The organism is Streptomyces sp. NBC_00576, assembly GCF_036345175.1.
GTDB lineage: Bacteria > Actinomycetota > Actinomycetes > Streptomycetales > Streptomycetaceae > Streptomyces.
In genome coordinates this window covers 57,672-173,014 of the sequence record NZ_CP107780.1, presented here as the reverse complement: position 1 = coordinate 173,014, position 115,343 = coordinate 57,672, and the positions used below count along the sequence as shown (strand labels likewise).

Sequence of the window (115,343 nt, the reverse complement as noted above, 5' to 3'; positions counted from 1 at the left end):
CGCCATGAACCAGCCGCACCAGGCCACGGTCAACGTGGTCGCGCCCTACCTGCTCACTGCCCTGATGGACAAGCCGGGCCGACTGATCTACCTCAGCAGCTCCATGCACCGCACCGGCTCCGCCGGCCTGCACCGGCTCCGCCGGCCTGCACCGGCTCCGCCGGCCTGCGCCGGCTGGCCACGGGCTCTCAGGGCTCTGCGGCAGGCTGCGACCAACCCGAGGATCTCCGCCTTCCGGGAACACATCGCCAGGGCGTGCGACAAGACCCCGCAGACCCTGCGCGGCGAGGCCTGACGAAAGAGTCTTGGTCGGCTGCCCGGACTCATGGCTGGCCCGGTCAGGGCCCGCTTAGTAGCTGTTGTCTTTGCGGGAAGATCCTCGATCGCTGGCCGGGGCTGGCTACCGTCCGCCGCGTGCCGGTGGAATTTCTGACTGATGAGAGGCACGGTCGGCCAATTGTGCGCCTCACATGAGGGTCTGTCCCTCACATGAGGGTCTGTCCGGCGTACAGCGCCCCGAGGGCGGCGGCGAGGGTGCCGAGCAGGAGGCGGAGCGCGGTCTCGGGCAGGCGGGGTTGGAGGCGGGCTCCGAGATAGCCGCCCATCAGTCCACCGAGGCCGCAGGCCAGCCCCAGCTGCCACTCGGGGGCGACGGGCCCCGAGCTTGCCGTCGCCAGCACGGCGTAGGCGGCGGCTCCGGCGATCGAGGTGGTGAAGGTCGCGGCGAGTGTGGCCGGCGCGAGGCGGGCCAGGGGCATGCCGCGCGCGGCGAGGACTGGCCCGAGCAGGGAGCCGCCGCCGATCCCGTAGATCCCGCCGATGACGCCGACGGTCAGGGCGAGGACGGCCAGCGTGGTTGCCGACGGCTCGGCCGCATCGGGGCGCGGGCGGTGGCGGGCCGGGCGCAGGGTGCGCCAGCACAGCCAGCCTCCGAGCGGCAGGAGGAGAGCGGCGACCAGGATGCGGAAGATGCCGGGGCCGGGGAGGGCGAAGACGCGGACGGCGGCGCCGGTGATAACGCCGGGCAGGGTCCAGGCGACCAGGCGCCGGGCCAGGGAGCCGCGCAAAGCGCCGTCGCGGCGGTAGCGCCACAGGGCTCCAGGCCCCGCGACGACGTTGAACAGCAGGTTCGTCGGGGTGACGGCGGGGCTGGGCACGCCCAGAACACTGAGCTGGACCGGGAGGAGGAAGACCGCCCCGGACACACCCACCGGCGCGGTCACCGTCGAGATCAGCAGGCCGGCCGCGAAGCCTGCCCAGATCGTCCACTCCACCGCCGCCTCCGCTCCCCGATCGCCCCGCCAGTATCAGCGGGCGCGGCGGCGGCGGGGCGGGTCTGAAACGAGGTGTTCATGAACAGCAGGAGCAGCCGGGACTACAGCCGCAAACGCCTCCGTCCGGGGACTGGGCCACGGTGTTGGATGCCGATTGGGCGGCGGGTGCGCAGCAGCCCTTGCCCTGCCAGGCGTCGCGGCCCTCCTTCACGGCGATCACGGCGATCACCAGAGCGGCGATCGGGTCGGCCCACGACCAGCCCAGCGTCGCGTTGAGGAGCAGGCCGACCAGGAGCACGGCGGAGAGGTAGGTGCACAGCAGGGTCTGCTTGGAGTCCGCGACCGCGCTGGCGGAGCCGAGTTCACGCCCGGCCTGGCGCTGGGCGGCGGACAGGAACGGCATGATCGCCAGCGAGAGGGCGGCGGTGACGATGCCGGGGAACGAGCGGTCGGCCTCGCCCGTGCCGGCCAGAGCGCGGACGGCGTCGATGCCAACGTATGCGGCGAGGGCGAAGAAGGAGACGGCGATGATCCGCAGGGTGATTTTCTCCCGGGCATCCCGTACGGCGTGGTCGCGGGCGGAGAACTGCCAGGCGACGGCTACGGCGGAGGAGACCTCGATGACGGAGTCGAGGCCGAAGCCGATGAGCGCCGTGGAGGAGGCGATCGTCCCCGCGGTGATGGCGACGACGGCCTCGATGACGTTGTAGGTGATGGTCGCGGCGACCAGCAGCCGTATGCGCTTGGCGAGCGCGTCGCGGCGGGCCGGGGTGGGCCCGAGGGATATCGCGGTCATCTCAGCAGCAGCCCTTCGTCTCCGTGTCCGGGCAGGTTTTGTCCGCCTCGACGGCGACCACGGCGGTGCGCAAGTCGTCCAACGCGTGGCCGAGACGTTCGTCGGCCAGCTCGTAGCGGGTGCGTCGGCCGTCGGGCACGGCGACGACCAGGCCGCAGTCGCGCAGGCACGCCAGGTGGTTCGACAACCGGGTCCGGGAGACGCCGAGGTCGTCGGCGAGATCGGCGGGGTAGGCGTGGGCGTCGCGCAGGGCGAGCAGGACGCGGCAGCGGATCGGGTCGGCGAGCGCGCGGCCGAACCGGGCCAGCACCTCGATGTCACGGGCGAGAGTCAGCACTCGCCAGATAGTACAGGCAAACCTGAATTCAGAAAACCATGGACCCTCGTGAATGACCGGTTGTGAGAGCTCCCGGCCAGCGTCGGGAACACTTGACCAGGTCAGTTCTCGCAAAACCCCTCTCACAACCGCCGAGTTTTGCGAGACCGTTCTTCTGAGATGGAGGCCAGGACGGCAGGTGGCAGGTCCTGGGCAAGGTCCAGGCACGCGGTGACACGGGATGGTTTGGCCTTGATGCCGTGGCCGTTGAGCTGTCGTTGGAGAGTGCGAACCACAACCATGACCTGGCGGCCAGCACATCCGAAGCCGGGATCCACACGTTGTTTGCGTTCTTCAGTACTCGTCGTAGGCAAGCGCGGTCGGCGCGTGGATGGTGTCCAGCGGCAGTTGGACCGTCACGTCACCGTGGATGTCGGTCAGCTGGAGGACTGTGTCACCGGTGGCGCTGGTGACCGCGTCCAGGCCACCGCTGATGCCCTGGACGTTGCGGGTGACAGTGGCCCCGAGGAGTGGGCGGACGATGCCCGGGCGCCGACGCCGGACAACCTCATCCGCCCCTGACCAGTTGAGCGAAGCCACCTGCTGGCTGCCCGCCCGCTCTCAACTCGACAGGTGCACACAAGCGGTGGATGAACTCGCGGACGGCCGGTTCGCGCCGCCAGGGGGCGAGGGCCGGGTTGAAACTCGCGGACGTAGTCCTGGCCCAGGAGGACTGGACGCGGGCGAGGATGTCGGCGGACCCGTTCCTCAGCTCGAGACCGTGGTCAGCAGCTTATGCGGGGACACGTCCGGAGACGGTGACTCCGGCCTGGCGGAAGTCTTCAAGGGTGGCTGCCGTGGTGTCCTGGGCGACACCGACGGAGTAGTCCAGGCGTACGCGTGCCCGGAAGCTGGCCTTCACCGCGTCCAGCGCGGTCGCGCGTACGCAGTGGTCGGTGGCGATACCTACCACGTCGACGTCCTCCACTCCGCGCTCACGCAGCCAGTCGGCCAGAGAGGTGCCCTGTTCGTCGGCGCCTTCGAAGCCGCTCTTGGAGGCGCTGTGCGCGCCTTTGAAGAAGACGGCGTCGACCTTGCCGCTGGTGACGGCGGGGGCGAAGTTGGGGTGGAACTCGCCGCCTTCGCCTCCGACTACGCAGTGGACGGGGAAGCTGTCCTTGAAGTCCGGGTGTTCGGAGAAGTGGCTGCCCGGATCGATGTGATGATCGCGGGTAGCCACGACGTATTCATAGTTACGCCCCGCACTGCGCTCCACCAGGTCCGCGATGGTCGAGGCGATCCGCGCACCTCCTGCGACGGGAACGCTGCCTCCCTCACAGAAGTCTTTCTGCACATCCACGATGATCAAGCCTCGGCTCGTCACGAACACCTCCAGATCGGTGGCACAGGAAAGAACCCTTCGGGCATCATTCCGATGCTGGCCGAGCATCGTCGCCGATTCCTGACAAGTTACGTCGAACGGATGATTTTGGGGAGCGAGGCAGCATGTACGCCGTCGTGGCGTGGGGCACCTGGTGTTGCACGGACACACGTCAGTGAGCCTCCTCTCTGGGCCGTCGGCGCGGTGGGCCGCCGGGCTCTAGGGGGCGAGAGCGTGTGCGTGCGCTTCGTCGAGCAGTTGTCGCATTCTTGAAGCGGTGGGTGCGACGGCGGTGGTGAGCAGTGCCGGGCCGCCTGCCAATGGTGCGAGGACAGCGCACCCGTCCTCGGCGCCTTCGCCGAGCAGGACGGCATCTCGTCGGACGTCGAGGCGTGGATCCACGATGAGGAGTTGGCCGACGGCGCGGTGTCCGTTCAGGACGGCCGGGCCGTCCCAGCCAGGTTCTGGAGCCCCGTAGGCCGTGTGCTGGTCGAATAGTGGGCGTCCGGCGCGGTGGACGAGGATCCGGGTGACGAGGTGGCCTGGTTCCTCGTCGGCCCGGCCCAGGAGCTGTTCTTCTCGCAGCACCAGGTGTGAGGTGGCGGCGAGTTCGACGGTGTATGTCTGGTGCAGGTTGCTGCCGGCGGCGCTGATCAGGGGCTGTGGGAGCCAGCGCAGACGGGCGTGTTCTCCGACGGTGAGGCGTACGTCGTAGGTTGCCGCGTCGGTGGTGGGGCCGCGCAGGGCGAGTGTGGCGGCGGCCGTGGTGATCTCCAGCTCGGCCCGGTCCGCGGCGGTGATGTCGAGGGTGAGCCGGTCGCCACCGAGCGGGGCGCTCATCGCGCCGATGATGCCCACTGTGGTGGCGTTGCCGTGAGTGCGCAGGCGCCGCAGGTGGAAGGGGCCGTCGCTATGCAGTTGCGGGAGGGTGGTGACGCGTCCGTTGTGCGCGGCGCGGATTCGGGCCGTGGCAAGTACGCCGTCGGGGTGTCCGGCGGGCTCCTGGGCGACAGATGGGGGGAGGCCGGGGCCGGACGTGGTTCGAGCGGGGATGCGCTGGGGGGAGGGGCTCATACGGTTGCCCCGGTGCGCCACCGGGTGAGGTGGCCGGTGACCCAGTCGGCGACTTCGCGGATGCCGTTGTCACAGGTGAGGCTGGTGAAGATGACGGGGAGGTCGCCGCGCTGTCGTTTCGCGTCGCCGGCCATGGTGTCAAGGTCGGCGCCGACGTGCGGGGCGAGGTCGGTCTTGTTGATGATGAGGAGATCGGCGGTGGTGATGCCGGGGCCGCCCTTGCGAGGGATGTCGTCGCCGCTGGCTACGTCGATGATGAAGATCTGCACATCGGCGAGGCCCTTGGAGAAGGTGGCGGTCAGATTGTCGCCGCCCGACTCGATGAGTACGAGGTCGAGAGGGTCGAGAGTTGCTTCCAGTTGCTCGACGGCTTCCAGGTTCGCGGAGATGTCGTCGCGGATCGCGGTGTGGGGGCAGGCGCCGGTCTCGACGGCGGTGATGCGCTCGGGCGGCAGGACGGCTTCGCGCCGCAGGTACTCGGCGTCCTCGCGGGTGTAGATGTCGTTGGTGACAACGGCGATGCACCAGCGGTCGCGCAGGGTGCGGCACAGCGCGGCGACGGTCGCGGTCTTGCCCGAGCCGACGGGGCCGCCCAGGCCGACGCGCAGGGCACGGCGGCTGCCGTCGGGTCGGGCCACCGAGACGCTGGGGGTGTGCTCGTGAGGCAGAGAGTGGTCGAGGTGCATGGCAACTCCGTCGAAAGACTCAAGTGTGGTTGTTGGTCGTCAGGAGGCGAAGAGACGGGCGGTCCAGGCGGCGTGCTGCTCTGCGGTGATTTCCAGCAGGGGTGAGGAGGCCGACGGCAGTGCGTCGAGGCCCTCGGTCATGGCGCGGGCTGCGGCGTCGGCCGCGGCTTGAGCGACGTCGTCGGTCTCGGGGCCGAGGCGGGCCAGTAGCCCGGAGGCGTCGAGCGGGTCGAGGCTCAGCAGGCGCACCGCCGCGGTGGCCGGGCCGCCGACGTTCTCATAAGCGGTGGCGTAGGCGGCGTCCAGCGGGGTGAGCCCGGCGGCGCGGGCGGCGAGGCCCAGGACGACGGGTTGGTGGGCGCCCTGGGGACGTGCAGCGGCCAGGTGTTCGAGTGCGTCGGAGGGGAAGGTGGCGCGGGCCGCGCGCATCATCTGCCGGCCGAGCCTGCGGGCGACGGCGCGCAGTGCGGGGGCGGGGGTGCGTGCGTCGGCGGCGTCGTCGAGCAGCAGCGGGTCGTATCCGCCGGCGGCTGCGGCGGCGAGTCCTGCCGTGGTCAGGCCGGTGGTGTGCAGACGCCCGCGGCAGAATGCCTCCAGGCTGGGGGTGTCGTGGACGGCTTGGTGGGCGACGGCGGCCTCGACGCCGCCGGAGTGGGCGTGCCCGCCGGCGGGGAAGCGGCCGTCGGCCAGGAGGAGCAGGGCTGCGCGGCTCATGGGTGAGCGGCTGCCTTTCGCAGGTCGGATGGTGATGTGGCGGCCCGGGCGGGCACATCAAGTCCGCCCGGGGCCCGGCAGCAGCGGCGGGGCCGGCGGCCGGGCAGGTGGCCGTTCAGAAGAGGAAGTACCGCTGTGCCAGAGGGACTTCGGTGACGTAGGAGCGCGGCACGGTGGCACCGTTGAGTTCGGTGCGGGCGTCGCTCGTGGTCGCGCCGCCGATGGTGACCTCGAAGCTGTTGTGGTCGACTTCGAGGCTGTCAGGCACTGTGTCGTTCAGCTTCATGTGCTTCTTCTCGACGCTCCGGGTGCTCTCGATCGCTTCGAACTTCTTGCCGAGGCCGAGACCGTCGTACGTGTTGTTCGCGTCGGTCCCGCCGTTCAGCCGGAGCGCCACCTGCTCGTCGGCCACGAAGTTCACCGAGTTCTTCCCCGGGGAGCGGCTGGTGGAGCCCCAGACCGGGCGCGGCAGGTAGGGCTGCGGCGTTGTGATCGACGCGTTGGCGTCGCCGACCTGCGCGTAGGCGAGCTGGCCGCCCTTGAGGAGCATGTGCGGTTTGACGCCGAAGAACTTCGGCTCCCACAGCACCAGGTCGGCGAGCTTCCTGGTCTCCACGGAACCGACGTATTTCGCGATGCCGTGGGTGATCGCCGGGTTGATCGTGTACTTGGCAACGTACCGGCGCGCGCGGAAGTTGTCGTTCGGCTGCAGCTGCTGGTCGTTGAAGGAGTGGTCCGTGTCGCCGGTGATCGTGCGGACCTTCGCGGCCTCGAGGTCCTCCTTCAGCGCCCCGTAGCGGCACTTCATGACGTGCGCGGTCTGCCAGGTACGCATGACCATTTCGCCGATGCGGCCCATCGCCTGGGCGTCGGAGGACATCATCGAGATGGCGCCCATGTCGTGGAGGAGGTCCTCCGCGGCCATGGTGGACGGCCGGATCCGGGAGTCGGCGAAGGCCATATCTGCCGGAATATCCGGGTTGAGGTGATGGCACACGATCATCATGTCGACGTGCTCCTTGACGGTGTTGATCGTCAGCGGACGCGTCGGGTTGGTCGAGGCCGGCAGGACGTTCGGGTCCTTGACCAGCTCGATCATGTCGGGCGCGTGACCGCCGCCAGCACCCTCGACATGAAAGATGTGGATGGAGCGCGCCTTCTTCGCCGTGAACTTCCCATCTACGTCCCTGGCGTCGCCGGTGAAGGCTGCCCGCGTGCTCTCCAGGAACCCCGACTCGTTCAGTGAGTCGGCGTGCAGCGCGAGCTGGACGCCGCGCTCTTCGCAGACGTCCAGGGCCCGGTCGATCACTGCGGGCGTGGCGCCCCAGTCCTCGTGGACCTTGAAGCCGCAGGCACCGGCGTCCACCTGTGCGTTGAGTTCGTGCTTGTTCATCGTGCTGCCCTTGCCGAGCAGGCCGATGTTGACGGGGAACTCATCCAGCGCCTCGAAGAGCCGCCTGATGTGCCACGCGCCCGGTGTCACGGTGGTGGCCGTACTGCCCTCGGCCGGTCCCGTCCCGCCGCCGATGAGGGTGGTCACGCCCGAGGCCAGGGCCTCGTGGATCTCCTCGGGGCAGATGAAGTGAACGTGGGTGTCCACGCCACCGGCGGTGAGGATCCGCCCGTTGCCGGAGATGACCTCGGTGCTCGGCCCGACCACGAAACTCTCCGGCGTCACCGGAACCGGCACCGCATTTCCGACGGTCGTACGGTTCGGCATCTCGAACCTGTTGCTCGGAATCGGATCCATCGTCTCGGGGTTGTACGCCTTGCCGATGGCCGCGATCCTGCCGTCACGGATGCCGATGTCGGCCTTGACCACGCCCCACCAGTCGAGGATCAGCGCGCCTGTGATGACGGTGTCCACGGGCCTGTGGGCCGTGGCGTCGCCTTTGCTGTTCCGCCCGTCCCTGGCGAGGTGCGACATCCCCATCGACTCGCGGATCACCTTGCCGCCACCGAAGATCATCTCATTGCCGCTGTACGAAGGGCCGCCGCTCCAGTCGGCCTCGATCTCCAACGTGAGGTCGGTGTCGGCGAGCCGGACCCTATCCCGCGTGGTCGGCCCGTACAACGCGGTGTAATCCGCCCGCGTCAGCTCATTGCTCGGCTTCGGCCGGCCCTTGCCAGGCTTCGGCGCCTGGCCACGGTCTTGTCCCTGCGGATTACTCATCGGATGATCCCTTCGCGCAGCCCCTGGATCTTGGTGAGGTCGCTGGTGTTGCTGCTGCCGGCCGTGACATCACCCTGGATCTGCACCAGTTCCACGCAGCACTCGTCGCCCGGTTCGAAACGTACGGACGTGCCCGCGGCGATGTTGAGCCGCCGGCCCCTCGCCGCGTCGCAGTTCCAGAGGCTGCGGTCTTGGGGGACTGTCTGCCCGGCGGGGACCTCGACACTGACGACCTTCAGCCCCGGGTTGACCTCGGCGAAGTGATAGTGGGAGCCGACCTGAATAGGACGGTCCGACTCGTTCTTCACCTTGATCTTCGTCCTGCCCTGCCCCGGCAAGGTGGTGGCGTCCGTCTGCAGGTTGACGCCCTGCGTGTCCCCGTCGAGGTGCACGTTGAAGCAGATCGCGTCGTACCGGGAGACTGTGTCGTCGTCCTCGTCGCAGCTGACGGACGAGTTGCCGCTGTCGTCGCAGTCGACCGGGGAGCCTGGCTTGCGGGGCGGCTGGGGGTGCTCGATCTTGCCCGGGTAGACCTCGGGTTCCTCCGTGGCCTCCGGGATGGGGTCATGGATCGTGACCAGCTTGGTGCCGTCCGGGAAGGTCGCCTCCACCTGGACGTTCTTGATCATCTCCGGGACGCCGTCCATCATGTCGTCACGTGTGAGCACCCGTCGGCCCGAGTCCATGATGTCGCTGACCGTCTTGCCGTCGCGCGCCGCCTCGAAGACGTGAACGGTCAGCAGGGCCATCGCCTCGGGGTAGTTCAAACGCAGCCCCCGGTCGCGACGCTTTCCTGCTACGTCGGCCGCCATGTGGATCAGCAAGCGTTCCTGCTCATGCGGAGTCAAATGCACGATGACTCGTCTCTGTTGTTCGGATTGTGCGTGCGACCGGCATGCCAAGGTCACGGACAACGTTTCCGGATGGCGACGGGCGCCCTTCGAGCATCGGCGGGGAAGATCGGCGAGACGGCCAAATGGCGGGTGATCCACACCATCTGATGAAACTGTGGAGTACCCGGTTTCGCCCTGCTGGGCGGGACAGGCGGCCTAGAGATCCGTCTCTACGGCCTTCCTCTCACGCGCCTTGGCGACTGGCGGTGACAGGACTGCCGGAGGCCGTGGTCGGCTTGGGCTGGTCGGATTGCGTGCTGCCCCAGGCGTTGGTGAGAAAGTGGCGGGTGGGCAGTAATTTGCGCGGCGGGGACGGTCGGCTTCTGCAGCGGTACCCGGCCTGGCTGAGCGGGGCGGCTGTGCGCTTGGTCGGGGTGGTCAGGCCGGCGGTGGCCCACTCCCAGGCTTTGGTGTCGGTGAAGAACCGCACCTCCACCCCACGGCCCAGCCCTCTGATCAAGCCGGCTTGGCGTCCCGGAACTGTTCAAGCAGCTCATGGCCAGGAGGACTGTCCGGGTCAAAGCTCCGGATTCCCTCCTGGCCAGCGGGAACGCCAGGCCCCCACAGGCGGACGCCATGACAACGGAAGCAAAAGGCCATCTGGAAGAGATGCCCAGTAGCACTGTGAACTCGGATGCCCCATCCCGGGATGAAACAGCGACGCAGTTCACTGCCTGGCAGCTCCTTGACCAGCGCCACGACCCGCTCGACTTGAGGTGGCTCCCAGATAGCGACCTCGTCGCCGATCAAGTCATCCGAGCTGAGGTGCCTCATCGGATCCGTGATGCGCACGACCTCGATCAGCTCGGCTTTCTCATGGACTGGCGGCAGCAGCATGCGCACAGAATCGCCGACCGAGGTCCTATGCACTAGGGGCAAGTGCGTCAAGTGATCACAAGGTCTGCGGACGAGCGTGAGCCTGCTGGAAGCCCTCATCGCGACGGCCTGACCCTGCGCGAACTGGTCGGCGGGGGCCTCCCGAGCTCTCCTGCCCTGGGCGGGCCCGGGCGGAGCGTGCCGCGCGGCGATCTGCCCCGCTGCGGTACGACGGCGTGAGCTCGATCGCCTGTGAGGCCAATGACCGGGGTGGCACGATGAGTTGGAGCGACGGGTGGGCGGTTTATGCGGACTGGCGCCAGATTCAGACAGCAGTCCTGGGCGGTGCGGACTCGGAGGAGCCGCTGATGCTGCCGCTGGAGGCGATCGAGCTGGACGCCTTCCGGTCAGTGAAGTCCCCCAAGGTGTCGAGGGCGAGGCGTGGGGTGACGGGCAGTCCGTCACCTGGGCGCTCAGGTCTTCAGGGGTAGGCTGACGTGCGCATGCCCTCACCGGATCCGGCCGGCTTCGCGCCGCCCGCTGTTCGCGTCGTTGTCACAGATGGGGCAGGCCGATGGTTCACGGCTTCTGCACCGTCGGCCGGTCGGCGTAGTCAACAGTTTCCGCAGGTGCCAGTGCTCATCAAGTCGCGGATTCTGCAGATTCAATGTGAATGCGGACCTGCCGCAGGAGTGCGTCGGCCCGTCCCTCGACCTCGGCGGCATCCTTGGCCGGCTTGTCCGCCGGTGACTCGTTCGACAGTGGCCAGTGCGCTGACAGGTGTGGTGTCCCGGTCGATCTGACCGACGCGCTCGGACTGGCGCGGCAAGAGGCTATGCCGGGGCGCGCTCCCGGCCCTGGACCGGCCGTCCGAGAGGGAGAGGGCGGCCGATTCTCGGGCCGCTTCAGCCTAGTTCGGTCAGTCGCCGTACGGCCGGGGCTGCGAAGGTCTCCATCCACCGCGAGGTGGCGCCCAGATGCGGCGAGATGATCACCGTGTCGATGCCAAGCTCGGCGTACGGTTCGATGTCATGGGTGAAGCTGTCCAGGTCCTCCTCGGTGGCGGCCGCTCCGGAGTACGTGATCGTCCGGCGGACGGAGTTGTAGTCGCGGTCTGCCTCGTCGCAGTGGCCGCGCAGTACGTCGAGCTTGTGTGCGACGTCTTCGAGTGAGGTGGCGAACAGGTTGCAGGCGTCGCCGTACCGGGCGACGAGCCGCAGTGTCTTCTTCTCCCCACCGCCGCCGATCATGATCTCCGGGTGCGGGCTGCTGACCGGCGGCGGCACGCACAGGGTTTCGGCGAGCTGGTAGTAGCGGCCTTCGAAGGGCCCGTTGTCGTCCGGGTCCCACATCTGCAGGCAGATCCGCAGGGTCTCCTCCAGCCGCTCGAACCGCTCCGCGAGTGGCGGGTAGGGCACGCCCAGGCCGTGGTGCTCACGGTCGTACCAGGCCGCTCCGATGCCCAGGGTGGCCCGGCCGCCGGAGAGGACGTCGAGCGTGGTGGCGATCTTGGCGAGCAGTCCGGGATGGCGGTACGTCACTCCGGTGACCAGCGCGCCCAGTCGCACCGTGGAGGTGTGGGCGGCCAGGTAGGCCAGGGTCGTGTAGGCCTCCAGCATGGGTGCCTCGGCGCCGCCGTTGAACTCCATCTGGAAGTAGTGGTCCATCACCGACAGCCGGTTGACGCCGGCGGCCTCCGCCGCTGCTCCCGCGGCGGCCAGCTCTGTCGCCAGGGCACGACCGCCCTCGGGGTGGTCGAACCGGTTGATGTGCACGCCGACGTGCATGTCCGTCTCCGTTCAGTGTCTTCTCGGGTGTCCGGGGCCTTCGGCGGCACTCGGTACGGTCGCGAGCGGCCGGCGGGGGTTCCTGGGTGTCAAACCGTGCCGCCATCTCTCCCGCCCGGTGGGCGGTGTTCCCAGAGCGTTTCTCCCTGGAGTTCCAGGACGACGGTGCCGGAGTCGTTGGTGAGGGCGCCCCGGCTGCGGACGGCGGCGGTGCCGTCGTCGCGGGGGCGTACCTCCACGATCTCCATCGAGCCGTGCAGCACGTCCCCGGGGCGGACCGGCGCCAGCATGCGCAGGGATGTGATCTCCCGGCCGGCGATGACGGCGGCGCGGGAGAAGACCGCGTCCACCAGGAGGCGTTGCAGGACCGCCAGGGTGTGGAAACCGCTGGCGATGAGGCCCCCGAAGCGGCTTGCGGCCGCCGCGACCTCGTCCGTGTGCAGCGGCAGCGGGTCGAAGCGACGGCCGAAATCGAGGATCTCCTCCTTGGAGACCTTGGCGCTGCCCAGGTCGAACACGACCCCGGGGCGAAGGTTCTCGGCGTGCAGCCGCACGGCGTTCACCGCCGGTCCGACGTCAACGCCGGCCCTCCCGGACCTCGGCACGGGCTGCACCGGTGGGTGTGCCTGCCCAGTTGCATGCGGGTCTCCGTTTCTCCTGCTGGAGCGGTTGTCGGCGATGGCTTGTGCTCGCCGGCTACGAGGCGAGGGCGGCGATCTCCGCACTGTCCAGCCAGGTGGCGTGGACACCGAACGGCACCCGCTGCGGCAGATGCAGCCGGGCCAGTTCGGTCATGGTCCGGGCGTCGATGACGACGAGTTCGGCGCGGTGGTCATCCATCAGCAGGTCGAGGAGGTAGCCGTCGTCCTCGCTGCTCGCCGTGGGCCTGGGAACGAACAGGGCCTCGCCGCCGTACATGTCGCCGTAGTCGAGGTAGCCGAGTTCCTTCTCCTCGACGAGGTCGTACTTGAGGACCCCCTTGCCCATGTAGCCGTCACCGTGCTCGTCGAGCAGGTAGCAGTAGCGGCTGGTCCGTCCGACGTGGTTCAGATTGAGGCTGGGCCGCTCGTAGCCGTGGTCGATCAGCAGCCGGTCGTCGGTGACCTGCCCGGTGTCCAGGTCCAGCACCCAGGTCTTGACTTGGGCGGGCGGTTCCTCGGGGGTGTGGATCGGAACGCTCGACGGATAGGACGGGAAGACGGGGGAGTGGAGCACGATCTCCCGCGAACCGCGCGGGCCTTGGCGCTCCCAGGCGTTGATGACGTGCCAGACGGTGCCGGCCTGGCCGGTGGTGAACCAGCGCACCTCGGTGTCCGCTCCGAAGTCGCGAGGGAGTACGCCCCACCGCAGCCGGTGGCCGGCATCGTGGCGGAAGGCGCTGCGTTCCGGGCCGAGCAGACCGCCGGGATCCAGGCGGACGGAGATGTCGGGGAACACGAGGTGGTTCTCAGTCAGGAAGAAGTCGTGCAGCCAGCCCATCTGGCCTGTGTGTGGCGTCTGCCGGTGCACGACCTGCTGTGCCGCGAGTTCTCCCTTGTGGAGCAGCCCGGCGATGATCTGTCCGGACGGCTCGACGCTGAGGTTGTACACGTCGCCGTTGTCCGGGTTGATGCGCGGGTGCGCGGAGAACGGTCCTTCCCATTCCCCCGCCCACGTCTCCAGCCGGCCGCGGCCGTCCACGATCAGACGGCCGTCCTCGACGCGCGTGTCGAGGACGAAGGCGTAACCCGTTTCCTGAAGGCAGTACAGGCGCCCGTGGTGGTACCGGATCGACGTCGAGCCCGGGGTCCGTTCGAGGGGGCCGAGGGCGGGGATCAAACCTTGGCGGATCTTCTCCTCCGTCAGGGCGATCCGGTCCGCGCCCGGCCTGCCGGAGACCAGGTCGGAGAACTCCGGGTACGACTCCCGGCCGGCCGCACGCTCGGCCTCGAACCGAGGGGTGCGGACGTAGGAGTTGGAGTACGTGGCACTCCCCGACGAGATCTGGATCTGGTGGAGCATCCCGGCGCCCGAGAAGGCGTGGAGCCGGATACGGCCGTTGTCGAACTGGGAGTTGGTGCCGTTGCGCAGGTACGCGCCGTCCAGGTCGGCGGGCAGTTCACCGCTCACCCGGACCGGAGCGTGGGCCAGTTCCCGGCGCACCGGCCGGTAGCCCGGAACGTTGTACACGCTGTCCCGGTTGTGATTCTCCAGATCCAGCGCGGCGTCGATGCGCCGTTCCTCTTCCTCTATCGCGGAGACGGACGAGACGGTCATGGGATCACTCCTTGCTGCCGGGCGGGCATGCGAAACCGCGCCCCCTGCGTGCATCGGGCTGTGGAGTACGAGCGGCTGCACCGGTCCGGCGCCGCGAGTGATGTCGAGACGGGGGACCTGGCGACTGTCAGTCGAGTTCCGTGACGAACCGGTGGAGCAGGCGGCTGAACGTCTCGATGTCCTCGTCCGGCCAGTGGCCGAGCCGTTCCTGGAGTCCCTGGCGCTGGTGCTGCCTGACGCGCGCCAGGCGGGCCCGACCGGTGTCGGTGAGTTCCAGCAACTTGGTCCTGGGGCGCGACGGATGGGCCACCCGGCGCAGCAGGCCGTCCTCCTCCAGCTGGGACAGCTGACGGCTGACGGTGGACTTCTCCAGCCCGTACCGCTCCGCCAGGTCGGAGGCGGTGGGCAGAGGGAAGGTGCCTACATACGACAGCATCGTGTACGCGACAAAGGGTAGGTCGTCGTACATGTTGCTCGCCCGCACCCGGGAATTGCGGGAGAACAGGATGATCGCCTCGTGGATCACATCAACGGGCTTGTTCCGTGCTGCCATGACGCCATCATGGAGTTGCGCGAAGCAACTGTCAAGGTTGTATCATGCAACTCAAAATGCGTAGGACCAGCATGAAGGCCGTGGACATGAGCGTGCAGCAACTGGATGCCCGCGCTGCCTGAGGTTCCCCTCCTGGTGACCAGCTGGATCACCCGCCGCCCCGACCGACTCGACGACTACCAGGCCCAGCAGCTCAAGCAGATTCTCGCCCGCCGCCCCGCACTCGACCGAACCACCGAACACGTCCGCGCCTTTGCCGAGTTGATGAACGACTGCCGGGGCCGCGAACTCGGTCAATGGATGCTTCCGGCACCACCGCCGGACCGTCTCATAGGAGACGGTCACGCCGCGCTGGAGCATCGGCTCCTCCACCTCACGGAATGACAGCGGGAAACGGAAGTACAGCCACACGCAGGGGGAGGTCACCTCGACCGGGTAGCGGTGCCCCTTGTGCAACGGCGACGTGCTCGCCAAGGGCAATCTCCCTCCACTGCGATCGCGAAGAAGATCATCTCACCCCGTCAGTCAACGTGACAGCGCCTCGTCGAAGCCACGGCCAAATACGTCCCCGCCTCGGATGGGAACGACTTCCGAACTGACCATCAGGAACCATGGCAACAACATCTGATGTGTCAGATACTGTCTTGTCAGATGAATGCTTCGCGTCAGCGGGCGCCATCCTCGACCGAACAGCGAAGAGTCCTGATGAGCACACTCGAATTCACCGGCCTCGATCTGGACTTTCCGGTCGGCAGCGGGATCAGGACCGCCACCCTCGTCAACAGCGAGCAGGAGGCGCTGCCGACCGATGCCGGCCTCACCCCCGCCGACGGCCACCGGCTCGCCTCCGACATCCTCGACTCCGGCAAGCTCACCGCCGGTCTGAGGCGCAGACCGTACGAGAACACCGGCTTCGCTGTCTCCGCTTACACCCTCCCGGCCGAGGCGGTCCGCCGCCCGTGCACCGGGAACACCCCTGCCCCCACGCAGAAAGGGTTACCCCAGTGACCAGCATTCCCAGTCGACGACGACTCCTAGCCACCGGAGCGGGCGCCGCGCTCGGCTTCGGCACGCTCGGCGCCACGGCGTCCCCTGCCGCGGCAGCCCCCACCACAGCCGCGCGCGGCGCCGGCGCCGAGGAGACCAGGACCCTCGACGAGCTGTACCAGGACGCCGTCGCCGAAGGCGGCAAGCTCGTGATCTACGCGGGCGGCGACCTCGCCAACTCGGGCAGCGGCGCCGGCGCCCGAACCGCCTTCCGTCAGCGGTTCCCGCAGATCGACCTCAACCTCATCGTGGACTACAGCAAGTACCACGACGTCCGCGTGGACAACCAGTTCGCGACCGACACCCTGGTGCCCGACCTGGTGCAGTTGCAGACGCTGCACGACTTCACCCGCTGGAAGCGCCAGGGGCGGCTGCTGCACTACAAGCCCGCCGGCTTCAGCAAGCTCCACAAGAAGTTCAGGGACGCGGACGGTGCCTGGGTGGCCGGCATGGTCATCGCCTTCAGCTACCTGTACGACGTGGCGGCGGGGGCCGACGCGCCTCGGACGCCGCTGGACCTGGTCGACCCGCGCTGGAAGGGCGCCATCGCCTCCTCCTACCCGCACGACGACGACGCGGTGCTCTACCTCTTCGCCCTCTACGCCAAGACCTACGGCTGGGACTGGATAGCCGACTTCGCCGCCCAGCAACCGCAGTTCGCCCGCGGTTCCTTCTCCCCCGGCACCGCGGTCACCAACAAGGAGAAGATCATCGGCGTCGGCACGGGTGGCAACCCGCTCGCCACCAGCCCGAACCGCTGGGTGATGCCCGACGGACACCCGTTCATGGCGTGGGGACAGCGGATCGCGATCCTGAAGCAGGCCGCCAACCCCACGGCGGCCAAGCTCTACCTCAACTGGCAGCTGTCCACCGAGCGCCAGACCTCCAACAGCTGGTCGGTGCGCACGGACATCGCGCCGCCCACCGGCCTCAAGCCGATCTGGGAGTATCCGAACGCCAATCTGGACGGGTTCCCTCGCTTCATGGAGGACCGGGCCCAGGTCGAGCAATTGAAGCAGACCTTCGCCCTCTACTTCGGCGAGGTCAAGGGCGACCCGACACCCGGCTGGCCAGGTCTGCACCCGGGCGCCTGACCCTCCATCAGGCCCCGTACATGGCGGGTTCGACGGCTTCGGGTTGTCACACGGCGTGGTCGGACCACAGCCAGCAGCGACGCGGGCGCGCCGTACGCTGGCCATAGCTCGCGCTGGTGCTGTCACGTTGTTGGGTGGGTAGGTGTCTGATGGTGTGTCGCGGCGTGGTGGAGCCCGGTTTCGGGCTGTGCTCAGGCCGTGGCGGCGAGGCCGGCGACGCCGGTGATCTGGTCCCAGATGGCGAAGCGGACGGTCATCTCGGCTCGGTAGTCGTGGGCGGGCATCAGATGGCGGCGGGGCCGGAAGTGGGGCGAGATGCCGCTGAACGCGGACAGGAACCGCTGGGCCCCGCCCACTGAGCGGAAGCCTTTCCTCGCCCGTTCACGCTGCCTGGTGGGCTGGTGGCTGTTCTCCGCCCGGTTGTTCAGGCCCTTGTGCGAGCGGTGTTCCACCGAGGGCATGACCTCGGTGGGCCGCGCCGTAGGAGCGGAGCTTGTCCGTGACGACCACCTGCGGCACCGCACCGGTCTTCTTCATCAGCCTGCCGAAGAAACGCCTGGCCGCGGCCTTGCCCTGGCGGTTCTGCACCAAAATGTCAAGAACGTTGCCGTCCTGGTCGACGGCCCGCCATAGGCACTTCTGTTCTCCATTGATCTTGATGAAGACCTCGTCCAGGTGCCACTTGTCCCCAGGCCGGGGCTGCCGGCGGCGCAGTGCACTCGCGTACCGCTGCCCGAACTTCACAGACCACCGCCGCACCGACTCATAGGAGACGGTCACGCCGCGCTCGAACATCAGCTCTTCGACCTCGCGGAACGAACGACAACGGGAAGCGGTGATACAGCCACACGCAGTCGGAGATGACCTCGACCGGGTGCCGGTGCCCCTTGTACGACAGCGACGCGCTCCCCACGGACACCCCTTCTCCGGCTGATCAACCAGAAGATCATCCCACCGGTCAGCCAACGTGACAGTGCCCTGTCAGCGGTCAGGTGGTGAGTGCCGTGCGCAGGGTGGTGGCCATCAGATCGATGGCTTCCTTCCCGGCCGGTATCGGGCCGGTGTGGGTGAAGTAGTGGTCGACACCCTCGAAGCAACGGTGGGTGACCGGAACGCCGGCAGCTTCCAGGGCCTTGGCGTACGCATCGCCCTCGTCGCGCAGGCGGTCGTTCTCCGCGGTGATGACCAGGGCGGGCGGCAGCCCGGCGAGGTCGTCGGCCAGTCCGGGCGACACCAGCGGATGGGTGAGGTCGGCGGGATCATGGACGTAGGCGGCGGTGAAGACCCGCATGAGCTGAGGGGTAAGCAGGGGCTTGACGATGGGTGACTGCTTGGTGGCCGGGTCGGCGAGCAGGTCGAGCGGTGCCGAGTCGATGATCTGGAGGCGGGGCTTGAAGGTGCCGCGGTCCCGAGCGGTGCGGCAGACCGCGGCGGTCAGGTTGGCCCCGGCGCTGTGTCCGCCCACGGCGAGTCGCGAACCGTCCCAGTTGTTGGCGGTGCCGTTCTCGGCCACCCAGGCGGTGACGTCGTACGCCTGGGTGACGGGTGCGGGGTACGGCCGCTGCGGGGCGACTGCGTAGTCCACGTTGATCACCACGCAGGCGGCCGTGGCGGCTATGTAGCGGCAGATGTGGTCGTCCTGCTGGGGGTGGGTGATCACGAACCCGCCGCCGTGGAAGTTGACGTACACGGGGGCAGGGGCTGCGGCGGCGGCCGACGGGCGGTAGACGGTGCACGTCACCGGTCCGGCGCCGGTCTCCACCCGGATGGATTCCGTGCGCTTCGGGATGTTGGTGAAGCGCAGATCCTTGTGCACGCGGCTCATCATTCGGCCGAGCAGCAGCTGAACCCCTCTGGCCTGGATTCTGGGCTTGAATGACATGACTGGACCCCATCACTGCAAACTTAAACTATCAGGATTCCTGATGATGGAGGCTCGTCGCTGATCACGCAAGGGGCAACACGAGCCGACTGTCGAAGGGGGCCCCGTGTGGCTCCAAGTCCACCTGGCTGCGTCCCGTGGGAGGCAGCCGGCCGCAGCAGCGGCCCGAGGCCCCGGTCGGGTCCGCTCTCCTGGGTGCGCAGCAGAGCGGTGCCGAACCGTGGCGGCCATCGCGCCAGCGCCCAGCGCGGCCGTCACGTCGGCGGCGGTGGCGATTTCGCCCGCGGCGATGACGGGCAGGGCGGCGGCGTGGCGGACGGCGGCGACCAGGTCGGGCAGCTGGACGGACTCTCGATCTTCGGTACTGGTGACAGAAAGGCTGCCGAATGAGCACCTGTGACCAGCCGAATATGCCTTGTTGGTGCCAACGAGGCTGCCTCGCCCCGTCCTGTTGGCCAGCTCATCCGGCTTCACCGGTGACGAGTACCGGGCTTCGGCTCAGCACCCCGGCCGCCGACGTCGCATACGCCGCCGACCGTCTCCTCATGAGCGACCCGAGCGACACCGCACGGGCGACCACTGAACTCCTCAACTACGTTGCCGCCACCTGGGACCACCAGGACGTCCCGCTGCACGAGCACGCCCAGGCCGTCGCCCGCGCCGCCGTCCGCTCCCTGACCCGGTAGGGATCGACGCATGCCTGCCTCTACGGCCTCCCGGCGCGCGTACCGTGGCGCTACGACCCACCGGGAGGACCAGCCGATGAGCGCGCAGCCCGACCACGCACCCGTCACGCCATACGCCCCCGCCCCGGGAGCTCCGGCCGAACTCCTCGCGCAGCTGCGCGCCGACCGGCGTGCCGCGCAGTGGGTGCCAGCCTTCGAGCGGGAGTGGGCGGCGGCGCTGGAAGAGTCGCGTCGGACGTTCTCCCTCGCCGCACTGTACGAGGTGGTCCGGGAGTGGCAGGGCCGCCTCGGCCACGCGCCGGCGGTCGATGCGTTTGTCGCCTCCGGCTACGACGACAGCGAGTTCATCGACATGGCGGAGCTGCGGGGAAGGCGCCGGTGACCGGACAGCCGTAGGCGGTCCGCTTCTCCGCGTCGGCCGCGAAGATTCTCGACACCCTGCCCGAGCACGTGGAAGACAGCGTGTGGGACGTCCTGGACACTGCGGCCGCCGACCCGTGGGGCTTTGGCCAGTGGAACAGCGAGGACCCCGAGGGCGAGGACAGGCGCTACGCATCCGTCGGCCAACGGTCTCTTACCTACTGGGTGAACAGGCCCCTGCGCCGCTTGACCGTCCTGAACATCGTCTGGCTCGGATAGCACCTGGTGGCAACGTGTATCCATCCGCGTTGCCAGTCGGCCCGGCTCACGCGCCCAGGAGGAGTTGAGGCAGCTGCTCGACCTTCTCCACTGCCACGGCGTAGTTCTCCCGGGCTGTGAGACTCACAGGCTCGGCTGACCGCTCTCGAGCGAAGCGGGTCCAGCAATGTGCCTTCTTGCGGGACCCACCACCCCCGTCGGGGTTGCCGAGCTCGCTCAGATGGGGCAGGTACGTCCAGGGGTAGCCCTCAACGAACTGACCACGTTGTCGTAGTGCCCCGTGATCGTCCACGGGCCCGAGGGCGTTATGCAGGCGTCCTCGCCCGTGTAGTTGTAACCGGCGTACATGGTGAACGTGCTGGACGAACGATTCCAGTACGAGGTCGTGCGGTTGTCCATTCCCTGGCCTCGCAGATCCGCAGACCCCGACTGGAACCACGCCATCCCGCCGGTCCCGTTGGGACCGTCGAAGATACAGAAGTTCCCGGGCTGGCAGCGCTCCCATCCAGCAGCCTGCGACGCGGGTTCAGCGGCGGCCTGTCCGACCGCCATGCTCCCGCTCAGCATCAACGCGGCACCAGCCGCAGCGCAAGCAATCCGCTTCCTGATCACTAGACCCCATTTCCCCGTTGCGTATCCGGCCGCATCGCAACCGGCTGGCAGCCGACACTTCCTGACGGACGACCGATGTCCAACCTTGTGCGGAACTCCGTAGTGCCAGCGCTCCCCATCCTTTTGTGGGCGGCGGGTCTCCGGCAAACATTTCGACGCTACTCGAATCGATGGCGCTTCTGACGGTGGGCCGACGTTCGCCGGCGCCCAGATCACAAGGAAGACATGCACAGGCATGACCTGGACCAGGACGAGGTCGCCGAACCGGTAGGTGAGGACGTCCGCTCCGTCTCTGCCGGACAGCTCACCGCCGCCTACTGGATCAACCGCCCCCCTGACGGCTGTGTCATCGCCCGTCCCCGGCGATGCAGATGCCGGGGACATTTCACTCGAGCCTGTCCTGGCGGGGGAGGGGAGCCATCTTTTCGATGGGAGTCGAAGTCTTTGGCCGCACGCTGTGGCGTGCGCAGAATCAGCAGCAGAACCGCTACCCCTTCATCCGTGTGCGAGAGGCGAGGTAAGAGATGCGATCCATCAAACGTATGACGCAGACCGGTGTAGCCGCCGCGGCGCTCACCGTCGTGCCGCTGCTGGCTGCCGCTGCGCCGGCGGCCGCTGACACGTCCGGTGCCGCTACCGGGACTGCCCAGGCCAATGAGCCTTCGGGAGGTGCGGTGTTCTTCGGAGACGGTGTCCGCATTCGTTCCTGCGCCAGTACGAGCTGCAGCGTCAAGGGGCTGGGTTACCGCAGCCACTTCGTCGGCTGGTACTGCGGCGAGGTGCAGAACGGTTTCGCCCACATTTACGACTTCACGACCGAGGTCGACGGGTGGGCCGCCACCCAGTACCTGTCCTACTACTGCGACTGAGCCGGTGGTGTACGGCCAACGGCGGTGCCGTGCTGCCCTCCCCCTTCCCCGCTGCCATGCGCAGCGGGGAAGGGGCGTCACGGGCGCATGTTCACTTGTTCAGTGGATCCAGCTGTTGCCGGCGCAGGCGGAGGCTGTCACCCACTGGCTGGCCATGATGTTCCTGTCCATGCTTGCACCGTTGGTGAAGGTGTTGTCGCCCAGGTAGTCCGCGTACAGCTCGCCGGGTGAGAGGCAGCCGTAGGAGCCGTCGCCGCCGGGAAGGAAGTAGAAGGCGACGACGTCCCTGCCGCCGAAGAACCCCGCGTTCATGACGGACCTGGCCCGGTTGCTGGCGTTGGTGAACGCGCCGACGCCGTCGCCCCAGTTGAGGTCGTTTCCGGTAGTTCCGCCGAGGTAGGTGCCGGTGCAGTCGGTCCAGTCCCAGGCGTGCATGCTTCCGTTGCGTCCGGGCCATTTGGCGTTGCAGTTGTCGCCTTGCGTGGAGGCGTGTGCGGGGGAAGGCGAGGTGAGCAGGCCGCACAGGACGAGACCGGCGGCCGCGATGAGTGTGCGTATTCGAGGCATGTCGTACTCCTTGCGAGAGATTACGTTTCAGGTTCGAGGGGGTGCGAGTGCGGCAGCGCGTTGCAGCGCCCGGTGCTGGAATGCACGGCTGAGGTTCAGGGCCTGCCGGTATGTGCGGGGCAGTTCTTTGATGTAGTGGTTCTCGCGTTCCTTGCCGATCGCTCTGAGTGAGGTACGTCGTGCGCAGGTGGCGTCGGCCACCGCGAGGTCGCGTTCCGCCCGGAACGCCCGGGCGGCGCCCAGCCGTAATGACTGCTGTGCAGCGGCCTGTCGGGCCGCCCCTGGGTCCGTGAAGGGATGGCCAGCCCGGTTCATGCACTGTGACCAGGCGCTCAGCGCCGTGGTGAACTTTGTGTCGGCCATGATCTTGGGGACGTAGAGGGCCTGGAGGCTGCCTGCCACCTTGTCGGCACGGAACCAGCCGCGCACATCCCCATACGGCGTTGTCACGTTGTTGGGTGTGGGGTTGTCTGACGGTGTGCCGGGGCGTGGTGGAGTCGGGTTCCGGCTGTGTGCTTACGGCGCGGTGGGCAGGCCGGCAACGCCGGTGATCTGCTCCCAGATCGCGAAGCGGACGGTCATCTCGGCTCGATAGCCGGCAGCGGTCATCAGATGGCGGCGGGGCCGGAAGTGGGGCGAGATGCCGCTGAACGCGGACAGGAACCGCTGGGCTGAGCCGATGCTGCGGAAGCCTTTCATCGCGCGTTCTCGCTGTCTGGTGGGCTGGTGACTGTTCTCCGCCCGGTTGTTCAGGTACTTCGACTGCCGGTGCTCGACGGAGGGCATGATCTCGCGGTGGGCCGCGCCGTAGGAGCGGAGCCTGTCGGTGACGATCACCCGCGGCACCGCACCCGTGTTCTTCAGCAGGCGGCGGAAGAAGCGTTTGGCCGCGGCGGTGTCCCGCCGGTTCTGCACGAGGATGTCGAGCAGCATCCCGTCCTGGTCTACGGCCCGCCACAGGTACCGCAACCGCCCGTTGATCTTGATGAAGACCTCGTCCAGGTGCCACTTGTCACCAGGCCGGGGCTGCCGGCGGCGCAGCGCGTTGGCGTAGTCCTGCCCGAACTTGGCGCACCAGCGGCGGATGGTCTCGTACGAGACGGCGATCCCGCGCTCGAGCATGAGCTCCTCGACCTCGCGAAATGACAGTGGGAAGCGGAAGTACAGCCACACGCAGTGGGAGATGATCTCGTCCGGGTACCGGTGCCCCTTGTACGACGGCGACACGGACCCCACGAACAGCCCCCTCCAACACGATCAACCAGAAGATCATCCCATCCAGTCAACCAACGTGACAGCGCCGTTCCATCTGTTGGATGTGGCGGCGGTCGCCGGTGAGGTGTGGGACCGGTTCTGACGCGTGGTCAGCGGCGGCTGATCGCCGACGGGCTGGGCGTGACGGTGGCGGAGGCCCGGTGCCTGGTGATGTTTTTCGCCGGTCTGCATGATCTGGGTAAGTTGTCGTCCTTCCAGGAGTGGGAGGCGCATCCCTGGGCGCGGGTGAGTGAGGTGCTGCGGGCGGACACGCATGGCTGGCGGAGCATGCCGCACGAGCGGGCCTCCATGCACCGTGTGCTGCAGCTGCTGGCGGAGGCCGGCTATGAGACGGACACGTCGGACAGTGCGGGGGTGCTGGTGGCGCAGATGCTGGGCGGGCACCACGGCCGGTTCCTGCAGCTCGACATCGACGGCGCGGCCAGAGCGTCCCGGGTCAACCTGGTTCTGGGCGGCCCCGCGTGGCAGGATCTGCGCCGTCGCTACTTCGCCCTGGTGCGTCATCTGACCGGCGCCACCATGGTGCCCTTGCGGGTGTCGGTGCCGGCCGCGGTACTGATCACCGGGGTCGGTGTGATCGCGGACCGGCTGGCCAGCCAGCGCCACTACTGGCTGCCGGAAGCGCAAGCACCCGCCTTCGGTGCAGGCGAGCACTACGCGCAGGCCGTCAAGGGCGCCCCGGCCCTGCATGACGAGTCCGGTCTGCCCCGCGTCACACTCCCTCCGGCGTCCTTCGCCCAGGCCCACCGCGGTCTGACCGCACCGAACGACCTGCAGGCCTCCCTGATCAGGCAGCTCACCAGCCCAGGGATGATGTGGGGGAGGGTGTGGCTGCGCGTGGTCATGTCCTCGGTATGTCGACTGGGTAGGTGATGTTGTCCTCAGCGAGGACAAGTCCCAGGTCGCAACCCGCGATTCGCCTGCTGTGCTCGCTGCTGTCTGTGGCCTGATCCGCGATTCGCCTGCTGTGCTCGCTGCCGTCCCGCTCCGGACGCCGTCGGGTCCTCGCTCTCTGCGGCATCACATGATCGACCGGCCGTCGGGGGCGAACGCCGGGGCCTGCCCCCCGGGTCCCGTTCATTCCTGTCGGCCACCTGTGCGTAACAAGTTGATAACAGACGCTGTCGGGCGGAACTATGCGGATCGGTATGGAAGGCGTCTGGACATAGCACTGAGCAGTTGTGATTCTTGAAGTCGTACACGCAAGCTGGCACGTCGTCCATCGCGCCCACCAGTCGGTTATCTGCGGTCTCTGTCGCGCGACGGTGACCGGAGGCGGGTACTCTAGGGGGAAAACATGAACGGCTCAAAGGGAGTGCGAAGAGATTTACCTTTGGCTGCACAGGTCGAAGTAAGGTTAGCGGAGGTCGCCCGGGAACGGTCGACGGAATCCGAAATGGTCACGGTGGAAATAGCGTCCTTGGTGCCTGGTGATTCTCTGCGGTCCAATGGTGTCGAGCAGGCCCACGTCGTGGCGCTGGCGGAAGTGGACGGGCTGCTCCCGCCGATCCTCGTCCATCGAAGGACCATGCGGGTCATCGACGGAATGCATCGGCTCTTCGCGGCTCTGCTGCAGGGCCGGCAGACGATCGAGGTCGAACTGTTCGACGGAACGCAGGAAGAGGCCTTTCTGCGTGCCGTCCGGGCGAACGTGGTGCACGGACTTCCGCTGTCGCTGGCCGACCGCCGGGCCGCCGCCGCGCGGATCATGGCGTCCCACCCGCACATGTCGGACAGAGCGATCGCGCGGGCCTCGGGGCTGGGGGCCAAGACCGTCGCCTCCATGCGGCACAGTTCAGCTGCTGCTGTGCCGCAGTTGAACACCCGGGTCGGCCGTGACGGCAGGGTTCGGCCCCTGAATGCGCTCGAAGGGCGGCGCAGGGCCGTGGCGGTGCTGGCCGAGCACCCCGATGCGTCGTTGCGTGAGGTCGCCCGACTGTCCGGGGTCTCGCCCGCGACGGTCAGCGACGTGCGCAGGCGGCTGGCGGCGGGGGAGTCCCCCTTGCCGCCGGGGCCGGAACCGGACGAAGTGCCCGGAATGGAAAGGGGCGGAGTCCCCCATCAGCGAGCGGGATCGGACTCCCGTAGCAATCCGAACTGCGTGGATCCGGTCTCCGTTCTGGAGAAGCTTTTGCGTGACCCTTCCCTGCGTCACAAGGAAGGGGGCCGTCAGCTCCTGCATCTACTCCGCCAGAATGCGGTCGGTGTTCAGGATCTGGTGGATCTCTCCGGCGCCGTACCTCCCCATTGCCGGTCCCTGATAATAAATCTCGCACGACATTACAGGGATGCCTGGCAGGGATTCGCGGAGGTTCTGGATTCGGTCTGAACATTTTTGGGGCGTTGGAAAAGGATACGTGAACTTGTTCCTGTTCCGGTAATTCCAATTGCCGTGCTGCTGGTGAATTCTTTTCCTCTTCTGTTCCCGCTTTGATCGTTCATGAGTCCTCGTTGGTGTTGTGCTGACGGGGACTCTGTGTTTGCGAGGCGCGGTCTTTTCGGGCTGGGGGAGGTTGACGGCCCGGTTGAGGTGGCTGGTCAGCCGCAGCCCGTCGACGTCGGTGAAGCGCAGCTGGGCGCCGGGGTGCGGCCGTTCCTTGCCGGCGATCAGCCTCATGAGTTTCGGCCATGTGCTCAGGTGTGGCATGTCGGTGATCTTTGCGGCCCAGGCGCCGGGCCGCTGGGTGCCGCCGGCGTTGTAGGCCGGTGTCCACGTCTTCTTCGGGTTTTTCAGGACGGCCTGGTGGATGGTGTCGGTGATGGTCATTTTGACGGAATGCGACAGCCACCGGCCCCGGCGGGAGAGCCGGTCGAGGAAGGGGTGGGTGCCGTCGGCGGAGTCGGTGCGGACCTTGCCGTCGAGGGCAAGACCGTACGCGGCAGCCGCACCGGCGGCCAGAACGCCGTGCACCTCCTGGCCGCTGTCCTGCACGAGCCCCGGACAGTGATCTCCAGCGGCGGATTGGCGCGAAGAGCAACGAAATCCCCGCCTTCGCATTTTCGTCGTCAAGGGCAACCAGAACAAGCTCGGCCGCCGGCTACGGCGACTGCCCTGGTGTGCAGTCCCGCTCCAGCACCGCACCCGCGCACGGGCGTAGGGGCGAGGCGAGATACGCCGCCTCAAGGTCTGTACCGTCCAGCCGGGCCTGCTCCTTCCGCATGCCGTCCGGGCCGTCGAGGTCAAACGCCGCCGCACGAGCCGCACGACCGGGGGCACCACCATCAAGACGATCCATGCGGTCACCAGTCTCACCGCCGAGCAGGCCGCCGCGTCCCGGCTCGCCGGACTGATTCCGCGGGCACTGGCAGGTCGAGGCGCTGCACCACGTGCGGGAGGTGACCTTCGCCGAGGACGCTTCCCGCGTCCGCACCGGCATTGCGCCCCGCGCGACGGCGGCCCTGCGCAACCTCGCCGTCGGCCTCATCCGCCAGGCCGGCGGGGCGGACATTGCCGCAGCCACCGACCACTGCCGGTCGCGAACCGACCACGCGCTCCGACTACTCGGTCTTGAAGCCTGAGAACGCATCAGCCCTGGTGACGGCCCAGGTGCCGCCTGAGCCCAACCACCGGGACAGCTCCGCCGCCGCATCCTTTTGCACGACCAGTTCGACGAGGCCGCGAGTGTGCTCCCACGAGTGCTCGATCCGGACGTCCTCGATGTTGACGCCGAGCTCGCCGATCGAGGTGAACAGTTCGGCAAGGGCGCCCGGCTTGTCGGAGATGGTCACGGCGACGGTCGCGAGCTCGGTCCGGCGCGCACCCGGCTTGCGCGCGATCCTGGCGCATCCTCGGTTCCCTTGCCGCAACAACTCCTCGAGGTCTTCCTGCGCCCGCGCGCGCTTCGCCGGGTCGCCGTCACCGGCGGCGCGCAGGGCGTCGATGGCCCGGCCCAGGCCGGAGGCGAACGCGTCGAGGACGTCTGCCACGGCCGCGGCGTTGGAGGTGAGGATGTCTCCCCAGAGGCGGGCGTCGCCGGCGGCGATCCGGGTGACGTCCGCGACGCCCTGCCCCGACAGCCGGACGCTGTCCTGCGGCGCGTGTTCCAGGCGCGCTGCCAGCAAGGAGGAGATCAGATGCGGCGCGTGCGAGACCAGGGCCACCGCATGGTCGTGCATACCGGCGTCCATGACCACCGGCATGGCGTCGCACAGCGCCACCAGTTCCAGCGCGCGGTTCAGCACGTCCTGTCCGGTCGACTCCGAGGGGGTGAGCACCCACGGACGCCCCTCGAAGAGATCGGCCCGGGCCGCGAGTGGCCCGGAGCGCTCGGTGCCGGCCAGCGGATGGCTGCCTATGTAGCTGGCGGGGTCGGCCCGCTGCGCGCGTACGTCGTCGTGCGGGACCTGCTTGACGCTGGCGACATCGACGTAGGCCCGAGCCAGTCGGCTGCCCTGGACGCGCGCGAGCACGCTTCCGACCTGCGCGGGCGGCACGGCCAGCACCGCCAGGTCGACCGGTCGGTCCGGCGTCTGCAGGGAACCGGCGCCCATGGCCTCGGCCGTCTTGGCCGCCGCCCGGTCGACGTCCTCCAAGTGCACGCTGATCCCGCGCCGGGTCAGCGCGAGCGCCACGGAAGTGCCAATGGCTCCGGTGCCGATGACTGTCGTGGTGTTCATCGCGCTCCCCTGTGTGCGGTGATACGGGATCGGCTCGACGGCGTGTCGTGCCGGGACTGGTGAGAGAACCCCCTCTTAAGGGGCCATGAGGAATCGCAAGCCGCTACTCGCGGAGGAGCCGACCGCCGTGCAACGTCTCTCCGTACGTGAACACATAACCGGTGCGCACTTCCAAAGGCGAGAGCGAGGCGAAGTCCTCCCCCAGCCGGTCGAGGTATGTGAGGTGTCCGGGACCGCTCCAGATCAGGGAGAACTCGACGTCGCTCACCTCCGAGGCGACCAGCTGGGTCCGCGGCGGGGCGGACGGCACCCACTCCGGAAACACAAGGCTGTGCGCCAGAGGGACGTCGTGCAGCGCCGGGGGCCGCTCGGTGGAGCGCTCGATCGTAACCGACGCCTCCACCGAGCGTCGCCCGTGGACGGACAGGGCGCCGTCGAAGCGCCCGCCGGGAGCGAGCCGCGAACCCGCCCGGCCCACGGTGACCGGTCTGGTCCGGTGGATGGCGCCGAACTGCTTGGGCATGCCCTGGACCCAACCGCGCATCATCGGTACGGGCTGGTCGACCCAGGCGAAGGGACAGCGCGCCATCGGCCGGCCCTCGAACGTACACGAGAGAAGGATCAGGAACTCGGAGAACTGGCAGACGGCCGGGTCGGCCAGTTCCGCACCGTCCTGGGAGCACCACTGCCAGGTCGCGAAGACGGCTGCCGCGGCGCCCGGATCCGCTCCGGGGTCGAGGCCCGGCGGCAGGAAGCGCCGGGCGGCATCAGGGTCGACACGGTAGTCGACCATCAGGATCTCGCCGCAGAAGTGCCACGGCGGGGGTGTGAGCATGGACGCCTTCCCCGAGGGGGAGAGCGGAAGGCTGTACCCGATGGGGCCGACGGTGCCCGGGGCAGCCGGCGTGTGCCCATCGCGGTGCGCGGTGGTCGTCATGATGTCACTCCGATCTGATGGCCCGGCGGGTCGCTGGACCATGCCGTGCCCAGCCGATGTGCGGCGCGTTCGAGCAGAGCGGGCGGATTGAAGCTGAAGGCCAGACGCACGCTCGGTACCTGGGTGGTGCCGAAGCGGCGACCGGCGGCCACCCTGACACCGGCCCCCTCTGCCCGGGCGAGGAGGTCGTCCTCACCGAGTCCGAGGTCACTCTGGAGCCAGAGGAAGAACCCCCCCTGCGGACGGTGAATCCGTATCCGGTCGTCCGTCGCTTCCCGCAGGGCGCCCACGAGCGCGTCGCGCCGCTGTCTCAGTAGTGAGCGCAGCGCGCCGAGATGCTGGTCGTAGCCGCCGTCGGCCAGCAGGCCGCTCACGGCGAGCGAGGTGATGTGGTTCAGCGAGCCCCCGCTGACGAACAGCCCGTGCGACGCGATCCGTTCGGCCAGTGCCGGATCCGTCACCAGCCAGCCCAGCCGGAGCCCCGGCCCCAAAGTCTTGGAGAAGCTGCACAGCCGCACCACGCCCCGGTACCCGGCGAGGGCCGCCAGCGACGGTGACGGCGCCGGATCGTCCGTCAGGACCAGTTCGCCGTAGGCGTCGTCCTCCACGACCAGGACACCGCGTTCCGCCGCCACCTGCAGCAGTCGGTGCCGACGCTCCAACGGCATCGTGGCGCCCGTCGGATTGTGGTGGGTCGGGGTGAGGTACACGAACGCGACGCGCCCCCGCGCACCGGCACCGTCCGGCGCACCCTCCGCGAGGGCGCGGTCGAGTGCGTCGGGCAGCATGCCCGACTCGTCCATGGCAACCCGCCGGGGCCGCAGCGCGCAGTCCCGGAAGATCCGCTGTCCGAGGTCGTAGCCGAGGGCCTCCACGAGCACCGTGTCGCCGGGGGCCGCGAGCGAGGTCGCCAGCAGGTAGAGGGCCTGGGACGTGCCTGCGGTGACGACCACGTGCTCCGGCCCGCAGGGACGCCCTCCCTGGGCGGTGGCCCGGGCGGCAAGTTGGGCGCGCAGCGGCAGGGCGCCCGGATTGTGTCCGTACCCGAGTGCCGCCGATCCGTACTCCTCCAGCGCGCGTGCGTAGGCGTCCCGGATCACTCCCACGGGCAGGAGCGCCGGTTCGATGTACCCGGGCCCCAGATCGAGAACCCCCCAGGGGGTGACCTCCTGCACGACACCGCGACGCCACTGCCGCGTGTGGGACAGCGAGTGCGCGCTGCCGTACGGGAGGTCCCGTTGGCGGACCGGAGCCATCAGCGCGGTGTCAGTACGTGGCGCAGCGTCCGTACGCACTGGGTCAGCGGGGCGGACGCCCGCGCCAGTGCCAGCCGCAGCGTACGGTCGCCGCGCGCCTGGTCCGCCCAGTAGAAGGGCCGGCACGGCAGGGCGTAGATGTTGTGCTCGCGCAACGCCTCCCAGGCCTGGGTCCCCGTCATGTGCTTGAGCAGCACCCGCTCGACACTGGCCCGGCTGTCCGGATCGGGCACGCCGACGGTGGGCAGGCCGGCCAGTTCGGAGCGCACGACGGCTCGCTGTGCGGCGATGAACGTGTGCAGTTCTGCCAGACCGCCGGCGGCGGCGTCCTCGGAGAAGCGCCGGACCATCCCGAGGATCAACGGGGAGACGCCGAGCAGGATGTCGGAGTAGATCTTCCCGACCGGCAGGCCCAGGTTCTCGGAGCGGACCAGCATGCCGACCTTGAGATCGAGGGTGGGCCACAGCTTGCCGGTGTCCTCGATGACGACCCAGGACACGCCGCTGGCGTCGAGGATCTCGTAGTGGTCGTAGTGGGCGCGGGTGTCGAAGCCGCGGAAGGAGGTGTCGAGAGCGAGTACGACGCCGTACTCGGCGCACTGCTCGGCCAGCCGACGCAGCCGTTCCGCGGACATCACCCGGCCCGTCGGGTTGTTGGGCGTGGTGACGAAGACGCAGCCCACGCTCTTCAGCAGGCTCGGAGCCAGGTCGTCGCCGTGCAGCGGGTCCTCCTCCAGGGGGACCAGCTTCAGACCGTTGCCGCGCAGCAGGTCGGCGATGTTGTCGAAGGTGGGGTGGACCAACGCCACGGAGTCGATGGCGCAGGCCAGCGCCCGGGAGACGATCTCCATGGCCACCGACGAGGAGTAGCAGCTCAGCACGCGGCCGGGCGCGGTCGGATAGCGGTGCTGGCCGAGGGACTTGAAGAACGCCGCGTGGGCCTCGCGCTCGAGCTCCTCGACCGGGCGCTTCTCGCCCTCCTCGAAAAGCAGCGGGAGATCGTTGACGATCTTGCTCTGCCCGGGTGTGAGCGGCTGTCGGGCGTGCCCGTCCGCGATGTTGAACTCGCTGTTGAGGGCGAGGAATTCGAATTGCGTGAGGTTTTCCGCGCCTGATCCGGCTTGCGCGGCGTGGGCCTTGCCTTGCAGTGTTCCGGGCACAGGTATGCCTCTCTGAGATGTCGGGTTCCCCAGAAGCGGGACGGACGGACGGACGCACGCACGTCGGACGCCGTGCGGGGGAGTGCGAGGGGAGGCCGTGTCCGCCGGCCGGCCGGTACATGACGCGCGAGCGTCCTGGCCACAGCGGAGTTCCAGCGGCGGTTCAGCCGCCTGGTGCCGATTTTCTGGGCACAGAAGATCCTCACGTAATTGGCCACCCACTCTGCGGTCGCCCCAGAATGCCCCATGCGGCGAGCAGAGGGCACCGAAAGGCTCGAACGGAAAATGCCTGCCCCCGTGTTCAACTGCGGCACGGCAGCAGTCAAACACAGTGGCGGCACACCGAATCACTGAGGCATGGTGAGCTGACGGTGGCACGGGTGTGGTTCTCGCCAGATCCTAAGGAGTCGGACGTTGCAGCCAGCACTGAACCACGACGACCTGCATTCGATAGAAGAAGTCGAAATAAGTACGCTCTCCATTGGAGACTCCCCGCGAATTGCCGGTGAGAGCCCGGAGCATGTGGAAATGCTGGCAGCCACCGGCGCCCCGCTTCCACCGATCATGGTGCACCGGCCCACCACGCGGGTCATCGACGGCATGCACCGGCTCCGGGCCGCGATGTTGCTGGGCTGCAAGACGATCGCGGTGAGGTACTTCGACGGCACCGAGGAGGACGCCTTCGTCCTCGCCGTGAAGTCGAACATCACGCACGGCCTGCCGCTCTCGGCGGCCGACCGCAGACAGGCCGCCGAGCGCATCATCGCCACTCATCCCCGATGGTCGGACCGGATGATCGCCTCGGTCGTCGGCACGTCCGCCAAGACGGTCGCCGAGATCCGCCGCAACACCGGCGTCGGTGCCACGGCGGAACTCACCCGCATCGGCCGGGACGGCAGGATCCGGCCCGTCGACGTGAGCGAGGGCCGGAAGCTGGCCCACGACATGATCGTGCGCGATCCCAGCCTGTCGCTGCGTCAGATCGCCCGGGCCGCGGGGATCTCGCCGGAGACGGTCAGGGACGTCAGACACCGGATGCTCCGCGGAGAGGACCCGGTGCCCAGGGCGCGGCCGCGCAACCTCGTGGAGCGGGGCGCCCGCGACCGTACCGGCGGCCACCGGGCCGACCTCACCAAGAAGGCCCCCGCCGAATGCGAGGTGAAGCCGCCGCCGGCGGTCGTGGTGAAGCGACTGAGAGCCGATCCCGCGCTACGCCTCAACGAGAACGGGCGTGATCTGCTGCGGCTGCTGAACATCCACACCGTTCGGTCGGAGGACTGGAACAGAATCGTCGAAAGCGTTCCGCCGCACCGTATGGAGACGGTGGCCCAGTTGGCGCGCTCCTGCGCCGAGAAATGGTCCGAGATCGCATCACGCATCGAACGCAATGCATCACATCTGACCTAGTCTCTCGTGAATCCGTTTGCATCACTTTGAGTTGTTTGCGACGAGTTTCTTGACGTTGGTCTGGACGAGTCGGACCTTCGTCAAGATCTCTTCGGCAGTTGCGGTCCAGGTGAATGGTTTGGCCTCGGAGTTCCATGAGCCGACGTAGTCGCGGATCTGCTTGATCAGGACGTTCACGCCGGAGAACGTGCCGCGGCGGATCGACTGGCGGGTCAGGATTCCGAACCAGGTCTCGATTCGGTTGATCCAGGAAGACCCGACGGGGGTGGAGTGGAAAGTGGACGTGGGTGGAGAGGTTGTCCAGGACGACGTGGATCTCCTTGCCCGCGTGCGGTTTCACCGCCTTCTTCGGGAAGACCAGGAAGTTCTTGCCGTTCCGGATCGGCTTGCACTCGCCGACGACCTCTCCGGTGCCGACGTTGAGTGCGGCGAACAGGTTCGTGGTGCCGTGCCGGACGTAGTCGTGCGTGCGTGTCTCAGTGGCCGCGAAGGTGACGGGCAGCACCGGCTGGGTCCGGTCCAGCGCCTGGACCTGCGTCTTCTCGTCGATGGACAGCACGACCACGCCGCCCGGGGCGAGGCAGAGGCCGACGGCATCGGCGACCTTGTCCGCGAACGCGGGGTCCTTCGAAATCTTGAGGGTGCCATTGCGGTGCTTGAGATTTTCCTCGCGCCAGATCCGCGCAACGTAGTGCCAGGACACGGTGACGTTCTCGGTCCGCTTCAGATACGTCGCCAGCTCGCGTGTGGACCAGTGCGAAAGACCGGTGACGGCCGGCGGCGTCATGCGCGTCAGCGCGATCACCCGAGCCCGAATCTCCGCGCCGGAACCTGCTCCCTGGCCCCGCCGGGCCGGTCGCCTTCCAGACCGGCCGGCCCGTGCTCGGCATGACGAGCCTTCCAGTGGTCCACGGTCGGCAGCGACACCCCGAGCAGCTCGGCAGTCCTTGCGCCGGCGTCCCTCGCCCGACCACAGGACGATCCGGGCCCGCATGGCTATATCCGCGGGCACGTCCCGACTGTTCACCAACTCCCGCAACTCGGCGGCCTGTTTCACAGAGAGCTCCATACCAAGACAACGAGCCAAGCGAGATCAAGTAGGGCTGACGGAATCACGAGACACTAGTCGAACGACGAGATCCGGGATGTTTTCCAAGCGCCATGAAGGCGCACGTGGACGGACTGTCGAGGAAAGCCGTTCACGTGCGTTCCGTGAATCGCTCGATGAAGTGTCGAGAAACCCTTGTGGAGGCTTCAATGGAGATACGGTCGATCGATCACGTCGAAATGTTCGTCGAGGACGCGGAGGAGACAGCGGGTCAGCTGTGCGACTCCTTCGGCTTCACACTGGCCGGCCGTGGCGGTGCGGGCACCGGCCTGCGCGACTGTGAGTCGGTCCTGCTGCGCCAGAACGACATCGCCCTGCTGCTGACCACGGCCACCCACGGCGATCATCGTGCCGCCGAGTACGTCAAGCGGCACGGCGACGGCGTCGGGGTGATCGGCATCGGAGTGGACGACGCGCACAGCGCGTTCGCTGAAGCCGTGGAGCGCGGAGCCGTCCCGACGGCCCCGCCCGAGGAGTTCGGACCCGCGGGCGCGTGTGTCACCTTCGCGTCGGTGACGGGGTTCGGCGACGTGGAGCACCGATTCGTCTCCCGAGACAACCCCGAGGGGCCGTTCGCGCCCGTCATCCAGGAGACCGGCCCCCGCGAGTCCGGCGGCATACTGAAGCGGGTGGACCACTTCGCGGTCTGTGTGCCGGCCGGTGAGCTGAACGAGACGGTCCGCCGCTACTGGGAGGTGTTCGGCCTCAGCCAGACGTTTGAGGAACGGATCGTCGTGGGCTCGCAGGCCATGGACTCCAAGGTCGTCCAGAACGACTCCGAGACGGTCACGTTCACGGTCATCGAGCCCGACACCACCCGCGCCTCGGGGCAGATCGACGCGTTCGTCGAGTCCCACGGCGGGGCCGGTGTGCAGCACGTCGCGTTCCTCACCGACGACATCACCACCGCCGTGCGCACCAGCGCCGAGCGAGGGGTGCGTTTCCTCACCACGCCGCCGAGCTACTACGAGATGCTGCCCGCCCGGCTGGGCCAGATCGGCGTGCCGGTGGACGAGCTCAGCGCGCTCCACATTCTCGCCGACCGTGACCCGTCGGGGATCATGCTGCAGATCTTCACCGAGTCGACGCATCCGAGGCGGACCCTGTTCTGGGAACTGATCGACCGCCGCGGGGCCCACACATTCGGCAGCAACAACATTCAGGCTCTGTACGAGGCCGTGGAGCGCCAGCAGGCGGCCGAAACCGCCCGCCTGGTATGAGGGGCGGCAGTCCTCGATGGAATTGTCGCTCGGTGAATTCGCGTCGCTCGCTCAGGAAAAGCTGGATCCCTCCGTCTGGGATTTCATCGAAGGTGGCGCAGGTGAGGAACGGACGCTCGCCGCGAACACCGCGGCGTTCGACCGCGTACGGCTGCGGCCCTCGGTGCTGCGGGGGGCGAGCGACCCACGGACCGCCACCAGGATTCTGGGCCGGACCTGGGACGCCCCCCTGGCGGTCGCCCCGGTCGCCTACCACACGCTCGCGGACCCGGCCGGCGAACTGGCCACCGTCCGGGGGACAGCGGCCGCCGCCAGGGTCCCGGTCGTGATCAGCACCTTCGCGGGCCGCACCTTCGAGGAGATCGCGGCCGAGGCCGCCGTCCCCCTCTGGCTCCAGGTGTACTGCATGCGGGACCGCTCGATCACCCGCGACCTCATCGAGCGAGCCGCGAACGCGGGCTTCGAGGCCCTGGTCCTGACGGCCGACGCGCCGCACCTGGGCCGTCGGCTGCGGGACCTGCGCAATGACTTCCGGCTGCCCGCGGGCACGGTTCCCGCCAACCTCGCGGGGGACGGCTTCGCGGTGCCGTCCGCGCACTCCCGTACCGACTTCGATCCCGACCTGGACTGGTCGGTGCTGGACTGGCTGCGTTCGGTCTCGCCCCTGCCGGTCCTGGTCAAGGGGATCCTCACGGGAATAGACGCCGTGCGCGCGGCCGAAGCCGGAGCGGACGGCATCGTGGTCTCCAACCACGGGGGCCGTCAGCTCGACGGCGTGCCGGCGACGCTCGACGTCCTGCCCGAGGTCACGGCCGCGATCGACGGCCGCCTCCCCGTCCTGCTCGACGGCGGAGTGCGCCGGGGCCAAGACGTACTGGCGGCGCTCGCGCTCGGCGCCGACGCGGTCCTCCTCGGCCGACCGGTACTGCACGGCCTGGCGGCGGGCGGGGCCGACGGCGTGACCGGCGTTTTCTCCGTCCTCCTGGAGGAGTTGACCGATGCCATGTCGCTGGCCGGTCTGAAGACCGTCGCGGACATCGGCCCCGCTCTCGTAGGTACTGCCCCGCCCCACCCTCGCCGGGACGCCTCGGCAGCCGAGGCGGACGGGCACACGGGTGCCGAGGGCCGGCCCGGGCTGCGCGTCGCGGACCTGCACCCGAGCGTCGCCGATCCGGTCATGGACACCATGAACTTCCTCAACGAGGTGACGCTGCGTTACTCCGAGGCGGTGTCATTCGCTCCCGGTCGGCCGTACGCGGAGTTCTTCGAGACCGAGCAGGTCTTCCGTCACCTGCGCCGCTACATGGGCCACCTGGCCGAGCAGGGCCGCTCGTCCGCGCAGGTGCGTGACACGATGTTCCAGTACGGGCCGTCCGCCGGCCTGATCCGCGAGCTGATCGCCCACTCGCTGCGCGTGGACGAGGACATCGACGTGCCGCCTGAGTCGATCGTGGTGACGGTCGGCTGCCAGGAGGCGATGTTCCTGACGCTGCGTGCCCTCATGTCCGGCCCGAAGGACGTGCTGATGGTCTCCAGCCCGTGCTACGTGGGGATCACCGGTGCCGCCAGGCTGCTGGACGTCCCACTGGCCGCGGTCGAGGAAAGCGAGAACGGTCTGTCGTGCGACTTCCTGGAGGCCGCAGTCGAGGCAGAACGGGCGCGGGGCAGACGTCCGAAGGCCGTGTACGTCGTGCCGGACCACTCGAACCCCTCCGGCGCCACCATGCCGTTGGAGGCCAGGCTGGCCCTGCTGGACCTGGCCGAACGGCTCGACATCCTCGTCCTGGAGGACAGCCCGTACCGGCATGTCAGTCCGGGCACCCAAGTGGTGTCACTGAAGTCTCTCGACCGGACGCGGCGAGTGGTCCACCTCGGCTCGTACGCCAAGACCGTCTTCCCCGGGGCGCGGATCGGGTTCGCGGTCGCGGACCAGCCGGTGCTGGCACCGGACGGCAGCACGAGCCTCCTGGCAGACGAACTCGCCAAGATCAAGAGCATGATCACGGTGAACACCTCGCCGCTCAGTCAGGCGGTGGTGGCGGGAGCGCTGCTGGAGTCCGGCGGCCGCGTCTCGGAGCTGAACGCGCTGCCTGCCGCTCACTACGGGCAGGCCATGCGCTTCACCCTGGAATGCCTCGCACGGGAGTTCCCGGTCGAGCGCAGGACCCGCCTCAAGGTGAGCTGGAACGCGCCCAGCGGCGGCTTCTTCCTGACCCTGCACGTGCCGTTCCGTGCCGACAATGCCGCGCTGGCCCGGTCCGCGCAGGACTTCGGGGTCATCTGGACGCCGATGTCGTACTTCTATCCGCAGGGTGGCGGCCACCACACCATCAGGCTCTCCACCAGCTATCTCACGCACGCCGACATCGAGAAGGGCATATCCCGGCTGGCCCAGTTCATCGAGTGCGAGTGCGCGGGCCTGGTGGCCTGAACCGCGCAGACGACGCAGGGCCCCGCTCGCAGGAGCGGGGCCCTTTTTCCGTACTGCCCGAGTCCGCACAGCCGGACCGTCAAGCCTGGTTCGGCTCCTCCCAGAACATGCTGTCGGCCGAGGCGACGAGGCCGCCGTCGAAGACGGGGAACTCCTCGCCCGCGTACTCGCCCAGCTGGGCCCGGGTCTGCACCTGTGAGCCCTCCTGCATCGCCTGGCGCACCACCGACGACCGGAACAGCGGAGCCATGTTCTCCTCCCGCTGGTCGACCAGGGTATCGATGGCGTCCGCGAACTCCGCCGACCGCTGCTTGAGCCGGAGAGCACCCGACTCGGCGTCGGCGAGATCGAAGTCGCTGCTGGACATGCCGGCCACAAGCTCGACGAACGACTCGAGTTCGGCGTAGTTGCTGTTGATGACCTTCTTCGCCGACCAGAAGTAGGAGTCCTCGTCGACGTGCATGTCGTAGAACGAGGTCAAGAACTCGTAGAAGACGCCGTACTCGCGGCGGTAGCGCCCCTCGAACTCGTCGAAGGCCCGCTGCTCGCCGACCTTCCCCGCCAGGACACTGTTGATCGAGCGGGCCGCCAGCAGCGCGCTGTAGGTGGCCAGATGGACCCCGGAGGAGAACACCGGGTCGACGAAGCAGGCCGCGTCGCCGACGAGCACCATGCCCGGACGCCAGAAGTTGGTGTGGTGGTAGGAGTAGTCCTTGCGCACCCGCAGCTGCCCGTACTGGCCCTCCGTGACACGGGTGGCGTCGGCCAGGTGATCCTTGATCATCGGGCACTCGTCGATGAGGTTGCGCAGCGCGCTCTCCGGGTCGCCCTGGATCTTGGCCGCGTCCTCCTGGCGGACGACCGCGCCGACGCTGGTGAGCGTGTCGCTGAGCGGGATGTACCAGAACCAACCGCTGCCGAACGCGACGCACAGGATGTTGCCGGAGTTCGGCTGCGGCAGCCGCTTGCCGTTCTCGAAGTACCCGAACAGCGCCAGGCTGCGGAAGAAGTCCGAGTACTTCCGTGAGCCGCCGACCCGCTTGTGGATGCGGCTGGTGTTGCCCGAGGCGTCCACGACGTACCGGGTCGACACCTCGTGCTCGGAGCCGTCCGGGTCGGTGTACCGCAGCCCGCTCACCCGCCCGTCGTCGCTCTCCACGACATCGGTCACCGTGCGGTTCTGACGGACCTCGACGCCCTTGCGGGCCGCGTTGTCCAGCAGGATCTTGTCGAACTTGCTCCGCTCGACCTGGTAGGCGAACGAGGTCGGTCCGGAGACCTTGGAGGAGACGGAGAAGGCGAAGTTCCACGGCGTGGTGTTCGCGCCCCACCGGAACGTGCCGCCGCGCTTCTGGGGGAAGCCCGCCGCGGCGACTTCGTCGGTGACACCGAGCAGACGGCAGATGCCGTGAATGGTGGACGGGAGGAGCGACTCGCCGATCTGATACCTCGGGAAGGTCTCCTTCTCCAGCAGCAGGACTCTGTGCCCCTGCATGGCTACCAGTGACGAGAGCGTCGACCCCGACGGGCCACCGCCCACGACCACTACGTCGAACTCCTCGTGCTGTGCTGTGCTCATTCGGCCTCCCGGAACCCACCCGATGAGTAATGCGCTGGTGACTCTGTTTCAGAGTTTCACAGGTGCCGAAGGCTCTGAAGACTGGACGATTTTCCTCGGGTGGACAGCCGAGAATTGCGTGCCCGTAAAAAGGAAAAGGGCGCCGCCGGGAAATTCCCGGCGGCGCCTGTGAGGCGCCGGGTGAGGCGGGGGTCAACTCACCCGGCGCCGGATCCGCCACACGCCGAAAGCGGTGAGGACCCCGCTGAGCACCAGATAGATCGCGGTCTCCAGCCACTGGAACGCCCAGTAGCGGCTGCTGGGGTGGTAGAGGACGTCGACATGCAGGTTCAGCTTGGAGAGGCACACCGCCGTGTCGCCGAACGTGCCGCCCGCCCCGCTCTTGGGCGGGCTGTCGAGGCAGCCGTTGAACTTGGCGCTGCTGAGGGTCTTGCCGTCCGCGGTGCGCAAGGGGCTCGTCTCGGCGATCCACGCGTCGGGCGCGTCCGGGATCTTCACCCCGCCGATGACGGAGCCACCGCCGAGGCTGCCGAGGTTCTGCGCCTGGTTGATGGCCTCGACCGTCATCGACAACCTGGCCTTATCCGGCGACATGAGGCTGGGCCGCACCACGTTGGGGAAGAAGAACTGGAAGGCGAGGAAGACGACGAGCGTCACGGCCATCGCCGGCAGGGTGCGGCGCAACAGGAGCCCGACGACCGTCCCGAAGGTGAAGGCAACCGCGGCGTAACCGATCGGGGCGATGTTGCGCGCTCCGAACACGAAGGCGTCGAACTGCTCCTTGACCACCTCGTCGAAGGGGCGGGCCGCCCAGGTCAACAGAGCCGCGGCCGCGCCGGTCACGAGCACGGCGGCCAGGCCCACGAGCAGGACCTTGCCGATGAGCCAGCGCGGTCGGGTGACGCTCTGGTTCCACACCATCCGGTGGGTGCCGTTCTCGAGTTCGCGGGCGATCAGGGGAGCGCCCCAGAAGGTGCCGATGAGCGCGGGGATCAGGGCGAGCCCGGTCGCCAGGAACAGCAGGGTGTTCTGGTAGGCGCTGCGGAACTGGCTCTTCGCCTGCGCGCAGTCGGCCAAACTCTCGCAGTTGGCCCGGTAGACGTCGTAGGCGTCGCGGATCTCCGAGCCGAGGTACCCCAGGTACACGGCGATGACGGCCAGCGCGCAGGCGGCGAACAACGCCTGGACGCGGAACTGACGCCAGCTCAGCCACATCATCGTGCGGCCCCCCAAGCTGCGGCCTCGGCCCGGGCGGCGGGTACGGCGGCTCTGGTCATGTAGGCGAGGACGAGTTCCTCCAGCGTGATGGACTCTGCCTGGTAGGGCAGCGCCTCGGGTGCGGTGGTGGTGCGGACGACCGCGCTGCTGTGCTTGCCGCTGTGCTCGATGGAGATCACCTCGACCCCGGTGGGCGGACGGTCGAACTCGCCGCGGGGCACGACCAGTCGGGCGTGCTCGGCCAGCAGGTCCCGGGTGTCGCCGGCGACCTGTACCCGCGAGTCGCACAGCACGATGATGTAGTCACATACCTGTTCGACGTCACCGAGAAGGTGCGAGGAGAGCACGGCGCTGGCGCCGAGCTCCAGGACGAACTCCATCAGGTTGTGCAGGAACCCCTTGCGGGCCAGGGGGTCCAGGGCCGCGGCCGGCTCGTCGAAGATCAGCAGCTCGGGACGTTTGGCCGCCGCGATGGTCAGCGCCAGCTGCGCTCGCTGACCACCCGAGAGCTGCCCCGCCTTCTGCGCGGGGTTCAGCCCCACCTGGCTGATGCGCCGCTCGGCCAGGACCGGGTCCCAGTTCGGATTCATCTTCGCGCCGAGCTTGATGTGCTCGGCCACGGTGAACGAGCCGTACACCGGCGTGTTCTGCGCGACGAACCCCACCCGGGCCAGATGCGACGCGCTGGCCGCCGGACGGGCCCCCAGCACGGTCAGGGACCCGGACGTCGGCTCGGTCAGCCCGCAGGCCAGGTGTAGCAGAGTCGATTTACCCGCCCCGTTCGGGCCGACCAGGCCGATGACACGGCCGGCGGGAACGGTGAGGTTCACGTCGCTCAGGGCCAGCTTGCCGCGGCGACCGTATTTCTTCGTCAAGCCCACTGCGTGAAGCGCGGGAGGAGAGTCTGCGTGTGGCATGTCCTCATCCTTGAATACCGCGTGCTTTTCCAGCATCAGTCCAAAGCACGGTTCCCGTTGCCGGCGGCCGTACTTTCGGCCGGTTCGCCATGGCCCTGCTGGTGGGCGAACTGCGTGCGGTACAGCTCGGCGTAGAGCCCGCCGCTGGTGAGCAGTTGGTCGTGGGTGCCGCGTTCCTGGATGCGCCCCTCGTCGATGACGAGGATCTGGTCGGCGTCCTGGATGGTGGACAGCCGGTGCGCGATGACCAGTGAGGTACGGCCGGTCAGGGCGGTCTTGAGCGCCCGCTGGATGGCCAGTTCGGACTCGGAGTCCAGGTGCGCGGTCGCCTCGTCCAGGACGACGATCGGCGGCGACTTGAGCAGGAGTCTGGCGATGGCCAGCCGCTGCTTCTCCCCGCCGGACAACCGGTAGCCGCGGTCACCGACGACCGTGTCGAGACCGTCGGGCAGCTGGGAGATCGTCGGCCAGATCCGCGCCGCGTCGCACGCCTCGACGACCTCGCGTTCGGTGGCGTCCGGACGCGCGTACATCAGGTTGGCCCGGATCGTGTCGTGGAACAGGTGCGCGTCCTGTGTGACGACGCCGACCGTGCTCTGCAAGGAGTCGAGGGTCAGTTGACGGACGTCGTGGCCGCCGATCCGCACCGTTCCGGACGTGGCGTCGTAGAGCCGCGGCACCAGATGGGTGATGGTGGTCTTGCCCGCACCGGACGGCCCGACCAACGCGGTGAGCCGCCCGGCCGGGGCGTGGAAGCTCACGTCGTTCAGGACCAGCGCGCTCGGGCCGTGTTCGGTCTTGCGCAGCGGCAGCAACTCCAGGGAGGGCAGGGACACTTCCTCGGCGTTGGGGTAACGGAAGGCCACGCTGTCGAACTCGACGTGGGGCGCCGTGGCGTGCCCGTTCCCGTTCACCGAAGCCCGGTCCGGCAGCGCGCGGGCGCCGGGCCGCTCGGTGATGAGCGGTTCGAGGTCCAGCACTTCGAAGACGCGGTCGAAGCTGACCAGCGCGGTCATGACGTCGCTCTGGATGTTCGTCAGCTGGTTGATGGGGCTGTACAGCATCAGCAGCAGCGCGACCATGGCCACCAGCGTGCCGATCTGCAACTGGCCCTCGATGACGAACCAGCCGCCGAAGCCGTAGACCAGGGCGGTGGTGATCGTGGTGAGCAGGCTGACGAGAATGAACAGCAGACGTGCGTGGACGTCCATCGAGATGGCGATGTCGCGGACGAGACTCGCCTTCTTGGCGAACTCGGCGGACTCCTGCTCGGGGCGGCCGTAGAGCTTGACGAGCATCGCGCCGGAGATGTTGAACCGCTCGGTCATCATCGAGCCCAGCTCGGCGTCGTTCTGCATGCCGCTGCGGGCCAGCCGCTCCATCCGCCGGGCGATGACCTTCCCCGGGATGAAGAACAGCGGGATCATGACCAGCGCCACCACGGTGATCGGCCACGACAGATAGAGCATCGCGCCGAGCACCAGGATCAGGGTCAGCACGGTCGACAGCGACTGCGACAGCAGCGTTGTCAGGGCATGCTCCGCGCCGACGATGTCGGTGTTGATCCGGCTGACCAGCGACCCGGTCTGTGTGCGGGTGAAGAACGCCACCGGCTGACGCTGAATGTGCGTGAACACCTTGGTGCGCAGGTCGAATATGAGCCCCTGGCCGACACGGCCGGAGAACCAGGCCTGCAGGTAGATCGCCACCACGTTCAACAGGGCGAGGCCCGCGATGAGCCCGGCGAGACCGAACACGACCGATGCCTCGCCGGGGACGATGCCGTCGTCGACGATCATCTTGAGCATCAGCGGGATCGACACCATGATCACCGAGTCGACGATCGTCGCCAGCATCACGATGGCCAGTGACCGGCGGTGGCGCATGGCGTAGGGAATGATGCGCTTGAACGTGCCGGGCTTGACCGGCTGAGGTTCCACCAACCCCTCGACGCGCAATCCGATCGTGCCCATGGTCGGGTCGTGTCCTGGGGTCACGGAGACTCTCCTCAGTGATTGTCGAGAAATTCGATGATCGCCGCGTTGAGCACGTCGGGCCGTTCGAGATACCCGAGGTGCCCGCAGCCGGAGATCTCGACGAGATCGCAGCCGGGGATGGCCTCGGCGACCTCCGTTCCCAGGTGCGGCGGAGTGATGAGGTCATCGGCGAAGGTGACGACCCGACAGGGGGCGGTCACCCGGCGCAGCGCCGGGCGGCGGTCGCCGGCGATGTCGGCCCATGCGTGCCGGGCCTGCGCCGCCCCGCCCCCGGACAACTCGAAGATGTCCAACCAGGTGGTCACGGCGGAGTCGTCATTGAGCGTCGCCGGCGAGAACATCCTGAACACCGTCGAGGCTGCCTCGTACCCGGCAGGCAGTCGCACCCCGCTCTCCACCAGAGCCGTCTCCGCCCGGGTCTGGGCCCGCCGCGCGGCGTCCGCACGGGCCCGGGTGGCCACGAGCACCGCGCACCGCACGAGCTCCGGATGGCCGATCGCCAACTCCTGCGCGATCATCGCCCCCAGCGAAGTGCCGACGATCCGGCACGGCGCCAGGTCCAGCGCCTCGATCAGGCCTCTGGTGTCGGCGGTCATGTCCAGGAGTGAGTACTTGCCGGGAGGTGCGTCGGAGGGCGGAATGCCGCGGTGGTCGAAGACGACCGTGGAATAGCCCGCCGCATGCAGCGCCGGTGTCTGATGCATCGTCCAGGCATGGCCGGCCGAGCCCGATCCCATGATCATGAGCACCGGCTCGCCCTGCCCGGAACACTCGTAGGCCAGCCGGATCCCGCCCGCAGTGACGAAGCGCGTGGTGTGTCGGCCCGCAACGTAGCCCATGCCGGATCTCCCTCCTCCTCCTCCTCGTCGTCGCAAGGCAGCGCGAATCCGCGGCCGTACCGGGTCCTGGGGCGGCTCACTATCGCACGCGGCCACGGAGGCGGCGCAGTGTGTGCGAGATGCCCGCCTGGACGCCTCCCGCGCCCCGTCCAACTGCGGTGATGCCGTCAGTTGGACAGGAGTCGATGGCGTCCAAGTACGCCTGGGCGACGGTTGATCCGCTGTGTGAGGCTGAGTCATATTGGGCCGCCGTGAGCCCCTGACGCTCATCCACGTCCCCGCGCAGTTTCCGCATCGGCCGCCTGGCTCACCCGCCGGGCCCAGGGAGGGACCCCTCTTGTCTGCTTCCGACCTTCCAACAACCCGGCCGACACCCGAGAAGATCCGCTCCTGGCTGGTCGAACGCGTCGCGTACTACGCCCAGTTGCCCGCCGAGGAGATCGACGCCGACGTCCCCCTGGCGCACTACGGGCTGGACTCGGTGTACGCCTTCGCCCTCTGCGGAGACATCGAGGACAGCCTCGGTGTCGTCGTCGAGCCCGTCCTGCTCTGGGACGTCGACACCATCACCGCGCTCACCGCCCATCTCGCCGAACCGACATCCGACTGAGGGGCCATCAGAGGGGGAGGACGATGCCTCGACAGGACCTTCGGGACCTGATGTCCGGCCAACTGGGCATCTGGTACGCCCAGCAGCTCGAACCGCAGAGCTCCGTGTACAACATCGCCGAGTACGTGGAGATCCGCGGTGACGTGGACGTCGAGCTACTCGTGTCGGCGCTGCGGTACGCCCTGGACGAGGCCGAAACCTATCGGCTGCGGTTCCGGCTGGAAGGCGGGGCGCCCGGACAGTACGTCGACGACTTGCTGGAGCACCCCGTCCACGTCGCCGACCTCAGCGCCGAGGACGACCCGCGCGCGGCGGCCGAGACGTGGATGTCGGCCGACATGGATCGCCCGGTGGACATCCTCGCCGGCCCCCTCTGCGCGCACGCCGTGTTCCGACTCGGGCCGGACCACGTCGTCTGGTACCAGCGCGCCCACCACATCGTCCTCGACGGGACCAGCCTCTCGACGTTCGCCGCCCGCGTGGCCGACGTCTACACGGCACTCGCGGCCGGACGGCAGCCCACGGACGGCGCACTGAAGCCGCTGTCCGTGCTGCTGAACGCGGACAGCTCCTATCTCCGGTCCGCGGAATACGAGCGTGACCAGCGGTTCTGGCGCGAAACGCTGGCGGACCCGCCAAACTTGGGCGGTGCGGGAGAAAGACAGGCCCGGCACCTGCCCAGGCGGCCCATGCTGCATGTGCACACGAGCGATGCGGCCGAAGCCGCCGAACTGAGAGCAGCCGCACGCCGGTTGCGCATCAGCCTCGCAGGGCTGGCCCTCTCGGCCGCTGCCCTGTACCGACAGCGCTCCACCGGCGCGCGGGACGTCGTCCTCGGCGTCCCCGTCACCGGGCGCACCACCAGGGGGGAACTCGGTGTCCCTGGCATGACCTCCAACGTGGTGCCGCTCCGGCTGGCCGTCGACAGGGGCATCACCGTCGCCGAACTCCTGCGGCGGACCTCGAGCGCGGTGTTCGATTGCCTGCGTCACCAGCGTTACCCGTACGGGAACATCCTCGCCGACCAAGGACTCGTCGGCCGCAGCTCGCTGCGCGACCTGAGCGTCAACCTGATGTTCCTGCACCGGCCACTGCGGTTCGCGGACGCCCCCGCTACCCGGACCGGCCTGTCGAGCGGCCCGATCGACGATGTCACGATCGACGTGTACGACCAGGCGGGCGGTGGCCTCCAGACGATCGTGCAGACCAACCCCGACCTGCACGCCCCGGAGTCGGGAGCCGGTGTCTCCCGGCGGTTCCGTGCGGTGCTCCGCCGACTGGCCGAGGCACCGGCCGACAAGTTCGTCGACCGGATCGACGCCCTGGACGAGGACCAGCGGCGACACGTGCTCGTGACCTGGAACCGCACCGAGACCGGCGCGAGCGATCAGACCGTCCTGAGCCTCTTCGAGGCGCACGCCGCCCGTGACCCGGACGCGGTGGCGGTGGTGTGCGGCACGTCGGGGATCACCTACCGGGAGCTGGACGCGCGGGCCGCACGGCTGGCCCGGCTGCTGCGCGGGTACGGCATCGGCCGCGAGTCGGTGGTCGCGCTGTGCCTGCCACGCGGCCCGCAGCTGCTGACGGCGATTCTGGCGGCCTGGAAGGCCGGAGCGGCGTATCTGCCGATGGACCCCGAACATCCTGCCGAGCGGGCGCGGCACACCCTCACAGAGAGCCGGGCGGCCGTGCTGGTCGCCACGGGCGAGACCCTCGACGACCTGCGCGTGGGCGATATCGCGGTCATCGACCCGGACGGCCCGGAAACGACCGCCGCCGGGGCCCAAGAGCCGCAGACACCGTCCCCGGCCCTGCTGCCCGACCAACTGGCCTACGTGATGTTCACCTCGGGATCGACCGGCGTCCCGAAAGGGGTCGCGGTCACACACAGGGGCCTGGCCAACTACGCGATGTGGGCGGCCGAGTTCTTCCGGATTCGCCCCGGGGACCGCTCGCCCCTGCACTCCTCGATGGCCTTCGACCTGGCGCTGACCGGCGTACTGGTGCCGCTGATGTGCGGCGGCACCGTGGAGATCAGCCCCGAGGGCGGCGCGGAAGGACTGGCTGCGCTGATGCGAGCACGCGCCGGTGACAGGTTCGGCCTGGTCAAGATGGTGCCAGGACACCTGCCGCTGCTCGCCGAGATGCTCACGGCCGACGAGCAGGCCTCGGCGGCGCGGCGGCTGGTGGTCGGCGGTGAGGCACTACCCGGGGCCCACGTACGGGCCTGGCGGGACAACGCGCCGGACACGGTGGTGGTCAACCACTACGGGCCGACCGAGACGGTGGTCGGCTGCTGTGTGTTCGAGATCGCCGCCGGGCAACCAGTGGGCGACCAGGTGCCGATCGGACGACCCATCGCCAACACTCGCCTGTACGCGCTGGACGACGCGCTCAATCCGGTACCCGTCGGCGTGCTGGGGGAGCTGTATGTCGCCGGCGCCGGACTGGCCCGTGGCTACGCACGACGCGCCGGACTGACCTCGGAACGATTCGTGGCCTGCCCGTTCGGGCCGGCCGGACAGCGGATGTACCGCACCGGCGATCTGGTGCGGTGGACCGCCCAGGGGCAGCTCGAGTTCGCCGGCCGGGTCGACGACCAGGTCAAGATCAGCGGATACCGGGTCGAGCCCGCGGAGATCGAGGCCGCCATCGCCCGGCACCCGACGGTGGCCAGGGTGGCGGTGGTGCCCCGGACGCAACCCGGCGGCCCTCAGCGGCTGGTGGCCTATGTGGTCCCCACCCGAGGAACGGACGTCGACGCGCGGGAACTGCGCGCTTTCACCGCACGTGCCCTGCCGGCGCACATGGTGCCCGCGACGGTGAGGGCACTGGAGACCATGCCCCTCACGGCGAACGGGAAGGTCGACCGGCGCGCGCTCCCGGCACCCGACTTCGTCACCTCCGACCGCGCGCCGCGCACCCCGCGGAAGACGATCCTGTGCGGGCTGTTCGCCGAGGTACTGGGCCTGGCACGGGTGGGCGTCGACGACGACTTCTTCGCCCTTGGCGGGCACTCGCTGCCGGCCACCCGGCTCATCAGCCGCATCCGGGCCACCCTGGGCGCCGAGGTGCCGATGAAGGCACTGTTCGCAGCGCCCACGGTGTCGGCCCTGGACGCCTGGCTGGACGAAGGAGGCCCAGTACGGCCGGCCGTGCGGCCGTCGCCGCGCCCGGACCCCCTGCCCCTCTCCCCGGCACAGCGCCGCCTGTGGTTCCTGCACTACACGGAGGGCCCGTCGGCGACCTACAACGTTCCACTGGCACTGCGGATCACCGGGCATCTGGACCGGACAGCACTCCAGGCGGCGCTGGGCGATGTGGTGGGCCGGCACCAGGTCCTGCGTACCGTCTTCCCGGACGTGGACGGGGTGCCCCACCAGCGGGTCCTCACTCCGGAAGAGGCCCGTCCACGGCTGGAGACGTCGCGGGGGAGCGGGCCCGGGCGACTGGAGGCCGCCGCGCGGTACGCCTTCGACCTCAGCCGAGAGCTGCCGCTGCGGGCCGAAGTGCTGACTGAGGGGCCGCAGGAACACGTGCTGGTGCTGGTCGTGCACCACATCGCGGGCGACGCCTGGTCGATGGGCCCGCTGGCGCGTGACCTGGCCACCGCCTACGCCGCCCGCAGCCAGGGCAGGGCACCGCACTGGCCGGACCTGCCGGTGCAGTACGCGGACTACACCCTGTGGCAGCGTCGGCTGCTGGGAGAGGAGAGCGACCCGGACAGCCTGCTCGGACGCCAGATCCGCTACTGGCAGGATCAGCTGGCCGATCTGCCGGTACGGCTGGAGCTGCCGGCCGACCGGCCGCGTCCGGCGGTGGCGTCCCACCACGGCGCCCTGCTGCCGTTCCGTCTGGAGCCGTCCCTGCACCAGGCGCTGACGCGACTCGCCCAGGAGCGGGGGGCCACCCTGTTCATGGTGTTGCACGCCGCCGTTGCGGCACTGCTGACCCGGCTGGGCGCCGGCACCGACATCCCGCTGGGCGCCCCGATCGCCGGGCGCACCGACGAGGCCCTCGACGACCTCGCCGGCTGCTTCGTCAACACGCTGGTCCTGCGGGCCGACACCTCCGGGAACCCGGCCTTCACCGACCTCCTCCAGCAGGTCCGCGGGACCGACCTGGCCGCCTACGAGCACCAGGACGTTCCCTTCGAACACCTGGTGGAGGTGATCAACCCCGAACGCTCCCCGGCACACCACCCCCTGTTCCAGGTCAGCCTCAGCCTTCAGAACGTCTCACCCCGGGCCTTCGAACTCCCCGGCCTCGACACCCGGCTGGAGCCGGTCGGCACCGGCACCGCCCGCTTCGATCTGATGATCAACCTCACCGACAGCCACTCCCCGAGCGGGGCACCGGCCGGCGTGGAAGGAATGGTCGAGTACGCGACAGACCTCTTGGACGCCGGTACGGTCCAGACCCTCCTGGACCGGCTCGTCCGCCTGCTGGAGCAGGTGGCCGACGACCCCGGCCGGCACCTGAACGACCTGGATCTGCTGACCGCCGACGAGCGGCACCGGTTGTCGGCCCAAGTCGACACCCCTGCCGCCGAGATACCCGAAGCGACGCTGCCGGAGCTGTTCGAGGCGCAGGTGGCGAGGACACCGCAGGCGGTCGCCGTCTCGATGGGTGACGTGGCCTTGTCGTATGCGGAGTTGGAAGCCCGTGCTGATCGGCTGGCGCGTGGTCTGGCCGGGCGGGGAGTGGGCCCGGAGTCGGTCGTCGGTGTGTTCATGGCGCGGTCGGTCGATGTGGTGGTGGCGATGGTGGCGGTGGGGAAGGCGGGTGGTGCGTATCTGCCGCTGGACCCGGACTATCCGGCCGAGCGGGTCGCGTTCGTGCTGGCGGACGCGGGTGCGAGGTGTGTCGTCACGACGGCGGAGTACGCGTCGAGCCTGCCGGAGGGCGTGACGGCCGTCGTGGTCGACGGCGCGGAGATCGAGTCGACGACCGGCTTGGACCGGCTTGCTCCGTTGCTGCCGTCCCACCCGGCGTATGTGATCTACACGTCGGGCTCCACCGGACGGCCCAAGGGTGTGCTGGTGCCGCACCGGAACGTGGTGGCGTTGTTCGCCGCTGCCCGGGAGGTGCTGGACTTCGGTGCGGGTGATGTGTGGAGCTGGTTCCACTCGCTGGCTTTCGACTTCTCCGTTTGGGAGTTGTGGGGTGCGTTGCTGCATGGCGGGCGGGTGGTGGTGGTGCCGTTCGAGGTGTCGCGGTCGCCGGGGGAGTTCGCGGAGCTGTTGGAGCGCGAGCGGGTGACGGTGCTGAGTCAGACGCCTTCGGCGTTCTACCAGCTGATGGAGGCTCAGTCGCACCGTGCCGGTGCGCTGCACGACCTGCGGGTGGTGGTGTTCGGCGGTGAGGCGCTGGAGCCGGCGCGGCTGGCCGGCTGGTGGGAGCGGTTGGGCGGGGCCGGGCCCCGGCTGGTGAACATGTACGGCATCACCGAGACCACGGTGCATGTCACGCACCACGATCTCGGGCCGGACGAGAGCACGGACGGCAGTGTGATCGGGCGGGGTCTGCCGGGGCTGTCGGTGTATGTGCTGGATGAGTGGCTGCGGCCGGTCCCGGTGGGCGTGACCGGTGAGTTGTATGTGGCCGGGGCGCAGGTCGCGCGGGGCTACATGGGCCGCCCGGGGCTGACCGGTGAGCGGTTCGTCGGGTGTCCGTTCGGTGTGGCGGGGGGCCGGATGTACCGGTCGGGTGACCGGGCCCGGTGGGCTGCGGACGGTCGGCTGGTGTTCGCGGGGCGTGCGGATGAGCAGGTGAAGATCCGTGGGTTCCGGATCGAGCCGGGTGAGGTGTCGGCCGTGCTGGCGGCGCACCCGGACGTGGTCCAGGCCGCGGTGATCGCGCGCGACGACGCCCTGGGCGGAACGCGGTTGATCGGCTACGTCGTGCCCGCCGACGGCTGCGACGGTGTCCTGGACGCGGTGCGCGGGTTCGCGGTGGAGCGGTTGCCGTCGTACATGGTGCCCTCGGCGTTCGTGGAGCTCGAGACCCTGCCCTTGACGGTCAACGGCAAGCTGGACCGCAGGGCGCTGCCGGAGCCGGACCACGCCGGCGCGGGTGCCGGACGCGCCCCGGTCACGGCTCAGGAAGAGCTGCTGTGCCAGGCGTTCGCCGAGGTGCTGGGGCTGCCGGTGGTCGGGGTCGACGACGACTTCTTCGCCCTCGGCGGGCACTCCCTGCTCGCGACCCGGCTCATCGCCCGCATCCGTGCCTCACTGCGTGAAGAACTGCCGATCGAGGAACTGTTCGCGACTCCTACACCGGCCGCACTCGCGGCCTGGCTCGCCGAGCACGGCGGCCGAACCAGGAGCACCAGGCCGGCGCTGCGCCCGATGCGCTGAAGGAAAGGGGTTCACATGATTCCCGCGTCGTTCGCTCAGCGACGGCTGTGGCTGCAGTGGCGGATCGAGGGGCCCAGCGCCACCTACAACAGTCCCACGATTCTGCGGCTGACCGGACAACTGGACCGGCGGGCACTCGACTCCGCGCTGCGTGACGTCATCACCCGGCACGAAGCGCTGCGCACCGTCTTCCCCGAGACGGACGGCGAGCCCCACCAGCAGATCGTCCCCGTCGTGGACCTGGACTGGGAACTGCCCGTGGTCGAGGTGACCGGCGACGACCGTCCGGCGCACCAGGGGCTGTACACCCTCGACGAACTGCGCTGGGACGAACCGGTCCTGGACCTGCCGACCGCCGAGGCAACCGGCGACCTGCCGGCGGACCGGATCGACGCGGGGGACCTGCCCGGCGCGGTCGCGCGTGCGGCCGCCTACGGGTTCGACCTGTCCACGGAGATCCCGATACGGGCGTGGCTGTTCGCCGTCGCTCCCGACGAGCACGTGCTCGTGACAGTCGTCCACCACATCGCGACCGATGGCTGGTCGATCGCCGCGTTCACCCGCGACCTGTCGACCGCGTACACCGCCCGCAGCCGGGGGCAGGCCCCGGACTGGGCCCCGCTGCCGGTGCAGTACGCCGACTACACCCTGTGGCAGCGAGAACTCCTCGGCGACCGGGACGATCCCGGCAGCGTCCTCTCTCGTCAGATCGCCTACTGGCGGGATGCCCTGGAGGGAGCCCCCGAGGAGCTGACCCTGCCGACGGACCGCTCCCGCCCCGCGGAACCTTCCCACCGCGGGCACACGGTCGCGATCGGCATGCCCGCCCGGACCCACGCCACGCTGGCCGCGGTGGCCCGCCGCCACCACGCCACTCTGCCGATGCTGTTCCAGGCTGGCCTGGCGGTGACGCTGTCGCGGCTCGGCGCCGGTGACGACATCCCGATCGGGACGCCGACCGCGGGGCGATCCGACGAGGCGCTGCACGACCTGATCGGATTCTTCGTCAACACCCTGGTGATCCGGGCGGATCTCACCGGGGACCCCACGTTCGCCGAGGTGATCGACCGTGTGCGCACCACGGCCGTGCGCGCCCTCGGCCATCAGGACGTGCCGTTCGAGCGGCTGGTCGAGGTGCTGGCCCCGGCTCGCTCTCTCGCCCGCCATCCCCTGTTCCAGGTCGCCCTCGCCCCGCTCGACGACACCACCACGCTCGACGTCCACGGCCTGCGCGGCGACGTGCTCTCGATCGGCCGTGCCTCGGCCAAGTTCGACCTGGAGGCGATGCTGGGCGAGGGCTTCGACGAGGCTGGTGCACCGGCGGGGATACGCGGCGTGGTCACGGGTGCGGCAGATCTGTTCGACGCGAGCACGGTCGAGTGGATCGCGGGGTGTCTGGTGCGCGTCCTGACGGCGATGGCAGCCGACCCGGACATGCGCGTCAGCTCGGTCGAGGTGCTGGGCGCGGACGAGCTGTTCCGGCTGGTGGAGGGGTTCAACAACACGGCGGTGCCGGTGCGGGACGCGTCGCTGCCGGACATGTTCGCGGAACGGGTGGCTGCCGATCCGGACGCGTCGGCCCTGGTGTGCGGCGGAGTCGAGATGTCGTACGCCGAACTCGACGTGCGTTCGGACCGGCTGGCCCGCGCCCTGGTGGCTTCCGGGGTCGGGCAGGAGTCGGTCGTCGCCGTGCTGATGGAACGCTCGGTGGACCTGGTGGTGGCCCTGCTCGCCGTGTTGAAGGCCGGTGGCGCCTATCTGCCGCTGGATGTGACATGGCCGGTGGCGCGGATGCGTTCCGTGATCGAGGACGCGGGCGCCCACCTGGTCGTGGTGAGCGAGACGTCGGCCGGACACGGCCTCGGTGTCGCTGAGGTGTCTGTGGATGAGGGATCGGACGAGGGCCCCCTTCCGGTCGTGGCGCAAACGGCGGCCGCGTATGTGATGTACACGTCCGGTTCGACGGGTGTGCCGAAGGGTGTGGTGGTGACGCACCGGGATGTCGTGGCGCTGGCCACGGATCGCTGTTGGGGTGCTCCGTCGCGGGTGTTGTTCCACGCGCCGCATGCCTTTGATGCCTCGTCGTATGAGTTGTGGGTCCCGCTGCTGTCCGGCGCGACGGTTGTCGTCGCGCCGGACGAGCGGGTGGATGCGGTGGTGATGCGCCGTCTGGTCGCCGATCACGAGCTGTCGCATGTGCATGTGACGGCCGGATTGCTGCGGGTGCTGGCGGATCAGGATCCGGGTTGTTTTGCGGGTGTGGGTGAGGTGTTGACGGGTGGGGATGTGGTGCCGGCGGAGTCGGTGCGTCGGGTGCTGGAGGCCAGTCCTGGTGTGATGGTGCGGCAGTTGTACGGGCCGACCGAGGTGACCTTGTGTGCCACTCAGTACGGGGTCGGGGATGCCGGTCGGGTGGACGGGGTGCTGCCGATCGGGCGGCCGTTGGACAACATGCGGGCGTATGTCCTGGATGGCGGGCTCAGTCCGGTGCCGGTGGGTGTGGCCGGGGAGCTGTATGTCGCCGGGGTTGGTGTCGCGCGGGGTTATCTCGGCCGGCCGGGGCTGACCGGTGAGCGGTTCGTGGCCTGCCCGTTCGGTGTGGCCGGTGAACGGATGTACCGCACGGGTGACTTGGTGCGCTGGGATGCGGAAGGCCGGTTGGTGTTCGTCGGGCGTGCCGACGGGCAGGTGAAGATCCGTGGGTTCCGGGTGGAGCCGGGGGAGGTGGAGGCCGTCCTGGGTGCCCATCCGGCGGTGGCCCAGGCGGTTGTCGTGGTGCGGGAGGACGTGCCCGGGGACAAGCGCCTGGTCGCCTATCTGGTGCCCGCCGAACGGGGCGAGGTCCTCGGCGTCACCGTCCGCGCATACGCCACCGAGCGGCTGCCGCAGTACATGGTTCCCTCGGCGATCGTGGAGCTGGACGGCTTCCCGCTCACGACGAACGGCAAGCTCGACCGCAAGGCGCTCCCCGCCCCCGACTACACGATCGGCGTGGGTCGGGCGCCTGCCACTGTGCGCGAGGAGATCATTTGCGCGGCCTTCGCGGATGTTCTGGGGCTGGAGAGGGTCGGCGTCGACGACGATTTCTTCGCTCTCGGTGGGCATTCGCTGTTGGCGGTGTCGTTGGTGGAGTGGTTGCGGCGGCGTGGGGTGTCGGTGTCGGTGCGGGCGTTGTTCGTGACGCCGACGCCGGCCGCGCTCGCGGCGGTGGCGGGGCTGGATTTGGTGGAGGTGCCGCCGAATCTCATTCCTGAGGGTGCCGTTGAGATCCGGCCGGAGATGTTGACGCTGGTGGAGCTGTCCGAGGTGGAGGCCGCCCGGGTGGTGGCGGCTGTGCCGGGGGGTGCGGCCAATGTGCAGGACGTGTATCCGCTGGCGCCGTTGCAGGAAGGCATCTTTTTTCATCACTTGATGGCGGGTCAGGACGGTGACGACGTCTATGTCATGCCCTTCGTCTTGAGGATGGGCTCGCGTGCCCGCTTGGACTCCTTCCTGACCGCGTTGCAGCGGGTGCTGGACCGGCATGACGTGTATCGCACGGCGATCGTGTGGGAGGGGTTGCCGGAGCCGGTTCAGGTGGTGTGGCGGCAGGCTGAGTTGCCGGTCACGGAGGTGGTCCTTGGTGCCGGCGCGGGTGACGTGGTCGGGCAGCTGTTGGCGGCCGCCGGTGGGCGTATGGAGTTGGACCGGGCGCCGTTGCTGAGGGTGCACATCGCGGCCGATCCGGGCGGTGGCGGATGGCTCGCTCTCGTGCGGATGCATCACCTCGTCCAGGACCACACGGCCCTGGAAGTGGTCCTCGAAGAGGTGAAGCTGTTGCTGGCGGGGCGGGCCGATGCGCTGCCTGCGCCGGTGCCGTTCCGTGACTTCGTGGCGCAGGCCCGGCTGGGTGTGTCCGAGGAAGCGCACCGGGAGTACTTCGCCGGACTGCTGGGTGATGTGACGGAGACCAGCGCCCCCTACGGACTGCTCGACGTTCGCGGCGACGGCACGGGGGTCACCCAGGGCCGGTTGGCCGTGGAGAGCGGCCTGGCCGTGCGTGTGCGGAAGGTGGCACGGTCGCTCGCGGTGAGCCCTGCGACGGTGTTCCACCTCGCGTGGGGTCGAGTTCTGGCGGCGGTGTCCGGGCGTGATGACGTCGTGTTCGGCACGGTGCTGCTGGGCCGGGCGAGCGTCGGGGCCGACCGTGTGCCGGGGCTGTTCATGAACACCCTTCCCGTCAGGGTCGATTCGGCCGACCGGACCGTGCGGCAGGCCCTGGCCGACATGCGCGAACAGCTCGCCGAGCTGCAGATCCACGAGCACGCGCCGCTGACACTGGCTCAGGCCGCCAGCGGCCTGCCCGGCGGTAGTCCCCTGTTCACCTCGATCTTCAACTACCGTCACCTTCAGGTGGACGTCGAACGATCAGGCACCGGGATCGAAGGCATCGATGCCGTGCTCACAAGGGATCCGACGAACTACCCCCTCGACGTTTCTCTCAACCAGAGCGCCTCCGGCTTCGAGTTCATCGTGGAGGCGACGGCACCGGTCGACCCGATGGGGGTGTGCACGCTCCTGCACACCTCGGTGGCGAACCTGGTCACGGCGTTGGAGGACACCCCGGACCTGCGGCTCGGGGCGGTGGACGTCCTCGACCCCGAGTACACGGAGTTGCTGCGGCACGTCAACGACACGGCCGCGCCCGCACCGGACGGTCTCGTGCCCGCGCTGTTCACCGCGCAGGCCACGCGTGTGGCCGAGGCGGTGGCGCTGGTGGGGTCCGGCGTGGAGCTGAGCTACGGCGAGGTCGAGGCACGCTCGAACCGGTGGGCCAGGCATCTGATCGCCTCGGGGGTGGGCCCGGAGTCGGTGGTCGCACTCGTGCTGGAGCGTTCACCGGATCTGCTGGTGGGGATTCTCGCGGTATTGAAGGCCGGTGGCGCGTATCTGCCGATCGATCCGGAACAGCCGGCCGAGCGGGTGGCGTTCATGATCGAGGATGCCGCACCGGTCCTGGTGCTGGATGAGGCCGCGATGCGGGTGGCCGTGGACGGGTACGCGGACTCGGCGGTGTCCGACGCCGACCGGATCGCTCCGTTGTTGCCCGGCCATCCGGCGTACGTGATCTACACGTCGGGCTCGACGGGACGGCCGAAGGGTGTCGTCCTCTCGCACGAGGGATTCGTGAATCTCTCGGTGAGCCATGACCGCTTCGGGGTGGGGCCGGGGAGCCGGGTGGCGCAGTTCGCGGCGATCGGGTTCGACATGTTCTGCGAGGAGTGGCTGCTCGCGCTGCTGTCGGGGGCGGCCCTGGTGATCGTTCCGGCCGACCGGAGGCTCGGCGTCGAGTTCGCGGAGTTCCTGGCGGACTCCGGGGTCACGCACGCGACGTTGCTCCCCGCTGTGGTGGCCACGATCCCGGAGGGCGCCCTCGACGACGACTTCGTCCTGGACGTGGGCGGGGAGGCGCTTCCGGCCGAGGTGGTCGCCCGATGGGCGGCCGGAAGGACGATGTTCAACAGCTACGGGCCGACCGAGACAACGGTGAACGCAGCCGTGTGGCGGTGCCGTCCCGATCTGGAAACGGCCGCTGCGGTGCCCATCGGCCGTCCCATCGCCAACACCCGCGTCCATGTGCTCGACGACGCGTTGCGGCCCGTTCCGATGGGTGTGCTGGGCGAGTTGTACGTGACGGGTACGGGCTTGGCACGCGGTTACCTGGGACGCGCGGGCCTGACCGCCGAACGGTTCGTGGCATGCCCGTTCGAGCCGGGGCGGCGGATGTACCGCACCGGCGACAGGGTGCGGTGGAACGCCGACGGGGAGCTGGTGTTCGCCGGGCGTGCGGATGATCAGGTGAAGATCCGCGGGTTCCGGATCGAGCCGGGTGAGATCGAGGCCGTGCTGGCGGCCCATCCGGGCGTGGAGCAGGCCGCGGTCGTCGTGCGGGAGGACGTACCCGGAGACCTCCGGCTGATCGGCTATGTGATCCCTGCCGAAGGCGTGAACGCCGCCGAGCTGCCTGATGGGGTGCGTGGGCTAGCGGCGCAGCGCCTGCCGTCGCACATGGTGCCGTCGGCGGTGGTGGTGCTCGACGCGTTCCCGCTGACGCCGAACGCCAAGCTGGACCGCAAGGCGCTGCCCGTGCCGGCGTACACGACGTCCGCCGGCACGGGCCGGGCCCCGGCCGACGTACGCGAGGAGACCATCTGTGCCGCGTTCGCGGACGTCCTGGGCCTGGATCGGGTCGGGGTCGATGACGACTTCTTCGCCCTGGGCGGGCACTCGCTGCTCGTCGTCTCCCTGGTGGAGCGGCTGCGGCAGCGGGGGGTATCGGTCTCGGTGCGGGCGTTGTTCGCGACCCCGACGCCCGCAGGACTGGCGTCGGCCGCGACGCCGGAGTCGGTGGTGGTGCCACCCCACCTGATTCCGCGGGACGCGCAAGAGATCACGCCGGAGATGCTGCCGCTGGTCCAGCTGACCGAGGCCGAGATCGAACGCGTGGCGGCGGCGGTGCCCGGAGGCATGCCCAACATCCAGGACGTGTATCCGCTCGCGCCCCTCCAGGAGGGCATCTTCTTCCATCACCTGATGGCGGACCGCGACGGCACCGACGTCTATGTGACGCCGACGACGCTGCGGTTCGACTCGCGCAGCCGCCTCGACGCGTTCCTCCTCGCGCTGCGGCAGGTCGTGGACCGCAACGACGTGTACCGCACGGCGATCGTGTGGGAGGGACTGCCGCAGCCTGTCCAGGTGGTGGTACGCCACGCGGAGCTGCCGGTCACCGAGGACTCGGCGGAGCGGCTGCTCGGGGCGGGTGGTGGCTGGATGGACATCGGCCGTGCTCCGCTGATGGACGTGTGCGTCGCGGCCGAGCCGGACACCGAACGGTGGCTGGCGCTCGTGCGCATCCACCACCTGGTGCAGGATCACACGGCATCGGACGTGTTGCTCGACGAGGTGCGGGTGTTCATGACCGGGCAGGCCGACCGGCTGCCCGTGCCGGTGCCGTTCCGTGAGTTCGTGGCACAGGCACGGCTGGGGATGCCGCGCGAGGAACACGAGCGGTACTTCGCCGAACTCCTCGGAGACGTCACCGAGTCCACCGCGCCCTACGGCCTCATGGACGTGCTCGGCGACGGCGGTGCGGCACAGGCGGGCCGGCTGCCCGTCGACGGCGACCTGGCCCGCCGCGTGTGGGAGGTGGCGCGTTCGCTGGGCGTCAGCCCGGCGACGGTGTTTCACCTGGCATGGGCGCGCGTGCTCGGAACCCTCTCCGGCCGTGGAGACGTCGTGTTCGGCACGGTGATGTTCGGACGGATGAACTCCGGCGAGGCCGCGGACCGGGTGACGGGTCTGTTCATCAACACCCTTCCGGTGCGCGTGAACCTGGCCGAACACAGTGTGGGCGAGGCGCTGACCGGACTGCGCGGCCAGCTCGCGGAACTGCTCGTGCACGAACACGCGTCACTGGCGCTGGCGCAGAGGGCCGCCGGCCTGTCCGATGGCGGACCGCTGTTCACCTCGCTCTTCAACTATCGGCACGTCAAGGCCTCGGACGCCGGCCAGGCGGAGCTGGACGGAGTAGAGGTACTTTCCGTTCACGATCACACCAACTACCCCCTCACCGTTTCGGTGGACCAGAGCGCGACCGGCTTCGAACTGGTCGTCGAGGCTGTGGCGCAGGTCGATCCGACGGAGGTGTGCGGGCTGCTGCACACCTGCCTGGGGAACCTGGTCGAGGCGCTGGCGGACTCCCCGGACGCCCCCCTCCACGCGATCGACGTCCTGGACGCCGAGTACGCCGAACTGCTGTCCCGGAGCGGCGACATGGCCGCCCCGGTGCCGGACGGAGTGGTGCCGGATCTGTTCGCGGCCCAGGCGTTACGGACGCCGGACGCGATCGCGTTGGTGGGCACTGACAGCCGGCTGAGTTACGGCGAGGTGGATGCGTGGGCGAATCGTCTGGCGCGGAAGCTGGTCGTGTCGGGGGTGGGTCCGGAGTCGGTGGTGGCTTTGGTGTTGGAGCGGTCGCCGGAGTTGGTGGTGGCGGTTCTGGCGGTGCTGAAGGCGGGTGGTGCGTACTTGCCGATCGATCCGGGGCAGCCGGTTGAGCGGATCCGGTCGGTGATCGAGGATGCCGGGTCGGTGTTGGTGGTGGACAGTCCGGAGTTCCTTGCGGAGGTCGACGGTTATGACGAGGGTCCGGTGTCGGACGTGGACCGGCTTGCTCCGTTGCTGCCGTCCCACCCGGCGTATGTGATCTACACGTCGGGCTCCACCGGACGGCCCAAGGGTGTGCTGGTGCCGCACCGGAACGTGGTGGCGTTGTTCGCCGCTGCCCGGGAGGTGCTGGACTTCGGTGCGGGTGATGTGTGGAGCTGGTTCCACTCGCTGGCTTTCGACTTCTCCGTTTGGGAGTTGTGGGGTGCGTTGCTGCATGGCGGGCGGGTGGTGGTGGTGCCGTTCGAGGTGTCGCGGTCGCCGGGGGAGTTCGCGGAGCTGTTGGAGCGCGAGCGGGTGACGGTGCTGAGTCAGACGCCTTCGGCGTTCTACCAGCTGATGGAGGCTCAGTCGCACCGTGCCGGTGCGCTGCACGACCTGCGGGTGGTGGTGTTCGGCGGTGAGGCGCTGGAGCCGGCGCGGCTGGCCGGCTGGTGGGAGCGGTTGGGCGGGGCCGGGCCCCGGCTGGTGAACATGTACGGCATCACCGAGACCACGGTGCATGTCACGCACCACGATCTCGGGCCGGACGAGAGCACGGACGGCAGTGTGATCGGGCGGGGTCTGCCGGGGCTGTCGGTGTATGTGCTGGATGAGTGGCTGCGGCCGGTCCCGGTGGGCGTGACCGGTGAGTTGTATGTGGCCGGGGCGCAGGTCGCGCGGGGCTACATGGGCCGCCCGGGGCTGACCGGTGAGCGGTTCGTCGGGTGTCCGTTCGGTGTGGCGGGGGGCCGGATGTACCGGTCGGGTGACCGGGCCCGGTGGGCTGCGGACGGTCGGCTGGTGTTCGCGGGGCGTGCGGATGAGCAGGTGAAGATCCGTGGGTTCCGGATCGAGCCGGGTGAGGTGTCGGCCGTGCTGGCGGCGCACCCGGACGTGGTCCAGGCCGCGGTGATCGCGCGCGACGACGCCCTGGGCGGAACGCGGTTGATCGGCTACGTCGTGCCCGCCGACGGCTGCGACGGTGTCCTGGACGCGGTGCGCGGGTTCGCGGTGGAGCGGTTGCCGTCGTACATGGTGCCCTCGGCGTTCGTGGAGCTCGAGACCCTGCCCTTGACGGTCAACGGCAAGCTGGACCGCAGGGCGCTGCCGGAGCCGGACCACGCCGGCGCGGGTGCCGGACGCGCCCCGGTCACGGCTCAGGAAGAGCTGCTGTGCCAGGCGTTCGCCGAGGTGCTGGGGCTGCCGGTGGTCGGGGTCGACGACGACTTCTTCGCCCTCGGCGGGCACTCGCTCCTGGCGGTGTCCCTGGTGGAGTGGCTGCGGCAACGCGGCGTGTCGGTCTCGGTGCGGGCCCTGTTCGCGTCCGCGACCCCGGCCCGCCTGGCCGCGGTGGCCGGGCCCGACCGGGTCGAGGTGCCGCCCGGCCGGATCCCCGACAACGCCACAGAGATCACACCGGAGATGCTCCCCCTCGTCGAGCTGACCGATGAGGAGCTGGCCCGCGTGGTGGTGGCCGTTCCGGGGGGCGTGCCCAACATCCAGGACGTGTATCCGCTGGCGCCGCTGCAGGAAGGCATCTTCTTCCACCACCTGTTGGCCGACCGGGACGGCACGGACGTCTACGCGACACCGATCATGCTCACCATCGCCTCCCGGCAGAGACTTGAGGACTTCCTCGCGGCGCTGCAGCAGATGGTGGACCGGAACGACATCTACCGCACCGCGATCCTGTGGGAAGGGTTGCGCGAACCGGTGCAGGTGGTCGTACGCCATGCCGATCTGCCGGTCGAGGAGATCGCCCTCGACCCCGACGGACCCGAGGCCGCCGATCAGCTTCTGTCGGCGGGCGAGTCCGCCATCGACGTGACACGAGCGCCGTTGCTGCGGGTGCGTGTGACGGCGGCCTCGGACGGCGGATGGATGGTGCTGCTGCGCATCCACCACCTGGTCCAGGACCACACCACCTTCGACGTGGTGCTCGACGAGGTCCGCGCGTTCATGAACGGGCAGGGGGAGCGGCTGCCCGCGCCAGTGCCGTTCCGCGAGTTCGTGGCCCGGGCACGGTTCGGGGTTTCGCGGGAGGAGCACGAGCGCTACTTCACCGACCTGCTGGGCGACGTCACCCAGACCACGGCCCCGTACGGCCTCATGGACGTCTACGGTGACGGCACGGATGCCGCACAGGTCCGGCTGCGGATGGACGAGGCCCTGACCCGGCGAGTCCGGAACCTGGCGCGGTCGCTCGGCGTGAGCCCGGCGACGCTGTTCCACGTGGCGTGGGCACGGGTGCTCGGCACACTGTCGGGCCGCGACGACGTCGTGTTCGGTACGATCCTGTTCGGACGGATGAACGCCGGCGCCGGCGCCGACCGTGCTCCGGGCCTCTTCATCAACACCCTGCCGGTGCGGCTGCGTCTGGCCGCCAAGAGCGCGGCCGACGTCCTCACGGACATGCGCCACCAGCTCGCTCAGCTGATGGTCCACGAACATGCCTCGCTCGCCCTGGCACAGCGGGCCAGCGAGGTGCCCGGCTCCAGCCCGCTGTTCACCTCGCTGTTCAACTACCGGCACAACCTGCCCGCCGAGCGGCATCCCGGCGCCGGCCTCGACGGCGTGAGCGTCGTGATGCACCGGGAGTACTCGAACTACCCGGTGGTCGTGTCCGTCGACGATGACGGCACAGACTTCGAGGTGGAAGTGGAGGCCGTCGCCCCGGTCGATCCCTCGGGGGCGGGCACGCTGCTGCTCACCTGTCTGGAGGGCCTGTCGACGGCCCTGGAACACGCTCCGGACACCCCCCTGACAGCGATTGACGTGCTCGGCCCGGCCGAGCTCACACGGATCCTGGCGGGATGGAACGACACGGCGGCACCCGCGCCGGAAGTGCCGGTGCCCCAGGCCTTCGCCGCCCGCGTGGCGGCGGATCCGGACGCGGTGGCCGTCGTGGGGGACGGCGTGGAACTCACCTACCGGGATCTCGACGTGCGTTCGGACCGGCTGGCCCGCGCCCTGGTGGCTTCCGGGGTCGGGCAGGAGTCGGTCGTCGCCGTGCTGATGGAACGCTCGGTGGACCTGGTGGTGGCCCTGCTCGCCGTGTTGAAGGCCGGTGGCGCCTATCTGCCGCTGGATGTGACATGGCCGGTGGCGCGGATGCGTTCCGTGATCGAGGACGCGGGCGCCCACCTGGTCGTGGTGAGCGAGACGTCGGCCGGACACGGCCTCGGTGTCGCTGAGGTGTCTGTGGATGAGGGATCGGACGAGGGCCCCCTTCCGGTCGTGGCGCAAACGGCGGCCGCGTATGTGATGTACACGTCCGGTTCGACGGGTGTGCCGAAGGGTGTGGTGGTGACGCACCGGGATGTCGTGGCGCTGGCCACGGATCGCTGTTGGGGTGCTCCGTCGCGGGTGTTGTTCCACGCGCCGCATGCCTTTGATGCCTCGTCGTATGAGTTGTGGGTCCCGCTGCTGTCCGGCGCGACGGTTGTCGTCGCGCCGGACGAGCGGGTGGATGCGGTGGTGATGCGCCGTCTGGTCGCCGATCACGAGCTGTCGCATGTGCATGTGACGGCCGGATTGCTGCGGGTGCTGGCGGATCAGGATCCGGGTTGTTTTGCGGGTGTGGGTGAGGTGTTGACGGGTGGGGATGTGGTGCCGGCGGAGTCGGTGCGTCGGGTGCTGGAGGCCAGTCCTGGTGTGATGGTGCGGCAGTTGTACGGGCCGACCGAGGTGACCTTGTGTGCCACTCAGTACGGGGTCGGGGATGCCGGTCGGGTGGACGGGGTGCTGCCGATCGGGCGGCCGTTGGACAACATGCGGGCGTATGTCCTGGATGGCGGGCTCAGTCCGGTGCCGGTGGGTGTGGCCGGGGAGCTGTATGTCGCCGGGGTTGGTGTCGCGCGGGGTTATCTCGGCCGGCCGGGGCTGACCGGTGAGCGGTTCGTGGCCTGCCCGTTCGGTGTGGCCGGTGAACGGATGTACCGCACGGGTGACTTGGTGCGCTGGGATGCGGAAGGCCGGTTGGTGTTCGTCGGGCGTGCCGACGGGCAGGTGAAGATCCGTGGGTTCCGGGTGGAGCCGGGGGAGGTGGAGGCCGTCCTGGGTGCCCATCCGGCGGTGGCCCAGGCGGTTGTCGTGGTGCGGGAGGACGTGCCCGGGGACAAGCGCCTGGTCGCCTATCTGGTGCCGCACGAGGTGGGTGCGGCTCTCGAGGGTGTGGTCCGGGAGTATGCCCTCGGGCGGCTGCCGCAGTACATGCTGCCGTCGGCGTTGGTGGAGCTGGACGCTCTGCCACTGACGGTCAACGGCAAGCTCGACCGCAGAGCTCTGCCTGTGCCGCAGTACACCGCCGGCGTGGGTCGGACGCCCGCGAACGCCCGGGAAGAGCTGCTGTGCCAAGTGTTCGCTGAGGCTCTGGGACTGCCCACGGTCGGAGTGGACGACGACTTCTTCCTGCTCGGCGGGCACTCGCTGCTGGCCATGCGGTTGGTGAGCCGGATCCGTGCGGTGCTGGGTTTGGAAGTGCCGCTGCGGGCGCTGTTCGAGGCCCGCACACCGGCGGAACTGGCGGCGTGGTCGGTCCAGGCCGCGCCCGGCCGGGCGGCGCTGGCGGCTCGGGAACGGCCGGAACGGGTTCCGCTGTCGTTCGCCCAGCAGCGCCTGTGGTTCCTGGGACAACTGGAGGGGCCCAGCCCGACGTACAACATCCCGCTGGCACTGCGCCTGGCCGGGACGCTGAACCGAGAGGCCCTCACGGCGGCACTGCGCGACGTGATCCAGCGCCATGAGGTGTTGCGCACCGTGTTCCGGACGGTCGAGGGAGACCCGTTCCAACAGGTGCTGTCGCTGGAGGAGACGGCGTTCGCCCTGGACGTCGTCCAGGTGTCCGCCGAGGACGTGGCCGACCGGGTGGCGCAGGCCGCCGGGTACGCGTTCGATCTCGCCGTCGAGGCCCCGCTGCGCGCGGCGTTGTTCGCGGTGGCGCCGGACGAGCACGTGCTGGTGCTGGTCGTGCACCACATCGCGGCCGACGGCTGGTCGATGGAACCGCTGGCGCACGACGTGTCGGCGGCGTACGCGGCGCGGTTGGAGGGCGAGGCCCCGGTCTGGGCTCCGCTGCCGGTGCAGTACGCCGACTACGCGTTGTGGCAACGAGAGCTGCTGGGTGACGAGGAGGATCCGGAGAGCCTGCTGTCGCGTCAGGTCGCGCACTGGCGGAACACCCTGGCGGGCGCACCCGAAGAACTGGACCTGCCGGTCGACCGGCCCCGCCCTGCGGAGACCTCACGCCTCGGGCGGCTCGCCAGGGTGGAGATCCCTGCCGAACTGCACCGGCGACTGCTGGAGGTGGCACGGGCCGAGGGTGTGACGGTGTTCATGGTGCTCCAGGCCGCGCTGGCGGTGACGTTGTCGCGCCTGGGGGCCGGCACGGACATCCCCATCGGCGTGGCGGTGGCGGGCCGTACCGATCGCGCGTTGGAGGACCTGGTCGGGTTCTTCGTGAACACCCTCGTCATGCGCACCGACCTCTCCGGTGACCCCAGCCTCACCGAGGTGCTGGAGCGGGTGCGCGAGACGTCCCTGGCGGCGTTCACACACCAGGACGTGCCGTTCGAGAAACTGGTCGAGGAACTGGCCCCGGCCCGGTCCCTCGCACGTCATCCGCTGTTCCAGGTGATGATGACCCTGCAGAACACCGGCCGGGTCGCGGGAGCGCCGGAGGTGGCCCTGCCCGGCCTGCGGACCGGCGCACTGGGCACCGACGTCACGGCGCTCGAGTTCGACCTCGACCTGAGCCTCGCCGAGACCTTCGACGAGGCCGGCGATCCGGCGGGGATCAACGGCTCGCTCATGGCCTCCGCCGACCTGTTCGACCAGGACACCGCCGAACGGCTGGCGGATCGACTGGTGCGGGTAGTGCGGACGATGGGCGCAGAACCCGCCACCCGGATCACCGAGGTCGATGTGCTCGGCCCGGAGGAACGCCGACGGTTGCTCACGGAGTGGAACGACACGTCGGTGCCCCTGCCGGACATCTCCGTGCCCGAGGCGTTCGCCCGGCTGACGGCGGCCGATCCCGGTGCCCTCGCGGTGCGGTCCGATGGCGTCCGGCTCGACTATGCGGAACTGGAGGTGCGGGCCGATGAGTTGGCGCGGGTGCTGGTCGCGTCGGGCGTGGGGCAGGAGTCGGTCGTCGCCGTGGTCATGGAGCGGTCGGTGGACCTGGTGGTGGCCCTGCTCGCCGTGTTGAAGGCCGGTGGTGTGTATCTGCCGCTGGATGTGGGTTGGCCGGTGGCGCGGATGCGTGGGGTGGTCGAGGACGCCGGTGTGCGGTGGGTTGTCACGCATGGGGATGCGGCTGGGCATGAGTTCGTCCGGACGACGGACCTGGGTGTGGTGTGGGTCGATGGGGTTGCGCAGGCGGCGGAGGTGGCGCTGCCCACTGTGGAGCCTGATGCGGCCGCGTATGTGATGTACACGTCCGGTTCGACGGGTGTGCCGAAGGGTGTGGTGGTGACGCACCGGGATGTCGTGGCGCTGGCCACGGATCGCTGTTGGGGTGCTCCGTCGCGGGTGTTGTTCCACGCGCCGCATGCCTTTGATGCCTCGTCGTATGAGTTGTGGGTCCCGCTGCTGTCCGGCGCGACGGTTGTCGTCGCGCCGGACGAGCGGGTGGATGCGGTGGTGATGCGCCGTCTGGTCGCCGATCACGAGCTGTCGCATGTGCATGTGACGGCCGGATTGCTGCGGGTGCTGGCGGATCAGGATCCGGGTTGTTTTGCGGGTGTGGGTGAGGTGTTGACGGGTGGGGATGTGGTGCCGGCGGAGTCGGTGCGTCGGGTGCTGGAGGCCAGTCCTGGTGTGATGGTGCGGCAGTTGTACGGGCCGACCGAGGTGACCTTGTGTGCCACTCAGTACGGGGTCGGGGATGCCGGTCGGGTGGACGGGGTGCTGCCGATCGGGCGGCCGTTGGACAACATGCGGGCGTATGTCCTGGATGGCGGGCTCAGTCCGGTGCCGGTGGGTGTGGCCGGGGAGCTGTATGTCGCCGGGGTTGGTGTCGCGCGGGGTTATCTCGGCCGGCCGGGGCTGACCGGTGAGCGGTTCGTGGCCTGCCCGTTCGGTGTGGCCGGTGAACGGATGTACCGCACGGGTGACTTGGTGCGCTGGGATGCGGAAGGCCGGTTGGTGTTCGTCGGGCGTGCCGACGGGCAGGTGAAGATCCGTGGGTTCCGGGTGGAGCCGGGGGAGGTGGAGGCCGTCCTGGGTGCCCATCCGGCGGTGGCCCAGGCGGTTGTCGTGGTGCGGGAGGACGTGCCCGGGGACAAGCGCCTGGTCGCCTATCTGGTGCCCGCCGAACGGGGCGAGGTCCTCGGCGTCACCGTCCGCGCATACGCCACCGAGCGGCTGCCGCAGTACATGGTTCCCTCGGCGATCGTGGAGCTGGACGGCTTCCCGCTCACGACGAACGGCAAGCTCGACCGCAAGGCGCTCCCCGCCCCCGACTACACGATCGGCGTGGGTCGGGCGCCTGCCACTGTGCGCGAGGAGATCATTTGCGCGGCCTTCGCGGATGTTCTGGGGCTGGAGAGGGTCGGCGTCGACGACGATTTCTTCGCTCTCGGTGGGCATTCGCTGTTGGCGGTGTCGTTGGTGGAGTGGTTGCGGCGGCGTGGGGTGTCGGTGTCGGTGCGGGCGTTGTTCGTGACGCCGACGCCGGCCGCGCTCGCGGCGGTGGCGGGGCTGGATTTGGTGGAGGTGCCGCCGAATCTCATTCCTGAGGGTGCCGTTGAGATCCGGCCGGAGATGTTGACGCTGGTGGAGCTGTCCGAGGTGGAGGCCGCCCGGGTGGTGGCGGCTGTGCCGGGGGGTGCGGCCAATGTGCAGGACGTGTATCCGCTGGCGCCGTTGCAGGAAGGCATCTTTTTTCATCACTTGATGGCGGGTCAGGACGGTGACGACGTCTATGTCATGCCCTTCGTCTTGAGGATGGGCTCGCGTGCCCGCTTGGACTCCTTCCTGACCGCGTTGCAGCGGGTGCTGGACCGGCATGACGTGTATCGCACGGCGATCGTGTGGGAGGGGTTGCCGGAGCCGGTTCAGGTGGTGTGGCGGCAGGCTGAGTTGCCGGTCACGGAGGTGGTCCTTGGTGCCGGCGCGGGTGACGTGGTCGGGCAGCTGTTGGCGGCCGCCGGTGGGCGTATGGAGTTGGACCGGGCGCCGTTGCTGAGGGTGCACATCGCGGCCGATCCGGGCGGTGGCGGATGGCTCGCTCTCGTGCGGATGCATCACCTCGTCCAGGACCACACGGCCCTGGAAGTGGTCCTCGAAGAGGTGAAGCTGTTGCTGGCGGGGCGGGCCGATGCGCTGCCTGCGCCGGTGCCGTTCCGTGACTTCGTGGCGCAGGCCCGGCTGGGTGTGTCCGAGGAAGCGCACCGGGAGTACTTCGCCGGACTGCTGGGTGATGTGACGGAGACCAGCGCCCCCTACGGACTGCTCGACGTTCGCGGCGACGGCACGGAGCTGGCGCAGGCCAGGCTGCGGGTGGAGGACGAGTTGACGCGGCGGGTTCAGGCTCTGGCACGCTCGCGCGGGGTCAGCCCCGCGACGATCTTCCATCTGGCGTGGGCCCGGATGCTGGCGGCGGTGTCCGGGCGTGATGACGTCGTGTTCGGCACGGTGCTGCTGGGCCGGGCGAGCGTCGGGGCCGACCGTGTGCCGGGGCTGTTCATGAACACCCTTCCCGTCAGGGTCGATTCGGCCGAGCAGACGGTGGGGCGGGCGCTGACGGACCTGCGTGACCAGCTCGCCGACCTGCTGGCGCACGAGCACGCGCCGCTGACACTGGCTCAGGCCGCCAGCGGCCTGCCTGCCGGTGCCCCCCTGTTCACCGCGCTGTTCAACTACCGGCACGGCAAGCCGGTCGTCCACGAGCCGGACGACGTGCTCGCGGACGTCACGACGCTCTTCACGCAGGAACGCAACAACTACCCGCTGGGCGTCTCGATCGACGACGACGGCGAGACGTTCGGCATTACCGTCGACGCCGTGTGTCCGGTGGACGCCGACGAAGTCGCCGCGCTGCTGCAGACGACCCTCGCCAACCTCGCCACCGCGCTGGAGGACGGTTCCGACCTCCCGCTGACGTCGGTGGACGTGCCCGGCGCGGCGGATCGGATCCCCGACGTGGACGGGGCCGCCTCCTCGGCCGGCGGGCGGGCCGTGCTCGTACCGGAGGCGGGCGGGGCGTGGACGGTGGGCTCCGGTCGCGCTCCCGCCACCGCCCACGAGGAACTGCTCCGCCAAGCGTTCGCCCACGTGCTGGGCCGGGAACGGGTCGGTCCCGACGACGACTTCTTCGCGCTCGGCGGGAATTCCCTGCTGGCGACCAGGCTGGTCAGCCGGATGCGGTCGGCGCTCGGCATGGAGGTGTCGATCCGGGCGCTGTTCGAGACGCTGACCCCGGCCCGTCTGGCCGCACGACTGCGCCCAGTCGCCCCCGGCCGCGTGGCCCTCACCGCGCGGGAACGCCCGGAGCGGCCACCGCTGTCCTTCGCACAGCGCCGGTTGTGGTTCATCGGGCAGCTCGAGGGCTCCAGCGCCAGCTACAGCAATACCACCGCCCTCCGGCTGCGCGGGGCGCTGGACCGGGAGGCGATGAGCGCGGCGCTCCGGGACGTGATCGGCCGCCACGAGGTGCTGCGGACGGTGCTCCCGGCCGAGGACGGCGAGCCCTACCAGCGGATCCTGCGGGCCGACGAGGTCGACTTCGAGCTAACTACCCTCGACGTCGCGGCAGGGGAGGCCGCCGCCGAGATCGACCGCGTAGCGGGATACGCCTTCGACCTCGCCACGGAGATCCCCCTCCGGGCATGGCTGCTCGCCCTGGCGCCGGACGAGCATGTCCTCGTGCTGGCGGTGCACCACATCGCGACCGACGGGTGGTCGATCGCGTCGCTGGCACAGGACATGTCGGTCGCGTACACGGCACGCCTGGAGGGCCGGGCACCGGACTGGACGCCGCTGCCGGTGCAGTACGCCGACTACGCCCTGTGGCAGCGGGAACTCCTCGGCGACGCGGGCGACCCGGACAGCGTCCAGGCCCGACAGCTGGCGTTCTGGCGGGAGACCCTGGCGGGCGCCCCCGACGAGACGACCCTGCCGACGGACCGAGCGCGTCCCGCGGTGGCGACGCGCCGGGGAGATGAGACCCCGGTGGAACTCTCCGCGGACCTGCACCGGCGCATCACAGAACTGGCCGCCACCGAGCAGGTCACCGTCTTCATGGTGCTCCAGGCAGGCCTCGCGGCACTGCTGAGCAGGCTCGGCGCGGGCACCGACATCCCGATCGGCACCGCACTGGCCGGCCGCACCGACGACGCCCTCGACGATCTGATCGGCTTCTTCGTCAACATGCTCGTGCTCCGCACCGACGTGTCGGGCGACCCGAGCTTCGCCGAGCTGCTGCGGCGCGTACGCGACACCGACCTGGCGGCCTACGCACACCAGGACCTGCCCTTCGACCACGTGGTGGAGAAGCTCGTCCCCGAACGCTCCCTGGCACGGCAGCCGCTGTTCCAGGTGGCACTTGATGTGCAGAACGTCCCGGAGGCCGGGCTGCGGCTGCCAGGACTCGAGGTGAGCGGCGAGCCGCTGGCGCACGGAGTCGCCCGGTACGACCTCGCGCTGAGCCTGTCGGAGCGCCGCGATGAGCAGGGTGCGCCGGACGGGATGTACGGCACGCTCACGACGGCCGCCGACCTGTTCGACCGGGCCACTGCCGACCGGATCGCCGGTCACCTGGTCCGGTTGCTCACCGTGGTCACCGCTGCCGCCGAAGTGCCCCTCAGCACGGTGGAGTTGCTGGACCCCGAGGAGTACCGGCGGATCGTGCGGGACTGGAACGACACGGCTGCTCCGGTGCCGGACGGTGTGGTGCCCGATCTGTTCGCGGCGCAGGTGGTGCGGTCGCCGGAGGCGGTGGCGTTGTCCGGTGGTGGTGTGGAGCTGTCGTATGCGGAGGTGGATGCGTGGGCGAATTGTCTGGCGCGGAAGCTGGTCGTGTCGGGGGTGGGTCCGGAGTCGGTGGTGGCTTTGGTGTTGGAGCGGTCGCCGGAGTTGGTGGTGGCGGTTCTGGCGGTGCTGAAGGCGGGTGGTGCGTACTTGCCGATCGATCCGGGGCAGCCGGTTGAGCGGATCCGGTCGGTGATCGAGGATGCCGGGCCGGTGTTGGTGGTGGACAGTCCGGAGTTCCTTGCGGAGGTCGACGGTTATGACGAGGGTCCGGTGTCGGACGTGGACCGGCTCGCTCCGTTGCTGCCGTCCCACCCGGCGTATGTGATCTACACGTCGGGGTCGACGGGACGCCCGAAGGGCGTGGTCGTCACGCACCAGGGATGCGCGGACCTGTCGGGGAGCCATGACTGGTACGGCGTGAAGGCCGGCAGCCGGGTGGCGCAGTTCGCGTCCGTAGGCTTCGACATGTTCTGCGAGGAGTGGCTGCTGGCGCTGCTGCGTGGCGCGGCGCTGGTGACCGTGCCGGCGGACCGGCGGCTGGGGGCCGAACTCGGACGGTTCCTCGTCGATCACGGAGTGACGCACGCGGCGCTGCCGCCCGCGGTGGCGGAGACGATCCCCGACGGCCTGCTGGACCCGGCGTTCGTGCTCGACGTCGGCGGCGAGGCATGCCCACCCGAGTTGGTCGAACGCTGGGCGGCGGACGGCCGCACGATGTTCAACGCCTACGGGCCGACGGAGGCGACCGTGGTCGCCACGGTGTGGCGGTGCAGCCCCGGCCTGGATGCGGGCGAGGCCGTGCCCATCGGCCGACCCGTCGCCAACACCCGCGTGTACGTGCTCGACGCCGCGCTGAAGCCCGTGCCGACGGGCGTGGTGGGTGAGCTGTACCTCGCGGGCACGGGTCTGGCACGCGGCTACCTGGGCCGTCCCGGGTTGACGGGGGAGCGCTTCGTGGCCTGCCCGTTCGAGCCGGATCGGCGGATGTACCGCAGCGGTGACCGGGCGAAGTGGAACGCCGACGGGCAGCTGGTCTTCGCGGGCCGTGTGGACGACCAGGTGAAGATCCGCGGGTTCCGGATCGAGCCTGGCGAGGTCGAGGCCGTGCTCGCGGCCCACCCTGACGTGGCTCGGACCGCGGTGACCGTACGGGAGGACACGCCCGGTGAGCCACGGCTCGTGGGCTACGTCGTTCCCGGCGACGGCGTCGACGCCGATGAACTGCCTCAGGCGGTAAGCGGATTCGCGGCGGAACGGCTGCCGTCGTACATGGTGCCGTCGGCCGTGGTGGTGCTGGACGCCGTGCCGCTGACGGTCAACGGCAAGCTGGACCGCAGGGCGCTGCCCGCTCCGGACTACACCAAGGCCGGGACCGGCCGCGTGCCCGCCACCCCACAGGAAGAACTGGTGTGCCAGGCGTTCGCCGACATCCTCGGCCTGCCCGAGATCGGGGCCGACGACCACTTCTTCGCGCTCGGTGGGCACTCCCTGCTGGCCACCCGGCTGCTCAGCCGGGTGCGTGCGGTGGCGGGCGTGGACGTGCCGCTCCGCGTGCTGTTCGCGAACCCCACACCCGCCGGTGTCGCCGAATGGCTGACGACGCACCAGGGCTCACGGAAGAAGACCAGGCCGACGCTGCGGCCGATGCGCAAGCAGGAGAAGGAGTTCTGATGATTCCGTTGTCGTTCGCGCAGCGCCGCCTGTGGTTCCTGTGGCAGTTGGGGGGACCCGCCGACACTTTCAACATTCCGCTGGCCCTGCGGCTGACCGGACAGCTGGACACCGACGCGCTCGCCGCCGCCCTAAGCGACGTGATCGACCGCCACGAGGTGCTGCGCACCGTTCTCCCGTCCTCGGGCGGTGAGCCGTACCAGCGGGTACTGCCGACCGAGGACGCGGGCTTCGAGCTGAACGTCGTCCGGGTGACGCCGGAGGACGTGCCGGACGAGGTGCGGCGCGCGAGTGCGTACGCCTTCGACCTGGCCGGCGAGATCCCGGTCCGTGCCGACCTGCTCGTGGTGAACCCGGACGAGCACGTACTGGTCCTGGTGGTGCACCACATCGCGGCCGACGGCTGGTCGATGGGACCCCTGACGCGCGACCTCTCCACCGCCTACACAGCACGGCTGGCGGGCCACGAGCCCCAGTGGGAGCCGCTGCCCGTGCAGTACGCGGACTACACCCTGTGGCAGCGGGAACTCCTCGGTGCGCATGACGACCCGGAGAGCGCCCTGTCCGAGCAGGTGGCGTACTGGCGGCGCGCCCTTGATGGCGCGCCGGAGGAACTGGAACTGCCCACCGACCGCCCACGCCCGGCACAGACCACGTCCCGTGGTCACACGGCCGAACTGGAGATCTCCGCCGACGTCCACCAGCGGCTGCTGGAGCTAGCGGGCGACCACGGGGCGACCCTGCTCATGGTGGCGCATTCCGCGCTGGCTGTGCTGCTGTCCCGGATCGGGGCGGGCGATGACCTCCCGATCGGCAGCCTGGTCGCCGGACGGACCGACGAGGGGCTCAACGACCTGGTCGGCTTCTTCGTCAACAACCTGGTGATCCGCGCCGACCTGTCGGGCGACCCGACCTTCACCGATGTGCTGCGGCAGGTGCGTGAGGCTTCCCTGGATGCCTACGAGCACCAGGACGTGCCGTTCGAGAAACTGGTCGAGGAACTTGCGCCGACCCGGTCACTGGCCCGGCACCCCCTCTTCCAGGTGATGGCAGCCGTGGAGAGCGAGGACATGACGTCCTCCGGCCGGCGCGGCGGCCCGGCCCTGGAACTGCCCGGCCTGCGGGTCGAGATGGTCTCCGACGAAGAGCAGGCGCGCGAACTCGACCTCGACCTGGTGCTGCGCGAGACCGTCGACGACGACGGGCAGCCCGCGGGGCTGCACGGCGCGCTCATCGGCGCGGCCGATCTGTTCGATGCCGCAACGGTCCAGCGGATCGCGGACATGGTGGCACGCGTCCTGGAGGCGGCCGCAGCCGACCCGTCGGCCCCCGTCCGCTCCCTGGACGTGCTCGGCCCGGCCGAGTACCGGCGGATCGTCCACGACTGGAATGCCACGGCGGAACCGGTCCCCGCTGCCCTGCTGCCGGACTTGTTTGCGGCGCAGGTGGTGCGGTTGCCGGAGGCGGTGGCGTTGTCCGGTGGTGGTGTGGAGCTGTCGTATGCGGAGGTGGATGCGTGGGCGAATTGTCTGGCGCGGAAGCTGGTCGTGTCGGGGGTGGGTCCGGAGTCGGTGGTGGCTTTGGTGTTGGAGCGGTCGCCGGAGTTGGTGGTGGCGGTTCTGGCGGTGTTGAAGGCGGGTGGTGCCTTTGTGGCGGTTGATCCGGGGCAGCCTGCGGAGCGGATTCGTTTCGTGTTGGAGGATGCGGCTCCGGTGCTGGTGGTGGACAGTCCGGAGTTCCTTGCGGAGGTCGACGGTTATGACGAGGGTCCGGTGTCGGACGTGGACCGGCTTGCTCCGTTGCTGCCGTCGCATCCGGCGTATGTGATCTTCACGTCTGGGTCGACGGGGCGGCCGAAGGGCGTGATGGTCTCGCATGAGGCGTGTGTGAGTTATGTGGCGAGTCATGACCGGTATGGGGTGGGGCCGGGGAGTCGGGTGGCGCAGTTCGCGTCGGTGGGTTTTGACGCGTTCTGTGAGGAGTGGTTGCTGGCGTTGCTGCGGGGGGCGGCGTTGGTGACGGTGCCGGGGGAGTCGCGGCTGGGTGATGAGTTGGTGCGTTTCCTGCTGGATGAGGGGGTGACGCATGCGACGTTGCCGCCGGGGGTGGCGGTGTTGATGGATGAGGGTGTGCTGGATCCGGGGTTCGTGCTGGATGTGGGTGGTGAGGTGTGTCCGCCTGGTCTGGTGGAGCGTTGGGTGGCGGGTGGTCGCACGTTGTTCAACAGTTACGGGCCGAGTGAGGCGACGGTGAATGTGACTGTGTGGCGTGCGGGGGGCCGGTCTTTGGGGTCGGGGGTGCCGGTGGGGCGTCCGGTGGCGAACATGCGGGTGTTCGTGCTGGATGACCGGCTGTGTCCGGTGCCGGTGGGTGTGGCGGGTGAGTTGTATGTGGCCGGGGTGCAGGTGGGGCGTGGTTATCTGCGTCGGCCGGTGTTGACGGGTGAGCGGTTTGTGGCGTGTCCGTTTGTGTCGGGTGAGCGGATGTATCGGACCGGGGATCGGGTGCGGTGGGACGCTGACGGTGAGTTGGTGTTCGTGGGGCGTGCGGATGATCAGGTGAAGATCCGTGGGTTCCGTATCGAGCCGGGTGAGGTGGAGGCTGTTCTGGCGGGGCACCCGGCCGTGGCCCAGGTGGCGGTGGTCGTGCGGGAGGACACGCCCGGAGACAAACGACTCACCGGCTATCTCGTGCCGCAGAAGCCGGGCACGGCCATCAGCGCCGCGGTCGCGGAACACGCGGCGGAGCGGCTGCCCGGCTACATGGTGCCGTCGGCGTTCGTGGAGCTGGACGCGCTCCCGTTGACGGCGAACGGGAAGCTCGACCGCACGGCGCTGCCGGTCCCTGAGTACGCGGGCGCGGGTGCGGGACGCGCGCCGGTGAACGCGCAGGAAGAGCTGGTGTGTCAGGCGTTCGCGGAGGTTCTCGGCCTGGACCGGCCCACGGTCGGGGTGGAGGACGACTTCTTCGCCCTCGGCGGCCATTCGCTGCTGGCGGTGTCGCTGGTGGAGTGGCTGCGACAGCACGGGCTGGCGGTCTCGGTGCGGGCGCTGTTCGTGTCCGCGACCCCGGCAGCGTTGGCGGCCGCGTCCGCACAGGAGCGGGTGGAGGTGCCGCCGAACCTGATCCCGGTGGGCGCGAGCGAGATCACGCCGGAGATGCTGCCCCTGGTCGAACTGACCCAGGAGGAGATCGCCCGGGTGGCGGCGGCGGTACCGGGCGGTGCCGCCAACATCGCGGACATCTACCCGCTGGCCCCCCTCCAGGAAGGTCTCCTCTTCCACCACCTGATGACGGACCGGGACGGCACGGACGTCTACATCACGCCCGCGGTGATCGAGTTCGACTCGCGCGACCGTCTCGACGACTTCTTCGCCGCGCTGAAGTGGATGGTGGACCGGCACGACATCTACCGCACCGCCGTCATCTCCGAGGGGCTTCGGGAGCCGGTGCAGGTCGTGGTACGCCACGCCGAACTGACGGTCGAGGAAACGATCCTCGACGCCGACGGGCCGGATCCGGTCCAGCAGATGCTGGCCGCGGCCGGCGGCCGGATGGACCTGGACCAGGTGCCGCTGATGTCCGCGCACATCGCCGCCGACCCGGGCGGCGACCGGTGGCTGGCCCTGCTCCGGATACACCACCTGCTCCAGGACCACACCACCCAGGACGTGCTGTTCGACGATCTGCGGGCGTTCCTGTCCGGGCGGGCCGACGAGTTGCCGGCGCCGGTGCCGTTCCGCGAATTCGTCGCCCAGGCACGGCTCGGGACCCCGCGGGAGGAACACGAGCGGTTCTTCGCCGAGTTGCTCGGGGACGTCACCGAGACGACCGCTCCGTACGGCCTGGTCGATGTGCACGGTGACGGCACGGGATCGGAAGAGGCCCGGCTGAGGGTCGACGACGCCCTGGCCGGTCGCATCCGTGAGGTGGCGCGCTCACTCGGAGCGAGCCCGGCGACACTGTTCCACCTGGCGTGGGCGCGTGTGCTGGGCGCTGTCTCGGGCCGCGACGACGTGGTGTTCGGCACGGTCCTGTTCGGGCGCATGAACGCCGGCGAGGGCGCGGACCGGGTGCCGGGCCTGTTCATCAACACGCTCCCCGTGCGCGTACGACTCGACCAGCAGGACGTGGAGGAGGCGCTGACCGGCATGCGGCGTGCGCTCGCCGACCTGCTCGTGCACGAGCACGCGCCGCTGACGCTCGCCCAGGCGGCAAGCGGCCTGCCTGGCGGCAGCCCGCTGTTCACCTCGATCCTGAACTACCGGCACGCCTCCGGGCCGCGGGAAGCGCGCTCCGAGCTGAATGGGATGCAGGTGCTGTCCGCCCGCGACCTCACCAACTACCCGCTCGCTGTGGCGGTCGACGCCGACGAATCCGGCTTCACCATCACCGTGGACGCGGTGGCACCCGCCGATCCGGCACAGGTGGGCGCGCTGCTGACCACGTGCCTGGACTCCCTCACGTCTGCCCTGGCGGAGGAACCGGCCACCCCACTTCTCACGGTGGACGTGCTGGATGGGACCGAACTGTCCGCACTGGTGGACGGGTGGAACGACACCGCGGCGCCCGTGCCGGACGTATCGTTGTCCGAGGCCTTCGCGGCCCGGGTGGCGGCCGCTCCGGACGCGGTCGCGCTGGTGTGCGGCGAAGCGGAGGTCACCTACCGCGAACTGGACGCCCGTTCGAACCGGTTGGCCCGGACGCTGGTGGCGTCCGGAGTGAGACGGGAGTCGGCCGTCGCGGTGGCGATGGAACGGTCCGTCGATCTCGTCGTGGCGTTGCTGGCCGTGTCCAAAGCCGGTGGAGTGTTCGTGCCGCTGGACGCAGGATGGCCCACGGCCCGCACGCGCGCGGTGGTCGAGGACGCGGACGCCTCCCTGGTGCTGGTGCACGAGGCGACGGCCGGACTGGAGGTCGGGGTCGCGCTGGTGCCGGTCGACGCCGAGGCGGAGACCGCGGTGGACCTGCCGGGGCCGGTTCCGCCGGGCGGGGCCGCGTACGTGATGTACACATCGGGCTCGACGGGGCTGCCGAAGGGCGTGGTGGCCACGCACCGGGACGTGGTGCGGCTGGCCATGGACCGCTGCTGGGGCTCGACGCCACGGGTGCTGTTCCACGCCCCGCACGCGTTCGACGCCTCCTCGTACGAGCTGTGGGTGCCGCTGCTGTCGGGGGGCACCGTGGTGATCGCACCCCGGGAACGCATTGACGCGTCGCTGATGCGGCGACTGGCCGCCGAGCACGAGCTGACGCACGTCCATGTCACCGCGGGCCTGCTGCGGGTGCTGGCCGAGGACGACCCGGGCTGCTTCACTGGCGTGCGTGAAGTGCTGACGGGCGGGGACGTGGTGCCCGCTGAAGCGGTACGCCGGATCCTGGAGGCCAACCCGCGGGTGGTCGTGCGGCACATGTACGGGCCGACCGAGGTGACGTTGTGCGCCACCCAGTACGAGGTCGCCGACGCCGCCGAGGTCGACGCGGTGCTGCCGATCGGGCGGCCGCTGGACAACACGCGCGTCTACGTCCTGGACAACGGGCTCAACGTGGTGCCGGTGGGCGTGGCCGGAGAATTGTACGTGGCCGGGGCCGGCCTCGCGCGCGGCTATGTCAACCGCGCGCAGACGACGGCGGAGCGTTTCGTGGCGTGTCCGTTCGGACCGGGCGAACGGATGTACCGCACCGGGGACCTCGCCAGATGGACCCCGGACGGGCGGCTGGTCTTCGCCGGGCGCGCCGACGACCAGGTGAAGATCCGCGGTTTCCGGGTGGAGCCGGGCGAGGTCGAGGCGGTGCTCTCCGAGCACCCGGCCGTGGCTCAGGCGACCGTTGTCGTGCGGGAGGACACCCCCGGGAACAAGCGGCTGATCGGCTATCTCGTGCCCGTGGAAGCGGGCAGTCCGGTCGCGGCAGCGGCGCGTGCGTACGCGGCCGAACGCCTGCCCGAGTACATGGTGCCGGCGGCGTTCGTGGAGCTGGACGCCTTCCCGCTGACGGTCAACGGGAAGGTCGACCGGGCCGCGCTGCCCGTCCCCCGGTACCTGCCGGGCGCCGGACGGCTGCCGGTCGACGCCCGCGAGGAGTTGCTGTGCCAGGCCTTCGCCGAGATCCTGGGGCTGCCCACGGTCGGCGTGGACGACGACTTCTTCACGCTCGGCGGACATTCACTGCTGGTCACCCGCCTGGTGAGTCGGGTGCGCGCGCTCCTGGACGTGGAGCTGTCGATCCGGACCGTGTTCGAGGCGCCGACGCCCGGCCGTCTGGCTGCCCGGCTCGCCGAAGCCGCCGGGCCGGGACGGAAGGCTTTGGCCGCGCGCGAGCGGCCGGAGCGGCCGCCCCTGTCCTTCGCCCAGCAGCGCCTCTGGTTCCTGGGGCAGTTGGAGGGCCCGAGTCCGACGTACAACCTTCCGCTGGCACTGCGCCTGACCGGGCCGCTGGACCGGGAGGCGTTCGTGGCCGCCCTGCGCGACACGGTCGAACGCCACGAGGTGCTGCACACCGTGTTCGCGGTGGCCGAGAACGGCGAGCCCTACCAGCGGGTCCTCCCGGTGGCGGAGACGGCGTTCACGCCCGAGGTCGTGGAGGTGTCGTCCGACGATCTGACCGAGGCGATCGCGGAAGCGGCGACGTACGCCTTCGATCTGGCCGTGGAGAACCCGGTGCGCGCGACGCTGTTCGCGGTGGCACCTGACGAGCACGTGCTGGTCCTGGTGGTGCACCACATCGCGGGCGACGCCTGGTCGATGGAGCCCCTGGCGCGCGACGTGTCGGCGGCGTACGCGGCCCGCCGCGAGGGCGAGGCCCCGGTGTGGGCGCCGCTGCCCGTGCAGTACGCCGACTACGCGATGTGGCAACGAGAGCTGCTGGGCGACGAGGGCGACCCGGACAGCCTGATCGCGCGGCAGATGGGCCATTGGCGGGACGCGCTCGCAGGAGCCCCGGAGGAGCTTGAGCTGCCGTTCGACCGGCCGCGTCCCGCCGAGTTCTCCTATCGCGGTCATCTCGCCGAGGTCGAGCTTCCGGCCGAACTGCACCGGCGGCTGCGGGAGACGGCACGGGCCGAGGGCGTGACGGTCTTCATGGTGCTCCAGGCCGCGCTGGCGGTGACACTGTCGCGACTGGGCGCCGGCACCGACCTCCCGATCGGCACCGCCGTGGCCGGACGCACCGACCAGGCCTTGGACGACCTGGCCGGATTCTTCGTCAACACCCTGGTCCTGCGCACCGACCTGTCCGGCAACCCGACGTTCGCCGGGGTGCTGGAGCGGGTGCGCGACGACCTGCTGACCGCCCTGGCACACCAGGACGTGCCGTTCGAGCGGCTGGTGGAGGACCTGGCCCCGGCGCGGTCGCTGACGCGGCATCCGCTGTTCCAGGTGATGCTGACCCTGCAGAACACCGCTCGGGCCGGTGGCGGCACGTCCGCCGAGCTGCCCGGCCTGGAGACCTCGGTGCTGCCGACGGGTGCGGTGCCCGCCAAGTTCGACCTCGACGTGGCCTTCGCGGAGACCTTCGACGCGGAGGGCGCCCCGACCGGGATGCACGGCACGCTCGTCGCGGCTGCCGACCTGTTCGACCAGGACACCGCCGACCGGATCGGGACCTGGTTCACCCGGGTGCTCGACACGCTCACCCGCCGCCCCGACCTGCGTCTCAGCGCCGTCGACGTGCTGGACGAGGCCGAACTGTCCGTCCTCGTCGAGGAATGGAACGACCCGGAGCTGCCGACACCGGAGGCGACGCTGCCGGAGCTGTTCGAGGCGCAGGTGGCGAGGACACCGCAGGCGGTCGCCGTCTCGATGGGTGACGTGGCCTTGTCGTATGCGGAGTTGGAAGCCCGTGCTGATCGGCTGGCGCGTGGTCTGGCCGGGCGGGGAGTGGGCCCGGAGTCGGTCGTCGGTGTGTTCATGGCGCGGTCGGTCGATGTGGTGGTGGCGATGGTGGCGGTGGGGAAGGCGGGTGGTGCGTATCTGCCGCTGGACCCGGACTATCCGGCCGAGCGGGTCGCGTTCGTGCTGGCGGACGCGGGTGCGAGGTGTGTCGTCACGACGGCGGAGTACGCGTCGAGCCTGCCGGAGGGCGTGACGGCCGTCGTGGTCGACGGCGCGGAGATCGAGTCGACGACCGGCTTGGACCGGCTTGCTCCGTTGCTGCCGTCCCACCCGGCGTATGTGATCTACACGTCGGGCTCCACCGGACGGCCCAAGGGTGTGCTGGTGCCGCACCGGAACGTGGTGGCGTTGTTCGCCGCTGCCCGGAAGGTCTTCGACTTCGGCGCCGACGACGTGTGGAGCGGCTTCCACTCGTTCGCCTTCGACGTCTCGGTCTGGGAGTTGTGGGGTGCGTTGCTGCATGGCGGGCGGGTGGTGGTGGTGCCGTTCGAGGTGTCGCGGTCGCCGGGGGAGTTCGCGGAGCTGTTGGAGCGCGAGCGGGTGACGGTGCTGAGTCAGACGCCTTCGGCGTTCTACCAGCTGATGGAGGCTCAGTCGCACCGTGCCGGTGCGCTGCACGACCTGCGGGTGGTGGTGTTCGGCGGTGAGGCGCTGGAGCCGGCGCGGCTGGCCGGCTGGTGGGAGCGGTTGGGCGGGGCCGGGCCCCGGCTGGTGAACATGTACGGCATCACCGAGACCACGGTGCATGTCACGCACCACGATCTCGGGCCGGACGAGAGCACGGACGGCAGTGTGATCGGGCGGGGTCTGCCGGGGCTGTCGGTGTATGTGCTGGATGAGTGGCTGCGGCCGGTCCCGGTGGGCGTGACCGGTGAGTTGTATGTGGCCGGGGCGCAGGTCGCGCGGGGCTACATGGGCCGCCCGGGGCTGACCGGTGAGCGGTTCGTCGGGTGTCCGTTCGGTGTGGCGGGGGGCCGGATGTACCGGTCGGGTGACCGGGCCCGGTGGGCTGCGGACGGTCGGCTGGTGTTCGCGGGGCGTGCGGATGAGCAGGTGAAGATCCGTGGGTTCCGGATCGAGCCGGGTGAGGTGTCGGCCGTGCTGGCGGCGCACCCGGACGTGGTCCAGGCCGCGGTGATCGCGCGCGACGACGCCCTGGGCGGAACGCGGTTGATCGGCTACGTCGTGCCCGCCGACGGCTGCGACGGTGTCCTGGACGCGGTGCGCGGGTTCGCGGTGGAGCGGTTGCCGTCGTACATGGTGCCCTCGGCGTTCGTGGAGCTCGAGACCCTGCCCTTGACGGTCAACGGCAAGCTGGACCGCAGGGCGCTGCCGGAGCCGGACCACGCCGGCGCGGGTGCCGGACGCGCCCCGGTCACGGCTCAGGAAGAGCTGCTGTGCCAGGCGTTCGCCGAGGTGCTGGGGCTGCCGGTGGTCGGGGTCGACGACGACTTCTTCGCCCTCGGCGGGCACTCCCTGCTCGCGGTGTCCCTGGTGGAGTGGCTGCGACAGCGCGGTATGTCCGTCTCGGTGCGGGCCCTGTTCATGACCTCGACCCCGGCAGGGCTGGCCGCCGTGGCGGTTCCGGAGTCGGTGGTGGTGCCGCTCGGCCTCATCCCCGAGGGGGCCACCGAGATCACGCCGGAGATGCTGCCGCTGGTCGAGCTGACCGAGGCCGAGATCGCCCGGGTCGTGGGGCAGGTGCCGGGCGGCGCGGCCAACGTGCAGGACGTGTACCCGTTGGCCCCGCTGCAGGAAGGCATCTTCTTCCACCATCTCGTGGCCGACCGGGACGGCACGGACGTCTATGTGACACCGACCGTCCTCGACTTCGACTCCCGTGAAAGGCTCGACGAGTTCCTCGCGGCGATGCAGTGGGTGATGGACCGGCACGACATCTACCGCACCGCGATCGTGTGGGAAGGGCTGCCGGAACCGGTCCAGGTCGTGTGGCGCCACGCCGAACTGCCGGTCGAGGAGATGGAGCTCGACCCCGACGGTCCGAACGCGGTCGAGCAGCTTCGTGCGGCGGCGGGCGGCCGGATCGAGCTGGACAGCGCGCCATTGCTGCGGGCGCACATCGCCGCCGGCCCCGACGGCGGCTGGCTGATGCTGCTGCGCATCCACCATCTGGTCCAGGACCACACCTCCGTGGAGGTGCTGCTCGAAGACCTACGGGCGTTCCTGGCCGGGGAGGCCGACCGGCTGGCGCCTCCGGTGCCGTTCCGTCACTTCGTCGCGCAGGCACGGCTCGGGACCTCGCGGGAGGAGCACGAGCGGTACTTCACCGGGCTGCTCGGCGACGTCACCGAGACCACCGCTCCCTATGGCCTGACGGACGTGCACGGTGACGGCGAGGAGGCCGCACATGCCCGCCTGCGCGTGGACGACGCCCTGACCGAGCGGATGCGCGGGGTGGCGCGGTCGCTCGGGGTCAGCCCGGCAGCCCTGTTCCATCTGGCGTGGGCGCGCGTCCTCGGCGTGGTGTCTGAGAGCGACGACGTGGTGTTCGGCACGCTCCTGTTCGGGCGCATGAACGCAGGCGCGGGCGCCGACCGGGCGCCGGGCCTGTTCCTCAACACCTTGCCGGTGCGCGTACGTATGGCCCGGAAGAGCGTGGCCGAGGCCCTGACCGAACTGCGCCACCAACTCGCCGACCTCATGGTCCACGAGCACGCGCCGCTGTCGCTGGCCCAGGCCGCCGCCGGCCTGCCCGGTGGCAGCCCGCTGTTCACCTCGCTCTTCAACTACCGGCACAACCGGGACGAACCGGAGTCCGGTGAGGGCATCGAAGGCATCCGGACGATCTTCACCCGAGAGCACACGAACTACCCGCTGCACATGTCCATCGACAATGACGGCCCCAGCTTCGTCATCACCGTGAACGCGATGGCGCCCGCCGACCCCGACCAGGTCTGCGCACTCATGCACACCTGCCTCACCAACCTGGTCACCGCCCTGACGGAAGCTCCGGACACCCCGCTCGCCCGAGTGGACGTCCTGGACGCGCAGGCCGGGAACCGGGTACGGGTCGAGTGGAACGACACGGCCGTGGACGTTCCCGACGTGACCGTTCCGGTCGCGTTCGCCGCACAGGCGGCACGTGCCCCGCAGGCCACGGCGCTGATCTCCGGCGACGTCGAGATCGGTTACGCCGAGCTGGACGCCCGCTCGGACAGGCTGGCGCGGGCGTTGGTCGCGGCGGGCGTGGACGCGGAGTCGACCGTCGCGGTCGTGATGGAGCGGTCGGTCGATCTGGTGGTGACGCTGCTGGCCGTCCTGAAGGCCGGCGGCGTGTACGTGCCGCTGGACGCGGGATGGCCGGTCGCACGGATGCGGACTGTCGTGAAGGACTCGGGCGCGCGATGCGTGGTGGTCCACGAGCCGACGGCCGGACACGCATTCCTGCGTGACCTCGACCTCCCGACGTTTTCGGTGGAGGCAGAGGCAGAGGCGGAGGCAGAGGAAGGAGCACTGCCCCGGCCGTCCTCGCCCCAGCAGGCGGCCTACATCATGTACACGTCCGGTTCGACGGGTGTGCCGAAGGGTGTGGTGGTGACGCACCGGGATGTCGTGGCGCTGGCCACGGATCGCTGTTGGGGTGCTCCGTCGCGGGTGTTGTTCCACGCGCCGCATGCCTTTGATGCCTCGTCGTATGAGTTGTGGGTCCCGCTGCTGTCCGGCGCGACGGTTGTCGTCGCGCCGGACGAGCGGGTGGATGCGGTGGTGATGCGCCGTCTGGTCGCCGATCACGAGCTGTCGCATGTGCATGTGACGGCCGGATTGCTGCGGGTGCTGGCGGATCAGGATCCGGGTTGTTTTGCGGGTGTGGGTGAGGTGTTGACGGGTGGGGATGTGGTGCCGGCGGAGTCGGTGCGTCGGGTGCTGGAGGCCAGTCCTGGTGTGATGGTGCGGCAGTTGTACGGGCCGACCGAGGTGACCTTGTGTGCCACTCAGTACGGGGTCGGGGATGCCGGTCGGGTGGACGGGGTGCTGCCGATCGGGCGGCCGTTGGACAACATGCGGGCGTATGTCCTGGATGGCGGGCTCAGTCCGGTGCCGGTGGGTGTGGCCGGGGAGCTGTATGTCGCCGGGGTTGGTGTCGCGCGGGGTTATCTCGGCCGGCCGGGGCTGACCGGTGAGCGGTTCGTGGCCTGCCCGTTCGGTGTGGCCGGTGAACGGATGTACCGCACGGGTGACTTGGTGCGCTGGGATGCGGAAGGCCGGTTGGTGTTCGTCGGGCGTGCCGACGGGCAGGTGAAGATCCGTGGGTTCCGGGTGGAGCCGGGGGAGGTGGAGGCCGTCCTGGGTGCCCATCCGGCGGTGGCCCAGGCGGTTGTCGTGGTGCGGGAGGACGTGCCCGGGGACAAGCGCCTGGTCGCCTATCTGGTGCCCGCCGAACGGGGCGAGGTCCTCGGCGTCACCGTCCGCGCATACGCCACCGAGCGGCTGCCGCAGTACATGCTGCCGTCGGCCCTGGTCGAGCTGGATGCCCTGCCGTTGATGGCGAACGGGAAGGTGGACCGTGCCGCGCTGCCCGCTCCCGACTACGCGAGGGGTGCTGGGCGGGCGCCGGCCGACGCCCGCGAGGAACTGCTGTGTCAGGCGTTCGCCGACGTGCTCGGGTTGCCCGAGTTCGGAGTGGACGACGACTTCTTCGCCCTGGGCGGGCACTCGCTGCTGGCCACCGTCCTCGTCGGCAGGATCCGGGCTACGTTCCATGTGGAGATGACGATCGTCGCGTTGTTCGACATGCCGACTCCGGCGAGTCTCGCGCGCTGGCTCGTCCAGGCCCGGCCCGGACGGATCGAACTGGCCGCGTACGAACGGCCGGAGCGGGTGCCGCTGTCGTTCGCGCAGCGGCGGCTGTGGTTCCTCGGGCAGTTGGAGGGTCCCAGCGCCACGTACAACATTCCGCTCGCGACGCGGATCACCGGCCTGTTGGACCGAGTCGCGCTGGACGCCGCGCTGCGCGACGTGATCGACCGTCACGAGGTCCTGCGCACGGTCTTCTCCATGGAGGGCGGTGAGCCGTACCAGCGGAGCCTCCCCCTCGACGCCAGCGGATTCGAGGTGCCGGTCATCGAGATGGCCTCCGGTGACGTGGCGGACGCGGTGGCCCGGGCGGCGGAGCACGCGTTCGACCTCGGCGCGGAGATCCCCGTACGGGCGGCGTTGTTCACGGCGGCACCGGAGGAACACCTTCTGGTCCTGGTGGTGCACCACATCGCGGCGGACGCCTGGTCGATGGTGCCTCTGGCACGCGACATCGCGGCGGCGTACGCGGCGCGGTGCGACGACGAGGAACCGGCCTGGACGCCGTTGCCCGTGCAGTACGCCGACTACGCCCTGTGGCAGCGGGAACTTCTCGGTGACGAGGACGACCCCGACAGCGTGATCTCCCAGCAGGTCGCCTTCTGGCGGGACACCCTCGACGGCGCGCCGGAGGAACTGGACCTGCCGACCGACCGGCCGCGCCCGGCGACGGCGTCCTACCAGGGACACCAGACTCCCGTCGAGATACCCGCCGCCCTGCACGAACGCCTGCGAGAGGTGGCGCGGGAGCACGGCGTGACCTTGTTCATGACCGTGCAGACCGCGCTGGCCGTGGCCCTGTCCCGGCTGGGCGCCGGTACGGACATCCCGATCGGCACTGCGGTCGCCGGGCGCACCGACCAGGCCCTGGAGGACCTGATCGGCTTCTTCGTCAACACCCTCGTCATACGGACCGATCTGTCCGACGACCCCACGGTCGCCGGCGTCCTCCGCCGGGTGCGCGACACCTCGCTCGCGGCATTCACCCACCAGGACGTGCCCTTCGAGAAGCTGGTCGAGGAACTGGCCCCGGCGCGGTCGCTGGCCCGGCATCCCCTGTTCCAGGTCATGCTCACCCTCCAGAACGCGGGCGGGGCGGGCGGCAGCCCGTCCGCAGCGCTGCCGGGCCTGCGGACCGCCTCGTTGGCCACCGACGGTGTGGCGGCCAAGTTCGACCTCGACATCACCATGGGCGAGAGCTTCGACGCGGCGGGCGCCCCCACGGGGATACAGGGCATGCTCGTCGCCGCCGCCGACCTGTTCGACGAGACGACGGCCGAACGGATCGCGGGCTGCCTGGTGCGGGTCCTGAGGCTGATCGCCGAGAACACCGATGTGCGGCTGAGCGCGGTGGACGTGCTCGACGCGGGCGAGCGGCGACGGGTCGTCGAGGAGTGGAACGACACCGACGCCCCGGTACCGGCGCTGCGCGTACCCGACGCGTTCGAGGCGCAGGTGGCGAGGACGCCGGACTCCGTCGCGGTGCTGAGCGGTGACACCCGGCTGACCTACGCCGAGCTGAACGCGCGGGTCAACCAGCTGGCCCGGCTGCTCGTCCGGCACGGCGTCGGTCCGGAGCGGACCGTCGCGGTGTGCATGCGACGTTCGGCCGACCTGCTCGTCGCTCTGCTGGCGGTACTGAAGGCCGGCGGCGCGTATCTGCCGATCGACCCCGACCACCCGGCCGAGCGCATCGGGCACATACTCGACGACACCCGCCCCGGGCTGCTCCTCACCAGCCGAGAGACCGACGCGGAGCTGTCCGGGCCGGGGCGGATCGTCGTGGACGATCCTGGTACGGCGGCGGAGCTTCGGGCGCTGGACGCCGGAGATCTGACGGCCTCCGAGCGCCTTGGCGCGCTCCTCCCCGGGCACGCGGCCTACGTGATTCACACGTCGGGTTCCACCGGCCGGCCCAAGGGGGTCGTCGTCCCGCACAGCGCGATGGCGAACTTCGTCACGGCGATGAGGGCGCGCTTCCCGATGGACGCCGCCGACCGCCTGCTGGCCGTGACGACCGTGTCCTTCGACATCCATGTCCTGGAGCTGTACGTCCCGCTGCTCGCGGGCGCCGGGGTCGTGGTCGCCCAGGACGCGGCCGTCCGGGATCCGGCGGAGGTGGCCGCGCTCATCGACCGGTTCGGCGTGACCGTGATGCAGGCGACCCCGGCGCTGTGGCAGGCGTTGCTGACCGAGCACGCCGAGGCCGCGCGCGGGCTGCGCCTGCTGGTGGGCGGCGAGGCGCTGCCGGGTGCCCTGGCCGCCCGTATGGCCGCCCTCGGCAGCACCGTCACCAACCTGTACGGCCCGACCGAGGTGACGGTCTGGGCGACCGCTGCCGGCATCGAGACAGACGCCGCGGCTTCCCAGGTGCCGATCGGGCGGCCGATCTCCAACACACGGGCGTACGTGCTCGACGGCGCGCTGCGGCCGGTGGCGCCGGGTACCCAGGGTGAGCTGTATCTGGCCGGTGTCCAGGTGGCGCGTGGGTATCTGCGGCGTCCGGGACTGTCGGCGGAACGCTTCGTGGCCTGCCCGTTCGGCTCGGGCGAGCGGATGTACCGCACCGGTGACGTGGTCCGATGGCGCGGCGATGGCCAACTGGAGTTCCTGAGCCGTGCGGACGACCAGGTCAAGATCCGCGGGTTCCGGATCGAGCTCGGTGAGGTCGAGGCCGCGCTGGCCGGCCACCCGACGGTCGAACGGGCTGCCGCGGTCGTGCGCGAGCAGACTCCGGGAGACAAGCGCCTCATCGCTTATGTGGTGGCCGACGTCCTGGATGCGGACCAACTGGCCGAAGCGGTGCGGGCCCACGCGGCCGAGCGGCTGCCGTCGTACATGGTGCCCTCGGCTGTGGTGGTGCTGGACGCGCTGCCGCTGACCGCGAACGGGAAACTCGACCGCAAGGTGCTGCCAGCACCGGACTTCGCGGCGGCCGCCGGCTCGGGCCGTGCTCCGACGGGGCCGCGCGAGGAACTGCTGTGCATGGCCTTCGCACAGGTGCTGGGCCTCGAACGCGTCGGAGTGGACGACGACTTCTTCGCCCTGGGCGGACACTCGCTGCTGGCCGTCTCCCTCGTCGAGTATCTGCGTGAGCGCGGGGTGTCGGTGTCCGTGCGGGCGCTGTTCCAGAACGCCACACCCGCCGGGCTGGCCGCCGCAGCCGGTCCGGAACACGTGACGGTGCCGCCGAACCTCATCCCGCCGGGCGCGACCGCGATCACGCCGGACATGCTGACCCTGACCGACCTGACCGAGGCGGAGATCGCCCGGGTGGTCGACACGGTGCCCGGTGGTGCGGCCAATGTCGCGGACATCTACCCGCTGGCCCCGCTCCAGGAGGGAATGTTCTTCCACCACTTGATGGCCGGCGGTGACAACGGCGACGTGTACGTGCTGCCGACCGTGCTCGGCTTCGACTCGCGTGACGTCCTCGACGGGTTCCTGGCGGCGCTGCAGCGGATCGTCGACCGTCACGACACCTACCGGACGGCGATCGTCTGGGAAGGACTGCGCGAGCCGGTGCAGGTCGTGTGGCGTACCGCCGAGCTGCCGGTGGACGAGGTCGTGCTCGACGCCGACGCGGATCCCGCCGAGCAACTGCTGGTCGAAGCGGGGGCATGGCAGGCACTGGACCGGGCACCGCTGATGCGGGTCAGGGTCGCCGCAGAGCCGGGCACCGACCGCTGGGTGGCACTCCTGCTCATCCACCACCTGGTGCAGGACCACACCGCCCTGGACGTGCTCCTGGACGAGGTACGCGCGATCCTGACCGGCCATGCTGACGAACTGCCCGACCCCGTACCGTTCCGCGGGTACGTGGCGCAGGCGCGGCTGGGGATCACGCGCGAGGAGCACGAGGCCTACTTCTCCGGCCTGCTCGGCGACCTGACCGAGCCGACCGCCCCGTACGGGCTGATGGACGTGCTCGGTGACGGCGGCCCGGAGGCGCGTGCCCAGCACTGGGTCGACGACGCGCTGGCCGAACGGGTTCGCACGCTGGCGCGGTCGAGGGGAGTCAGCCCGGCGACCGTCTTCCACCTGGCGTGGGCCCGGGTGCTCGGCGCGCTGTCGGGACGCGACGACGTGGCCTTCGGCACGATCGTCTTCGGCCGGATGAACTCGGGGACGGGCTCCGCCCGCGTGCCGGGCCTGTTCATGAACACGCTGCCCGTGCGCGTCCGTCTCGACGGCACCGGGTCCGACGCCGCACTGTCGGACATGCGGACCCAACTCGCCGAGCTGATGGTCCACGAGCACGCACCGCTCACGCTGGCACAGTCGGTCAGCGGCGTGCCGGGCGGCACCCCGCTGTTCACGTCGCTGTTCAACTACCGGTTCACCACGGCGCCGGAGGCCGAACGCCCCGTCGAGCCGACCGACCGCGTGGGCGGCATCGGCCTGCTCGGGTACCGGGAACAGAGCAACTACCCGGTGACCATGTCCGTGGACGACGCCGGAGAGCGGTTCCTGCTGACCGCCGACGCGCACGCCCCGGCCGACCCCGACCAGGTCTGCCGGCTGCTGCACACCTGCCTGGACAACCTGGTCTCCGTTCTCGAGGACGCGCCGGACACCGGGCTCGCGGCGGTGGAGGTGCTGGACTCGCAGGAGCACCACCAGGTCCTCCACGGCTGGAACGGCCCCGTCACGGATGTACCGCAGGTGTCGCTGCCGGACTTGTTTGCGGCGCAGGTGGTGCGGTTGCCGGAGGCGGTGGCGTTGTCCGGTGGTGGTGTGGAGCTGTCGTATGCGGAGGTGGATGCGTGGGCGAATTGTCTGGCGCGGAAGCTGGTCGTGTCGGGGGTGGGTCCGGAGTCGGTGGTGGCTTTGGTGTTGGAGCGGTCGCCGGAGTTGGTGGTGGCGGTTCTGGCGGTGTTGAAGGCGGGTGGTGCCTTTGTGGCGGTTGATCCGGGGCAGCCTGCGGAGCGGATTCGTTTCGTGTTGGAGGATGCGGCTCCGGTGCTGGTGGTGGACAGTCCGGAGTTCCTTGCGGAGGTCGACGGTTATGACGAGGGTCCGGTGTCGGACGTGGACCGGCTTGCTCCGTTGCTGCCGTCGCATCCGGCGTATGTGATCTTCACGTCTGGGTCGACGGGGCGGCCGAAGGGCGTGATGGTCTCGCATGAGGCGTGTGTGAGTTATGTGGCGAGTCATGACCGGTATGGGGTGGGGCCGGGGAGTCGGGTGGCGCAGTTCGCGTCGGTGGGTTTTGACGCGTTCTGTGAGGAGTGGTTGCTGGCGTTGCTGCGGGGGGCGGCGTTGGTGACGGTGCCGGGGGAGTCGCGGCTGGGTGATGAGTTGGTGCGTTTCCTGCTGGATGAGGGGGTGACGCATGCGACGTTGCCGCCGGGGGTGGCGGTGTTGATGGATGAGGGTGTGCTGGATCCGGGGTTCGTGCTGGATGTGGGTGGTGAGGTGTGTCCGCCTGGTCTGGTGGAGCGTTGGGTGGCGGGTGGTCGCACGTTGTTCAACAGTTACGGGCCGAGTGAGGCGACGGTGAATGTGACTGTGTGGCGTGCGGGGGGCCGGTCTTTGGGGTCGGGGGTGCCGGTGGGGCGTCCGGTGGCGAACATGCGGGTGTTCGTGCTGGATGACCGGCTGTGTCCGGTGCCGGTGGGTGTGGCGGGTGAGTTGTATGTGGCCGGGGTGCAGGTGGGGCGTGGTTATCTGCGTCGGCCGGTGTTGACGGGTGAGCGGTTTGTGGCGTGTCCGTTTGTGTCGGGTGAGCGGATGTATCGGACCGGGGATCGGGTGCGGTGGGACGCTGACGGTGAGTTGGTGTTCGTGGGGCGTGCGGATGATCAGGTGAAGATCCGTGGGTTCCGTATCGAGCCGGGTGAGGTGGAGGCTGTTCTGGCGGGGCACCCGGCCGTGGCCCAGGTGGCGGTGGTCGTGCGGGAGGACACGCCCGGAGACAAACGACTCACCGGCTATGTGATCGCCGCGAGCGGCGTGGACGCCGGCGACGTGCCCCAGACAGTGCGCGCATACGCCGCCGAGCAACTGCCCGGCTACATGGTGCCCTCGGCGATCGTGGAGCTGGACGGCTTCCCGCTCACGACGAACGGCAAGCTCGACCGCACGGCGCTCCCCGCCCCCGACTACACGATCGGCGCGGGCAGGACGGCGGCCGACGCGCGCGAGGAACTGCTGTGCGGAGCCTTCGCCCAGGTGCTCGGCCTGCCGGCCGTCGGCGTGGACGACGACTTCTTCGCCCTCGGCGGGCACTCGCTGCTGGCGACGCGGCTGGTGAGCCGGGTGCGCGCGGTGCTGGACGCGGAGCTGCCGATCCGCGCACTGTTCGAGACACCGACCCCGGCAGCCCTCGCGCGCAGGCTCGTCCGGACCGGGCCGGGACGTGCCGCGCTGGAGGCGCGGGAGCGGCCGGAGCGGGCACCGTTGTCGTTCGCACAGCGGCGGTTGTGGTTCCTCGGCCAGTTGGACGGACCGAACGCCACGTACAACATCCCCCTGACCCTGCGGCTGACCGGAGAGCTGGACCGGGAGGCGCTGGCCGCGGCGTTCCGCGACGTGATCGGGCGGCACGAGGTGCTGCGGACGGTGTTCTCCATGGCGGACGGGGAGCCGTACCAGCGGGTGTTGCTGGTCGACGACTGCGGGTTCGAACTGCGGGTCGTGGACGTCGCCGCGGACGGACTCGAAGAGGCGGTGGCCGGAGCGGCCGGGTACGCGTTCGACCTCTCCACCGAGATCCCGCTGCGGGCGTGGTTGTTCGCGACGGCTCCTCAGGAGCATGTGCTGGTCCTGGTGGTCCACCACATCGCCGGTGACGCGTGGTCCATGGAGCCGCTGGCCCGCGACATGGCGGAGGCCTACGCCGCCCACCGCGAGGACCACGAGCCGGGCTGGGCACCGCTGCCGGTGCAGTACGTCGACTACGCGCTCTGGCAGCGAGAACTGCTCGGCGAGGAGGACGACCCCGGCAGTGTTCTGTCGCGTCAGGTGGAGTACTGGCGGGACGCCCTCGCCGGGGCACCGGAAGAACTGGAGCTGCCCACGGACCGGCCGCGTCCCGCCGAGGTGTCCACCCGCGGGTACGAGGTGCCCGTGCTGGTGCCCGCCGAGGTCCACCAGCGGCTGTCGGAGGTGGTGCGCACCGAGGGCGTCACGGTCTTCATGGTGCTCCAGGCCGCGCTCGCGACGCTGCTGCACCGCTTCGGCGCGGGCAGCGACGTCCCCATCGGTGCGTCGGTCGCGGGGCGGACGGATGAGGGCCTCAACGAACTGGTCGGCTTCTTCGTCAACACGCTCGTGATCCGCACCGACCTGTCCGGTGACCCGACCTTCCGTGAACTGCTCGCGCGGGTGCGGGCGGTGAGCCTGTCGGCGTACGAGAACCAGGACGTGCCGTTCGAGAGGCTGGTCGAGGAGCTGGCCCCGACCCGCTCACTGGCCCGCCACCCCCTCTTCCAGGTCATGCTCACCCTCCAGAACACGGGCGGGCCCGGTGGCGACCCCGCCGCGGAGCTGCCGGGGCTGCGCACCGACTCGCTGCCCATGGGAAGTGCGGCGGCGAAGTTCGACCTCGATCTGTCCGTCGGCGAGATGCTCGACGCCGCCGGTGCTCCGGCGGGTATGCAGGGCGTGCTCATCGCCGCCGCCGACCTGTTCGACCGGGAGACGGCCGAGCGGATCGCGGGCTGCCTGGTACGCATCCTGGAAGCCGTCGCCGCAGACACCGACGTGCGTCTGAGCGCGGTGGACGTGCTCGACGCGGACGAACGGCGACGGGTCGTCGAGGAGTGGAACGACACCGATACCCCGCTGCCGACCCTGTCCGTCCCCGCGATGTTCGAGGCGCAGGTGCTCAGGACGCCCGACGCGGTGGCGGTGCTGTGCGGCGAAGCACGGCTGACCTACGCCGAGCTGAACGCGCGAGCGAACCGGCTGGCCCGGCTGCTCGTGCGGCGCGGTATCGGTCCGGAGTCGCGTGTCGCGGTGTGCATGGAACGCTCGGCCGACCTGCTCGTGGCCCTGCTGGCCGTGCTGAAGGCCGGCGGTGCGTATCTCCCGATCGACCCGGGTCATCCGGCCGAGCGCATCGCCTTCATGCTCGACGAGGCCCGGCCCGGGCTGCTGCTCACCCACCGTGGGGTCGAGGCCGGGGCGTCCGGGCCGGAGCGGATCGTCCTGGACGATCCCCGTACGGTCGCGAAGCTGGTCGGCATGGACGACGCCGCAGTCACCGACGGCGAACGTGTCACGCCACTGCTCCCCGACCACCCGGCCTATGTGATCTACACATCGGGGTCCACCGGCAGGCCCAAGGGAGTCGTCGTTCCGCACGGCGCCATGGCGAACCTCGTCGCGGGGATCGGCCGACGGTTCCCGATGGACACCGAGGACCGTCTGCTGGCCGTGACGACGGTGACCTTCGACATCCACGTCTTCGAGCTGTACGTTCCGCTGCTCGCGGGCGCCGGGGTCGTGGTCGCCCAGGACGGGGAGGTGCGGGATCCCGAGACGGTCGCCGAACTCGTCGCACGGTTCGGGGTGACCGTGATGCAGGGGACCCCGTCGCTGTGGCACGCACTGCTGACAGCGCACGAGGAGGCCGCGCGGGGCCTGCGACTGCTCGTCGCGGGCGAGGCGCTGTCCCGATCCCTGGCCGACCGTATGACGGCGGTCGGAACCACGGCGACCAACCTGTACGGTCCGACCGAGGTGACGGTCTACGCGACCGCCGCCGAGGTCGCGCGGGGCACGAGTGCCCCCCAGGTGCCGATCGGCCGCCCGGTCGACAACACGCGGGCCCATGTGCTCGACGGCACGCTCCAGCTGGTGCCACCGGGCGTGGCCGGCGAGCTGTATCTGGCCGGAGCCCAGCTCGCTCGGGGCTACTTGGAGCGCCGGGGGCTGTCGGCGGAGCGTTTCGTGGCCTGCCCGTTCGGATCAGCCGGAGAGCGCATGTACCGCACCGGCGATGTGGTGCGGTGGCGGACGGACGGTGAGCTGGAGTTCCTGGGCCGCGCGGACGACCAGGTGAAGATCCGGGGATTTCGGATCGAGCTGGGCGAGGTGGAGGCCGTGTTGAGCGCTCACCCCGCGGTCGGTCGGGCCGCCGCCGTGGTGCGCGAGGACGTACCGGGCGACAAGCGGCTCGTCGCGTACGTCGTGGCCGGCGACCCGGACGACGGCGATGTGGCGGAAGCGGCGCATGCCCACGCGGCCGAGAGGTTGCCGTCGTACATGGTGCCCTCGGTCGTGGTGGCGGTGGACGCGTTGCCGTTGACCGCGAACGGGAAGCTCGACCGCAGCGCACTGCCGGCCCCGGTCCACACCGCCGGTGGCGGGCGTGCCGCGGCCACCATCGAGGAAGAGCTGCTGTGCCAGGCGTTCGCCGAGGTGCTGGGCCTCCCGGCGGTCGGCGTGGACGACGACTTCTTCGCCCTGGGCGGCCACTCGCTGCTGGCGGTGTCGCTGGTGGAGTGGCTGCGACAGCGTGGGGTGTCGGTGTCGGTGCGCGCGCTGTTCATGACGCCGACACCGGCCGGACTGGCGGCGGCAGCGGGACCGGAGACGGTGGTGGTACCGCCGAACCTGATCCCGGACGGTGCCACCGTCATCACGCCGGAGATGCTGCCGCTGGTCGACCTGGGTGAGGCCGAGGTCGCGCGGCTGGTGGCGCGGGTGCCGGGCGGCGCGGCCAACGTGCAGGACGTGTACCCGTTGGCCCCGCTGCAGGAAGGCATCTTCTTCCACCATCTGATGCTCGACCGGGACGGCACGGACGTGTACGTGACGCCCACGGTGATCGAGTTCGACTCGCGGCAACGCCTGGACGACTTCCTCGAAGCGATGCAGTGGGTGGTGGACCGGCACGGCGTCTACCGCACGGCGTTCGTGTCCGACGGTCTTCCGGAGCCCGTCCAGGTGGTGCTGCGCCATGCCGACCTGCCGGTCGACGAGGTCGTCCTCGACCCCGAAGGCCAGGCCGCGGGTGAGCAGTTGGCGGCCGCCGTCCGAGGCTGGATGGACCTGGATCGGGCACCGTTGATGACGACACACATCGCCGCCGACCCGCACAGCGACCGGTGGCTGTGCCTGCTCCGCGTCCACCACCTGCTGCAGGACCACACCGGCCTTCAGGTGATGCTCGACGAACTGCGGGCGTACCTGGCCGGAAGGACCGGACACCTGCCGCAGCCCCTGCCGTTCCGTGACTTCGTGGCGCAGGCACGGCTAGGGGTGTCGAGGGAGGAGCACCAGCGCTACTTCACCGACCTCCTCGACGACGTGACCGAGCCGACCACCCCGTACGGGCTGGTCGAGGTGCATGGCGACGGCAAGGCGGTGGCGAAAGCCACCCTCCGGGTCGACGGCGACCTGACCGGACGGCTCAAGGGGGTTGCCCGATCGCTGGGGGTCAGCCCGGCAACGGTCTTCCACCTGGCGTGGGCACGCCTGCTCGCCGCCCTGTCGAGCCGTGACGACGTGGTGTTCGGGACCATCGTGTTCGGCCGGATGAACTCGGGGGCGGGCTCCGACCGTGTGCCGGGCCTGTTCATCAACACGCTGCCGGTACGGGTGCGCATGGCCGGCCTGGCGGTCGGGGAGGCGCTGACCGGTCTGCGGCACCAGCTCGCCGACCTGATGGTCCATGAGCACGCTCCCCTCGCCTTGGCCCAGGCGGCCAGTGGGCTGCCCGGTGGTCCCCTGTTCACCTCGCTCTTCAACTACCGGCACAACCAGGAGGTGCCGCAGGAGACTTCCGATGTCATGGCAGGCATGGAACTGCTGTCCGACCGCGACGTCACCGACTACCCGCTCGCCGTGGCCGTCGATGTCGGCGGTGACGGCTTCACCATCGCCGTGGACGCGGTGGCTCCCGCCGATCCCGCCCACGTCTGCGCTCTGCTGCACACCTGCCTGGACCACTTGGTCACGGCCCTCGGAGAGGCCCCCGACACACCGCTCCTGGCAGTGGACGTGCTGGACGAGTCCGAACGGTCCCAGCTGGTCGAGGGGCACAACGACACCTCGGTCGCGGTGGCGGACGTCTCGCTGCCGGAAGCGTTCGCGGAGCGCGCGGCGGCCGATCCGGACGCCGTGGCGCTGGCGTCCGGCGACACGGAGGTGAGTTACGGCCAACTGGAGGTGCGGGCCGATGAGTTGGCGCGGGTGCTGGTCGCGTCGGGCGTGGGGCAGGAGTCGGTCGTCGCCGTGGTCATGGAGCGGTCGGTGGACCTGGTGGTGGCGTTGTTGGCGGTGTTGAAGGCCGGTGGTGTGTATCTGCCGCTGGATGTGGGTTGGCCGGTGGCGCGGATGCGTGGGGTGGTCGAGGACGCCGGTGTGCGGTGGGTTGTCACGCATGGGGATGCGGCTGGGCATGAGTTCGTCCGGACGACGGACCTGGGTGTGGTGTGGGTCGATGGGGTTGCGCAGGCGGCGGAGGCGGCGCTGCCCACTGTGGAGCCTGATGCGGCCGCGTATGTGATGTACACGTCCGGTTCGACGGGTGTGCCGAAGGGTGTGGTGGTGACGCACCGGGATGTCGTGGCGCTGGCCACGGATCGCTGTTGGGGTGCTCCGTCGCGGGTGTTGTTCCACGCGCCGCATGCCTTTGATGCCTCGTCGTATGAGTTGTGGGTCCCGCTGCTGTCCGGCGCGACGGTTGTCGTCGCGCCGGACGAGCGGGTGGATGCGGTGGTGATGCGCCGTCTGGTCGCCGATCACGAGCTGTCGCATGTGCATGTGACGGCCGGATTGCTGCGGGTGCTGGCGGATCAGGATCCGGGTTGTTTTGCGGGTGTGGGTGAGGTGTTGACGGGTGGGGATGTGGTGCCGGCGGAGTCGGTGCGTCGGGTGCTGGAGGCCAGTCCTGGTGTGATGGTGCGGCAGTTGTACGGGCCGACCGAGGTGACCTTGTGTGCCACTCAGTACGGGGTCGGGGATGCCGGTCGGGTGGACGGGGTGCTGCCGATCGGGCGGCCGTTGGACAACATGCGGGCGTATGTCCTGGATGGCGGGCTCAGTCCGGTGCCGGTGGGTGTGGCCGGGGAGCTGTATGTCGCCGGGGTTGGTGTCGCGCGGGGTTATCTCGGCCGGCCGGGGCTGACCGGTGAGCGGTTCGTGGCCTGCCCGTTCGGTGTGGCCGGTGAACGGATGTACCGCACGGGTGACTTGGTGCGCTGGGATGCGGAAGGCCGGTTGGTGTTCGTCGGGCGTGCCGACGGGCAGGTGAAGATCCGTGGGTTCCGGGTGGAGCCGGGGGAGGTGGAGGCCGTCCTGGGTGCCCATCCGGCGGTGGCCCAGGCGGCTGTCGTGGTGCGGGAGGACGTGCCCGGGGACAAGCGCCTGGTCGCCTATCTGGTGCCGCACGAGGTGGGTGCGGCTCTCGAGGGTGTGGTCCGGGAGTATGCCCTCGGGCGGCTGCCGCAGTACATGCTGCCGTCGGCGTTGGTGGAGCTGGACGCTCTGCCACTGACGGTCAACGGCAAGCTCGACCGCAGAGCTCTACCCGATCCCGACCTCGCGCACGGGGTCGGCGGCGCGGTGGCCCACGGGCCGCTGGCGGCACTGGAACAGGCCATGTGCGAGGTGTTCGCGGAAGTGCTCGGGCTGCCCGAGGTCGGGCCGGACGACGACTTCTTCGCACTCGGCGGGCACTCACTGCTGGCGGTCAGGCTGGTGCACCGGCTGGAGGCCCGGGGCGTCACCACCTCCGTCCTGGACGTGATGGCCGCCCCGACGGTGACCGCCCTGCGCAACACGCTCAGCCTGTCGTCGATGGGGGACTCGCTCGGTGTGCTGCTGACGATCCGCGACGGCGGTGATCGGCCGCCCCTGTTCTGCGTTCATCCAGCAGGCGGACTGAGCTGGTGCTACACGCCCTTCGCCCAGCACACGCCGGAGGACCTGCCCGTCTATGGTCTCCAGGCCCGCGGCGTCGACGGCAAGGCTCCGTTCGCGGCCTCGCTGGCGGAGATGGCGGCCGACTACATCGAGCAGATGCGCGAGGTGCAGCCGACCGGTCCGTACCACATCGTCGGCTACTCCTTCGGTGCGGCTCCCGCGCATGAGATCGCCGTCCAGCTGTGGGAACAAGGCGAGGAGGTGGCAGCCCTGGTCATCATGGACTCGTTCCCGCTCGACGACGAGCGCGCGACCACCGGTGCCGAGGACGGCGCGACCGCCGACGGGGACCTGTCGTGGGAGGACGCGATCCGGGCCGAGTTCGGCCATCTGCTCGGCGGGTTCTCCGACGAGGAGATCGCGGTCGTCGCGCGGACGTTCGAGAACAACACCCGGATCAGGGGTGCGCACGCCACCGGCCGGTTCGAGGGCGACGCCCTGATCCTCACCTCGGCGGACAACGCGCCGGAGGACGGACCCCTTACCGCGAAGTGGGCGCCTTATGTCTCCGGCGAGATGACGGAGGTGTCCATCCCGTGCGGGCACGTGGACATGGTCCGCCCCGACATGATGGGCCTGGTGTGGCAGGCGATCTCGGCCTGGCTGGAGTCCCGATGACGAAAGGAACGGAGAGAACAGACATGCGACGGACATCTCTGCTGTGTGTCCCCTTCGCGGGTGCCGGTGCCTCGTTCTTCCACCCGTGGGCGGCGCTGACGGACGGTGACCCGCGGATCGTGGCCCTTCAGTTGCCGGGCCGGGAATGGCGGCTCTCCGAGGACTCGTACCGGGACGTGGCGCAGGCCGTGGCCGGGCTGTTCCCCGCCGTGACCGAGGAGATCGGCTCGGGCGACCGGGTCGCGATCTTCGGCCACAGCCTCGGCGCGGTGCTGGCGTACGAGCTCGCCCACCTGCTAGTCGCCCGCACCGGAGCCGATGTGGCGCGGCTCTTCGTGAGCGGCTCACCGGGCCCCTGGACGCGGCGGACCAGGCGGGCTACCGGCCTCCCCGACGAGGAGTTCCTGCTGCGCGTCAAGGAGTTCGCCGGCTACGACCACGAGGCGCTGTCCGATCCGGGCATGCGCGAGCTGATCCTGCCGACTCTGCGGGCGGACGTCGAGATGCACGAGAACTACGTCCCCGCCACGGACCAGCCGCTGCCGGTGCCCGTCACCGCCGTGCGCGGCACCGAAGACGACCTGGTCACAGCCGATCAGACCGCAGAATGGGGCAAGGCGACCAGCGCCGAGTTCACCCAGGCCGAAGTGGAGGGCGGACACATGTACATCGCCGAGGATCCCGGAAGCCTGCTGCGTCTGGTCGACGACGCACTCGCCCGCTAGGAGCGGCCGTGCAGCTTGTCGGCAAGACCGTGATCGTCACCGGGGCCGCGCGCGGTCTGGGACGGGCCTGCGCGGTCGCCTTCGCCCGCGAGGGCGCCGATCTCGTCCTCCTCGACCTCTGCGCGGATCTGCCTGGTGTGCCGTACCCGCTCGGCAACGCCGACCAGCTCGCGCACACCGCCGACGTGTGCCGCGAGCACGGCGCCGCAGTCCTGGCCAGGCAGGCCGATGTCCGCGACCTCGCCGCGCTGCGACACGCCGTGGACGACGCCCACGGCCGGTTCGGTCGTATCGATGTACTGCTCAACAACGCTGGGATCGCCGCGCCCTCCGGCAAGCCTGCCGACGAGATCGACGAGGATGAGTGGCAGCTCATGATCGACGTGGATCTCTCCGGTGCGTGGCGCGCGACCAAAGCGGTCGGCAAGATCATGACCGCCCAGCGGGCCGGCAGCATCGTAAACGTTGCGTCCACGGCAGGGCTGGTCGGCTACCGCAACTTCGCGGGATACGTGGCGGCCAAACACGGCGTCATCGGGCTCACCAAGGCCACGGCGCTCGACTTCGCCCCGGCCAAGGTCCGGGTCAACGCCCTGTGCCCGGGGTCGGTCCGGGACGAGGCGGCGGTGGAGGGCCGGATGCTGTCGGAGATCGCCAGGTCGCTTCAGGTGCCGGTCGGCGAGCACGAGGAGGCGTTCGTCCAGTCGCAGCCCATGAACGCCCTGATCGAGCCCGGCGACGTCGCCTCGGCCGCCGTCTGGCTCGCCTCCGACGGATCGCGGCAGGTCACGGGATCGGTCATCACCGTAGACGGCGGGTTCACGACCCGCTGAGCCACAGGGAGAGGGACGTGGTCACCTTCCAGTCAACCGAGGACGCCCGGCAGTGCCACGCACTGCGCGTGCGCCTCGGAGCCCCAGCCCGGGTGGAAGTGCCCTGGGTAGAACGGGTGCCGTTCGCGAGCGAGGATCCGGGCGCCGCGCGGCACCGTGAGCGCGAGCTGGCCCGGCCGGTCGACGCCGGCCGCGGCTCGCGCGCCGTGCTGATCGAATACACCGACGGCCAGGCCGACCTGGTCGTCGTGGCCCACCGGGCCGCGTTCGACCAGCGAGCGTTACGTCGGCTGGTGGCCGCGGTGCGGGACGGCGCGGGAGCCGCCCCGCCGGACGGAACACGGGACCCGCTGGCGGACTTCGACCACGCGCCCGCCTGGGGGCTGGGCGACAAGCGGCTCGGGGACGCGTCGGCCGGCCACCGGACAGCGCTGCCGGACGGCACGTCCGGTGAACCGGCAGGCTGGCTGGAGGCGCTCGACGTCGTGCTGACCCGGTACGAGCCGGAGCGAGAGACGGAGGTCGCGGCACTGGACACCGGCGAGCCGGCGGACCTCCTGCCGGCCGCTGCCGTGAGCGCCGGGCTGATCTTCGATCTGGGGGGCGAGGGGGAGTACGTGCCGTGCCTGGCGCCCGTCTTCCCGCTGACTCTCACCGTGGGCGAGGGCGCTCTGCGGTGCGACCACCGGCTCGGCTGTGTCAGCGAGCCGATCGCGGAACAGTTCGTGCGGCACCTGGTGGAGGCCCACCGGCAGCTCACCGGCCCGTCCGACCTCTTCGACGCGGCGGAACGTGAACGGATCCTGGAACTCGGGCGGCCGACGCGGCCCCTGCGGAGCTTGCCGCGACGGATTCCCGACGTGGTGGCCGAGCGTGTCGCCGAACGGCCTGATGCCGTCGCGCTCTCCGACGACGACGTCCAGGTGACGTACGGCGAACTCGACCGGTGGTCCAACCGGCTCGCGCACGGCCTGCGCGCGGCCGGGGTGGGCGACCGAGCCCTGGTCGGTGTTTACCTGGAGCGCTCGGCGGAGCTGGTGGCGGTCCTGCTCGCCGTGCTCAAGGCCGGGGCGGCCTATGTGCCGCTGGACCCGGCGTATCCGGCGGAACGTCTGGCGTACACGGTCGAGGACTCCGGCTTGAACGTCGTGATCACCGGGTCGGCCGAGTTCCCCGGTTCCCCTGGCCTGCGGACGCTCACGCCCGCACAGCTACTGGAGTTGGGCGGCGACCGCGCGGAAGGCCCGCCCGTGACCGGCACCGGCCCGGAGCAGGCGGCGTATGTGATCTACACCTCGGGATCCACCGGCAGGCCCAAGGGAGTGCTCGTCCCGCACGCCAACGTCGTCGCTCTGATGGACGCTACCCGCGACGACTTCGCGCTCGGCCCGGCCGACGTGTGGACGTTCTTCCACTCCGTCGCGTTCGACTTCTCGGTCTGGGAGATCTGGGGCTGTCTGATGACCGGCGGCCACCTCGTCGTCGTCCCGTACTGGGTGTCCCGGTCGCCGGAGCAGTTCCGCGACCTGGTCGCCGCCCGAGGGGTCTCCGTACTGAGCCAGACGCCGTCCGCCTTCGCCCAACTCGCGGAGGCCGACCGCACCGGGGCCGGGCGGCTCACGGTGCGGCTGGTGATCTTCGGGGGCGAGCCGCTGGACGCCCCGAGCCTGCTGCCGTGGCTGGACCGCCACCCCGAATCCCGCTGCCGGCTGGTGAACATGTTCGGGATCACCGAGACCACCGTGCACGTCACCGCCGAGACCGTTACACGACGGCTCGCCCTGGCCGGGTCCCGGTCCGTGGGCAGGGCGCTGCCCGGCTGGCGGGTGTACGTCCTGGACGCGGAGGGACGGCTCGCGCCTCCAGGGGTGGCCGGGGAGATCCACGTCGCCGGCGCCGGAGTGGCGCTGGGCTACCTGCGGCGCCCCGAGCTGACGGAGGAGCGGTTCCGGCCCGACCCCTTCGGCGGCGGGCGGATGTATCGGACCGGTGACCGGGGGCGGCTCCGCCCTGACGGCGCGTTGGAGCACCTGGGCCGGCTCGACAACCAGGTCAAGTTGCGGGGCTTCCGTATCGAACTGGACGAGATCCGTTCGGTGCTGGCCGAATGTCCCGGTGTGAGCGCCGCCGTCGTGATGCTGCGTCAGGTGGATCCAGGGGACGCGGCGACCGGCCGCCTCGACGCGTATGTGGTCCTCTCGGAGGGCTCCACGGCGGGCGTGCGGGAACGCATCGCCCGTGTCCTCCCCGACTACATGCTGCCCTCCACCATCACGGCCCTGCCCGCGCTCCCGGTGACGGCGAACGGGAAGGTCGACCCCGCCGCCCTGCCCGAGCCGACGGCGCCCTCTCAGAGCGGGGCCGTGGCCCCCACAGAGGCCGAGGGCACCGCGGAGGGCGAGGACGCCCTCTCCGGGGAGTTGCTGACGGTGTGGGAGCAACTGTTCGGATTCACCGTGGGCCTGTCCGACAGCTTCTGGGAGCTGGGAGGCAACTCGCTGCTCGCCGTACGAATGGCGTCGATGATGCGCGAACGGGGCCTTCCGTCACTGCACCCGCGTGTGCTCTACACCAACCCGACCGTGCGGGAACTGGCGACCGTGCTGAGCGAGTGACCGGCCCTACTCGTAGGTGCTCTCGACGATCCGGTTCTCCCAGGCCCAGACGGCGATCTCGGTGCGGTTTCGCATCCCGAGCTTGGTTTGGATGCCCGACAGATGGCTCTTGACCGTGCTGAGGGAGATGAACAGCTCGGCGGCGATCTCCTGGTTGGTGCGGCCGCGCGCGATGGCCTTCACGACCTCGAGCGCGCGTCCGGACAGTTGAGGCGGCTGCTTGGCGCGGCCGCGGGGCGCCGCCCCGGTCTCGTTCAAGTGGCTGAGCAGCCGTAAGGTGACCGACGGCGAGACCAGCGCCTCGCCGTTGTGGGCGGCGCGGACGGCTTCGACGAGCAGTGCGGGCCCGGCGTCCTTGAGGACGAACCCCGCCGCGCCGCCGCGCAGTGCCCCGTACACGTACTCGTCGAGGTCGAACGTGGTGACCACGATGACCCGTAGTGGATCGGTCACCCCCGGGCCGGCCAGCGCGCGGGTGACCTCGATGCCGTCAAGCTTGGGCATCCTGATGTCCACCAGGCACACGTCCGGCCGCAGCCGCCTGGCCATCGAGATCGCCTCCGCGCCGTCCGAGGCCTCCCCGACGACGGAGATGTCGGGCTGGTCCTCCAGGATCAGCCGCAGTCCGCGGCGGATCATCGCCTGGTCGTCGGCGAGCAGGACCTCGACGGTCATCCGGGCTCCCTGGTGGGGACGGGCAGGGTCGCCCTCACGGACCAGCCGGCGCCGGGCCGGGGACCGGCGCTCAGCGAGCCGCCGAGCGTTTCGACGCGTTCGCGCATACCGATCAAACCGTACCCCCCGCGGTGGTGGGGCCGGGCGGAGTTCGGCGGGGCGTCGTCGGCGACCTCGACGGTGACGGCCTCGGCGTCGCGGCCGACGGTGACGTCGATGGAGCGGGCGTGCCGCGCGTGCCGCAGGACGTTCGTCAGTGACTCCTGGACGATGCGGTACACGGTGCTGGTCACCTCTGGCGGCCACTCCGTGTCGTCGTCGGGCGTGTGCAGTCGTACCTTCGGGCCCTGACGGCTGAAGCGCTCGACCAGCGTGCTCAGCCCTTCCGACCCGGGCGAGGCGGGAGCCGCGTCGTCGGTGTCGCGCAACAGCCCGACGACACGGCGCATCGCGGCCATGGCCTCGAACCCGGACGTCTCGATCTCGACCAGCGAGTCCGACACGTTCCGCGGGTCCCGCTGCGCGACGATCTGGGCGGCCTGCGCCTGGATCAGCATCCCCGTGATGTGGTGGGCCACGATGTCGTGCAGTTCACGGGCGAGGTCCAGCCGTTCGACCCGGCGCACCTGTTGGGCGGTGGCCTTCGCCCGCTCGTCGAGCCTGCGCAGCGATAGCCCCACCCCGACGGCGGCCAGCCAGGACGCTGTGGCGATGGCCGAGACGGCCGTCGCCGGCCGCGCGGCGAACTGGGCGACGACCAGCAGCAACCCGGTGCCGGCGATGGCCCCGGCCCGCACCGTCGGCAGCACCCTGACCGCGGATCCGATGAGCACCGCCAGGCCCAGGGCCATGGAGGGGCCGAGACCAGCGGGCAGTTGGGTGCCGGGCAGCAACGGGACGAGCACCGCCAGCGCGGCGACGAACATGCCCGCGACCGCCGTCCAGGTCTGCCTCAGATGACGCATCAGGGCGAGCCCGCACACCACCACCGCGGCGGCGGCGCCGGGCACCCAGGACGAGGCCCCCCAGGTCTCCGCGAGGGCGACGGCTTGGATGGCGATCGCCGCGAGGAACGTGACGCCGAGCCCGACGGTAAGGACGACTTTGGCCCACGGGTTCGGAATGGTCACGTTGATCAGATTACCGAATCCCCGCCCGCGAGTCGCGCCGTTCGGCGCGGTCGCGGGCGGGGATTGGGGCGGCTCCGCGGTAGGGGCGGAGGGACGGCCGGCGCTCATCGCGTTCAGGTCTCCGGGCACGCTACGACCGCGGCGGGCCGGCCCAGGACCCCTGGGGTGCCTCGGTCAACGCCCGGTGGTCGAGCGCGCGCAGCACTGGCCCCAACACCAGGGCGGCGATCATCCCCATCGTGGCCAGGCTCGTCACGCCGCTCAACCCGTCGACCCAGGGAACCGCGGTCACCACGAGGCCGCCCAGGGCGATCACGGCGCCCTGGGCGGCCGGCAGCGTCCTGATCGCGGAGCCGACGAGCACCGACAGAGCGAGCGCCGTGATGGGCGCGGGCTCCTCCGGCAGATCGTCACCGACCTTCAGGGACACCGCGATGGCGCCGGCCGTCACGACCAGGCCCGCGAGCGCGGTCAGCAACTTGTGCCGCTCGCGCACCAGCGCGATGCCGCCCATGACGATCGAGACGGCGGAGCCGAACACCCAGGAGGTGCCGCCCCAACTGGTCATGAACATGAACGCCGTGAAGACGATGCCCAGGGCGAACACGACGCCTAACACGATGTTGCCAATCTTTCCGCCCGGCCTTGTCGGCCGCTCCCCTGTATCCATGCAGCTCAGGCTAGAGAGCCGGGGCACGTCGCGTACCGGCCGAAAGTACGGTAGAGCCTGGACGGAGCCGTGCTTTGGGCCGGTTCTCGTTCTCCGGCCCTCCGCGCGCTCGCCGGCGCCGTCCGTGACTCCCTGTCACCGCGGGATGCTCCGCGCGGACAGGTCGAGGAGACGGCCGTCGAGGCAGCGCGCGACGGCGAGGTCGAACAGCCGCCGCTCCATGTCCTCGCGTTCGGCCGAGGTGAGCACCGGCGGGCCGCCCATCCGCCCGGTCAGCCGGTCCAGGGCACCCAGCAGTGCGGCTTCGGGATAGCGGGTGCCGCACTCCTGCCACACGGCCAGCACGGAAGCGGCGGCGAGGACCGCCGTGTACCGGTCGGCGAGCGCGAACGCCGCGGGCGAGGCATCGATCGTGAGGTCCGCCGGACCGAGCGCCGCGCACCCGTCCCGCAACTTCCGCAGCTCGTCCCGGCACCGCGCGGCGAACCGGCGAACCGGATCGGAGTCGCCCGCCGGCACGCCGTCCGCGAGCTCGGTGAGGGCGCCGATGACACCGTCGTGACGGGGCATGCCCGTGCTCAGTCGCTCCAGGGACAGCGCGGGCAGGTCACCGGCCGGGTCGAACAGCGACGGCGTGGCGGAGGGGTCGGCCAGCCAGGACCTGCGGGCCAGCCGGGGGAGCTGTGGAAGCAGCGTCACCAGGGCGGCGCTGAGCGACACATGGGCGAAAGTGGCGGGAGCGACGTCCCGGGCCAGCTTCTGGAACATCGCGTACGGGCCCTGCCGCAGATAGGACCTCGCGCCCAGGACGGCCCGCAGATCCTCGAACGCGTCGAGCAGGATCCGCGCGGTCAGGTACTTCGCCGCAGGGGCGTAGACCGCCATCGACTCCGGCTCCAGGTGCAGCGCCCGCAGGATCACCGCCGAGAACGCGTCCATGGCCAGCAGATCCGCGTAGGCGCGGGCGATGACCGCGCGCACGTACGGCAGATCGGCGACCGCGCCGCCGTAGACACGGCGGTCCAGGGAGCACCGGACCGCGAGGCGCAGCGCGGTGTCCAGCGGGCCGACGATCACCGCCGGACCCACCGAGCGGGTGATCTGGTACGAGCGCAGCGCCACCTCGATGCCCTGGCCGGGGGAGCCGATCAGTGCGTCGCCCGGGACGGGGCAGTCGGTGAACTCCACGCCGCCGAGCTGGACGCCGCGCATACCGGAGCTGTGGAAGCGTGACAGGTCCCGCAGCGCCCCGGCGGGCAGATCGTCCCGCGTGAGGAGGAACTGGCTGTGGCTGCGGCTTCCCGCGCCCGGACCGGTCCGGGCGAACAGCACCATGGCCTCCGCCCGCCGCACGTTCGTCACGATCTCCTTGCGGCCGGACAGCCGCCAGCCGGTGCCGTCCGGGTGGGCGGCGCACTCGGCGTGCGCGAAGTCGTTGCCGTGCGCCAGCTCGTGGAACGCGGCGGCGATCCGGCCGTTCGCCAGGAGGAGGCCCGCCGCCCGGCGCCGTTGTTCCTCGTCGCCGGTGGTCCAGATGTTGACGGAGGCGATGAGGGAACTGAAGCCGTACCCGAGACCGAGGCTCGGGTCCCGCCGCCACACTGTCCGCAGCACCTCGGCGAGCCGGTCGGCGCGCTCCAGACGGCCGCCGTACGCCACCGGGACGAACTCGGCGTTCAGACGGTACTCGTCCAGCGCCCGCTCGCCCTCGGCGAGCATGTCCTGGCGTTCGTCGGCGGCCAGGACGGCCGTGTGGCCCACCGGGTTCCGGTCGTCCCAGGCGTCGCCGAGCAGCGCGTCCAGTTCCGCGGCGCTCATGAACGGCCCTCCCCGGACCGGGACATCGGTGCGCCGAAGGGGGTCATGGGAGCCCCGGTCCGCGCCGCCCGCGCCACGTGCTGTGCGAGCAGGTCGTTGATCCGGTCGTCTCCCGGGGCCGCGACCGGGGCCGGGCTCCGCAGCGCCACGGCGAGCCTGGCCCGTAGGGCGCGCAGCGCCGCCCTGACCCACAGGCCGTCCTCCCACAACGGCTCGCCGTCGTGCCGGTGCCGTCCAGCCGACCACGCGTGCAGGCAGGCCGCGGCCGCGTAGCAGAGCTCGTAGGCGGCGGCGATCTCGTAGGCGGCCATGGGCGGGTGGGCGGCCGGGGTCACGGCCGCCATCAGCGCATGGACCTCGGCGGCGGCGGCTTCGAGGGCGACGGCGTGCGCTGCGAGCCCGGCCGGAGCCGTCGGGGAGGCGAGGGACCTGGACAGCGCGGGGATGGACTGCACCACCGAACAGCCCCGCCGGGACAGCAGGGTGAGAGAGCCGCGATCCAGCGGCCTCGGCGGATCGCCCGCCGACGCCGCCTCGGCCAGTCCCTCCTCGTCGACGCTGCCCGCGGTGTACTCCCGTACCAGGCGCGGGAACTGCTGAACGAGCGCGGCGCGATTCACCGGGGTGCTGCCGTCGAACACGGACACGATCTGGTGGTCGCGCCAGATCTTCTGGAACGAGCCGTGCGCGTACACGCCGGTGAGGAAGGACCGTACTCCGAGCAGTTCGGCCAGCTCGCCCATCATCGCGTCGGTCAGTTCCGGGGCGACCGACTTGACCACCGCGGAGACCACGCTCATCTCACCCGTGAGGGAGTGGAGAGAGCGGCTGCCGACCAGCGCCGACGCCTCGGCGGCGGCCATCAGCGCCGCGCACCTGCCGAGGAGCGCCCGCGGGTGGGAGCGGTCCAGCAGCGGGCGCCGCTGGACGATCCGCTCGGCGGCGAACGCCGCGGCGATCCGCAGCGCGTGCTCACCGGCACCGAGGGACAGCGCGGCGCACATGGTCCGGGTGAGCTGCAACGCGTGCAGCACGGTCTCCAGTCCGGTGCCCTCGCGGCCGAGCAGCGCGTCGGCGTGCAGCGCCGCTCCCTCGAACGCGATGCCGGAGATGTCGATGCCGCGGATGCCGTGCGTGGATTCCTTGGGCAGCACACGCCAGGTGCCGGGAGCGAGCGCCGTCTTGTCCACGAGGAAGAGGCTCTGACCGCGCCCGGTGCCGGCCGCGCCGGTGCGGGCCAGGACGGTCAGGTATCGGGCCCGGGTGGCGTTGTTGATGGGCCACTTCACGCCGTCCAGCCGGTAACCGCCGTCGTGCGCGGTCGCGGTCACCGTCCCGTTGAGCAGGTCGGCGCCGTGATCCGGTTCGGACAGCGCCCAGGCCACCTGTTCGCCCGCCAGGATCGCGGCCGCCGTGGTGGAGGCCTGTTCGGCGTCGCCGGCGCACCAGACCGGCGCGGCACCGAGATAGGTCTTGCCGTGGGCGATGGTGGCGCTCAGGTCGCGACGGGCCACCGTACGCCACAGCCGCAGCAGCAGTTCGTGGTCGGTGCCGACACCGCCCCACTCGGCCGGCACGTAGTAGGCGGGCAGGCCGAACGCGTCGAGCCGTTCGACGAGCGGCGCGGGGAACTCCTCGGCGGCGTCCAGCTCGGCGACCAGACGGCCGATCCCGCCCCCGCCCGGGCCGGCGCCGGACGGGACGGCATCCGCCAAGGCCGCGTCGAGCGCGACCTCCATCTCGACGCCCGTGCCGGCGCTGACGGACGTCACCGCTCCGGCCCCGTCGGTGCCGCACGCAGCGCGGGCTCCAACTCGGCGTGCAGCACCTTCATGTCGCCCGCGAGGAAGCGTTCACGCATCGCGGTGCGTTTGATCTTGCCGCTGGTGGTGCGGCGTACGGTGCCGCGTCGTACCAGCACGATGTTGCGCATGGGGAGCCCGAACGACCGGCTGAGCCGGCGGGTGACCGCGGTGGCGACCTCCGACAGCTCGGCCTTCGGGGTCCTGGGGTGCACCTCGTGGACGAGCACGACGCGCTCGTCCGGCGAGCCGATCACGAACGCGGCCCCGATCTGGCCGCCGAGCGCCTCGTGCGCGGCACGGGCCTCGACCTCCACGTCCTGCGGGAAGATGTTGCGGCCATGGACGATCAGCAGTTCCTTGAGACGGCCGGTGACGAACAGCTCGCCGTCGACGAGCGCGCCCAGATCACCGGTGCGCAGCCAGCCCGGCCCCTCGTCGGCGTCCGCCACACGGGCGTCGAAGACGCGGGCGCTCAGCTCCGGCTTGCCCCAGTAACCACGGCCGATGCTCTCCCCGCGCAGCCAGATCTCGCCGACCCTGCCTTCCGACAGCGGGCCGCGCGTCCGCGGGTCGACGATCCGGAGGTCGAAGGCGTGTGGCCGGCCCAGACCGGTCACCTGCCGGCCCGCGCCGTCGGACACCGGTCGCAACTCCGGCCGCTCACCCGCTTCCAGCCGCAGGGGGTCCACGGTGAGCACGGTCGGCCGGGCGTCTTCCGGTACGCAGGTCACGTACGCCGTGGATTCCGCGAGGCCGTAGCCGGGGGAGTGGGCGAGGGAGCCGAGCCCGATCCGGGCGAACCGTTCGACGAACGCCTCCACGGTCGGTGCGTGGATCGGCTCGGCGCCGTTGCACGCGTAGCGGAGGGCCGACAGATCCAGTTCCTCCGTCATCTCGTCGGTGATGAGACGCGTGCAGAGGTCGTACGCGAAATTGGGAGCGCAGGTGTACGTGATCCGGAAGCGGTCCAGCATGCGAAACCACTCCACCGGACGTCTGATGAACAGGGTCGGCTGCATCAGCGTGAGAGGCGCCCCGCACAGCAGCGCCGCCGTGAGCTGAGTGAACAGGCCCATGTCGTGGTGGAGCGGCAGCCAGCTGCCGAACCGGTCCTGCGGACCGAGGCCCAGGTACGTGCACACCGCCTCGACGTTGGCCAGGACCGCACCGTGGGTGAGGATCACGCCTTTCGGTGACCCGGTGGACCCGGAGCTGTACTGGAGGATCGCGTCCGCGCCGCGGTCGACGACCCGGCCGGCCGCCTGCCGTACGGCGGTCTGTCCGGTGCCGACCGGCCGTACGGCCTCGACCCTGAGCCGTTCCAGCCCGTGACCGCGCAGGTGCGCGGTCACCTCCGCCTGTGCGGCTTCCGTGGTGACGGTCAGGCCGGGCGAGCAGTCCGCCGCGATCGCGGCGATCCGTTCGCCGGCGCTCGCCGAGCCACCCGGCATCGGCGAGGGCACGGCGACCAGCCCGGCGGACAGGCAGGCGAGGTAGACCTCCGCGAAATCGGTGCCCGTCGGCAGGGCGATGAGCACCCGTTCGCCGAGGGCCAGCCTTCGGCTCAGATCCTCCGCGCGCACCTGGGAGCGGCGGGCCAGTTCCCCGTAGGTGATGCTCTCGGGTTCCACTCCGGTGGAGCCGTGGTAGAGGGTCAGTGCGGTCCGTTCGGGATGAGCGGCGACGCGCGCGGCGAAGGCCTCGCCCAGGTTCCGGTATCCGGTGAGGTCGACTGTCATGGTGTCAGCGCTGGTTTTCCATCGCCTCTATGAGGCTCTTCGGGCGCATATCGGTCCAGTTCTTCTCGATGTAGTCGAGGCATTCCTGGCGCCCGGCCTCTCCGAATACTGTTCCCCATCCGTCGGGGACATCGGCGAATACAGGCCAGAGTGAGTGCTGACCCTCGTCATTGACCAGAACGAGATAGTTGGCGTCGGGGTCCTCAAAGGGATTCGGCACAGCGTTGCCCTCTCTCGATGAAGGAAAAGGAATGGTGTGCGGGGGCGGTACGACTGCGCTTCACTATGCCTCCGCGGTTCGCTGACCATCAATACCGAGGGCCCGTTCCCGCAGGTCCTCCTCCGCGGTCTGCTCGACCTTGGACATCGTGGCGCGCAGGATGGGCGGGGCCATCAGCGAGGTGACGATCGCGACCAGGATGATGATCGTGTACATCTCGGTGCCGAGTACTCCGAGCCGCAGCCCGACCATCGCGACGATGACCTCGATGACGCCGCGGGCATTCATCCCGGCGCCCAGGGCCAAGCCTTCCCAGCGGCCGAGCCCACTGAGCCGTGCCCCGAGATAAGCCCCGGCGAACTTGCCGACGATAGCGATGGTGAGCACCCCCAGGCCGGTGAGCAGAACGGGCGGATCGGCGAGCATGGTGAGGTCCATGCGGAGCCCGACCGTGGCGAAGAAAAGGGGAGCCAGGACGGCCGCCACGAAGGTCTGCAGCGGGGCGAGCGCAGGTGGTTCCAGCGCGCCGCAGGCGCGGATCACGACACCGGCGACGAACGCGCCGAACACCGCTTCCAGACCCATGGCGTGGGTGGCCGCCGACGCCAGCACCGCCAGGACGACCACGACGGTCACGGTCGCCCCGTTGCCGGGCGCCCGGGCCGCCGCACGCAGACCGGCCGCGACGGCGGGCCGCAGCAGCATCGCGCAGATCAGCACGACGATCAGCCAGCCCACCGAGAAGGCCAGGTCGCCTGCGCGGACCCCGGTGGTCGCCATGGCCGAGACCATCGAGAGCAGCAGCCATCCGACGATGTCGTCGACCATGACGGCGCACAGGGTGAGCTGGCCGATGTTGCGGTGCAGCAGCCGCAGGTCCATCAGGGCCTTGGCGATGACCGGGAGGGCACTGACCCCCATGGCGATGCCCAGGAACAGCGCGAACGCGGGGCGTTCGCCCGGCACGAGAGCGGTGGGCAGCAGGAATCCGAGGGCCACGCCCAGCGCGAGCGGGATGGCGATCCCGGCGAGACTGATACGGAGAGCCGTCGACCCGCGTCGGCGAACCAGGGACAGGTCCATGTGGGCGCCGGTGATCGTGACGAGCAGCAACACCCCGATCTGGCCCGTCGCGTCGAGCAGATGGAACTGCTCGGGATCCCGCGGCAGCAGCCAGTTGCTGAAGCCGGGCGCCACCTGCTCCAGGACCGAAGGGCCCAGCAGCACGCCGGCGCACAGCTCGCCGACGATGGTGGGCAGGCCGAATCTCGCCGCCAGCCTGCCGAGCAGAAACGCGAGCAGGAGCAACGATCCGAGCTGGAGGAGGAAGACGAGTAACTGGTGGGCGGCGATGGTGGACACCGGTTGCACGGCCAGCATCAACGAGCCTCTCTGGGAGCACATCTGAGCTATGTACTGGCGAGTGAAGACCTGTTGTGGACGGCGAATGGCGCGTACCGCAGCACGGTTTACGCGGCTGCTTTCAGGGCTCGTCGGCGATTCGACTTCGCGACCGCGCACTCTACGGGGGGGCGACCGTGCCATTGACGGCCCCTTCCCGGTCGGGACCATTCCGCGGAAGAGAAATTCCGGCGCCATGCGCGGCGTTCCGTGCCGCGGTGAAATCGTCCGGTGTCAGTGTGGCTGTCAGGGTGTCCAACCGCACCCGAATCCTCACTTGGACGAACGCGCGGGTGGCCGCCCCGTACAGAAATGACGAGGGGACGGCCCTGTACTTCTCAGCGCCCCGTACATGCCCGCCTGCCCCGCCGACGTCGGAGACGCCCTCGCCGGACGAGCAGATCGCCTGGAGCACACACTTGGACCGGATCGCATGACACCGCACAACGAACCCGTACCTACCGCCCGGCGCTCGCCGGAGAGACCCGGATCTGCCCGGCGGCCGGGCCGCCGCGCGACTCGCCGGCCTGGTGGGCCGGGTCGGTGACGTGGACCGGCGGCTTGGAGAGACTGACGGCGGCGCCGTTCGCGGCCGCGCCGAACGCCAGGTTCACGTCGATGCCGACCAGGTAGCGCATCATGCCTCGGTGTCGGTCAGGTCCCGTGCCCAGTCGTAGGCCTCCTCGAACAGCTTCTCCTCGGGGCCGCGCACGTGGAACCGGGGCAGGTCGGCCAGGACGGGGTGTCCGTCAGTCGCCTCGCACGGCGCCGGGTCCATCGGCTGCGCGCCCAGCGAGCCGGGCCGGTGCTCGGAGTGCCGCCTGCCGGTCGCGTCCGGCTCGCTCGCCCGGGTCGGCGGGTTGAGTGCGGCCATCAGCTCCAGGCCGGTGACGGCGGTGGAGCCGACCGGCGCCATCACCCGGGCCGCGTACACGCCCAGCACCCGGGCGAGTTCGGCTGGTTCGAGCTGGGCGGCGTGGCTCCAGGCGAGGTCATCAAGGGCGTGTGCCACGACGGGATGCACAGCTGCACGCACTGGCGCCGACTGCCCTGCGCGGGGCGGTAGATCCGCGCTCACGGCCCGAACCCGCGCTTGGTGAGCTGCCAATTCGCGCGGGTTAGCTGCTTGATGACCTTGTGCCCGTCCGTGATCCGCCCGGCGAGCCCCTCATCATCCGACAGCGCCGCCGGAAGGCCGTAGCGTTCGCACGCGGTCTTGGTGAGCACCAGCAGCGGGTCGTCCTGCAGCCGTGCAGCTTCTCCGTCCCGAGCCGGGCCTCCTGGAGCGTCCACTCGACCAGGGCGGGCAGGGACTTGGCGGGTACGTCCAGGGTCAGCGTTGCACGTCATACTGTTGAGCCGTATCGGCCCGTGATTCACTGACCCACGAAATTACAGGTAGAGGTCAGGTCGACCTGGGGCCTTGCCGACGAGTTGCTCTACGCAAGCAGGAGCGGCTCTTTTCGGCCAGCGTGCACGGAGACGCCAATGCCGCTGAACAGGTGTCCAAATCCCGCCCTCGACCGGGGTGCGGGATGACCGCGTGAAGTCTTCATGGTGATACAGCGTGACGGGGCCGAGGGGATGTGCGCATGACACAGGACGAACGTGGCGTAGCTGTGATATCGGGTGCATCATCGGGATTCGGCGAGAGAATTGCGCAGGTATTGGCCCAGCAGGGTTACTCCGTAGTGGCTCTGGCCCGTAGGGTGGACCGCCTGAAAGCCCTGGCGGAACAGGACGCCACAGGGGCCATTCTGCCGGTGGTCGCCGATGTCCGGGACCGGGAGGGCCTGGCGCGGGCCTTCGATGAACTGCCCCCCGATTTCCGTGACATCTCGGTGCTCATCAACAACGCCGGCCTGTCCCGGGGGTTCGGCCCGCTGCAGTCGGGCAGCGACGCGTCCTGGCGCGAAATGATCGACACGAACATCTCCGGTCTGCTGAACGTCAGTGGACTGCTGCTTCCGCGCCTCGTGTCCCGCGGATCCGGCCACGTGGTGAACATCGGCTCGATCGCGGCGAGTTACCCCTACATGGGGGGCAACGTCTATGCCGCCACCAAGGCCTTCGTGCACCAACTCTCCCTGAATATGCGTGTGGACCTCCAGGGCACGGGGGTCAGGGTGAGTTGTGTGGCGCCCGGGATGGCGAAGACCGAGTTCGCGAAGGTGCGTTACGACGGGGACGTGGAGCGCGCCGATGCGCTGTACGAGGGCCTTGAGCCGCTGACCGCCGACGACGTGGCGCAGACCGTGGCCTGGTGTCTGACACGGCCGGCCCGCGTCAACATCAACATGATCGAACTGATGCCGTCCGAGCAGCACTTCGGACTCGGATTCGCCGGGAGCCCGCCTGCCTCGCCCGGAGGTGCGGATGGCGCGTGAGCCCGTGCAGGCCGCCTCCCGGTACGTGAACGCGCTGGACGGTCTCGTCGCGAGACCCGCGCGCCCCGAGGACGTGGAGGAGATCTCCTTACTCTCCGCCCCCTTCGTCGACGACGGATTGTTGATTGCCCGCCCTCTTGTGGAACTGGCCGAAAAGATGCATGAATTCGTGGTCGCCCGGCAAGAGGGCCGACTGGTCGGCTGCATGGGGATGGCCCCGACCGACACCCCGACCGACAAGAGTCTGGTGGTCTACAACCTCTGCATCGCGCCCGATTGGCAGGGCAGGGGAATCGGCCGTCATTTGGTCGGCGTTGCCGTGAATATCGGCAGGCGCGAGGGGTATCAATCTTTGCTGGCCCTTACCCGATACGGCGGCGAATGGTTCAGGAAGCTGGGGTTCTCGAACGTCCCGGTGAGCGAGGCCCGCGACGAGTGGCGCACTCTCTTCCGACCCGACCGAAGATCGAGCCTATATCGGTTGATACTTACCTCCGAGCAGTCCAGAGACTGAAGCATGTCCGCGTACACGCTCATGCTGACCAAGGGAGTGACACGGTTGATAATCTGCGGGTTGAAACTCACGCATGATGGCGCCGTTGCCCTGATCGAGGACGACCGCCTGGTTTTCAGCGTGGAGATGGAGAAGCTGGGAAACGGCCTGCGCTACAGCACCGTTGCCGATTTCAGCTTGATCCCCGGGATTCTGGCCGACTTCGGCTACAAGCCGAAGGACGTGGACGAGTGGGTCATCGACGGCTGGGACGGCGACGTGTCCGGAACGGTGGCCCTGCTGGACCGGGGGAGCCCGACGGAGGTCGTGGTCGGCCCGTACCGCGAGTCGCGGGCCTGCCCGGCGCTCGACGCGCCCAGCGTCTCGGGCACGTACCCGATGGACGGCGAGACCTATGCGTACACCAGCTACCCGCACGCGGCGGGACACGTGGCGAGTGCCTACGTCTCCAGCCCCTTCGCCCAGCGAGATGAGGGCTCCTTCGTCCTCGTCTGGGACGGCGGGCTCTTTCCCCGTCTGTACTGGACGGACCCACGGGGCGGCGTGGAGAACCTGGGAGAGCTCTTTCCTCTCATCGGGCACGCGTACGCCATCGCGGGACACCACTTCGGGCCCTTCCGCAAAGCCGTCCAGTCGCCCACGGTCGACGACCTCTCGGTGGCCGGCAAACTCATGGCCTACATAGCGCTGGGCAAGGCGGACGAGGGTGTACTGAGCATTCTGCGCG

66 protein-coding genes and 5 pseudogenes (2 of these 71 cut by a window edge) are annotated in these 115,343 nt (G+C 69.8%); 24 read left to right on the top strand and 47 right to left on the bottom strand.

Annotated elements, in window-relative coordinates; all coding sequences use genetic code 11:
* Positions 1-295 carry the 3' portion of a hypothetical protein gene (locus tag OG734_RS00605; RefSeq protein ID WP_330285482.1) on the top strand. It extends 71 nt beyond the left edge of the window, so 295 of the gene's 366 nt are visible here — the last part of the coding sequence; its start codon lies off the left edge, out of view; it ends in the stop codon at positions 293-295.
* A 190-nt stretch (positions 296-485) separates the two neighbouring features.
* On the opposite strand, the gene OG734_RS00600 is transcribed toward OG734_RS00605, so the two are convergent.
* The 17 genes and pseudogenes from OG734_RS00600 to OG734_RS00520 form a co-directional block, all read right to left on the bottom strand.
* On the bottom strand, positions 486-1,274 hold the full coding sequence (locus OG734_RS00600; protein ID WP_330285481.1) for a sulfite exporter TauE/SafE family protein: 789 nt from the start codon (positions 1,272-1,274) through the stop codon (positions 486-488).
* 76 nt (positions 1,275-1,350) lie between these two features.
* A complete protein-coding gene (locus OG734_RS00595) occupies positions 1,351-2,070 on the bottom strand; it encodes a cation transporter (RefSeq protein WP_330285480.1) in 720 nt (239 codons plus the stop codon).
* Position 2,071: 1 nt separating this feature from the next.
* Positions 2,072-2,407 (bottom strand): ArsR/SmtB family transcription factor, encoded by a 336-nt coding sequence (locus OG734_RS00590; RefSeq protein WP_330285479.1) that lies wholly within the window; start codon positions 2,405-2,407, stop codon positions 2,072-2,074.
* Between the two features lie 333 nt (positions 2,408-2,740).
* On the bottom strand, positions 2,741-2,986 hold the full coding sequence (locus OG734_RS00585) for a hypothetical protein (protein WP_330285478.1): 246 nt from the start codon (positions 2,984-2,986) through the stop codon (positions 2,741-2,743).
* 193 nt (positions 2,987-3,179) lie between these two features.
* On the bottom strand, positions 3,180-3,776 hold the full coding sequence (locus OG734_RS00580) for an isochorismatase family protein (RefSeq protein ID WP_330285477.1): 597 nt from the start codon (positions 3,774-3,776) through the stop codon (positions 3,180-3,182).
* 210 nt (positions 3,777-3,986) lie between these two features.
* Positions 3,987-4,841 carry an urease accessory protein UreD gene (locus OG734_RS00575; RefSeq protein ID WP_330285476.1) on the bottom strand — a complete coding sequence of 285 codons (855 nt, stop codon included), beginning with the start codon at positions 4,839-4,841 and terminating at the stop codon, positions 3,987-3,989.
* On the bottom strand, positions 4,838-5,527 hold the full coding sequence (gene ureG, locus OG734_RS00570; RefSeq protein WP_330285475.1) for an urease accessory protein UreG: 690 nt from the start codon (positions 5,525-5,527) through the stop codon (positions 4,838-4,840). Before ureG ends, OG734_RS00575 begins: the two co-directional genes overlap by 4 nt.
* A 39-nt stretch (positions 5,528-5,566) precedes the next feature.
* Entirely contained in the window at positions 5,567-6,241 is a 675-nt protein-coding gene (locus tag OG734_RS00565) for an urease accessory protein UreF (RefSeq protein WP_330285474.1), read from the bottom strand.
* A gap of 115 nt (positions 6,242-6,356) precedes the next feature.
* On the bottom strand, positions 6,357-8,414 hold the full coding sequence (locus OG734_RS00560) for an urease subunit alpha (protein WP_330285473.1): 2,058 nt from the start codon (positions 8,412-8,414) through the stop codon (positions 6,357-6,359).
* The gene (locus OG734_RS00555; protein WP_330293518.1) at positions 8,411-8,806 is read right to left on the bottom strand and encodes an urease subunit beta; all 396 of its coding nucleotides are present in this window, start codon (positions 8,804-8,806) and stop codon (positions 8,411-8,413) included. Before OG734_RS00555 ends, OG734_RS00560 begins: the two co-directional genes overlap by 4 nt.
* Positions 8,807-8,971: 165 nt before the next feature.
* A pseudogene (locus OG734_RS00550) lies at positions 8,972-9,268 on the bottom strand (urease subunit gamma); the annotation flags it as partial.
* Positions 9,269-9,491: 223 nt separating this feature from the next.
* Positions 9,492-9,767: a hypothetical protein gene (locus OG734_RS00545; protein ID WP_330285472.1), complete on the bottom strand. Its 276-nt coding sequence runs from the start codon at positions 9,765-9,767 to the stop codon at positions 9,492-9,494.
* The gene (locus tag OG734_RS00540; RefSeq protein WP_330285471.1) at positions 9,764-10,144 is read right to left on the bottom strand and encodes a hypothetical protein; all 381 of its coding nucleotides are present in this window, start codon (positions 10,142-10,144) and stop codon (positions 9,764-9,766) included. Before OG734_RS00540 ends, OG734_RS00545 begins: the two co-directional genes overlap by 4 nt.
* An 884-nt stretch (positions 10,145-11,028) precedes the next feature.
* Positions 11,029-11,910, bottom strand: a complete 882-nt coding sequence (locus tag OG734_RS00535; protein ID WP_330285470.1) for an LLM class F420-dependent oxidoreductase — start codon at positions 11,908-11,910, stop codon at positions 11,029-11,031.
* Positions 11,911-11,999: 89 nt separating this feature from the next.
* Positions 12,000-12,473 (bottom strand): MaoC/PaaZ C-terminal domain-containing protein, encoded by a 474-nt coding sequence (locus tag OG734_RS00530; protein ID WP_330285469.1) that lies wholly within the window; start codon positions 12,471-12,473, stop codon positions 12,000-12,002.
* Between the two features lie 133 nt (positions 12,474-12,606).
* On the bottom strand, positions 12,607-14,166 hold the full coding sequence (locus tag OG734_RS00525) for a carotenoid oxygenase family protein (RefSeq protein WP_330285468.1): 1,560 nt from the start codon (positions 14,164-14,166) through the stop codon (positions 12,607-12,609).
* 127 nt (positions 14,167-14,293) lie between these two features.
* On the bottom strand, positions 14,294-14,719 hold the full coding sequence (locus tag OG734_RS00520) for a MarR family winged helix-turn-helix transcriptional regulator (protein WP_330285467.1): 426 nt from the start codon (positions 14,717-14,719) through the stop codon (positions 14,294-14,296).
* A 105-nt stretch (positions 14,720-14,824) separates the two neighbouring features.
* Here OG734_RS00520 and OG734_RS47820 point away from each other — a divergent pair, with 105 nt between their 5' ends.
* Positions 14,825-15,103, top strand: coding sequence for a hypothetical protein (locus OG734_RS47820; RefSeq protein WP_443065141.1), 279 nt, complete (start codon positions 14,825-14,827; stop codon positions 15,101-15,103).
* Here OG734_RS47820 and OG734_RS00515 read toward each other — a convergent pair.
* A pseudogene (locus tag OG734_RS00515) lies at positions 15,023-15,193 on the bottom strand (IS6 family transposase); the annotation flags it as partial. The gene OG734_RS47820 and the pseudogene OG734_RS00515 overlap by 81 nt on opposite strands.
* Before the next feature lie 231 nt (positions 15,194-15,424).
* Between OG734_RS00515 and OG734_RS00510 the strand changes: the two are divergent.
* Both OG734_RS00510 and OG734_RS00505 read left to right on the top strand, forming a co-directional pair.
* Positions 15,425-15,727 carry a hypothetical protein gene (locus OG734_RS00510; protein ID WP_330285466.1) on the top strand — a complete coding sequence of 101 codons (303 nt, stop codon included), beginning with the start codon at positions 15,425-15,427 and terminating at the stop codon, positions 15,725-15,727.
* The gene (locus OG734_RS00505) at positions 15,724-16,860 is read left to right on the top strand and encodes an ABC transporter substrate-binding protein (RefSeq protein ID WP_330285465.1); all 1,137 of its coding nucleotides are present in this window, start codon (positions 15,724-15,726) and stop codon (positions 16,858-16,860) included. The genes OG734_RS00510 and OG734_RS00505 overlap by 4 nt, the downstream gene beginning before the upstream one ends.
* Before the next feature lie 191 nt (positions 16,861-17,051).
* Here the strand turns inward: OG734_RS00505 and OG734_RS00500 are convergent.
* The 3 genes and pseudogenes from OG734_RS00500 to OG734_RS00490 all read right to left on the bottom strand — a co-directional run bounded on the left by OG734_RS00500 (position 17,052) and on the right by OG734_RS00490 (position 19,216).
* Positions 17,052-17,773: pseudogene (locus tag OG734_RS00500) on the bottom strand (IS6 family transposase).
* 75 nt (positions 17,774-17,848) lie between these two features.
* Positions 17,849-18,742 carry an alpha/beta hydrolase gene (locus OG734_RS00495; RefSeq protein ID WP_330285464.1) on the bottom strand — a complete coding sequence of 298 codons (894 nt, stop codon included), beginning with the start codon at positions 18,740-18,742 and terminating at the stop codon, positions 17,849-17,851.
* A 12-nt stretch (positions 18,743-18,754) separates the two neighbouring features.
* On the bottom strand, positions 18,755-19,216 hold the full coding sequence (locus tag OG734_RS00490) for a nitronate monooxygenase (RefSeq protein ID WP_330285463.1): 462 nt from the start codon (positions 19,214-19,216) through the stop codon (positions 18,755-18,757).
* Positions 19,217-19,218: 2 nt separating this feature from the next.
* On the opposite strand from OG734_RS00490, the gene OG734_RS00485 reads away from it, so the two are divergent.
* The 3 genes from OG734_RS00485 to OG734_RS00475 all read left to right on the top strand — a co-directional run bounded on the left by OG734_RS00485 (position 19,219) and on the right by OG734_RS00475 (position 20,067).
* Complete coding sequence (locus OG734_RS00485; protein WP_330285462.1) at positions 19,219-19,428, top strand: hypothetical protein; 210 nt, start codon at positions 19,219-19,221, stop codon at positions 19,426-19,428.
* A gap of 76 nt (positions 19,429-19,504) precedes the next feature.
* Positions 19,505-19,810 carry a DUF6247 family protein gene (locus tag OG734_RS00480; RefSeq protein ID WP_330285461.1) on the top strand — a complete coding sequence of 102 codons (306 nt, stop codon included), beginning with the start codon at positions 19,505-19,507 and terminating at the stop codon, positions 19,808-19,810.
* Positions 19,811-19,878: 68 nt separating this feature from the next.
* Positions 19,879-20,067: a hypothetical protein gene (locus tag OG734_RS00475; protein WP_330285460.1), complete on the top strand. Its 189-nt coding sequence runs from the start codon at positions 19,879-19,881 to the stop codon at positions 20,065-20,067.
* A 216-nt stretch (positions 20,068-20,283) separates the two neighbouring features.
* Here OG734_RS00475 and OG734_RS00470 read toward each other — a convergent pair whose 3' ends face one another.
* Positions 20,284-20,619 (bottom strand): peptidase inhibitor family I36 protein, encoded by a 336-nt coding sequence (locus OG734_RS00470; RefSeq protein WP_330285459.1) that lies wholly within the window; start codon positions 20,617-20,619, stop codon positions 20,284-20,286.
* Positions 20,620-21,221: 602 nt separating this feature from the next.
* Between OG734_RS00470 and OG734_RS00465 the strand changes: the two genes are divergently transcribed.
* Entirely contained in the window at positions 21,222-21,548 is a 327-nt protein-coding gene (locus OG734_RS00465) for a hypothetical protein (RefSeq protein WP_330285458.1), read from the top strand.
* Between the two features lie 99 nt (positions 21,549-21,647).
* Here OG734_RS00465 and OG734_RS00460 read toward each other — a convergent pair whose 3' ends face one another.
* From OG734_RS00460 to OG734_RS00450, 3 genes are all read right to left on the bottom strand, one after another.
* Positions 21,648-22,115 carry a hypothetical protein gene (locus tag OG734_RS00460; protein ID WP_330285457.1) on the bottom strand — a complete coding sequence of 156 codons (468 nt, stop codon included), beginning with the start codon at positions 22,113-22,115 and terminating at the stop codon, positions 21,648-21,650.
* Positions 22,116-22,142: 27 nt separating this feature from the next.
* Positions 22,143-22,565 (bottom strand): hypothetical protein, encoded by a 423-nt coding sequence (locus OG734_RS00455; RefSeq protein WP_330285456.1) that lies wholly within the window; start codon positions 22,563-22,565, stop codon positions 22,143-22,145.
* Positions 22,566-22,631: 66 nt separating this feature from the next.
* Positions 22,632-23,351 (bottom strand): IS6 family transposase, encoded by a 720-nt coding sequence (locus OG734_RS00450; protein ID WP_330285455.1) that lies wholly within the window; start codon positions 23,349-23,351, stop codon positions 22,632-22,634.
* A gap of 105 nt (positions 23,352-23,456) precedes the next feature.
* Between OG734_RS00450 and OG734_RS00445 the strand changes: the two genes are divergently transcribed.
* Both OG734_RS00445 and OG734_RS00440 read left to right on the top strand, forming a co-directional pair.
* Positions 23,457-24,263: an HD domain-containing protein gene (locus OG734_RS00445; RefSeq protein ID WP_330285454.1), complete on the top strand. Its 807-nt coding sequence runs from the start codon at positions 23,457-23,459 to the stop codon at positions 24,261-24,263.
* 523 nt (positions 24,264-24,786) lie between these two features.
* Positions 24,787-25,719, top strand: a complete 933-nt coding sequence (locus OG734_RS00440) for a ParB/RepB/Spo0J family partition protein (RefSeq protein ID WP_330285453.1) — start codon at positions 24,787-24,789, stop codon at positions 25,717-25,719.
* Positions 25,720-26,428: 709 nt separating this feature from the next.
* Here the strand turns inward: OG734_RS00440 and OG734_RS00435 are convergent.
* A complete protein-coding gene (locus tag OG734_RS00435; protein ID WP_330285452.1) occupies positions 26,429-26,626 on the bottom strand; it encodes a hypothetical protein in 198 nt (65 codons plus the stop codon).
* Between the two features lie 91 nt (positions 26,627-26,717).
* On the opposite strand from OG734_RS00435, the gene OG734_RS00430 reads away from it, so the two are divergent.
* Positions 26,718-26,909 carry a hypothetical protein gene (locus OG734_RS00430; protein ID WP_330285451.1) on the top strand — a complete coding sequence of 64 codons (192 nt, stop codon included), beginning with the start codon at positions 26,718-26,720 and terminating at the stop codon, positions 26,907-26,909.
* Here the strand turns inward: OG734_RS00430 and OG734_RS00425 are convergent.
* The 4 genes from OG734_RS00425 to mppP all read right to left on the bottom strand — a co-directional run bounded on the left by OG734_RS00425 (position 26,889) and on the right by mppP (position 31,360).
* Positions 26,889-28,007 (bottom strand): prephenate dehydrogenase, encoded by a 1,119-nt coding sequence (locus OG734_RS00425; protein ID WP_330285450.1) that lies wholly within the window; start codon positions 28,005-28,007, stop codon positions 26,889-26,891. The genes OG734_RS00430 and OG734_RS00425 overlap by 21 nt on opposite strands.
* Before the next feature lie 103 nt (positions 28,008-28,110).
* The gene (gene mppR, locus OG734_RS00420) at positions 28,111-28,944 is read right to left on the bottom strand and encodes an enduracididine biosynthesis enzyme MppR (RefSeq protein WP_330285449.1); all 834 of its coding nucleotides are present in this window, start codon (positions 28,942-28,944) and stop codon (positions 28,111-28,113) included.
* Positions 28,941-30,200, bottom strand: coding sequence for an enduracididine biosynthesis enzyme MppQ (gene mppQ / locus OG734_RS00415; protein WP_330285448.1), 1,260 nt, complete (start codon positions 30,198-30,200; stop codon positions 28,941-28,943). Before mppQ ends, mppR begins: the two co-directional genes overlap by 4 nt.
* Positions 30,200-31,360, bottom strand: coding sequence for an enduracididine biosynthesis enzyme MppP (gene mppP / locus OG734_RS00410; RefSeq protein WP_330285447.1), 1,161 nt, complete (start codon positions 31,358-31,360; stop codon positions 30,200-30,202). Before mppP ends, mppQ begins: the two co-directional genes overlap by 1 nt.
* A gap of 528 nt (positions 31,361-31,888) precedes the next feature.
* Here mppP and OG734_RS00405 point away from each other — a divergent pair.
* Complete coding sequence (locus tag OG734_RS00405) at positions 31,889-32,767, top strand: ParB/RepB/Spo0J family partition protein (RefSeq protein WP_330285446.1); 879 nt, start codon at positions 31,889-31,891, stop codon at positions 32,765-32,767.
* A gap of 21 nt (positions 32,768-32,788) precedes the next feature.
* On the opposite strand, the gene OG734_RS00400 is transcribed toward OG734_RS00405, so the two are convergent.
* The 3 genes and pseudogenes from OG734_RS00400 to OG734_RS47810 all read right to left on the bottom strand — a co-directional run bounded on the left by OG734_RS00400 (position 32,789) and on the right by OG734_RS47810 (position 33,679).
* Entirely contained in the window at positions 32,789-32,944 is a 156-nt protein-coding gene (locus tag OG734_RS00400; protein ID WP_330285445.1) for a hypothetical protein, read from the bottom strand.
* Between the two features lie 160 nt (positions 32,945-33,104).
* Positions 33,105-33,572 (bottom strand): annotated as a pseudogene (locus OG734_RS47815) (IS630 family transposase); the annotation flags it as partial.
* Positions 33,569-33,679, bottom strand: coding sequence for a hypothetical protein (locus OG734_RS47810; protein WP_443065053.1), 111 nt, complete (start codon positions 33,677-33,679; stop codon positions 33,569-33,571). The pseudogene OG734_RS47815 and the gene OG734_RS47810, both read right to left, overlap by 4 nt.
* 345 nt (positions 33,680-34,024) lie before the next feature.
* Here OG734_RS47810 and hppD point away from each other — a divergent pair, with 345 nt between their 5' ends.
* Positions 34,025-35,095: a 4-hydroxyphenylpyruvate dioxygenase gene (gene hppD / locus OG734_RS00390; protein WP_330285443.1), complete on the top strand. Its 1,071-nt coding sequence runs from the start codon at positions 34,025-34,027 to the stop codon at positions 35,093-35,095.
* Between the two features lie 16 nt (positions 35,096-35,111).
* Positions 35,112-37,526 (top strand): aminotransferase class I/II-fold pyridoxal phosphate-dependent enzyme, encoded by a 2,415-nt coding sequence (locus OG734_RS00385; protein WP_330285442.1) that lies wholly within the window; start codon positions 35,112-35,114, stop codon positions 37,524-37,526.
* Positions 37,527-37,605: 79 nt separating this feature from the next.
* Here OG734_RS00385 and OG734_RS00380 read toward each other — a convergent pair whose 3' ends face one another.
* The 5 genes from OG734_RS00380 to OG734_RS00360 all read right to left on the bottom strand — a co-directional run bounded on the left by OG734_RS00380 (position 37,606) and on the right by OG734_RS00360 (position 44,076).
* Positions 37,606-39,105, bottom strand: coding sequence for a tryptophan 7-halogenase (locus tag OG734_RS00380; RefSeq protein WP_330285441.1), 1,500 nt, complete (start codon positions 39,103-39,105; stop codon positions 37,606-37,608).
* Between the two features lie 192 nt (positions 39,106-39,297).
* A complete protein-coding gene (locus tag OG734_RS00375; RefSeq protein ID WP_330285440.1) occupies positions 39,298-40,323 on the bottom strand; it encodes an ABC transporter permease subunit in 1,026 nt (341 codons plus the stop codon).
* Entirely contained in the window at positions 40,320-41,204 is an 885-nt protein-coding gene (locus tag OG734_RS00370) for an ABC transporter ATP-binding protein (protein WP_330293517.1), read from the bottom strand. Before OG734_RS00370 ends, OG734_RS00375 begins: the two co-directional genes overlap by 4 nt.
* 71 nt (positions 41,205-41,275) lie before the next feature.
* Complete coding sequence (locus tag OG734_RS00365) at positions 41,276-43,237, bottom strand: ABC transporter ATP-binding protein (protein WP_330285439.1); 1,962 nt, start codon at positions 43,235-43,237, stop codon at positions 41,276-41,278.
* 11 nt (positions 43,238-43,248) lie between these two features.
* Complete coding sequence (locus OG734_RS00360; protein WP_330285438.1) at positions 43,249-44,076, bottom strand: alpha/beta fold hydrolase; 828 nt, start codon at positions 44,074-44,076, stop codon at positions 43,249-43,251.
* Positions 44,077-44,413: 337 nt separating this feature from the next.
* Between OG734_RS00360 and OG734_RS00355 the strand changes: the two genes are divergently transcribed.
* From OG734_RS00355 to OG734_RS00325, 7 genes are read left to right on the top strand one after another with little or no spacing between them, the layout of a single operon-like run.
* On the top strand, positions 44,414-44,686 hold the full coding sequence (locus OG734_RS00355) for an acyl carrier protein (protein ID WP_330285437.1): 273 nt from the start codon (positions 44,414-44,416) through the stop codon (positions 44,684-44,686).
* Between the two features lie 23 nt (positions 44,687-44,709).
* Positions 44,710-51,045, top strand: a complete 6,336-nt coding sequence (locus OG734_RS00350) for an amino acid adenylation domain-containing protein (RefSeq protein WP_330285436.1) — start codon at positions 44,710-44,712, stop codon at positions 51,043-51,045.
* A gap of 15 nt (positions 51,046-51,060) precedes the next feature.
* Positions 51,061-71,880, top strand: a complete 20,820-nt coding sequence (locus tag OG734_RS00345; RefSeq protein ID WP_330285435.1) for a non-ribosomal peptide synthase/polyketide synthase — start codon at positions 51,061-51,063, stop codon at positions 71,878-71,880.
* The gene (locus tag OG734_RS00340) at positions 71,880-98,084 is read left to right on the top strand and encodes a non-ribosomal peptide synthetase (RefSeq protein ID WP_330285434.1); all 26,205 of its coding nucleotides are present in this window, start codon (positions 71,880-71,882) and stop codon (positions 98,082-98,084) included. The genes OG734_RS00345 and OG734_RS00340 overlap by 1 nt, the downstream gene beginning before the upstream one ends.
* A gap of 23 nt (positions 98,085-98,107) precedes the next feature.
* The gene (locus OG734_RS00335; RefSeq protein ID WP_330285433.1) at positions 98,108-98,809 is read left to right on the top strand and encodes a thioesterase II family protein; all 702 of its coding nucleotides are present in this window, start codon (positions 98,108-98,110) and stop codon (positions 98,807-98,809) included.
* Between the two features lie 8 nt (positions 98,810-98,817).
* Positions 98,818-99,642, top strand: coding sequence for an SDR family oxidoreductase (locus tag OG734_RS00330; RefSeq protein ID WP_330285432.1), 825 nt, complete (start codon positions 98,818-98,820; stop codon positions 99,640-99,642).
* Positions 99,643-99,659: 17 nt separating this feature from the next.
* The gene (locus OG734_RS00325) at positions 99,660-102,257 is read left to right on the top strand and encodes an amino acid adenylation domain-containing protein (RefSeq protein WP_330285431.1); all 2,598 of its coding nucleotides are present in this window, start codon (positions 99,660-99,662) and stop codon (positions 102,255-102,257) included.
* 6 nt (positions 102,258-102,263) lie between these two features.
* On the opposite strand, the gene OG734_RS00320 is transcribed toward OG734_RS00325, so the two are convergent.
* The 9 genes and pseudogenes from OG734_RS00320 to OG734_RS00280 all read right to left on the bottom strand — a co-directional run.
* The gene (locus OG734_RS00320) at positions 102,264-102,932 is read right to left on the bottom strand and encodes a response regulator transcription factor (protein ID WP_330285430.1); all 669 of its coding nucleotides are present in this window, start codon (positions 102,930-102,932) and stop codon (positions 102,264-102,266) included.
* Positions 102,929-104,062, bottom strand: a complete 1,134-nt coding sequence (locus tag OG734_RS00315) for a sensor histidine kinase (RefSeq protein ID WP_330285429.1) — start codon at positions 104,060-104,062, stop codon at positions 102,929-102,931. Before OG734_RS00315 ends, OG734_RS00320 begins: the two co-directional genes overlap by 4 nt.
* A 130-nt stretch (positions 104,063-104,192) precedes the next feature.
* Positions 104,193-104,681, bottom strand: a complete 489-nt coding sequence (locus tag OG734_RS00310) for a metal transporter (protein ID WP_330285428.1) — start codon at positions 104,679-104,681, stop codon at positions 104,193-104,195.
* 186 nt (positions 104,682-104,867) lie between these two features.
* A complete protein-coding gene (locus OG734_RS00305; protein ID WP_330285427.1) occupies positions 104,868-106,550 on the bottom strand; it encodes an acyl-CoA dehydrogenase in 1,683 nt (560 codons plus the stop codon).
* Positions 106,547-108,322, bottom strand: coding sequence for an acyl-CoA dehydrogenase family protein (locus OG734_RS00300; protein WP_330285426.1), 1,776 nt, complete (start codon positions 108,320-108,322; stop codon positions 106,547-106,549). The genes OG734_RS00305 and OG734_RS00300 overlap by 4 nt, the downstream gene beginning before the upstream one ends.
* Positions 108,319-110,094 carry a fatty acyl-AMP ligase gene (locus tag OG734_RS00295; RefSeq protein ID WP_330285425.1) on the bottom strand — a complete coding sequence of 592 codons (1,776 nt, stop codon included), beginning with the start codon at positions 110,092-110,094 and terminating at the stop codon, positions 108,319-108,321. The genes OG734_RS00300 and OG734_RS00295 overlap by 4 nt, the downstream gene beginning before the upstream one ends.
* A gap of 4 nt (positions 110,095-110,098) precedes the next feature.
* The gene (locus OG734_RS00290; RefSeq protein ID WP_330285424.1) at positions 110,099-110,314 is read right to left on the bottom strand and encodes an MbtH family protein; all 216 of its coding nucleotides are present in this window, start codon (positions 110,312-110,314) and stop codon (positions 110,099-110,101) included.
* A gap of 63 nt (positions 110,315-110,377) precedes the next feature.
* Complete coding sequence (locus OG734_RS00285; RefSeq protein WP_330285423.1) at positions 110,378-111,718, bottom strand: cation:proton antiporter; 1,341 nt, start codon at positions 111,716-111,718, stop codon at positions 110,378-110,380.
* Between the two features lie 530 nt (positions 111,719-112,248).
* Positions 112,249-113,052, bottom strand: a pseudogene (locus tag OG734_RS00280) (telomere-associated protein Tap); the annotation flags it as partial.
* Between the two features lie 255 nt (positions 113,053-113,307).
* Between OG734_RS00280 and OG734_RS00275 the strand changes: the two are divergent.
* The 3 genes in view from OG734_RS00275 to OG734_RS00265 are tightly spaced (at most 3 nt apart) and all read left to right on the top strand, a layout consistent with a single transcriptional unit that may run on beyond the window.
* Entirely contained in the window at positions 113,308-114,102 is a 795-nt protein-coding gene (locus OG734_RS00275) for an SDR family NAD(P)-dependent oxidoreductase (protein ID WP_330285422.1), read from the top strand.
* Positions 114,092-114,616 (top strand): GNAT family N-acetyltransferase, encoded by a 525-nt coding sequence (locus OG734_RS00270; protein WP_330285421.1) that lies wholly within the window; start codon positions 114,092-114,094, stop codon positions 114,614-114,616. Before OG734_RS00275 ends, OG734_RS00270 begins: the two co-directional genes overlap by 11 nt.
* A 3-nt stretch (positions 114,617-114,619) precedes the next feature.
* On the top strand, positions 114,620-115,343 hold the 5' end (the start) of the coding sequence (locus tag OG734_RS00265) for a carbamoyltransferase N-terminal domain-containing protein (protein WP_330285420.1). It continues 1,025 nt past the right edge of the window; the window shows 724 of its 1,749 coding nt (coding positions 1-724); its start codon is at positions 114,620-114,622; the stop codon falls past the right edge of the window.

Coding starts and splice junctions, on each gene's coding strand:
- OG734_RS00360 (WP_330285438.1), bottom strand. CDS start 44,076: ATGGGCTACGTTGCGGGCCGACACACCACGCGCTTCGTCACTGCGGGC.
- OG734_RS00480 (WP_330285461.1), top strand. CDS start 19,505: ATGAGCGCGCAGCCCGACCACGCACCCGTCACGCCATACGCCCCCGCC.
- OG734_RS00335 (WP_330285433.1), top strand. CDS start 98,108: ATGCGACGGACATCTCTGCTGTGTGTCCCCTTCGCGGGTGCCGGTGCC.
- OG734_RS00535 (WP_330285470.1), bottom strand. CDS start 11,910: ATGCACGTCGGCGTGCACATCAACCGGTTCGACCACCCCGAGGGCGGT.
- ureG (WP_330285475.1), bottom strand. CDS start 5,527: ATGCACCTCGACCACTCTCTGCCTCACGAGCACACCCCCAGCGTCTCG.
- OG734_RS00565 (WP_330285474.1), bottom strand. CDS start 6,241: ATGAGCCGCGCAGCCCTGCTCCTCCTGGCCGACGGCCGCTTCCCCGCC.
- OG734_RS00405 (WP_330285446.1), top strand. CDS start 31,889: ATGCTGGCAGCCACCGGCGCCCCGCTTCCACCGATCATGGTGCACCGG.
- OG734_RS00575 (WP_330285476.1), bottom strand. CDS start 4,841: ATGAGCCCCTCCCCCCAGCGCATCCCCGCTCGAACCACGTCCGGCCCC.
- OG734_RS00285 (WP_330285423.1), bottom strand. CDS start 111,718: ATGTGCTCCCAGAGAGGCTCGTTGATGCTGGCCGTGCAACCGGTGTCC.
- OG734_RS00385 (WP_330285442.1), top strand. CDS start 35,112: ATGGAATTGTCGCTCGGTGAATTCGCGTCGCTCGCTCAGGAAAAGCTG.
- OG734_RS00375 (WP_330285440.1), bottom strand. CDS start 40,323: ATGATGTGGCTGAGCTGGCGTCAGTTCCGCGTCCAGGCGTTGTTCGCC.
- OG734_RS00435 (WP_330285452.1), bottom strand. CDS start 26,626: ATGGATCGTCTTGATGGTGGTGCCCCCGGTCGTGCGGCTCGTGCGGCG.
- OG734_RS00495 (WP_330285464.1), bottom strand. CDS start 18,742: ATGTCATTCAAGCCCAGAATCCAGGCCAGAGGGGTTCAGCTGCTGCTC.
- OG734_RS00520 (WP_330285467.1), bottom strand. CDS start 14,719: ATGGCAGCACGGAACAAGCCCGTTGATGTGATCCACGAGGCGATCATC.
- OG734_RS00425 (WP_330285450.1), bottom strand. CDS start 28,007: ATGAACACCACGACAGTCATCGGCACCGGAGCCATTGGCACTTCCGTG.
- OG734_RS00440 (WP_330285453.1), top strand. CDS start 24,787: ATGGTCACGGTGGAAATAGCGTCCTTGGTGCCTGGTGATTCTCTGCGG.
- OG734_RS00595 (WP_330285480.1), bottom strand. CDS start 2,070: ATGACCGCGATATCCCTCGGGCCCACCCCGGCCCGCCGCGACGCGCTC.
- OG734_RS00465 (WP_330285458.1), top strand. CDS start 21,222: ATGACGCAGACCGGTGTAGCCGCCGCGGCGCTCACCGTCGTGCCGCTG.
- OG734_RS00320 (WP_330285430.1), bottom strand. CDS start 102,932: ATGACCGTCGAGGTCCTGCTCGCCGACGACCAGGCGATGATCCGCCGC.
- mppQ (WP_330285448.1), bottom strand. CDS start 30,200: ATGGCTCCGGTCCGCCAACGGGACCTCCCGTACGGCAGCGCGCACTCG.
- OG734_RS00560 (WP_330285473.1), bottom strand. CDS start 8,414: ATGAGTAATCCGCAGGGACAAGACCGTGGCCAGGCGCCGAAGCCTGGC.
- OG734_RS00380 (WP_330285441.1), bottom strand. CDS start 39,105: ATGAGCACAGCACAGCACGAGGAGTTCGACGTAGTGGTCGTGGGCGGT.
- OG734_RS47820 (WP_443065141.1), top strand. CDS start 14,825: ATGCCCGCGCTGCCTGAGGTTCCCCTCCTGGTGACCAGCTGGATCACC.
- hppD (WP_330285443.1), top strand. CDS start 34,025: ATGGAGATACGGTCGATCGATCACGTCGAAATGTTCGTCGAGGACGCG.
- mppR (WP_330285449.1), bottom strand. CDS start 28,944: ATGACGACCACCGCGCACCGCGATGGGCACACGCCGGCTGCCCCGGGC.
- OG734_RS00270 (WP_330285421.1), top strand. CDS start 114,092: ATGGCGCGTGAGCCCGTGCAGGCCGCCTCCCGGTACGTGAACGCGCTG.
- OG734_RS00345 (WP_330285435.1), top strand. CDS start 51,061: ATGATTCCCGCGTCGTTCGCTCAGCGACGGCTGTGGCTGCAGTGGCGG.
- OG734_RS00460 (WP_330285457.1), bottom strand. CDS start 22,115: ATGCCTCGAATACGCACACTCATCGCGGCCGCCGGTCTCGTCCTGTGC.
- OG734_RS00470 (WP_330285459.1), bottom strand. CDS start 20,619: ATGGCGGTCGGACAGGCCGCCGCTGAACCCGCGTCGCAGGCTGCTGGA.
- OG734_RS00275 (WP_330285422.1), top strand. CDS start 113,308: ATGACACAGGACGAACGTGGCGTAGCTGTGATATCGGGTGCATCATCG.
- OG734_RS00305 (WP_330285427.1), bottom strand. CDS start 106,550: ATGAGCGCCGCGGAACTGGACGCGCTGCTCGGCGACGCCTGGGACGAC.
- OG734_RS00525 (WP_330285468.1), bottom strand. CDS start 14,166: ATGACCGTCTCGTCCGTCTCCGCGATAGAGGAAGAGGAACGGCGCATC.
- OG734_RS00295 (WP_330285425.1), bottom strand. CDS start 110,094: ATGACAGTCGACCTCACCGGATACCGGAACCTGGGCGAGGCCTTCGCC.
- OG734_RS00340 (WP_330285434.1), top strand. CDS start 71,880: ATGATTCCGTTGTCGTTCGCGCAGCGCCGCCTGTGGTTCCTGTGGCAG.
- OG734_RS00510 (WP_330285466.1), top strand. CDS start 15,425: ATGAGCACACTCGAATTCACCGGCCTCGATCTGGACTTTCCGGTCGGC.
- OG734_RS00350 (WP_330285436.1), top strand. CDS start 44,710: ATGCCTCGACAGGACCTTCGGGACCTGATGTCCGGCCAACTGGGCATC.
- OG734_RS00540 (WP_330285471.1), bottom strand. CDS start 10,144: ATGCTGCTGCCGCCAGTCCATGAGAAAGCCGAGCTGATCGAGGTCGTG.